At 61.3% G+C, this 115,343-nt stretch carries 104 protein-coding genes (1 of these 104 cut by a window edge); 63 read left to right on the forward strand and 41 right to left on the reverse strand.

Annotated features, from left to right (window positions below):
- The 3 genes in view from D4A92_RS02795 to D4A92_RS02805 are tightly spaced (at most 34 nt apart) and all read left to right on the forward strand, a layout consistent with a single transcriptional unit that may run on beyond the window.
- On the forward strand, positions 1-765 hold the 3' portion of the coding sequence (locus D4A92_RS02795) for a BCD family MFS transporter (RefSeq protein ID WP_203017971.1). It extends 600 nt beyond the left edge of the window; the window shows 765 of its 1,365 coding nt (coding positions 601-1,365); the start codon falls outside the window, past its left edge; the stop codon is at positions 763-765.
- Between the two features lie 34 nt (positions 766-799).
- The gene (locus D4A92_RS02800; protein WP_203017972.1) at positions 800-2,005 is read left to right on the forward strand and encodes a geranylgeranyl diphosphate reductase; all 1,206 of its coding nucleotides are present in this window, start codon (positions 800-802) and stop codon (positions 2,003-2,005) included.
- Positions 2,002-2,304 (forward strand): hypothetical protein, encoded by a 303-nt coding sequence (locus tag D4A92_RS02805; RefSeq protein ID WP_203017973.1) that lies wholly within the window; start codon positions 2,002-2,004, stop codon positions 2,302-2,304. The genes D4A92_RS02800 and D4A92_RS02805 overlap by 4 nt, the downstream gene beginning before the upstream one ends.
- Here D4A92_RS02805 and D4A92_RS02810 read toward each other — a convergent pair.
- On the reverse strand, positions 2,271-2,717 hold the full coding sequence (locus tag D4A92_RS02810) for a TspO/MBR family protein (protein WP_006724850.1): 447 nt from the start codon (positions 2,715-2,717) through the stop codon (positions 2,271-2,273). The two genes, D4A92_RS02805 and D4A92_RS02810, sit on opposite strands and share 34 nt — an antisense overlap.
- A gap of 167 nt (positions 2,718-2,884) precedes the next feature.
- Here D4A92_RS02810 and D4A92_RS02815 point away from each other — a divergent pair, with 167 nt between their 5' ends.
- The 3 genes from D4A92_RS02815 to D4A92_RS02825 all read left to right on the forward strand — a co-directional run bounded on the left by D4A92_RS02815 (position 2,885) and on the right by D4A92_RS02825 (position 6,414).
- Positions 2,885-3,271 (forward strand): c-type cytochrome, encoded by a 387-nt coding sequence (locus D4A92_RS02815; protein WP_203017974.1) that lies wholly within the window; start codon positions 2,885-2,887, stop codon positions 3,269-3,271.
- A 279-nt stretch (positions 3,272-3,550) separates the two neighbouring features.
- Positions 3,551-5,365: a 1-deoxy-D-xylulose-5-phosphate synthase gene (locus D4A92_RS02820; protein WP_246754073.1), complete on the forward strand. Its 1,815-nt coding sequence runs from the start codon at positions 3,551-3,553 to the stop codon at positions 5,363-5,365.
- 122 nt (positions 5,366-5,487) lie between these two features.
- Positions 5,488-6,414: a cobalamin B12-binding domain-containing protein gene (locus tag D4A92_RS02825; protein WP_246754017.1), complete on the forward strand. Its 927-nt coding sequence runs from the start codon at positions 5,488-5,490 to the stop codon at positions 6,412-6,414.
- Between the two features lie 29 nt (positions 6,415-6,443).
- On the opposite strand, the gene treZ is transcribed toward D4A92_RS02825, so the two are convergent.
- From treZ to D4A92_RS02840, 3 genes are all read right to left on the reverse strand, one after another.
- The gene (gene treZ / locus D4A92_RS02830) at positions 6,444-8,213 is read right to left on the reverse strand and encodes a malto-oligosyltrehalose trehalohydrolase (RefSeq protein WP_203017977.1); all 1,770 of its coding nucleotides are present in this window, start codon (positions 8,211-8,213) and stop codon (positions 6,444-6,446) included.
- Positions 8,214-8,305: 92 nt separating this feature from the next.
- Positions 8,306-9,385: a Gfo/Idh/MocA family protein gene (locus D4A92_RS02835; protein ID WP_246754074.1), complete on the reverse strand. Its 1,080-nt coding sequence runs from the start codon at positions 9,383-9,385 to the stop codon at positions 8,306-8,308.
- A 73-nt stretch (positions 9,386-9,458) separates the two neighbouring features.
- Positions 9,459-10,160 (reverse strand): GntR family transcriptional regulator, encoded by a 702-nt coding sequence (locus D4A92_RS02840; protein WP_203019817.1) that lies wholly within the window; start codon positions 10,158-10,160, stop codon positions 9,459-9,461.
- Between the two features lie 111 nt (positions 10,161-10,271).
- Here D4A92_RS02840 and D4A92_RS02845 point away from each other — a divergent pair, with 111 nt between their 5' ends.
- The 12 genes from D4A92_RS02845 (at position 10,272) to glnT (ending at position 22,329) form a co-directional block, all read left to right on the forward strand.
- Positions 10,272-11,429: an LLM class flavin-dependent oxidoreductase gene (locus tag D4A92_RS02845; protein ID WP_203017979.1), complete on the forward strand. Its 1,158-nt coding sequence runs from the start codon at positions 10,272-10,274 to the stop codon at positions 11,427-11,429.
- Complete coding sequence (locus D4A92_RS02850) at positions 11,429-12,322, forward strand: aldo/keto reductase (protein ID WP_203017980.1); 894 nt, start codon at positions 11,429-11,431, stop codon at positions 12,320-12,322. The genes D4A92_RS02845 and D4A92_RS02850 overlap by 1 nt, the downstream gene beginning before the upstream one ends.
- Positions 12,322-12,840 (forward strand): flavin reductase family protein, encoded by a 519-nt coding sequence (locus tag D4A92_RS02855; RefSeq protein ID WP_203017981.1) that lies wholly within the window; start codon positions 12,322-12,324, stop codon positions 12,838-12,840. The genes D4A92_RS02850 and D4A92_RS02855 overlap by 1 nt, the downstream gene beginning before the upstream one ends.
- Positions 12,841-13,033: 193 nt before the next feature.
- Positions 13,034-13,624 (forward strand): TRAP transporter small permease, encoded by a 591-nt coding sequence (locus tag D4A92_RS02860; protein WP_203017982.1) that lies wholly within the window; start codon positions 13,034-13,036, stop codon positions 13,622-13,624.
- Positions 13,624-14,913, forward strand: a complete 1,290-nt coding sequence (locus D4A92_RS02865) for a TRAP transporter large permease (protein WP_203017983.1) — start codon at positions 13,624-13,626, stop codon at positions 14,911-14,913. The genes D4A92_RS02860 and D4A92_RS02865 overlap by 1 nt, the downstream gene beginning before the upstream one ends.
- 23 nt (positions 14,914-14,936) lie before the next feature.
- A complete protein-coding gene (gene dctP / locus D4A92_RS02870) occupies positions 14,937-15,992 on the forward strand; it encodes a TRAP transporter substrate-binding protein DctP (RefSeq protein WP_203017985.1) in 1,056 nt (351 codons plus the stop codon).
- Positions 15,993-16,089: 97 nt separating this feature from the next.
- Positions 16,090-17,136 carry a YeiH family protein gene (locus tag D4A92_RS02875; RefSeq protein ID WP_203017987.1) on the forward strand — a complete coding sequence of 349 codons (1,047 nt, stop codon included), beginning with the start codon at positions 16,090-16,092 and terminating at the stop codon, positions 17,134-17,136.
- 85 nt (positions 17,137-17,221) lie between these two features.
- Positions 17,222-17,881 carry a helix-turn-helix domain-containing protein gene (locus D4A92_RS02880; protein ID WP_203017989.1) on the forward strand — a complete coding sequence of 220 codons (660 nt, stop codon included), beginning with the start codon at positions 17,222-17,224 and terminating at the stop codon, positions 17,879-17,881.
- An 89-nt stretch (positions 17,882-17,970) separates the two neighbouring features.
- A complete protein-coding gene (locus D4A92_RS02885; RefSeq protein ID WP_203017991.1) occupies positions 17,971-18,876 on the forward strand; it encodes a class II glutamine amidotransferase in 906 nt (301 codons plus the stop codon).
- 29 nt (positions 18,877-18,905) lie between these two features.
- Positions 18,906-19,592 (forward strand): GXGXG domain-containing protein, encoded by a 687-nt coding sequence (locus D4A92_RS02890; RefSeq protein WP_203017992.1) that lies wholly within the window; start codon positions 18,906-18,908, stop codon positions 19,590-19,592.
- A gap of 15 nt (positions 19,593-19,607) precedes the next feature.
- Positions 19,608-20,936, forward strand: coding sequence for an FMN-binding glutamate synthase family protein (locus tag D4A92_RS02895; protein ID WP_203017993.1), 1,329 nt, complete (start codon positions 19,608-19,610; stop codon positions 20,934-20,936).
- Positions 20,937-21,021: 85 nt separating this feature from the next.
- Positions 21,022-22,329 carry a type III glutamate--ammonia ligase gene (glnT, locus tag D4A92_RS02900; protein ID WP_203017994.1) on the forward strand — a complete coding sequence of 436 codons (1,308 nt, stop codon included), beginning with the start codon at positions 21,022-21,024 and terminating at the stop codon, positions 22,327-22,329.
- A gap of 14 nt (positions 22,330-22,343) precedes the next feature.
- Here glnT and D4A92_RS02905 read toward each other — a convergent pair whose 3' ends face one another.
- The 6 genes from D4A92_RS02905 to D4A92_RS02930 form a co-directional block, all read right to left on the reverse strand.
- Positions 22,344-23,423, reverse strand: a complete 1,080-nt coding sequence (locus D4A92_RS02905; RefSeq protein WP_203017995.1) for an ABC transporter ATP-binding protein — start codon at positions 23,421-23,423, stop codon at positions 22,344-22,346.
- Positions 23,420-24,247 carry a carbohydrate ABC transporter permease gene (locus D4A92_RS02910; protein WP_203017996.1) on the reverse strand — a complete coding sequence of 276 codons (828 nt, stop codon included), beginning with the start codon at positions 24,245-24,247 and terminating at the stop codon, positions 23,420-23,422. Before D4A92_RS02910 ends, D4A92_RS02905 begins: the two co-directional genes overlap by 4 nt.
- Positions 24,244-25,146 carry a carbohydrate ABC transporter permease gene (locus D4A92_RS02915; RefSeq protein ID WP_203017997.1) on the reverse strand — a complete coding sequence of 301 codons (903 nt, stop codon included), beginning with the start codon at positions 25,144-25,146 and terminating at the stop codon, positions 24,244-24,246. The genes D4A92_RS02910 and D4A92_RS02915 overlap by 4 nt, the downstream gene beginning before the upstream one ends.
- A 120-nt stretch (positions 25,147-25,266) precedes the next feature.
- Complete coding sequence (locus D4A92_RS02920; protein WP_203017998.1) at positions 25,267-26,499, reverse strand: ABC transporter substrate-binding protein; 1,233 nt, start codon at positions 26,497-26,499, stop codon at positions 25,267-25,269.
- A 63-nt stretch (positions 26,500-26,562) separates the two neighbouring features.
- Positions 26,563-27,465: a sugar phosphate isomerase/epimerase family protein gene (locus tag D4A92_RS02925; RefSeq protein WP_203018000.1), complete on the reverse strand. Its 903-nt coding sequence runs from the start codon at positions 27,463-27,465 to the stop codon at positions 26,563-26,565.
- Positions 27,466-27,469: 4 nt separating this feature from the next.
- Positions 27,470-28,513 carry a Gfo/Idh/MocA family protein gene (locus tag D4A92_RS02930; protein WP_203018002.1) on the reverse strand — a complete coding sequence of 348 codons (1,044 nt, stop codon included), beginning with the start codon at positions 28,511-28,513 and terminating at the stop codon, positions 27,470-27,472.
- A gap of 133 nt (positions 28,514-28,646) precedes the next feature.
- Between D4A92_RS02930 and D4A92_RS02935 the strand changes: the two genes are divergently transcribed.
- The gene (locus D4A92_RS02935; protein WP_203018003.1) at positions 28,647-29,663 is read left to right on the forward strand and encodes a LacI family DNA-binding transcriptional regulator; all 1,017 of its coding nucleotides are present in this window, start codon (positions 28,647-28,649) and stop codon (positions 29,661-29,663) included.
- 13 nt (positions 29,664-29,676) lie between these two features.
- Here the strand turns inward: D4A92_RS02935 and D4A92_RS02940 are convergent, their stop codons facing one another.
- The 3 genes from D4A92_RS02940 to D4A92_RS02950 are packed head-to-tail and all read right to left on the reverse strand — an operon-like array spanning position 29,677 to position 32,502.
- Positions 29,677-30,660, reverse strand: a complete 984-nt coding sequence (locus D4A92_RS02940) for a PDR/VanB family oxidoreductase (protein ID WP_203018004.1) — start codon at positions 30,658-30,660, stop codon at positions 29,677-29,679.
- Between the two features lie 32 nt (positions 30,661-30,692).
- The gene (locus tag D4A92_RS02945) at positions 30,693-31,436 is read right to left on the reverse strand and encodes a GntR family transcriptional regulator (protein ID WP_203018005.1); all 744 of its coding nucleotides are present in this window, start codon (positions 31,434-31,436) and stop codon (positions 30,693-30,695) included.
- A 4-nt stretch (positions 31,437-31,440) separates the two neighbouring features.
- Positions 31,441-32,502, reverse strand: a complete 1,062-nt coding sequence (locus D4A92_RS02950; RefSeq protein ID WP_203018006.1) for an aromatic ring-hydroxylating dioxygenase subunit alpha — start codon at positions 32,500-32,502, stop codon at positions 31,441-31,443.
- A gap of 246 nt (positions 32,503-32,748) precedes the next feature.
- On the opposite strand from D4A92_RS02950, the gene D4A92_RS02955 reads away from it, so the two are divergent.
- The 6 genes from D4A92_RS02955 (at position 32,749) to D4A92_RS02980 (ending at position 39,534) form a co-directional block, all read left to right on the forward strand.
- On the forward strand, positions 32,749-33,669 hold the full coding sequence (locus D4A92_RS02955; RefSeq protein ID WP_203018007.1) for an ArsR/SmtB family transcription factor: 921 nt from the start codon (positions 32,749-32,751) through the stop codon (positions 33,667-33,669).
- Between the two features lie 113 nt (positions 33,670-33,782).
- Positions 33,783-35,291: an alpha-N-arabinofuranosidase gene (locus D4A92_RS02960; protein WP_203018008.1), complete on the forward strand. Its 1,509-nt coding sequence runs from the start codon at positions 33,783-33,785 to the stop codon at positions 35,289-35,291.
- Between the two features lie 26 nt (positions 35,292-35,317).
- Positions 35,318-36,415, forward strand: a complete 1,098-nt coding sequence (locus D4A92_RS02965) for an ABC transporter ATP-binding protein (protein WP_203018009.1) — start codon at positions 35,318-35,320, stop codon at positions 36,413-36,415.
- 1 nt (position 36,416) lies between these two features.
- Positions 36,417-37,298, forward strand: coding sequence for a carbohydrate ABC transporter permease (locus tag D4A92_RS02970; RefSeq protein ID WP_006724882.1), 882 nt, complete (start codon positions 36,417-36,419; stop codon positions 37,296-37,298).
- Positions 37,295-38,146, forward strand: coding sequence for a carbohydrate ABC transporter permease (locus tag D4A92_RS02975; protein WP_203018011.1), 852 nt, complete (start codon positions 37,295-37,297; stop codon positions 38,144-38,146). The genes D4A92_RS02970 and D4A92_RS02975 overlap by 4 nt, the downstream gene beginning before the upstream one ends.
- 77 nt (positions 38,147-38,223) lie before the next feature.
- Complete coding sequence (locus tag D4A92_RS02980; RefSeq protein ID WP_203018013.1) at positions 38,224-39,534, forward strand: extracellular solute-binding protein; 1,311 nt, start codon at positions 38,224-38,226, stop codon at positions 39,532-39,534.
- Between the two features lie 105 nt (positions 39,535-39,639).
- On the opposite strand, the gene D4A92_RS02985 is transcribed toward D4A92_RS02980, so the two are convergent.
- The 6 genes from D4A92_RS02985 to D4A92_RS03010 all read right to left on the reverse strand — a co-directional run bounded on the left by D4A92_RS02985 (position 39,640) and on the right by D4A92_RS03010 (position 45,541).
- On the reverse strand, positions 39,640-40,752 hold the full coding sequence (locus D4A92_RS02985) for an FAD-dependent oxidoreductase (protein ID WP_203018015.1): 1,113 nt from the start codon (positions 40,750-40,752) through the stop codon (positions 39,640-39,642).
- Positions 40,745-41,419 (reverse strand): ATP-binding cassette domain-containing protein, encoded by a 675-nt coding sequence (locus D4A92_RS02990; protein WP_203018016.1) that lies wholly within the window; start codon positions 41,417-41,419, stop codon positions 40,745-40,747. The genes D4A92_RS02985 and D4A92_RS02990 overlap by 8 nt, the downstream gene beginning before the upstream one ends.
- On the reverse strand, positions 41,419-43,074 hold the full coding sequence (locus D4A92_RS02995) for an ABC transporter permease (RefSeq protein ID WP_246754018.1): 1,656 nt from the start codon (positions 43,072-43,074) through the stop codon (positions 41,419-41,421). Before D4A92_RS02995 ends, D4A92_RS02990 begins: the two co-directional genes overlap by 1 nt.
- Before the next feature lie 72 nt (positions 43,075-43,146).
- Positions 43,147-44,379 carry an ABC transporter substrate-binding protein gene (locus tag D4A92_RS03000; protein ID WP_425958560.1) on the reverse strand — a complete coding sequence of 411 codons (1,233 nt, stop codon included), beginning with the start codon at positions 44,377-44,379 and terminating at the stop codon, positions 43,147-43,149.
- Positions 44,380-44,465: 86 nt separating this feature from the next.
- Positions 44,466-44,711, reverse strand: coding sequence for a zf-HC2 domain-containing protein (locus tag D4A92_RS25220; RefSeq protein WP_203018018.1), 246 nt, complete (start codon positions 44,709-44,711; stop codon positions 44,466-44,468).
- A 35-nt stretch (positions 44,712-44,746) separates the two neighbouring features.
- Entirely contained in the window at positions 44,747-45,541 is a 795-nt protein-coding gene (locus tag D4A92_RS03010; protein ID WP_203018019.1) for a TVP38/TMEM64 family protein, read from the reverse strand.
- 154 nt (positions 45,542-45,695) lie between these two features.
- Between D4A92_RS03010 and D4A92_RS03015 the strand changes: the two genes are divergently transcribed.
- A complete protein-coding gene (locus D4A92_RS03015; RefSeq protein WP_203018020.1) occupies positions 45,696-46,307 on the forward strand; it encodes an RNA polymerase sigma factor in 612 nt (203 codons plus the stop codon).
- Between the two features lie 17 nt (positions 46,308-46,324).
- On the opposite strand, the gene D4A92_RS03020 is transcribed toward D4A92_RS03015, so the two are convergent.
- From D4A92_RS03020 to D4A92_RS03030, 3 genes are all read right to left on the reverse strand, one after another.
- A complete protein-coding gene (locus D4A92_RS03020) occupies positions 46,325-46,942 on the reverse strand; it encodes a CDP-alcohol phosphatidyltransferase family protein (RefSeq protein WP_203018021.1) in 618 nt (205 codons plus the stop codon).
- Positions 46,939-48,450 (reverse strand): dihydrolipoyl dehydrogenase family protein, encoded by a 1,512-nt coding sequence (locus tag D4A92_RS03025; protein WP_246754019.1) that lies wholly within the window; start codon positions 48,448-48,450, stop codon positions 46,939-46,941. Before D4A92_RS03025 ends, D4A92_RS03020 begins: the two co-directional genes overlap by 4 nt.
- A 112-nt stretch (positions 48,451-48,562) precedes the next feature.
- Positions 48,563-49,540, reverse strand: coding sequence for a LysR family transcriptional regulator (locus D4A92_RS03030; RefSeq protein ID WP_203018022.1), 978 nt, complete (start codon positions 49,538-49,540; stop codon positions 48,563-48,565).
- A 185-nt stretch (positions 49,541-49,725) separates the two neighbouring features.
- On the opposite strand from D4A92_RS03030, the gene D4A92_RS03035 reads away from it, so the two are divergent.
- From D4A92_RS03035 to D4A92_RS03045, 3 genes are read left to right on the forward strand one after another with little or no spacing between them, the layout of a single operon-like run.
- Positions 49,726-50,682 (forward strand): VOC family protein, encoded by a 957-nt coding sequence (locus D4A92_RS03035; RefSeq protein WP_203018023.1) that lies wholly within the window; start codon positions 49,726-49,728, stop codon positions 50,680-50,682.
- Between the two features lie 13 nt (positions 50,683-50,695).
- Positions 50,696-51,358: an alpha/beta hydrolase gene (locus D4A92_RS03040; protein ID WP_203018025.1), complete on the forward strand. Its 663-nt coding sequence runs from the start codon at positions 50,696-50,698 to the stop codon at positions 51,356-51,358.
- A gap of 30 nt (positions 51,359-51,388) precedes the next feature.
- Entirely contained in the window at positions 51,389-52,663 is a 1,275-nt protein-coding gene (locus D4A92_RS03045) for an ABC transporter substrate-binding protein (protein WP_203018027.1), read from the forward strand.
- Between the two features lie 36 nt (positions 52,664-52,699).
- Here D4A92_RS03045 and D4A92_RS03050 read toward each other — a convergent pair whose 3' ends face one another.
- Complete coding sequence (locus tag D4A92_RS03050) at positions 52,700-53,650, reverse strand: LysR family transcriptional regulator (RefSeq protein ID WP_203018028.1); 951 nt, start codon at positions 53,648-53,650, stop codon at positions 52,700-52,702.
- A gap of 98 nt (positions 53,651-53,748) precedes the next feature.
- On the opposite strand from D4A92_RS03050, the gene D4A92_RS03055 reads away from it, so the two are divergent.
- The 9 genes from D4A92_RS03055 (at position 53,749) to D4A92_RS03095 (ending at position 63,142) form a co-directional block, all read left to right on the forward strand.
- Positions 53,749-54,621: a dioxygenase gene (locus D4A92_RS03055; protein ID WP_203018029.1), complete on the forward strand. Its 873-nt coding sequence runs from the start codon at positions 53,749-53,751 to the stop codon at positions 54,619-54,621.
- A complete protein-coding gene (locus tag D4A92_RS03060) occupies positions 54,618-55,673 on the forward strand; it encodes a maleylacetate reductase (protein WP_203018030.1) in 1,056 nt (351 codons plus the stop codon). Before D4A92_RS03055 ends, D4A92_RS03060 begins: the two co-directional genes overlap by 4 nt.
- A gap of 61 nt (positions 55,674-55,734) precedes the next feature.
- On the forward strand, positions 55,735-57,015 hold the full coding sequence (locus D4A92_RS03065; RefSeq protein ID WP_203018031.1) for an ABC transporter substrate-binding protein: 1,281 nt from the start codon (positions 55,735-55,737) through the stop codon (positions 57,013-57,015).
- Between the two features lie 67 nt (positions 57,016-57,082).
- A complete protein-coding gene (locus D4A92_RS03070) occupies positions 57,083-57,802 on the forward strand; it encodes an ABC transporter ATP-binding protein (protein WP_203018032.1) in 720 nt (239 codons plus the stop codon).
- Between the two features lie 3 nt (positions 57,803-57,805).
- Entirely contained in the window at positions 57,806-58,525 is a 720-nt protein-coding gene (locus D4A92_RS03075; RefSeq protein WP_203018033.1) for an ABC transporter ATP-binding protein, read from the forward strand.
- A complete protein-coding gene (locus D4A92_RS03080) occupies positions 58,512-59,375 on the forward strand; it encodes a branched-chain amino acid ABC transporter permease (RefSeq protein ID WP_203018035.1) in 864 nt (287 codons plus the stop codon). Before D4A92_RS03075 ends, D4A92_RS03080 begins: the two co-directional genes overlap by 14 nt.
- A 7-nt stretch (positions 59,376-59,382) precedes the next feature.
- The gene (locus D4A92_RS03085; RefSeq protein WP_203018037.1) at positions 59,383-60,498 is read left to right on the forward strand and encodes a branched-chain amino acid ABC transporter permease; all 1,116 of its coding nucleotides are present in this window, start codon (positions 59,383-59,385) and stop codon (positions 60,496-60,498) included.
- A complete protein-coding gene (locus D4A92_RS03090) occupies positions 60,491-62,245 on the forward strand; it encodes an FAD-dependent oxidoreductase (protein ID WP_203018039.1) in 1,755 nt (584 codons plus the stop codon). The genes D4A92_RS03085 and D4A92_RS03090 overlap by 8 nt, the downstream gene beginning before the upstream one ends.
- A 9-nt stretch (positions 62,246-62,254) precedes the next feature.
- On the forward strand, positions 62,255-63,142 hold the full coding sequence (locus D4A92_RS03095; RefSeq protein WP_203018041.1) for an intradiol ring-cleavage dioxygenase: 888 nt from the start codon (positions 62,255-62,257) through the stop codon (positions 63,140-63,142).
- A gap of 123 nt (positions 63,143-63,265) precedes the next feature.
- Here the strand turns inward: D4A92_RS03095 and D4A92_RS03100 are convergent, their stop codons facing one another.
- From D4A92_RS03100 to D4A92_RS03110, 3 genes are all read right to left on the reverse strand, one after another.
- The gene (locus D4A92_RS03100; RefSeq protein ID WP_246754020.1) at positions 63,266-64,630 is read right to left on the reverse strand and encodes an amidohydrolase family protein; all 1,365 of its coding nucleotides are present in this window, start codon (positions 64,628-64,630) and stop codon (positions 63,266-63,268) included.
- 177 nt (positions 64,631-64,807) lie between these two features.
- Entirely contained in the window at positions 64,808-65,611 is an 804-nt protein-coding gene (locus tag D4A92_RS03105; RefSeq protein ID WP_203018044.1) for an IclR family transcriptional regulator domain-containing protein, read from the reverse strand.
- A gap of 21 nt (positions 65,612-65,632) precedes the next feature.
- Positions 65,633-66,490 carry a dioxygenase gene (locus D4A92_RS03110; protein WP_203018045.1) on the reverse strand — a complete coding sequence of 286 codons (858 nt, stop codon included), beginning with the start codon at positions 66,488-66,490 and terminating at the stop codon, positions 65,633-65,635.
- A gap of 109 nt (positions 66,491-66,599) precedes the next feature.
- On the opposite strand from D4A92_RS03110, the gene D4A92_RS03115 reads away from it, so the two are divergent.
- Positions 66,600-67,376 (forward strand): citryl-CoA lyase, encoded by a 777-nt coding sequence (locus tag D4A92_RS03115; RefSeq protein WP_203018046.1) that lies wholly within the window; start codon positions 66,600-66,602, stop codon positions 67,374-67,376.
- A complete protein-coding gene (locus tag D4A92_RS03120; protein ID WP_203018047.1) occupies positions 67,373-68,521 on the forward strand; it encodes a CaiB/BaiF CoA transferase family protein in 1,149 nt (382 codons plus the stop codon). The genes D4A92_RS03115 and D4A92_RS03120 overlap by 4 nt, the downstream gene beginning before the upstream one ends.
- A gap of 54 nt (positions 68,522-68,575) precedes the next feature.
- Here the strand turns inward: D4A92_RS03120 and nikR are convergent, their stop codons facing one another.
- Entirely contained in the window at positions 68,576-68,989 is a 414-nt protein-coding gene (gene nikR, locus D4A92_RS03125; RefSeq protein ID WP_203018048.1) for a nickel-responsive transcriptional regulator NikR, read from the reverse strand.
- Positions 68,990-69,103: 114 nt separating this feature from the next.
- Here nikR and D4A92_RS03130 point away from each other — a divergent pair, with 114 nt between their 5' ends.
- Genes D4A92_RS03130 through D4A92_RS03150 form a run of 5 tightly spaced genes read left to right on the forward strand, consistent with a single transcriptional unit; the run spans position 69,104 to position 73,954 of the window.
- Positions 69,104-70,681: an ABC transporter substrate-binding protein gene (locus D4A92_RS03130; protein WP_203018049.1), complete on the forward strand. Its 1,578-nt coding sequence runs from the start codon at positions 69,104-69,106 to the stop codon at positions 70,679-70,681.
- Positions 70,674-71,678, forward strand: coding sequence for an ABC transporter permease (locus D4A92_RS03135; RefSeq protein ID WP_246754021.1), 1,005 nt, complete (start codon positions 70,674-70,676; stop codon positions 71,676-71,678). The genes D4A92_RS03130 and D4A92_RS03135 overlap by 8 nt, the downstream gene beginning before the upstream one ends.
- A complete protein-coding gene (locus D4A92_RS03140; protein ID WP_203018050.1) occupies positions 71,675-72,538 on the forward strand; it encodes an ABC transporter permease in 864 nt (287 codons plus the stop codon). The genes D4A92_RS03135 and D4A92_RS03140 overlap by 4 nt, the downstream gene beginning before the upstream one ends.
- Positions 72,538-73,347 (forward strand): ATP-binding cassette domain-containing protein, encoded by an 810-nt coding sequence (locus D4A92_RS03145; RefSeq protein ID WP_203018051.1) that lies wholly within the window; start codon positions 72,538-72,540, stop codon positions 73,345-73,347. The genes D4A92_RS03140 and D4A92_RS03145 overlap by 1 nt, the downstream gene beginning before the upstream one ends.
- Positions 73,340-73,954 (forward strand): ABC transporter ATP-binding protein, encoded by a 615-nt coding sequence (locus D4A92_RS03150; protein WP_203018052.1) that lies wholly within the window; start codon positions 73,340-73,342, stop codon positions 73,952-73,954. Before D4A92_RS03145 ends, D4A92_RS03150 begins: the two co-directional genes overlap by 8 nt.
- Positions 73,955-73,973: 19 nt before the next feature.
- On the opposite strand, the gene mmsB is transcribed toward D4A92_RS03150, so the two are convergent.
- Genes mmsB through D4A92_RS03170 form a run of 4 tightly spaced genes read right to left on the reverse strand, consistent with a single transcriptional unit; the run spans position 73,974 to position 78,031 of the window.
- On the reverse strand, positions 73,974-74,861 hold the full coding sequence (gene mmsB, locus D4A92_RS03155) for a 3-hydroxyisobutyrate dehydrogenase (protein ID WP_203019824.1): 888 nt from the start codon (positions 74,859-74,861) through the stop codon (positions 73,974-73,976).
- Positions 74,862-74,914: 53 nt separating this feature from the next.
- Positions 74,915-76,042: an acyl-CoA dehydrogenase family protein gene (locus D4A92_RS03160; protein WP_203018054.1), complete on the reverse strand. Its 1,128-nt coding sequence runs from the start codon at positions 76,040-76,042 to the stop codon at positions 74,915-74,917.
- A gap of 13 nt (positions 76,043-76,055) precedes the next feature.
- The gene (locus tag D4A92_RS03165; RefSeq protein ID WP_203018055.1) at positions 76,056-77,243 is read right to left on the reverse strand and encodes an acetyl-CoA C-acyltransferase; all 1,188 of its coding nucleotides are present in this window, start codon (positions 77,241-77,243) and stop codon (positions 76,056-76,058) included.
- A 20-nt stretch (positions 77,244-77,263) separates the two neighbouring features.
- On the reverse strand, positions 77,264-78,031 hold the full coding sequence (locus D4A92_RS03170; protein WP_203018056.1) for a 3-hydroxyacyl-CoA dehydrogenase: 768 nt from the start codon (positions 78,029-78,031) through the stop codon (positions 77,264-77,266).
- A gap of 135 nt (positions 78,032-78,166) precedes the next feature.
- Here D4A92_RS03170 and D4A92_RS03175 point away from each other — a divergent pair, with 135 nt between their 5' ends.
- From D4A92_RS03175 to D4A92_RS03240, 14 genes are all read left to right on the forward strand, one after another.
- Complete coding sequence (locus tag D4A92_RS03175) at positions 78,167-79,177, forward strand: AraC family transcriptional regulator (protein ID WP_203018057.1); 1,011 nt, start codon at positions 78,167-78,169, stop codon at positions 79,175-79,177.
- A 149-nt stretch (positions 79,178-79,326) separates the two neighbouring features.
- A complete protein-coding gene (locus D4A92_RS03180; RefSeq protein ID WP_203018058.1) occupies positions 79,327-80,559 on the forward strand; it encodes a 3-methyl-2-oxobutanoate dehydrogenase (2-methylpropanoyl-transferring) subunit alpha in 1,233 nt (410 codons plus the stop codon).
- A 1-nt stretch (position 80,560) separates the two neighbouring features.
- Entirely contained in the window at positions 80,561-81,574 is a 1,014-nt protein-coding gene (locus D4A92_RS03185) for an alpha-ketoacid dehydrogenase subunit beta (RefSeq protein ID WP_203018059.1), read from the forward strand.
- 3 nt (positions 81,575-81,577) lie between these two features.
- A complete protein-coding gene (locus D4A92_RS03190) occupies positions 81,578-82,843 on the forward strand; it encodes a dihydrolipoamide acetyltransferase family protein (protein WP_203018060.1) in 1,266 nt (421 codons plus the stop codon).
- Between the two features lie 3 nt (positions 82,844-82,846).
- Complete coding sequence (lpdA, locus tag D4A92_RS03195) at positions 82,847-84,241, forward strand: dihydrolipoyl dehydrogenase (RefSeq protein WP_203018061.1); 1,395 nt, start codon at positions 82,847-82,849, stop codon at positions 84,239-84,241.
- Between the two features lie 44 nt (positions 84,242-84,285).
- Positions 84,286-85,449, forward strand: a complete 1,164-nt coding sequence (locus D4A92_RS03200) for an isovaleryl-CoA dehydrogenase (RefSeq protein ID WP_203018062.1) — start codon at positions 84,286-84,288, stop codon at positions 85,447-85,449.
- Positions 85,449-87,044 (forward strand): carboxyl transferase domain-containing protein, encoded by a 1,596-nt coding sequence (locus D4A92_RS03205; protein WP_203018063.1) that lies wholly within the window; start codon positions 85,449-85,451, stop codon positions 87,042-87,044. Before D4A92_RS03200 ends, D4A92_RS03205 begins: the two co-directional genes overlap by 1 nt.
- Positions 87,045-87,051: 7 nt before the next feature.
- A complete protein-coding gene (locus D4A92_RS03210; RefSeq protein ID WP_203018064.1) occupies positions 87,052-88,908 on the forward strand; it encodes an acetyl/propionyl/methylcrotonyl-CoA carboxylase subunit alpha in 1,857 nt (618 codons plus the stop codon).
- Positions 88,908-89,360: a MaoC family dehydratase gene (locus D4A92_RS03215; protein ID WP_203018065.1), complete on the forward strand. Its 453-nt coding sequence runs from the start codon at positions 88,908-88,910 to the stop codon at positions 89,358-89,360. Before D4A92_RS03210 ends, D4A92_RS03215 begins: the two co-directional genes overlap by 1 nt.
- Positions 89,357-90,196, forward strand: a complete 840-nt coding sequence (locus D4A92_RS03220; RefSeq protein WP_203018066.1) for an HpcH/HpaI aldolase/citrate lyase family protein — start codon at positions 89,357-89,359, stop codon at positions 90,194-90,196. Before D4A92_RS03215 ends, D4A92_RS03220 begins: the two co-directional genes overlap by 4 nt.
- Positions 90,197-90,306: 110 nt before the next feature.
- Positions 90,307-91,428, forward strand: a complete 1,122-nt coding sequence (locus D4A92_RS03225) for an ABC transporter ATP-binding protein (RefSeq protein WP_203018067.1) — start codon at positions 90,307-90,309, stop codon at positions 91,426-91,428.
- Positions 91,429-91,502: 74 nt separating this feature from the next.
- On the forward strand, positions 91,503-92,480 hold the full coding sequence (locus tag D4A92_RS03230) for an ABC transporter substrate-binding protein (RefSeq protein ID WP_203018068.1): 978 nt from the start codon (positions 91,503-91,505) through the stop codon (positions 92,478-92,480).
- Between the two features lie 7 nt (positions 92,481-92,487).
- The gene (locus D4A92_RS03235; protein WP_203018070.1) at positions 92,488-94,200 is read left to right on the forward strand and encodes an ABC transporter permease; all 1,713 of its coding nucleotides are present in this window, start codon (positions 92,488-92,490) and stop codon (positions 94,198-94,200) included.
- A 260-nt stretch (positions 94,201-94,460) separates the two neighbouring features.
- Positions 94,461-95,066 (forward strand): LysE family translocator, encoded by a 606-nt coding sequence (locus D4A92_RS03240; RefSeq protein ID WP_203018072.1) that lies wholly within the window; start codon positions 94,461-94,463, stop codon positions 95,064-95,066.
- 272 nt (positions 95,067-95,338) lie between these two features.
- On the opposite strand, the gene D4A92_RS03245 is transcribed toward D4A92_RS03240, so the two are convergent.
- On the reverse strand, positions 95,339-96,301 hold the full coding sequence (locus tag D4A92_RS03245) for a GNAT family N-acetyltransferase (protein WP_203018075.1): 963 nt from the start codon (positions 96,299-96,301) through the stop codon (positions 95,339-95,341).
- A 188-nt stretch (positions 96,302-96,489) separates the two neighbouring features.
- Here D4A92_RS03245 and D4A92_RS03250 point away from each other — a divergent pair, with 188 nt between their 5' ends.
- Entirely contained in the window at positions 96,490-96,822 is a 333-nt protein-coding gene (locus D4A92_RS03250; RefSeq protein ID WP_203018077.1) for a hypothetical protein, read from the forward strand.
- Between the two features lie 191 nt (positions 96,823-97,013).
- Here D4A92_RS03250 and D4A92_RS03255 read toward each other — a convergent pair whose 3' ends face one another.
- The 6 genes from D4A92_RS03255 to D4A92_RS03280 form a co-directional block, all read right to left on the reverse strand.
- Positions 97,014-98,726 carry an ATP-binding cassette domain-containing protein gene (locus D4A92_RS03255; protein WP_203018078.1) on the reverse strand — a complete coding sequence of 571 codons (1,713 nt, stop codon included), beginning with the start codon at positions 98,724-98,726 and terminating at the stop codon, positions 97,014-97,016.
- A 113-nt stretch (positions 98,727-98,839) separates the two neighbouring features.
- Complete coding sequence (locus D4A92_RS03260) at positions 98,840-100,774, reverse strand: cysteine peptidase family C39 domain-containing protein (RefSeq protein ID WP_203018079.1); 1,935 nt, start codon at positions 100,772-100,774, stop codon at positions 98,840-98,842.
- A gap of 370 nt (positions 100,775-101,144) precedes the next feature.
- Positions 101,145-101,678, reverse strand: a complete 534-nt coding sequence (locus D4A92_RS03265) for a cyclic nucleotide-binding domain-containing protein (protein WP_203018080.1) — start codon at positions 101,676-101,678, stop codon at positions 101,145-101,147.
- An 8-nt stretch (positions 101,679-101,686) separates the two neighbouring features.
- Entirely contained in the window at positions 101,687-104,548 is a 2,862-nt protein-coding gene (locus D4A92_RS03270; protein WP_203018081.1) for an NHLP bacteriocin export ABC transporter permease/ATPase subunit, read from the reverse strand.
- Positions 104,541-106,697 (reverse strand): NHLP family bacteriocin export ABC transporter peptidase/permease/ATPase subunit, encoded by a 2,157-nt coding sequence (locus tag D4A92_RS03275; RefSeq protein ID WP_203018082.1) that lies wholly within the window; start codon positions 106,695-106,697, stop codon positions 104,541-104,543. The genes D4A92_RS03270 and D4A92_RS03275 overlap by 8 nt, the downstream gene beginning before the upstream one ends.
- A 1-nt stretch (position 106,698) precedes the next feature.
- Positions 106,699-107,955 carry an NHLP bacteriocin system secretion protein gene (locus tag D4A92_RS03280; RefSeq protein ID WP_203018083.1) on the reverse strand — a complete coding sequence of 419 codons (1,257 nt, stop codon included), beginning with the start codon at positions 107,953-107,955 and terminating at the stop codon, positions 106,699-106,701.
- On the opposite strand from D4A92_RS03280, the gene D4A92_RS03285 reads away from it, so the two are divergent.
- The 3 genes from D4A92_RS03285 (at position 107,942) to D4A92_RS03295 (ending at position 111,188) form a co-directional block, all read left to right on the forward strand.
- Positions 107,942-109,222, forward strand: a complete 1,281-nt coding sequence (locus tag D4A92_RS03285) for a GNAT family N-acetyltransferase (RefSeq protein WP_203018084.1) — start codon at positions 107,942-107,944, stop codon at positions 109,220-109,222. The genes D4A92_RS03280 and D4A92_RS03285 overlap by 14 nt on opposite strands.
- Before the next feature lie 19 nt (positions 109,223-109,241).
- A complete protein-coding gene (locus D4A92_RS03290; RefSeq protein ID WP_210346541.1) occupies positions 109,242-109,523 on the forward strand; it encodes a Nif11-like leader peptide family RiPP precursor in 282 nt (93 codons plus the stop codon).
- A 294-nt stretch (positions 109,524-109,817) separates the two neighbouring features.
- Positions 109,818-111,188 (forward strand): radical SAM protein, encoded by a 1,371-nt coding sequence (locus D4A92_RS03295; protein ID WP_203018088.1) that lies wholly within the window; start codon positions 109,818-109,820, stop codon positions 111,186-111,188.
- Between the two features lie 11 nt (positions 111,189-111,199).
- On the opposite strand, the gene D4A92_RS03300 is transcribed toward D4A92_RS03295, so the two are convergent.
- The 3 genes from D4A92_RS03300 to D4A92_RS03310 all read right to left on the reverse strand — a co-directional run bounded on the left by D4A92_RS03300 (position 111,200) and on the right by D4A92_RS03310 (position 115,209).
- The gene (locus D4A92_RS03300; RefSeq protein WP_203018090.1) at positions 111,200-113,116 is read right to left on the reverse strand and encodes a recombinase family protein; all 1,917 of its coding nucleotides are present in this window, start codon (positions 113,114-113,116) and stop codon (positions 111,200-111,202) included.
- A 315-nt stretch (positions 113,117-113,431) separates the two neighbouring features.
- Complete coding sequence (locus D4A92_RS03305) at positions 113,432-113,668, reverse strand: hypothetical protein (RefSeq protein WP_203018092.1); 237 nt, start codon at positions 113,666-113,668, stop codon at positions 113,432-113,434.
- A gap of 173 nt (positions 113,669-113,841) precedes the next feature.
- Complete coding sequence (locus D4A92_RS03310; RefSeq protein ID WP_203018093.1) at positions 113,842-115,209, reverse strand: hypothetical protein; 1,368 nt, start codon at positions 115,207-115,209, stop codon at positions 113,842-113,844.
- Positions 115,210-115,343 lie beyond the last annotated feature (134 nt).

Genomic DNA, 115,343 nt, shown 5'->3' on the forward strand with positions numbered 1-115,343 from the left:
ATCGGCATCATCGGTGTGATGGGCATGGAATCCCGGCCAACGGTGGATGCATCGGAAGCGCGGCCGGCCGCGGCGAGTCTTCGCGAGAGCCTCCGAGACGTGCTCGACGATCGGGAGTCGCGGCTCTTCACACTTTTCATCTTCCTCTCCATGCTGGCCTTCGCCACGCAGGACCTGATCCTCGAGCCCTATGCCGGCCTTCTCTTCGGCATGACGCCGGGCGAAACGACAGCCCTCTCAGGCATCCAGCATGGCGGCGTGCTGCTTGGCATGATGACGGTCGGGCTGTCGGGCGCGCTTCTCGGAAAACGCTATCCCGGTCTGCCGAGACATTTCATCACCTGGGGCTGCTTCGGCTCGGCCGTGGCCTTGGGCGCCCTCGCACTTTCCACGCAAGCCGCGCCCATCTGGCCGCTGAAGTTCAACATCTTTCTGCTTGGCGCAGCCAACGGCGCCTTCGCGGTGGCGGCCGTCGGCACGATGATGATCCTTGCGGGACAGGGCCGTACATCCAACTACGGAATGCGGATGGGCGTCTGGGGAGCCGCACAGGCCATCGCCTTCGGGCTCGGCGGCGTCCTCGGAACGGTGGCGCTCGATCTTGGTCGCTGGCTGACGGCAAGTGATGCTCATGCTTTCGCGGCAGTTTTTTCGATCGAGGCGGGCCTTTTCCTCGTGTCTGCCCTCGTCGCGACGCGGATCGGACGTCAAGCGATGCGATCGCCACCCCCGATCCAAAACGCTGCAATCATGCCTGGAGAATGAACCCTGAGGCCGGATGCCCGGCAGGGAGACGCGCATGTCGAAGATCTATGACGTTGTCGTTGTCGGTGGAGGCCCTTGTGGCGCCATGGCGGCCGAGCGGCTGGCCGAAAAGGGGCATAGCGTGCTCCTCATCGACCCGGATAACCGCATCAAGCCCTGCGGCGGGGCAATCCCGTCGAGAGCGCTGGCCGATTTCGCCATTCCCGAGACCCAGCTGGTGGCGCGCACCAATGCCGCGCGGATCATCGCACCATCGGGTCGGACCGTGGACATGACGATCGGCGACATCGGTTATGTCGGCATGGTGGATCGCGCCGCCTTCGACCCTTACCTTCGTCAGCGCGCAGCCGACGCCGGGGCGGAGAGACTTTGCGGCAAGCTCGACGAGATGACGGAAGGAGATGGCGACCTGCTCGAACTGACCGTGGAATCGACGATCAAGGATGCCGGTCCGGAACCGATCCAGATCCGGGCCCGACGCGTCATCGGTGCAGACGGCGCCAACTCGGCCGTGCGGCGCCTGATGTTCCCGGCCTCCCGCAAGCCGCCCTATGTCTTTGCCTATCACGAGATCGTCGAAAGCCCGCCCAACGCCGATGAGGCCGTCTTCAAGGCCGACCGCTGTGACGTCGTCTATGATGGCCGGATCTCGCCGGATTTCTACGGCTGGGTTTTCCCCCATGGCGGACAGACCAGCATCGGCACCGGCACCGCAGTCAAGGGACACAACATCCGGGGAGCAACCCGGGCCTTGAAGCTTGCCGCTGGCCTCGGCGACTGTCGGGTCATACGAAGAGAAGGGGCGCCGCTGCCGTTGAAACCGATGAAGCGCTGGGACAACGGTCGCAACGTTCTGCTGGCTGGCGATGCCGCAGGCACCGTTGCGCCGTCATCGGGCGAAGGCATCTATTACGCCATGCTCTGCGGAAGGCTATCGGCAGACTCCGTGCACCAGTCACTGCTAACCAATAGCGGACGGGCATTGGCCGATGCGCGCCGGACCTTCATGCGCGCCCATGGCAGGGTCTTTCTGATTCTCGGTATCATGCAGACGATCTGGTATCGCAACGACAGGCTGCGCGAGAAGTTCGTGGCCATGTGCGCCGACCCCGACGTGCAGCGACTGACCTGGGAATCCTATCTCAACAAGAAACTGGTGCGCCGTGATCCCCTCGCCCATGTGCGGGTCTTCTTCAAAGATCTCGCCAAGCTATTCGGCATCCCTGCGGGGCAAAGATGACGGCACCGCTGGTCTTTCTCTTCACGTCGGGCTGGATCAGTGCCGTGGCGATCGCGATATTGTGGACAATCACTCTGGTTGTCGCCGGGCGCTCACCAGAGCCACGAGTGGCTATCGCCAATCTCGCGCCCAATGCCATCTCTGGCAGCGCGCTTCTCGCCGCTTTCGGCCTTGCCATGCGCCAGACACAGGTCCTGTGGCTGGCGCTGCTGCTGGCGGTCTCACTGGTCGCTTTCCTGATCGATCTTCGGATCAGGCTTGCGGATCAGGCCTCCGGATTAAGGCGGCGGACGGATTGATTGAGTGCGGCAGCAGCCGTCACCCAGACAAGATAGGGAACGAACAAGGCGGAGGCGAGCGGCGCTACGGGCCAGGCAAACAGGATGAACAGCGCAATCGAAAGCCAGAGAACTGAAACATCCGCGAGCGCGAGATCCATGCGCCGCATGCCGAAGAAGAAATAAGACCAGAGCGCGTTGGCCACGATTTGCACTGACCACAGGGCCATGGGCAGCGACCAGCCGGCAACATCCCAAATCAGCCAGCCTGCATAGCCGATCAGCACGTAAAGGATCGTCCAGACCACGGGAAAGGCCCAATTGGGCGGAGTCCAGCTCGGTTTGCGCAGATTCTCGTACCACTCACCGGGCTTGAAGACCGCGCCGCTCGAGGCGGCAGCGAGAACGATGACGAGAAAGACGACTGCGGCCATGATCCGGCTCCGGGTTGGTTTGCGTATATTGAAGCATATGGCCTGCATTCTGGTTCCAAGCTTGGCCCCAGAATGCGAGGCGAACCACCCGGCGAGCAAACCGGAATGGTCGAATTTCATACCAGCATTACTTCTTACTTCATCCGCGATGCCATGGGAGGATACACATGTCGAGGATAATTGCAGCCGCTTGCACCGTCGCAGCCCTTTTGCTGTCTCAGAATGCTTTCGCGCAAGAAGGAGACGCGGCAGCTGGCGAAGCCGTATTCAAGAAATGCACGGCCTGTCACAACGTCGCCGACGCCAAGCACAAGGTCGGCCCTTCCCTTCAGGGTGTCGTCGGCCGTCAACCCGGTGTGGCTGAAGGCTTCAGATACTCCAAGGCAATGACGGATTTTGGCGCCGACAAGGTATGGGACGACGAACAGTTGGCTGCCTACCTCGAGAACCCCCGTGGCGTGGTCAAGGGTACGCGCATGGCCTTCGCCGGTTTGAAGGATCCGAAGGAAATCGCCGACGTCATCGCGTATATGAAAACCTTCCCGGCCCCCTGATCGTTGGGGGTTCGTTCCGCCGGGATGCCAATTCCGGCGGAATTCCGCTCAGAAGTGTAAAAAAAAGTTTACATATCGCTCGTCTTCTCCGAATATGCAGATATTGCACCATTCTCATGCAACCGCTCACCGGATGCGCCAAGCCGGCGCTCGCAGCGACAGCGGACCCAGGAGAATTGGGCTCTTTCGTGGGAGGAGAGCGCGGTGGGTTTTTCTTTTGCGAATGATGTCGCCACCCCTTTGCTTGACCAGGTGTTCGTCCCTGACGACCTGAAAAGCATGGATCAGGCGGCGCTCTGTCGTCTCGCGCAGGAACTGCGCGGCGAGACCCTCCGGGTCGTGTCCGAGACGGGCGGTCACCTCGGCTCCAGTCTCGGCGTCATAGAACTGACGGTTGCGATCCACGCCTCTTTCTCGGCCCCGCACGACACGATCATCTGGGATGTGAGCCACCAGTGTTATCCCCACAAGATCCTGACCGGACGGCGGGACCGCATGCGCAGCCTGCGCAAGAAGGACGGTCTGTCAGGCTTCACCCGCCGCGGTGAAAGCCCTTTCGACCCCTTTGGCGCCGCTCACTCGTCCACGTCGATTTCGGCAGGCCTCGGCTTTGCCACTGCCAGGGACTTGAAGGGGGAAGACGGACACGTCGTGTGCATCATTGGCGACGGCGCGATGTCCGCCGGCATGGCCTTCGAGGCGATGAACAATGCCGGGGCATCAGGCCGCCCGCTGATCGTCATTCTCAACGACAACGATATGTCGATTTCTGCCTCGACTGGAGCGCTCAACCGCCACCTGTCGGACGTCCGCCGGAAAGCCGGGACGAATGTCGGCAACGTGTTCGAGAACTTCGGCTTCGACTATCGTGGACCTGTCGACGGACATGATCTCGACGTGCTGGTTCCACTTCTGGCAGAACTGCGGGACGAGAAGGATGGTCCGATCCTGTTGCATGTTATCACGCGCAAGGGCGCCGGATACGCACCGGCCGAAGCAGCCGAGGACAAGTATCATGGCGTGAACCCGTTCGATGTGACGACGGGCAAGCAGAACAAGGCAGAAGCAAAGGCGCTGAGCTACACGCGGGTCTTCGCCGACGCCCTGATTGCGGAAGCGGAAACGGATGACCGCATTGTCGCGATCACCGCCGCCATGGCGGCCGGCACCGGTGTCGACCGCTTTGGAGCCGCCTTTCCCGATCGCACCTTCGATGTCGGCATTGCCGAACAGCATGCCGTCACCTTTGCTGCCGGTCTCGCAGCCAGCGGCATGAAACCATTCTGCGCGATTTATTCAACCTTCCTGCAGCGCGCCTATGACCAGATCGTCCATGACGTGGCCCTGCAGCAGTTGCCTGTCCGTTTCGCAATCGACAGAGCCGGGCTGGTCGGGGCTGACGGCCCGACCCATGCCGGCGCCTTCGATATTCTCTACCTTGCCAACCTGCCCGGCTTTACAGTGATGGCCGCAAGCGACGAGGCTGAACTCGTACACATGGTTGCGACGGCGGCAGCCCATGATCACGGCCCTATTGCATTTCGCTACCCGCGTGGCGAGGGCACGGGCGTCCCCCTTCCGATCCGTGGCGAAGTTCTGCCGATCGGCCGCGGTCGCATCATCGAGCAGGGAGGCCAGATCGCGCTCCTTTCGTTCGGCACCCGGCTTGCCGACTGTCTCAAGGCCCGCCGCCTTTTGGCACTCGAAGGAATTTCCGTGACGGTCGCCGATGCGCGTTTTGCCAAGCCGCTCGATACCGCGCTTCTGGCTGAACTCGTCGACAACCATTCCATGCTGGTGACCATCGAAGAGGGAGCCACAGGTGGGTTCGGCGCACTGGTCCTTCACCACCTCGCCAATTGTGGCATGCTCGACGGACGTTGTGCCGTCCGCACCTTGACGTTACCGGACACATTCATCGCCCAGGCGAGCCCTGAAGACATGTACGAGGAAGCGAAGCTGACGGCCCGCCATATTGCGGCTGCAGCGCGCAACGGCCTTACGGTGGCAAGGCCGAACGCCGATATTCGCCGGTCCGCAAGGGCCGGACAGCAGGAACTGCCGACGCGCCTCCACCGCGCGGAGGACCGCTGAGCTAAAACCACAGGACGACATCAGGCGTATTCGACTACGAGAGGTTTGGCGTCGGCGCAAGAATGCACTAATATCCCATCGGGATGAGCGGATCTGCCCAAGCCGATGACCGGGAGGGTGATATGGCGGGTGAAAAGAACGGGGGACCACCCGGCGGGGCGGACGAACCTCCGTCCAATAGCGATGGTAAGTCTGTACTATCGAAATCGGATACGCGGCTGACAAGCCTCGAGCAGCGCATTCTCGAAAGCGCGATCCGGGATGCCGTGCCGCGGCTTGTGGGAGCGAGCCATACGGATCTGGCAGCGGGTCCGCGTGTTAGCGAGATGCCGCCGGAGATCGATTTTCACCTGCATCCCGAACTGGATCCGAAGGCGCGCGAATTGCCCGGAACCGAGAAGGCGATCACCTACCGATCCGCGCTCACTGAGGCCCTGGTCCAGGCAGATCCTCGTGGTCACCGGGAAATCATCGAGGAATTGCAGCGCACTGACCTGCCCATGCACACGCTCGCGATCCAGCTGTTTTCGCCTGTCGCCGCGCAACTCGGGCGGCTCTGGTGCAATGACGAAACCGATTTCATCCAGGTTGCCGTGGCCTCCACCAGACTTGGCATGATCGTCAACCATCTGTCGCAGAACCGCAGCCAGACCATTCGCGATCGCCAAAAGGCGCGCCGTGTGTTGCTGGCGCGGACCCAGGGTGCCCTGCACACCATCGGCGTATCGATCGTCGCTTCCTGTTTTCGCGACATGGGCTGGGACGTCGAAGGTGGGGCGGACCTCGAACTCAACGACAGCCTCTACATGCGCCTGTCGAACTCCTCCTACACTCTTTTGGGTATCTCGGTCGGCCGTGTCGACGAAGTGGATGAATGCGCCGCCGCAATTCGCAGGGTACAGTCCAGGCGCAGCCCGGGTCCGATGAAGATCGCGGTCGGTGGTCCGGCCGTCATGAAGGACCCGCGCGCCTTCGGCAATATCGGCGCCGATATGGTGGCGAAATCGGCACTTGAAGTCATGCATCTGGCGGACAGGATGGGTGCCTGACCGCATTGCAAGCGGTGAGGTCTCTGGCGTCAGCCCGTGACACCAAAAACCAGCGACCAAGGTCCGCGAGCGTCAGTCCGGCGCTCGCCAAGTGCATAGATGATCTCAATGGGATCCACCTCAAAAGCGGCACTGACGGAATGCGATGTGGGATTGGCGACGAGTATGTAGTGCCGTCCGTCCTCAAGCGGCCACTCGACACGGATGACGCCATTCTCGGCAGCATAACGCCCGCCCTGACGCATCCGCGCCAGCAACGGCACGACACGCTCTCGCCGAAGCGCAATGAGCTGGCGGTAGCGTTCGATCCAGGTCGAACCATGCTTTGAACCTGCCCGCTCCCAGTCGAGGATCGCAGAGCGGAATGTCTCCAGCGATGTCGGGTCGAGCACATGGTCCCCGTCGAAACCCGGCAACTTCGAAAGCTCATTCCGCCGGCCGTCGCGTACGGCTGCGTTGAGCTCCTCGTCGAAATCGCAAAAATAAGGAAACGGCTTTTGCGAACACCACTCTTCGCCCATGAATAACATGGGAATTTGCGGTGAGAGCAGTATCAGCGAAACGGCGAAGGCGAGCGCCTGTTCGGGCAGCGCTGCCATGACCCTGTCACCCTGGGCGCGGTTGCCGATCTGGTCGTGATTGTGAAGGAAGGAAACGAAGGCGGAAGGCGTCAGATGGGCGCTCGGCCCACCGCGTCGTTCACCGCGATACGGCATCACGTCGCCCTGATAGACAAAGCCTTCGGCGAGAGCCTTTGCGAGAGCCGCACCGACATCCCGGTAATCGGCGTAATAACCGAAGGTTTCGCCGGTCGTGGCCACATGCAAAGCGTGATGGACGTCGTCATTCCACTGAGCGTCGAACGTTTCGGTGTCGGGCTGGCCCCGCTCGAGCAGACCCGGGTCATTCTCCTCGTTCTCGACGATGAGATGAATGTGGCGATCGGCAAAACGCTCCCGCACACGCGCTGCAAGTTCGTGCAAGAAGTGCGGCTCACTGTCGTCGCGGATGGCATGCACGGCATCGAGCCGCAGTCCATCGACATGAAATTCCTCGATCCAGAAGAGCGCGTTTTCGATCAGGAATGCGCGCACCATCTCGCTCTGCGCATCATCAAAGTTGATGCCGTCGCCCCATGGCGTCTGATGATGCGGCGAGAACAGCGGCGCATAAGCCGGCATGAAGTTTCCGGACGGGCCGAAGTGGTTGTAGACAACATCGAGGAAGACGGAGATGCCCCTTTGATGCGCTGCCTGAACGAGAAGCGCCAGATCTTCCGGCCGCCCATACCGGCTGTCCGGCGCATAAGGCATGACGCCGTCATAGCCCCAGTTCCAACGGCCGGGAAAGTCGGAGATCGGCATCAGCTGAATGGCCGTTATCCCGAGGCTACTCAGGTGATCCAGCCGCTCGATTACGCCTCGGAAGGTCCCCTCGCCCGTGAATGTCCCGACATGCAGCTCGTATATGACCATATCCGCCCAGGGCCGCCCTCGCCAAATGGCGTCGCGGGTCTTCTGCGTCGAAAGATCGACGACCTCGCTCGGCCCGAACACGTCCTCGGGCTGGTGCCGGCTTGCAGGATCCGGGACCAGAACGCCATCCGGCAGTCGAAACCGATAGCGGGTACCTGGCCCTGCCCCCATAACCTTGAGGTCAAACACTCCATCGGCCTGCCGGTCCATGTCCTTCGCAGGAGTGCCGTCAATTTCGAGCGTCACCGATTTGCAATGCGGCGCCCACAACCGAAACAAAACCCCGTCATCTTCAATGACGGGGCCAAAAAGATAGTCTGTCACCGCTGCTTCTCCTACGCTGCCACGGGGAGGCAACGCAGTAAGCGATGAATGGTTCGCACCCCAGCGCGAAAGGTGGAAGGACGCTTATCGCGTCACGATGCCTTGGGTGAAAACGGCAGCGGGAAGCTGACAGCCTGACCCGTTTCCGCGGACTTTTGTGCTGCGAGCCCCATGGCCACCGCCCACCAGCCATCATCGAGCGCAACCTCGACCGGCTGCGTACCCTTCACCGCCTTCTGGAAACGCTGATGCTGATAGAAGGTCGAGCCGTTGTGGTCACCGGCTTCCAGCAGCTGCGGATCAACCGGAATTTCGACGACGTGCGGCCCTTTGGGATCACGCGGCGAGACGATGACCTGAGCAACCGGTGGCTCGCCGAGATGTTCGGGCCAGAAGCGACCGGGGCCGGGCACCAGGCACTCGATCTTGCCGGCGGGGCCAACTGCCGAGATTTCCTCCTGATAGCGGGCACCTTCAGCAAACATGCAGAGCTCCAGCATCGCCCGCGCGCCTGAGGCAAAGTCGACGATCACATAGGCATTGTCCCAGATGTCAGAGCGATTGCCGTCATAGACTTCGTCGACATGATTCACCGACTGCCCGCCAGACGCCATGACGCGGACCGGATTAGACTTCAGGATATGCCGCATCAGGTCGAAGAAATGGCAGCATTTCTCGACAAGGGTCCCACCTGTGTTGCGATTGAACCGGTTCCAGTCACCGACCTTCTCGAGAAACGGAAAACGATGCTCACGGATGGTCAACATACGGATGCCACCGGTGGCCTCGTCAGCCTGTTCGATCATCCGCGCGACCGGCGGCATGTAGCGGTATTCCATGGCAACCCAGATCGGCGCCGGATAGGCAGCGCGAAGTGCTGCGAGCCGCGGAGCATCGGCAGGATCGGTGAACAGCGGCTTCTCCACCAGCACCGGCAGCGGCCGGATTGCGGCGATCTTTTCCAACTGCTCGAGATGCAGATAGTTCGGGCTTGCGATCAGCAGGCAGTTCACGGCCTCTACAGCAAGCAGTTCCTCGATCGAGCCGACCATCTTTGCCGTCGGAACCGCCTCTGCTGACAGCGCACGCATGCCGGCATCCGGCTCATAAATCGCGACCACCGATGCATCCTGCAGAAGCGCAATGTTGCGCAGGTGCTCCTGCCCCATCATGCCGCAACCGATGATCCCGTATTGAAGTCCTGCCACGCTTTCCTCCTCAATTGAACCGCTCCTCGCGGTCATGTCATTTCAGCCGCGATACGTATCGGGCGACGGTGTGATCGAGCCAGGTCCGCGAGACTTCCGCACGGGCTCCCTCCTGATCCTGGCTGATGCGTTGAATATGTGTGGCGGGCGCGCGCGGCCTCAGACCGAAGCTCGCCGGTGCCCAGTCCGGCACCACGTCGAGACCGATCTGGTCCTCGGCCCTCGCAATCCAGAGCGACAGCTTGGTGCGATAGAACAGATAGAGGGATTCGGAGACCGCCTCGGGGTCAATCGTCTCGACATAGGAGCCGTCGAGCCAGATCTCCTCGAGCGCCGCCGGGCGGCCGGAAAGACGCCGCAAGCGCCGGATCCGGTGGGACTCCTCGGATGTGCCGAATGTCGGCAGTCCATCCGGTTTCGGCAGTCGGTCGATCGACAGGATCTCTGCCGTCGGCAAGCCGCCGCCGCCCAGCAACTCCAGGCGAAACATGGCATAGACGGATTTCGGATCGGATATCGCCCGAACATAGTTGCCGGAGCCCTGAATGCGCTCCAGAAGCCCGCGATTTTGCAACTCTGCCAATGCCTTGCGCAGCGTGCCGACGGCAATGCCGAGTTCTTCGGCCATATCCCGTTCAGGGCGCAGCTTTTCACCATCGATCAGCCGCCCCGCCGCGATATCACGCACCAGAAGCTCGGTGATCTGCACATAGATGGGAAGGCTGCCGGGCGGCTGCATCGTGGAGTTCTGTGGCACTTCGGTATCGCCGAGAAAAAATTGATACACTATTGATCTACATCAAATCGGGTGTTAGGCAAGAGGAAAGTTGGAGCCTTGGAGGAGACCTCAATGACTGTCGTACCTGTCACATCGGCCGATATCGATGGCGCGGAAGTGTCGTGGTTCGCAGCCCTTTGCTCTGACGATTATCAGTTTCTTGGCGTGCCGGATGGAGCGCTGCGGTCGAGCTTCGAGCACTGCTCGGACATCGTGCAGAAGGCCGAGCAGCTCGGCTTCCGCAACATTCTCTGCCCGTCTTCTTATCAGGTCGGTCAGGACACGCTGAGCTTTGTTGCCGGCTGTGCGCCGATCACGTCTGACATCAACATGCTCGCCGCCATCCGCTGCGGCGAGATGCAGCCGATCATGCTGGCGCGGACCGTCGCCACCCTCGACCACATGCTCAAAGGTCGCCTGACACTCAACGTCATCAGCTCGGATTTTCCGGGTGAAGTTGCAGACAGTGCCTTCCGCTACAAGCGCAGCCATGAGGTGGTCGAGATCCTCCGCCAGGCTTGGACCCGCGACACGATCGATCACGAGGGCGAGGTCTACCAGTTCAAGGGTGTGTCCACCGAACCCGCTCGCCCCTATCAGCAGAACGGCGGCCCCCTTCTTTATTTCGGCGGTTACTCCCCGGACGCGCTGGAGCTCTGCGGCGCGCAATGCGACGTCTATCTGATGTGGCCCGAAAAAAAGGACCAGCTCGCCGAGCGGATGAAGGCCGTGCATGCGCGCGCCGAAGCCCATGCCCGGACCCTCGATTACGGTCTCCGCGTCCACATGATCGTGCGCGACACCGAGAAGGAAGCCCGCGAATACGCCGAATACATCGTCTCGAAGCTCGATGACGAATACGGCAAGCTCATCCGCGATCGCGCCCATGACTCGATCTCACTGGGTGTCGCCCATCAGGCCCGTGCCCGCGAACTCGCCGACCAGTTCGGCTATATCGAGCCGCATATGTGGACCGGCATCGGTCGCGCCCGCTCCGGCTGTGGTGCGGCCCTTGTCGGCTCGACGGACCAGATTCTTTCGGAACTGGAAGCCTACAGAAAGATGGGCATCCGCGCCTTCATCCTGTCCGGTTATCCGCATATCGACGAGGCGGTTCATTTCGGCACCAAGGTGCTGCCGGAATTGAAAACCGTCTCGCTCCCGCATGCCTATGGCCGCGTTCCCGCGGAAACGCCCGCCACCCCTCTCGGAAATGGAGTTCGCCGCTAATGCAGCGCGTCAATCTTACCCCTGACCTCACCTTCAGCCGCCTCGTTTACGGCATGTGGCGCATCGGCGACGATGCCGACACCTCGCCCAAACATGTCCAGGCCAAGATCGAGGCCTGCCTTTCCCAGGGCATCACCACCATGGACCAGGCCGACATCTATGGCGGTTATACGGCGGAAGCCGTGCTCGGCAATGCTCTGAAGGCCTCCCCCGGCCTGCGCGACAAGCTCGAAATCGTCACCAAATGTGACATTGTCGCCCCGGCCGGTCGACATTCGGCAGCCCGCGTCAAACATTATGACACGTCGGCCGCTCACATCACCGCCTCGGTCGAAGCCTCGCTGACCGACATGGGCACCGATCATGTCGACCTGCTGCTGATCCACCGCCCCGATCCGCTGATCGATCCTGACGAAACAGGCCCTGCTCTCGATGCGCTGGTCACCTCCGGCAAGGTCCGCGCCGTCGGCGTTTCCAACTTCCGGCCCTGGGACTTTTCGCTGCTTCAGTCGTCGATGGAGAACAATCTCGTCACCAACCAGATCGAGATGAGCCTCCTGGCGACCGATACCTTCGTCAACGGCGACCTCGCTTATCTGCAGGAGCGCATGGTGTCGCCGATGGCCTGGTCGCCGCTCGGCGGCGGTCGTCTCATGGACGGATCGAAGCCGGAACTTCTGGCTGACCTGAAGCGCATCGGCGCAGAACACGGCGTCGACGAAACGGCTGTCGCCGTCGCCTGGCTGCTGCGGCATCCCGCTGCCATCCTGCCGGTCATGGGCACCAACTCACTCGAACGTATTGCGAAGATTGCAGACGCGACGAAGGTGGAGATGGATCGCCAGACATGGTTCGAGCTTTACACGCTTGCGATCGGACGGGAGGTCGCCTGATGATGGCTGCCAATGACATTCATGCGTTGGAGGCCGTCTTCGTGCCTGGCGCGGACAATCATCGGGATTTCCGCAATGCGCTGGGCAGTTTCACGACGGGTGTCACCGTGGTGACGGCGATGACACCGGACGGTCCGATCGGCATGACGGTGAATAGCTTCGCATCCGTTTCGCTCGATCCGCCTCTGGTGCTCTGGTCGCCCGCCAAGAGTTCATCGCGATATGTCGCCTTCACGGGCGCCCGGCATTTCGCGATCCACGTGCTCGGCGCGGATCAGGATCACCTGAGCGCCGCCTTCACCCGCGGCGGCAGCGGCTTCGACGGGATCGAGGTCAGGTTCAACGACGAAGGCGTTCCGGTTTTGCCCGGCACGCTGGCACGTTTCGAATGCACCGAGCAGGCGCAGCACGACGCCGGTGATCACACGATCATCATCGGCAAGGTGTTAAGGGTTGCACATCGGCAGGGAGAACCGCTGTGCTTCTCAGGGGGACGGTTCGGACGCTTCGCCGTCTGAGTTGAGTTTGGGAGGAGGTCGTCGGCGGCACTTTGGACATGCCGCGGCGAACGGTCAAAGACGATCAGCAACAGGTATGCGAGGAGAAATTTACCTCTCCTCGTACGGAAACTGGAACAGCCGTGTTTGCGCGGCGGGAACAAGTCTTCGATATTTGCGCCGAATTGACCGATGACAAGAAACGGGTGGAGACATGACGGCACTTTCGAACCTGACCAATCTGCTCGGCCGGCTGAATGCCGCGGTGCTGACGGTCGGATTGTGGCTTGGGGCCGGCGCGCTCGGCATCATGCTCGTGTTCATCCTCGTTCAGGTCTTCTTTCGCTATGTTCTCGGCAATGCGCTGCCGTGGAGTGAGGAAGGGTCCCGTTTCCTAATGCTATGGATGACGGGCTTGATGGTGCCGACGGCATTCCGCCAGGGCGGCTTTGTCGCCATCACGATGATCCTCGACATCTTTCCGCGCCTGATCGGCGGCATCATCAACCTGCTTTTCCTCGTCCTGACTGCAGTCCTTCTTTACGTCGCCATGCGCATCGGCTGGGCAGAAGTGACAGGGCTCGGCGGACGGTTTGCCATGCCGGCAATTGCGGTGCCGACGTCTCTTGACCTCAGCACCTGGATGAAGGTGCCGCGTGGCTGGATGATGGCATCGCTTGCGACGGGTGTGACCATGATGTTCGTGGTCAGCATCGAACTGATCCTGCGCAACCTGATCGAACTGACGGGACATCAGCAAAAACTCGAGCCGGTCGCCTCGCTCGCAGGACTGGGAGCCGAGTGATGCTGAGCCTCTTCCTCCCCCTTTTCATGATCCTTCTGCTGCTCGGCTTCCCGATCGTGTTCGGCCTGATCGCAGCACCCGCCATTCTCCTCTGGCTGAACGGCCAGGAGCGCGACATCGTGCTCCTCTATCGCAATGTCTATAACGGGATGGACAGCTTCCCGCTGATGGCGATCCCCTTCTTCATGCTGGCCGGGGAACTGATGAACCGGGCCGGCATCACCATGCGCCTCGTAGAGTTCGCCCAGGCGGTGATCGGCCATCTGCGCGGAGGCCTCGCGCACGTCAACATTCTGTCCTCGATGCTGTTTGCCGGCCTCTCAGGCTCGGCCGTGGCGGACGTCTCCGCCCTTGGCTCGATGCTGATCCCGGCAATGGAAAAGCAGGGCTACAGCCGTAAATTTGCGACCGCCGTTACGGCCGCATCCTCGATCATCGGCCCGATCATCCCACCATCAGGCATCATGATCATTTATGCCTATGTCATGGGCGAAAGCGTGGCTGCGCTTTTCCTGGCTGGCATCGTTCCGGGCGTCCTGATCGGTCTGAGCCTCATGGCGATCGTCTACCTGCTTGCCGATCGCGAGAACCTGCCGGCGGCAACCACCCGCGCAACCTGGTCCGAACGTGGGCGTGCAAGCCTCAATGCCTTCTGGCCGCTAATGACCCCAGTCATCATCATGGGTGGCATTCTCGGCGGCATCTTCACGCCAACGGAAGCCTCCGCCATTGCTGTCGGCTACGCAATCTTTATCGGCCTCTTCGTGCTGCGCAGTCTGAAAGTCGGCGACATGCCGAGAATTCTGATGCGCGCCGCCATGACCTCCGCAGTCGTCCTGCTGCTCGTAGGCGCGGCCATGGCCTTCAAGACGGTCGCCAGCCTGTCGCATACGCCCGAACTCCTGGCGTCGATTATCCTGAGCCTCAGCGAAAATCCGCTGGTCCTGCTGCTGCTGATCAACCTGCTGCTCTTCGTGGTCGGCATGTTCCTCGATGCAGGGCCGGCAATCATCATTCTCGGCCCGATCCTTGGCCCGATCTTCACCCAGATGGGTGTGGATTCCGTCCACTTCGCCATCATCATGGCGGTCAACCTGACGGTTGGCCTTCTGACCCCACCGATGGGCCTGGTACTCTTCGTCTCGTCGTCCGTCTCCGGCCTCAAGGTCGAGACGATCGCCAAGGCCACACTGCCGTTCTTGGCGGCGGAAATCGTCGTGATCTTTCTGATCACCTATTTCCCCGCTTTGACGCTCACGCTCCCGCGCCTTGCGGGCTTCGTCGACTAACTTGAGAAAAGGGAGGAACCAGAATGCTCAAGTCCATGTTGAAAACCTTGGCTTTGGCTAGCGCGCTCACCATCACCGGTGTTGCGCAGGCAGCAGACATCACGCTGCGCGCCACAGCCAACTCCAACGAAAACGATGAGGACTATGATGGTCTTGTCGTCTTCAAGAACTATGTCGAAAACGCCTCGAACGGCGCGATCGCGGTCGAGCTCTTCATCGGCACCCAGCTCTGCGCCACCGGCGAGGAATGCCTGCAAGGCGTTGCCGACGGCTCGATCGACATTTACATTTCGACCTCAGGCGGCGCCGCCGGTCTCTTCCCGTACATCCAGGTCCTCGACCTGCCCTACCTGATGAGCGACGACCGCGTGGCAGAGACCGTGCTGACCGGCGACTTCACGCGCAAGCTGCGCGAGAAGGCCTTGGCAGACAGCGACAACAAGATCCGCCTGATGACCATCGGCAACACCGGCGGCTGGCGCAACTACGCCAACACCAAGCAGACGGTGAAGTCGCCCGATGATCTGAAAGGTCTGAAGATGCGCACCGTACCGGCCGATCTGCCGCAGCAGGTAGCGACCGCCGTGGGAGCAGCCCCGACCCCGATCCCGTGGCCGGAACTTTTCACTTCGCTGCAGACGGGCGTCGTGGAAGGTACCGCCAACGGCATCACCGACATCATGTCGATGAAGTTTCCGGATGCCGGCCTCAAATACCTGACGCTCGATGGCCACAGCTACATGGGCGCCTTCTGGTGGATGTCGAATGACCGCTTCACCGGCCTGACACCGGAGCAGAAACAGGTCGTCGTCGATGGCTTTGCCGCCCTCCAGCAGGCGACCTTCGCCTCGCCGAAGCGCAAGGAAATCGCAGCCTATCAGGACTTCGCTAAGGCCGGCGGTGAGATCTACGTGCCGACGGCCGAGGAGAAGGAAGCCTTCAAGGCGGCCGTCTCGCCCGTCTTCGACTGGTTCAAGGCCAATGTCACCGGCGGCGCCGAAGTGTTCGACCAGTTCACGGCAGCGGTCGCCGACGCCCAGACAAAGGTTGACGCCGAGCGCGCAGCGGATCTGAACTGACGACATTAGGGATGCGCGGTATGCCGCGCATCCCTTCATTTCGCCCTCCGCATCATCCGATGCCACCATGCACAGGGCGCTCTACCAGAGGTGATCCATGCCAGAACCGTCGACCGCCTCGCCCGATCCGGAACGAGACCGCCACTCTGCGACTTTGAGCGAGCGATGGCAGAAGCTTTTCCCTGGCCTCTCCGTGACCGTGTTGATCGCTCTCGCATCCGCCTTCCTGTCTGAACATTACGGCGCACCGGCCATGCTGCTGGCGATCCTGATCGGGCTGGCCTTGCACTTCCTTGCAGAAGACCCGAAGACGGCTGCCGGCTTGGACTTCGCTTCACGCACGGTGCTGCGGCTTGGCATCGCGCTGCTCGGCCTGAGAGTCAGTGTCGCCATGTTTGCCGAGCTGGGTGCGGCCGTGATCGCCATGATCGTCGGTGCAGTCCTGCTCACCATCCTCTTCGGCATCCTCGCCTCGCGCCTTACTGGCCAGGGTACCCAGTTCGGCGTACTCACCGGCGGCGCGGTCGCCATCTGCGGCGCCTCGGCAGCCCTTGCGATCTCCGCCACCCTTGGAAACCGCAGCAAGGAAGCCGACCAGCAGATGGTCTTCACCGTCATCGGTGTGACCATGCTGTCCACGCTCGCCATGATCTTCTACCCGATCCTCGCAAGTCTCGCAGGGTTGGACGATCACCAGACCGGCATCTTCCTCGGCGCGACAATCCATGATGTCGCTCAGGTCGCAGGCGCAGGTTTCTCGGTCTCCGTGCCCGCAGGCGAAACCGCCGTCTTCGTCAAGCTCATCCGCGTGACCATGCTGGCGCCGGTAGTCCTCGTGGCAGCACTCGCCTTTAGAAGCACGATTTCCGGCGATGTGAAGCGCCCGCCGCTGCTGCCGAGCTTCGTGGTCGCCTTCCTGTTGCTGGCGGCACTGAATTCGCTTGTGACTATCCCCACCGTGGTGGCCGATTGGGCAGGCATTGTCTCGCGCTGGGCCCTCCTCGTCGCCATTGCTGCCGTCGGCGTAAAGACCTCGCTGCCGGAAGTCTTCAAGATCGGCGGACGCGCGATTGGCGTTCTGGTCGCCGATACCGCCTTCCTTGCACTGATCGTACTCGCAGTCCTCGTTTTTGTTGGACTGTGACGGAACGACCGGCACCATTGGGCAGGCGCTGAAAATCCGCTAGAGGATCATGAGCCGGCATGCCGGCGAAACATGAGGAGGATCCATGGCCAAGACAACCAAGAAAGCGACGAGCACTCCGAAGCCGGCGCTGTCGCAGGATCCCCATGCCGTGCGCGAGCCCCGCGCCAACAATCTCGAAATGGCGATTGGCCATGAGGTCCGCACCTATCGCAAGAAACTGGGCATAACGGTCGCCGATCTCGCCGCGGCCACCGGCATGTCGGTCGGCATGCTCTCGAAGATCGAGAACGGCAATATCTCGCCTTCGCTGACCACGCTTCAGGCGCTGTCGAAGGCGCTGGGCATGCCGATCACAGCCTTCTTCAAGGGCTTCGAGGAGCCGAAGTCGGCGAGCTTCGTCAAGGCAGGCGAAGGCGTGAACTTGGAGCGCCGTGGAACCCGGGCCGGCCATCACTACAGCCTGCTAGGCCACATCGAAAACAACACCTCCGGCGTCGTCGTCGAGCCCTATCTGATCACACTGAACGCCGAGTCCGACATATTCCCGACATTCCAGCATGAGGGCATGGAATTTCTCTACATGCTGGAGGGCGAAGTAGTCTATCGCCATGGGGACAGCCTCTACCGGATGCAAGCTGGCGATAGTCTCTTCTTTGACGCCGATGCACCACATGGCCCTGAAGAACTCGTAAGCCTGCCCGCACGATACATCTCGATCATCTCCTATCCCCAACGTCGATAGTTGCCCACCAAGAAAACTTTATTCCTTTTGATTGATTTTCTTGGATGCCGCTGCTAGCCCTTTCTCCAGAGACATTGGAGGGCGTGGCCATGTGCGGAATTGTCGGTCTGTTTCTCAAGGACAAGGCGCTGGAGCCCCGGCTCGGCGATCTTCTCTCCGACATGCTGATCACCATGACCGACCGAGGACCGGACTCGGCCGGCATCGCCATCTATGGCGGCGTCGACGGCAAGACCGCCAAGGTCACCATCCAGTCGGCCGACCCGGAAAGTGATTTTACAGGTCTCGCGGAAGATCTGGCCAAAGCAGGCATAGACTCCGAAATCGAATTGAAGAGTACCCATGCGGTCATCTCGATCGCTGCGAGCAAGCTGCCCGAGATCCGGGCAGCCCTTGCCGAAATCCGCCCCAATGTCCGCATCATGGGCTCCGGGGAAAGCGTCGAAATCTTCAAGGAAGTCGGTCTTCCCAAGGACGTCGTCCAGCGCTTCGGCGTCCGCGCCATGGGCGGCACCCACGGTATCGGCCATACCCGCATGGCGACCGAGAGCGCAGTCACCACGCTCGGCGCTCACCCCTTTTCGACAGGTGCCGACCAGTGCCTCGTGCACAATGGCTCGCTGTCAAACCACAACAACCTGCGCCGTGAACTCATCCGCGAAGGCATGGCCTTCGAGACCCAGAACGACTCGGAAGTCGCCGCCGCCTATCTCACGGCGGAAATGGCCAAGGGCAAGGATCTGGGGCAAGCGCTGACCGGCGCGCTCGACGATCTCGACGGATTCTTCACCTTCGTCGTCGGGACCAAGACCGGCTTCGGCGTGGTGCGCGACCCGATCGCCTGCAAGCCCGCCGTCATGGCCGAGACAGACCAGTATGTCGCCTTCGGCTCCGAATACCGCGCGCTGGTCAACCTGCCCGGTATCGAGACCGCCCGGGTCTGGGAGCCGGAGCCGGCGACCGTCTACTTCTGGGACCACGAAAAGGCCGCCTGAAACCTCTCCCTTTCGAGAAAGCTTGCCGAATGCCCGTCTTCGACCTCTCCCACACCCCGCTTCGTGAGCTCAACAGCGCGCTGCACACACTCGGCGCCGGCTCGAACGACGCCCTCTTCGAAGTGGTCAATCCACGCGGTCACCACGCGGTCGCCGTCGGCATCGATGCACCCGTCACCGTCGAGGTGAAGGGATCGGTCGGCTATTACTGCGCTGGCATGAATGATGGCGGCACAGTCACCATCCATGGTTCTGCCGGTCCCGGTGTGGCCGAAAACATGATGTCCGGCACGGTGGTGATCGAGGGCGACGCATCGCAATATGCCGGCGCCACCGGTCGAGGCGGCCTGCTCGTCATCAAGGGCAATGCCGCCTCCCGCTGCGGCATCTCGATGAAGGGCATCGACATCGTCGTGCACGGCTCGATCGGCCACATGTCGGCCTTTATGGGCCAGTCCGGCCACCTCGTCGTCTGCGGCGACGCGGGCGAAGCTTTGGGCGACAGCATTTACGAAGCGAAGCTCTTCGTGCGCGGCTCGGTGAAGAGCCTCGGCGCCGATTGCATCGAAAAGGAGATGCGCCCGGAACACCTCGAAAAGCTGGCCGAACTGCTGGCCAAGGCCGGCGTGACGCATGCCAAGCCCGAGGAGTTCAAGCGCTACGGCTCGGCCCGCAAGCTCTACAATTTCAACATCGACAATGCCGATGCGTATTGAGGCGAGGAAAAGCTGATGAGCTACCACAACCCGTTTACCCCGCCGCGCAAGTCTGCCACCTTCGATGACCATACGCTCGCTGAAATCCGTCGAGCAGCAGCCACCGGCATCTACGATATCAGAGGCGGCGGCACGAAGCGCAAGGTGCCGCATTTCGACGACCTGCTCTTCCTCGGCGCCTCGATCTCCCGCTATCCACTCGAAGGCTATCGCGAGAAATGCGACACTTCGGTGGTCCTCGGCACGCGTTTTGCCAAGAAGCCGATCGAGCTGAAGATCCCGATCACCATCGCCGGCATGAGCTTCGGCGCCCTCTCGGGCAATGCCAAGGAAGCGCTCGGGCGCGGCGCGACGCTGGCAGGCACCTCGACCACGACGGGCGACGGCGGCATGACCGATGAGGAACGCGGCCATTCGGAAAAGCTGGTCTATCAGTACCTCCCCTCTCGTTACGGCATGAACCCCAGGGATCTGCGCCGCGCCGATGCGATCGAGATCGTGGTCGGTCAGGGCGCAAAGCCCGGCGGCGGCGGCATGCTGCTCGGCCAGAAGATCTCCGACCGCGTCGCCCAGATGCGCAACCTGCCGATGGGCATCGACCAGCGCTCCGCCTGCCGCCACCCCGACTGGACCGGCCCCGATGATCTCGAGATCAAGATCCTCGAACTGCGCGAAATTACTGACTGGGAAAAGCCGATCTACGTGAAAGTCGGCGGCGCCCGTCCCTATTATGACACCGCTCTTGCCGTGAAGGCCGGCGCCGATGTCGTCGTGCTCGACGGCATGCAGGGTGGAACGGCGGCCACCCAGGACGTGTTCATCGAGAATGTGGGCATGCCGACGCTCGCCTGCATCCGTCCCGCCGTCCAGGCCCTGCAGGACCTCGGCATGCATCGCAAGGTGCAGCTGGTGATCTCGGGCGGCATCCGCTCGGGAGCCGATGTGGCCAAAGCTCTGGCGCTCGGCGCCGACGTCGTCTCGATCGGCACGGCAGCCCTCGTTGCCATCGGCGATAATGATCCGAAATGGGAAGAGGAATACCAGAAGCTTGGCACCACAGCCGGGGCCTATGACGACTGGCACGAGGGCAAGGACCCCGCCGGCATCACCACGCAGGATCCCGAGCTTGCCGCCCGCCTCGACCCGGTCGCCGCCGGTCGCAGGCTCGCCAACTATCTCAAGGTCATGACGCTGGAGGCGCAGACCATTGCCCGCGCCTGCGGCAAGAACAAGCTCACCAACCTGGAGCCGGAAGATCTCTGCGCACTAACGATGGAGGCCGCCGCCATGGCGCAGGTGCCTCTTGCCGGCACCAGCTGGTATCCCGGCAAGGGAGGTTTCTAACGTTAAAATGGCCGCATCTGATCCCACGGATGCGGCCATTCTTTTTCAACACATGTGTCTCAATCCATAAAAACAGGGGAACGACGTGACACAGGATCTGGCAGGCTTCGCGAAGGAGCGAGGCATCAAATATTTCATGATCAGCTACACGGACCTCTTCGGCGCCCAGCGTGCCAAGCTGGTCCCGTCTCAGGCGATCGCCGAGATGCAGAAGGACGGCGCGGGCTTTGCCGGCTTTGCCACCTGGCTCGACCTGACGCCCGCCCATCCCGACCTCTTCGCCATCCCTGACGCCTCCTCGGTCATCCAACTCCCGTGGAAGCCTGAGGTCGCCTGGGTGGCCGCCGACTGCATGATGGACGACCAGCCTGTCGCCCAGGCCCCCCGTGTCGTTCTGAAGAAACTGGTGGCAGAGGCCGCGGAGCATGGCCTGCACGTCAAGACCGGCGTCGAAGCGGAATTCTTCCTTATCTCGGCTGACGGCGAGGCGATCTCTGACCAGTACGACACAGCGGAAAAGCCCTGCTACGACCAGCAGGCGCTGATGCGCCGCTACGACGTGATCGCCGAGATCTGCGACCACATGCTGGCACTCGGCTGGAAGCCCTACCAGAACGACCATGAGGACGCGAACGGCCAGTTCGAGATGAACTGGGAATTCGACGATGCCCTTGTTACCGCCGACAAACATTCCTTCTTCAAGTTCATGGTGAAGTCAGTCGCCGAAAAACACGGACTGCGCGCCACCTTCATGCCGAAACCCTTCAAGGGGCTCACCGGCAACGGCTGCCATGCGCATATCTCGGTCTGGGATATCGATGGCAAGGTCAACGCTTTTGCCGACAAGGACATGCCCTTCGGCCTCTCGACGAAGGGCAAGACCTTCCTCGGCGGCATCATGAAGCACGCCTCGGCACTCGCCGCGATCACCAACCCGACGGTCAATTCCTACAAGCGCATCAACGCCCCACGCACTGTCTCCGGCGCCACCTGGGCACCGAACACGGTCACCTGGACCGGCAACAACCGCACCCATATGGTCCGCGTGCCCGGCCCCGGCCGCTTCGAACTCCGCCTTCCCGATGGCGCCGTGAACCCCTACCTGTTGCAGGCGATCATCATCGCGGCAGGCTTGAGCGGCCTGAAGAGCAATGCCGATCCCGGCCCGCATCACGACATCGACATGTACCGCGACGGCCACACAGTGAAGGATGCGCCCCGGCTGCCGCTGAACCTCCTCGACGCGCTGCGCGCCTTCGAACAGGATGAAGTCCTGAAAGCCGCTCTCGGATCGGATTTCTCAGACGCCTACATCAAGCTCAAGCACGATGAGTGGAACAGCTTTTGTGGGCACTTCACGGCCTGGGAACGCCAGATGACACTGGACATCTGACGCCTTCCGTTTGGTCAGCTCGCGATCTCGATCCGCTGTTCGCTGTCTGCATCGAAGAGATGCAGATGCGCCGGATCGAAGCCGAGCGATACCATCTCTCCATGTCTCAGCGACTGCCGCTCGGAAACGACCACGTTGATCTCCGGCTGGCTGGCCGAGGTGATGTAGGTCATCGACCCCGTGCTCTCGACGACACCGACCGGCAGGCGGATTTTTGCTTCTTCATCCGGCACGAGCCGCAGATGCTCGGGCCGCAGCCCGACGGTCAGATTGGAGGCCGCAGGAACAGGTCGATCGAGGGCGATGACCTGGCGGCTGCCGAGATCGAGCACCAACGACTTGCCATCAGTCCCCACCGTTGCCGGAATGAAATTCATGGCCGGCGAACCGATGAAGCCTGCGACGAACTTGTTGACCGGGCGGTCGTAGAGCTCGAGCGGCGCGCCCTGCTGCTCGATCACGCCTTGCCGCATGACGACGACATGATCGGCCATGGTCATCGCCTCGATCTGGTCATGGGTGACATAAACGGAGGTCGCGCCGAGCCGGTCATGCAGAGAGCGGATCTCCTTGCGCATGTGGACGCGAAGTGCTGCGTCGAGATTGGACAGCGGTTCGTCGAACAGGAAGGCCTTGGGATGCCGGATGATCGCCCGGCTCATCGCTACGCGCTGACGCTGACCGCCGGAGAGTTCGCGCGGATAGCGATGCAGCAGATTGGACAAGCCAGTCGTTGCCGCCACTTCTTCCGCAGCCTTCTTGGCTTCCGCTTTCTTCACCCCGCGAATGCGCAGCGAATAGGTGAGGTTCTGCTCAACCGTCATATGCGGATAGAGCGCATAGGACTGGAAGACCATGGCAAGGTCACGCTTGCGCGGCGGCACCCCGTTCATCTTCTCGCCGGCAATGATCAGATCACCCGCCGAGATGCTTTCGAGCCCGGCCAGTGACCGCAGAAGCGTGGACTTGCCACAGCCGGACGGTCCGACCAGCGCCACGAAGGCGCCCTTCTTGATCTTGAGGTCGATGTCGCGCAGCGCGTGATAGGCACCGTAGTATTTGTTGACGCCGGACAGTTCGATCTGATGGGTCATTTGAGAGCTCCAGACGTGAGCCCGGAGACGATCCGGCGCTGCAGAAGGACGAAGGCCGCCAGGATCGGCGTCACATAGATCGCGGCAAAAGCCATGATGTTGTTCCACTCGTTGGTGTTCGGCCCCATGAAGGAATTGAGCCCCACGCTCGCGGGCTGCAGGTCAGCGTTCTGGATCATCGACTTCGAATAGACGAATTCGCCGAAGGCCTGCATGAAGATCAGGATGGCTGCGACCAGTATGCCGTTGCGGGCAAGCGGCAGCACGATGTTGAAAAAGGCCCCGATCCGCGAATTGCCGTCGACGAGCGCTGCTTCCTCCAGCTCCATCGGCACGCTCATGAATGTGGCCCTGACGAGTACCACGAAGAACGGCATGCTCTTGGCGGCAATCGCGATGATGACCGACAGTCTGGGATAGTCGAGCATTCCGAGCTGCGAGAAACCGACGAAGATCGGCGTGATCATCAGTGAGGCTGGCAGGACCTGCAGCATGAGGATCAGGAAGAGCCCGACATCGATCCAGCGGTTGCGATAGCGGGCGAGCACATAGGCACATCCCGTGCCGAGCACCGTGATCAGCGCTACGGCGCCAACGGCAATGACGAGCGAATTCCACATGTAGCGGGCGAGATTGCGGCTCTCCCAGACATAGGCATAGGTCGACCATTGCGGATCGGACGGCCAGAAACTGGGCGGCGTGGCAAACATCGCCGAGCCGCTTTTCAGCGTGGTGATATACATCCAGTAGAGCGGGAAGAGGTAGATGGCGGCGAGCACGAGCGCAATCGCCAGCATCAGCCGGTTTCGAGTGGTCTCGCTCATCCGCGCACCTCGTGTCGTGTTGACCGCACATAGACGACAGACGCGAACATCACGAAGACGATCATGATGACGGAGATCGTCGCCCCCTGCGCGAAGTCGTATTGCCGGAAAGACAGGTCCCAGGCCCAGTATTGCGTGACGTTGGACGAATTGTTGGGTCCGCCCGAGGTGATGGCGGCAAAGAGGTCGAACTGCTGCAGCGTGAAGATCAGCCCCAGCGAAATGATCGCCCCGATGGTCGAGCGCATCATCGGCAGCGTGATCGTCCAGAAGCGCTGCCAGACATTGGCACCATCCAGCTCCGCTGCCTCGTAGAGATCCTTGGGGATGCCGGACAGACCAACCGACAGAAGGATCATGTTGAAGGAGGTGCCGAGCCAGATATTGGCGATGATGACGGCCCAGAGCGAGAAATTGGGATCCGAGCGCCAGAAAATGTTGCTGGATATGATGCCGGTCTCCCGCAGCATGTAATTGAGCACTCCGAAGTCACCGGACAGGATCCAGTTCCAGATCGCGCCGACGACGAGACCCGGCATCACCCAGGAAACGAGGAAGAGACCGCGGAGCCAGGATGCCCCCGGAAAGTTGACCCAGAAAAACAGAGCCAGCGAGAAACCGATGACGAACTGGCCGACAATCGACGCGACGACGAATAGAGCGGTGTTGCCGAGGATCGGCCATGTTTCGGGTTGCGAAAACAGCGTCTGGTAATTCTTGAAGCCGACGAACGGCCGCATGAAACTACCCAGCGAGAACATGTCGACTTCCTGGAAGCTCATCAGCACATTGTAGATGAGCGGCAGGCCGGACAGCAGGAATAGGAAGCCGAGCGGCAATGTGACAAGGCCGATATCAAAGCCTCGTCCGTCCGTCAGACTGGTCAGGATCTTGCGCATGGATGTCTCCGCACTGCCTTAATGCTCGTCCGGTCTGGCCGCCCCCCGATCGAAAACGAGGGACGGCCTTCCGGGAGGGTCTGAAGGGCAGGCGCAGCAGTCGCGGCGCCTGCCAAGTGATCAGCCGAGCACGGCGCTGATTTTCTCGGCCGCCTGGTCGAGCGCTTCCTTAGGCGTCATCTGGCCCGTCAGGGCTGCCTGGATGGCATCCTGCACCGCCTTCGAGATCTTCGGCCACTCAGGATGCGGTCCGCGCGGCTGGGCATATTGCAGCTGCTCGATGAAGACCTTCAGGCCAGCATCCTTGAGCGCCTCGCCAGTCGGCGGGATGGTGATGTCGGACCGCGGCGGCAGCTGTCCGAAGTCCTTGAACATGCGGTCGTCCTGCGAGACGAAGTATTCGAGCACCTTGAAGGCTTCGTCGGGATGTTCCGTGTTGGAGAAGATCGCCCAGTTGAAGTCGCCCATAGCCGACGAGCGCTGAGCACCCTCTTCCGGCACCGGCAGAAGTGCTACGCCCCAGTCGAACTTGGCTTCTTTCAGCATCCGGTCGAGTTCCCAGGGACCGGAGATTGCCATCCCGGCATTGCCGGAATTGAAGGTGCCGGTCGAATCCCACTGGCTGCGCGTGAGCGTGTCGGGAGAAGCGAGCCTCTCGTCGATGATGGTTTTCCAGGTTTCGAGCGCCTTCACCGCACCTTCGGCATTGATCTTGTCGTAACCGCCACCGCCCATCTGAGCCCAGGGCAGGAATTGGAAGGTCCCCTCCTCATTGGCCTTGGCGGAGAAAGTCAGACCATAGACATTCTTGGAGGGATCGGTGAGCGTGCGCGCGGCCTCCACCATTTCCGCCCAGGTCTGCGGCGGCTTGTCCGGGTCGAGACCTTTTTCCCGGAACATGTCCTTGTTGTAGTAGAGCGCGATCGTGTTGGTCGCCTTAGGGATACCGAAATACTTCTCGTCCCACATGACCGACTTCAGCGGACCGGGATAGTAGTTCTCGGGCTTCACGACCTCGGAGGCCGCGATCCTGTCCGTGAGATCGAGGAACGCACCGCGGGACGCAAAAAGCGCATGCTCGGGATTGTCGATCGCGATGATATCGGGCGCCTGCCCGGTCGAATAGGCGCGCATCGCCTCGCTGACGACGTCGTCGAACTGGATCTGGCGGTATTCGACGGTGATGCCGTTACCGAGCGCGTTGAAGTCCTTGATCAGGTTGGGTGCCGGCTGGATGTCTCGGTCGAGCGACCAGACGGTGATCTTCACATCCTCTGCCTGGGCGGGAAGCCCGAACAGGGAGACACTGGCCAGCGCCCAGGCGCCGAAGACGATATGCTTGCGAATACCCATGGTTTCCTCCTCTTGGGTTTCTGCATGGGTCTTGTCCTCCACAAGACCCATATTTCCGAAAGCTCACACCGGATCGATGACGAAGTCCCCGCCCCGGCAATTCTTCAAGTAATTCAGGCCATGCACCTGGCCGGTCATTTCCAGCGCATCGCGATAGACCGGGTCGTGCCAGCCCTCGATATCGATCGAGCCGGACCAACCGGCGAGCCGAAGCTCCGAGATCACATCGGTCCAGTTGGTGTCGCCGAAGCCCGGCGTGCGCATGAAGACGAAGGGATGTTTGCCGAAGACGCCATGCTCGCGGATCACGTCCCAGCGGATGGTCGCGTCCTTGCCATGCACGTGGAAGAACTTGTGCGCCCATTTGCGAATCTGCGGGATCGGGTCGATGAGATAGACCATCTGGTGGCAGGGCTCCCATTCGAGCCCGATATGCTCGTCCGGTGTCTCGTTGAAGATCAGCTCCCAGGCATCCGGATTGTGCGCGATGTTCCAGTCGCCGGTCTGCCAGTTGCCATCCATGGCGCAGTTTTCAAAGGCAATCTTCACGCCCTTGTCGGCTGCCCGCTTGGCAAGTTCGCTCCAGATCTCGCGATACCGCGGCAAGCTGTCAGTAAGTGGCTTATTACGAACGCGCCCCGTGAACCCCGCAACGCAGGTCGCGCCGAAATGATGGGCATTGTCGATGCAGTCCTTCCAGCCCTGCAGGGTCTGAAGGTCCATGTCGGTCTCTTCCAGCGGATTGCCGAACATGCCGAGCGTCGAGATGGTGATGTCGCGGTCACCGATCGCCTCGACGCAGCGCTTGCCGAGATCCGCGAGATCCTGGCCGTTGGTGGTCTGCCAGAAGAAAGGCTCGAAGCTTTCGAAGCCCATGTCGGCGATCTGGCCGATCCTCTCGGCCGCCTTGCCGCCGCTGGCGCTGACCATGGTTCCGATACGGATGGAATTTGCGGGATTGCTCACGGGCTTAATGTCCTTCGACTGAAATGCTAACGGGAAGTCCGGTTCGGGCGCTTTCGATCGCGCCAAGAACCATGGAAAGGCTCTTGATGTTGTCGTCGCTCACCGTCTCGGGCTTCCGCCCGGACTTCACCGCGTCGATAAATTCGGCGAGTACGCTCTGATGTCCGTGGGTCTCGTCCTCATTGGGCGCCGACGGCACCGGGACCACCTGCTGGCCGCGCAACAGCCCCGGCTCGTTCCCGGCGACCGTGGCCTCAAAGCTTTCCTCGCCGTCCCATGTGATCATGCCCTTGGAGCCGACCAGCCTCCAAGCGCTCTCCCAGCTGGTGCGCCTCCCCTCGGCGCACCAGGAGCCGCGATAGGTGAAGACAGCATCGCCTGAGAGCTTGAAAATCGCGTTCGCCGACGCGCCATGGGCATACCAGGAGCCGGACGGATTGCTCTCCACGCAATAGACCGAAAGCGGCTGCTTGCCGGAGACGAAGCGGGCGGCATCGAACGTGTGGATCGCCATGTCGAGGAGCAAGACATTGTCCATTTCTTCTCGAAAGCCGCCGAAATGCGGACCCAGGAAGAAGTCGCAATGGATACCGGAGAGCTCCCCGATCAAGCCGTCCTCGACGGCGCGGCGCAGGCGGCGGACACCGGAAATGAAACGGCGGTTTTGCACCACGGCATGCACTCGGCCAGTCTCGGCAGCGAGCGCAAGCAGCGCCTTGGCCTCATCCATGGACGTGGCGAGCGGCTTTTCCGACAGCACATGGCAGCCGAGATTGAGCGCTGTGGAGACGACGGCGAAGCGCGCGGATGGCACCACGACATCGAACACCATATTCGCCCGCGTCGCTTCGATGACCGACGCGAGGTCCGTACCGATGATAACGTCGTCCAGCGCGAATTCAGCCGCGAGCGCCTTCGCCGTCGTCAGGTCAAGGTCGACGAGCCCGACGATCTCGACTTCTCGGCTCAGATCGGAAGCAGACTGAAGTGCTCGAAGCCAGCCTTTGGCCATAGCTCCGCACCCGCACAAAACGGCTCTTGATGTCACTGATATCCTCCCAAAGGATGAGCGGAACTCCTCTTCCGCACACCCCGTAAACGTTTACGACACTATGAACGAGACTTCGCATGTGTCAATAGTCTTTCGTAAACGATTACGGGCCATCGTTTGGGGAGGGGAAATGACAGGCATTCGCGAACTGGCCGAACATCTCGACATCTCGATCGGGACAGTGTCGCGTGCGCTGAACGGCAAGCCCGACGTCAATGAAGAGACGCGCCGGCGCGTGCTGGAAGCCGCCGAGAAGCTGGGTTACGTGGCGAACCAGGCCGGCCGATCGCTGCGCAAGGGTGCCACCGGCATCATCGGCTTCATGATGCAGACCGGCCACGACATTACCGGCCAGGGAGATACCTTCTTCATGCGCGTCTTCGACGGCATGCAGACGGTGCTTGCCCGCCACAAGCTCGACCTCGTCGCCCTGCTCTGCTCATCGGAAGAAGATCCGGACGCTTACCTGAAGCGCATCGTCGCACGCGGCTTCGCCGACGGCATCATCCTGTCGGCCACACGCTATCAGGATCCGCGCTTCGAACTCCTGCACAAGACGAAGATCCCCTTCATCACGCTTGGCCGAAGCCAGACCGATGTCGGCCAGCCCTGGTACGATCTGGATTTCGAGGGCATGGCGGAAGACGCGATCGAACGTCTGGTGGCGCGCGGCCACACGCGAATTGCCATCAGTCGCCCCCATGGCGACATCAACCTCGGCCACGTCTTCGAGAACCACTGCCGCGTCGTGCTCGCCCGCCACGGGCTCGAACTCGACCCGGCCAATGTCTATCGCTCCGGCCCGAATGAACCGGGCGGCTATCACGTCGCCCAGCAGGTGATGAAATCACGCGACCGTCCCACAGCGATCATCCTCCTCAACGAGGCGACCGTGGTAGGCTTCTATCGCGGCCTGCAGGAGGTAGGATTGAAGCCCGGCAAGGATATTGCCGTGATCGGGCAATACAGCCCGCAGGCGCAGTTCTTGAACCCGGTTCTCACCTGCTTTCGCCCCGACTTGCGGGCGCTCGGCATCGCGCTCGCCGAAAGCCTTCTCGCGACGATGCCGGACTTCGCGCAGCACTATCCGGATGCCGCTCGCAGGCGCCTGTGGCCGATGATCCTGATCGAGGGTGAGAGCGACTGATGCAACTGCGGGCTCAGGCCCGCAATGCCTCCTGCCGATAACCGGTGTCGATCGTCACGCTTCCTCCGACGGCACGCGAGACACAGGCGCACATCTTCTCACCCTCGTGCCGCTCTTCCGGGGAAAAGAACACGTCACGATGATCGATCGGCGTGGATGCGTCGACGATGCTGACCGCACACAATCCACATTCACCGCGGCGACAGTCATAGACCATGTCGATGCCCGCCTCCATCAGCGCATCGAGCATGGTCTGGTCCGCACGCACCTCGACGGTTCGGCCGTATTGCGGAACGGTGACCGAGAAAGGCTGCTCCGCAAAACGCCCGCTGTCGCCGAAAACCTCGAAGCGCAACCGACTCATCGACCGGCCGCTCTCGCGCCAGGTATTGCGTGCCGCTTCCAGAAGCCCATGCGGACCGCAGATATAGGCCTCGCCATCGACAGGAAGCGCGGCAAATTCGGCAGTGAGATCGAAGGCCGCACCCTCATCCTGCACGAAGACCTCGAGACCATCCCCCAGCAAAGCCTGCAACTCATCGACAAAAGCCATCTGCGCCCGGCTTTTCGCCCCATAGATGAGCCGCACGGAATGACCGCGCGCGACCAGCGCCTTCGCCATGCCGTAGATCGGCGTGATCCCGATACCGCCGGCGATCAGGAGATAGCGAGATGCCCGCCAGGAGAGTTCGAAACGGTTCTCCGGCTCGGTCATCTCCGTCTCGTCGCCAACATCCATGTTCCAGACGAAGGCTGAGCCACCTCGGCTATTGGGATGCAGCTTGACCGCGATTTTCAGCGTGCCCGACGCACTCGGCAGCACCGTGTAGGTCCGGATCGCCGGCTCGCCCCGGATGACAACCTTGATATTGGTATGCGAGCCCGGATCAAACGACTGCCGCAACCCCTCGACCGCGAATGTCACGGCCCGGACATCCTCTGCCGGGGTTTCGATCGATACGACGCGCGCTGCACGCCACTCCAGCTTGGAACGCATGAAATCCTCCCAGATAATCTATTGTCGACCGCTCAGCCCGCCATCAGGGCAAGCGCCAGAACCTTGCGGCGCAGATCGGGCTGCTCCTCCAGCACGAAGTCGAGGTTTTGACGGGCAAGCCGGGCATGCTCCCGCGCCAGCGCCTCGGCGCGCGCGCCCTCCCGCAATTCGATGGCCGATACGATTGCCTTGTGCTGCGCCTGTGCGACGACGAGCGTCCTGTAAAAGGCCGGCGCCTCGGACTCCGTGTTGACGAAGGCATTCGGGCTGGCAAAGGGCAGGCTCGTCATTCGCTCGATCTCGCGACGCAGAACCTCGCTCCCCGCGAGATCCCAGAGCAGGCGATGGAACTTGCCGTTCAGAGCCTCGTAGCGCTCGAAATCCATAGCAGACGCATCGACCAGCAGCACCTCATCGAGTTGCGCGACCACGTCGCGAATGGCCTTCATCCGGGCCGGTGTCGCACCGCGTTCGGCAGCAAGCCGCGCGGCGGTGCCTTCCAGCACACCCCGCAACTCGATGGCATCGATCACCTCCTGCCGGCTGAACGAACGCACGGCGTAACCGCCGGACGGGATGAGCGCGACCAGGCCCTCTTGTTCGAGCCGCTGCAAGGCGGCCCGAAGCGGTGTGCGCGATACCGAAAGACGCTCGGCGAGAGCGACTTCCGACAGCCGCTCGCCCGGCTCGATCTCACCCGTCAGGATGAGGTCACGCAGACCGAGCAGCGCCTTGGCTGTCTGCTGCTTCGGCGCGCGTTCGTTATCAGCCGTCATCCGATCACTCCGCAGCGACCGCATGAGGCCCGGCCTGCGGCTTCGTCTCGGCATCGATCATCCGGTCGATCAGCTTGCGCGCCCACATCGATCCGGCATCGATGTTGAGGTTGTAGAACTGGTGATCGGGATTGGCATCGATCGCCCGCTGCTGGGCTTCGAGCACCTCTTCGTCCTCACGGAAGACACCGGCGACGCCCTCGCGCAGCTCATGTGTGCGCGCCTGATTGCCGAGGTCGTAATTGCGCGCAAAGGCCCAGAAGTAGAGACAGGTCTTGTCCGTTGACGGCGTGATCGTGTTCAGAACATAGCCGTTAACACCCTTGGAACGATCGCCCTGCTTGGCACCCGTACCCGCTTCGGCCACGCCGACGTCGATGGTGACAGTGCAAGGTGCTTCGAAGCGGATGATCTGCCAGCGATCGACCTTGCCCGGACGACCAAACTGCTTGCGCCAGAAGGGCGGCGGGTCGATGTCTTCCATCCAGCGAGTTATGTAAGCGAAACGATCCGAATGGCTCGCTTCAAACGGCGCCTCGGCGACGGCGCGATTGCCGATCGAGGAGCCGTGCACGAAGGTCTCGTGGGTGAGATCCATCAGATTGTCGACGACCAGACGATAATCGCACTTCACCTCGATGAGCTTGCCATCGGCGGCCCAGTCGGGATCCTGGTTCCAGTGCATGTCGGGGATGAGTGCGGGATCGGCCAGCGCCGGATCGCCCGGCCAGATCCAGATGAAGCGATGCTTCTCGGCGATCGGATAGGACTTCACGCAGGCCGACGGATTGATCGTGTCTTGAGACGGCATGTATACACAGCGCCCCGTCTCGTCGAATTCGAGACCATGATAGCCACAGATGACATTGTCGCCTTCCAACCGTCCGAGCGACAGCGGCACAAGCCTGTGCCAACAGGCATCGGCGAGCGCGACAGGCGTGCCATTTTCCTTGCGGTACAGGACAACCGGCTTGTTGCAGATCGTCCGCGGCAAAAGCTGACGCTTCAATTCGACGTCATAGGCCGCAGCATACCAGGCATTCAGCGGAAACGTGGGTTTGGACATGACAGCTCCTCCTCTATCGAGCATTAGAGAGCCATACTGTATACAGGATGTCAATAACAGCGAGCGAACCGCACTTAAATCGCCACGACTCCCGCCCAAATGGCGCGGGATGTATACATCAATCTCAAGCGGATGACCTTGCTGCAGACCTAGGAATATCCCCGCCTCGGCCACCTCCCGCACTCTTCTCATACTTGTTTTCATCAGAATTTCTGATACGCATTGAGAAATGCAGGGAGACCAAATTTGAGCAGCCGCTTTCTCATGATCACGCCGGAAGACGGCAAGGATGTCCTTAAGAGTCTCGCCGCGCCGGCACGGTTGGCGATCCTGGAACTGCTTCACGCCAGAGGCCCCCTCAACGTCAACGAGATTGCCGAAGTGCTGGAACTGCCGCAATCGACCACATCCACACATCTTAACCAGATGGAAGACGCGGGCCTCATCCGCACCGAGGTTCAGAAGGCACGCAAGGGCAGCCAGAAGATCTGCCATGCCGTTCACGACGAGATCGTCCTGACGTTCACGCGCCCGAATGAAGCTACAGACGAGGCAATCGAGGTCTCCATGCCGGTCGGCCTCTACAGCGGTTACGACATCTACGCCCCCTGCGGCATGTGCGGTCCAGACGCGATCATTGGTTATCTTGATAGCCCCGATACCTTCCTCTCTCCGGACCGGATGAAAGCCGGGCTGCTCTGGTTCACAAGGGGCTATGTCGACTATCAGTTTCCCAACAACGCCAGGATCAAGGGCGCACCCATCCGGGAACTCGAGCTGCTCATGGAGCTCTCCTCGGAAGTGCCTGGCACCTCCGAAAACTGGCCGTCCGACATCACCATCTCGATCAATGGCAAGGCGGTCGCGATCTGGACCTCGCCCGGCGATTTCGGCGATCGGCGGGGCAAGTTCACGCCGGATTGGTGGAAGCTGCGCGGCAGCCAATATGGCGTTTTGAAAAGCTTCCGGGTGACGGACAACGGCACCTTCATCGATGGCATGCGGGTCTCCGAGACGACACTCGGCGACCTCGAATTGCTCGACCACCGCTCGATCCGCGTTCGTATCGAAGTGCCAGAAACGGCTGAACATCCCGGCGGAATCAATATCTTCGGCCGCGGGTTCGGCAATTACGACCAGGACATCGTCCTGCGCATCAAGACCTGATCACAATTGATTTTCCCGTCGATTTTGCCGGATTGACCTCCGGTCGATCCCGTGTATCATATCCTCAATTATGATAGATATCCGAAAAACGGATATATTTGGAGGAAATGCACATGCGGGCTGTCGGCACCGTTCACCGCGATTACAAGATCAGCACGATCGATCCACGCCTGTATGGCTCCTTCGTTGAGCATCTCGGTCGCGCGGTCTACACCGGCATCTATGAGCCCGATCATCCGACCGCCGACGAAAACGGTATGCGTCAGGACGTGATCGATCTGGTGCGTGAGCTGGATGTGCCCGTCGTACGCTATCCCGGCGGCAACTTCGTCTCGGCCTACAACTGGGAAGACGGCATCGGACCGAAGGAAGAACGCCCTGTTCGCCTCGACCTCGCCTGGCACACCTCGGAATCCAACCAGGTTGGCATTCACGAATTTGCCGACTGGGCCAAGGCCGCCAATACCGAGATGATGCTTGCCGTCAATCTCGGATCTCGCGGGCTGGATGAAGCCCGCGCCTTCCTCGAATATGTGAACCACCCCGGCGGCAGCTACTGGTCGGATCTGCGCCGCAAGAACGGTCGCGAAGAGCCATGGAACGTCAAGCTGTGGTGCCTCGGCAACGAGATGGATGGTCCCTGGCAGATCGGTCAGAAGACCGCCGAGGAATATGGTCGGGTCGCCTTCGAGACCGCCAAGGCCATGCGCGCTTTCGACAAGTCGATCGAGCTCGTCGTCTGCGGCTCCTCTTCCCCGAAGATGCCGACCTATCCGGCCTGGGAAGCGACTGTCCTCGACTACACCTATGACAGCGTCGACTACATCAGCCTGCACATGTATTTCGAGAACCATGCCGGCGACACCGCCGCCTATCTGGCGCAGAACGCCCGCCTCGACGACTACATCGAGACCATCGCTTCCGTGATCAAGGTGACCAAGGCCAAGAAGCGCTCGAAGAAGGATGTCTATATCAGCTTCGACGAGTGGAACGTTTGGTATCATTCCAACGAGGCTGACCGGAAGGTTCTTGAGGGCCGTGATGGCTGGCCGCATGCACCGGAACTCTTGGAAGACATCTACAATTTCGAGGACGTGCTGCAGGTCGGCTGCATCCTCAACACCTTCATTCGCCGCGCAGACGTGGTGAAGGTCGGCTGCCTCGCGCAGCTGGTCAACGTCATCGCCCCGATCATGACCGTGCCCGGTGGCCCTGCCTGGCGCCAGACGACCTACTACCCCTACCTGTTTGCCTCGCGCTACGGCCGCGGCACCTCCTACCAGCTGTCGATCGACTGCCCGACATACGCAACCGACTTTGCCGAGGCCGTTCCCTATCTCGACGTCTCGGCTGTCGAAAGCGACACCGACGGCGCGCTGACCCTCTTCATCGTCAACCGCCACGAGACCGACGCCATCGCTCTCGATGTCGCGCTCGAAGGCTTCGGCGACCGGAAGGTGATCATGGACAAGGTGATCGCAGGCCACGCGCTGAAGGCGGTGAACGGTCCGGAGCAGCAACCCGTTGCGCCTGTGGACGGCAGCGGGGTCACCATTAAAAGCGGACGCCTCACGGGAGAGATCGCGCCGCTCAGCTACCGGATGATCCGGCTGGGCCAGTAACCAATCGACGACGGGGAGGAGAAACCATGTCGGCTTCGATTGAAATTGACAACGTCACCAAGCGCTACGGCGCACTGACCGTGCTTGAGGACATTTCGCTGTCCATCGAGGCCGGTGAATTCGTGGTCTTCCTGGGCCCTTCGGGTTGCGGCAAGTCGACCCTGCTCCGCATGATCGCGGGCCTGGAAGACGTCACAGGCGGCACCATCTCGGTGGCTGGCCAGCGCGTCGACACCCTGCCGCCAGGCAAACGCGGGGTCGCCATGGTCTTCCAGTCTTATGCGCTCTACCCGCATATGACCGTGAAGCAGAACATGTCCTTCGGGCTCGAGAACATCGGCATGTCCAAGGGCGAGATCGAAAGCCGCGTGCTCGCCGCCGCCGAGACGCTCGAAATCGGCCACCTGCTCGACCGAAAGCCGCAGAAGCTCTCAGGTGGCCAACGCCAGCGCGTCGCCATCGGCCGCGCCATCGTCAAGGAACCCAAGGCCTTCCTGTTCGACGAGCCATTGTCGAACCTCGACGCTGCCTTGCGTGGCCGCACACGTCTCGAGCTTGCGCAACTGCACCACCGCCTGGGCTCGACGATGATCTTCGTGACCCACGACCAGGTTGAAGCAATGACGCTTGCCGACCGGATCGTCATCATGAATGCGCGCAAGATCGAGCAGATCGGCACGCCGATGGATGTCTATCAGCGTCCGGCAAGCAAGTTCGTCGCAAGTTTCATCGGCTCTCCGGCCATGAACTTCCTGCCCGTTACCGCCTGGCAGAAGAGCGCGACGGGCCTTGCCGTGAGCACGGCAGGCCTTGGAACGGTGGAAACAGGCTTCCACATGCCCCTTGGCACCAGTTCAGAGGGCGCAACGCTCGGCATCCGTGCCGAGGATATCCGCGTGGTGACCGACGGGACCGCCGGTGAACCGCTGACGGCCGAGGTGGTCGAGCGTCTTGGCGATCGAACCCTCGTCTATGGCGTGCTCGACGACGGCAGCAAGCTTGTCGTGGAAGCAGATGGCCGCTCCCTGATCAAGGCCGGAGACCGGGTGATGGTCTCGGCCGATCCGAATGCCTTCCACCTCTTCGGCGCCGACGGCGGCGCTTATCGCCGGGAGGGGGAGTGACATGGCCGAAAGCTATCGCCGCAGCCAGTGGAGCCATGGGCTCTTCATCCTGCCTTATCTGCTGGTCTTCCTCGCCCTTCTCGTGTTTCCCCTTTTCTGGGGCATGTGGCTCAGCCTGCACAAGGTGGACCTCTTCGGTCCGGGTCGCTTCGTCGGCCTGACCAATTACTTCCGGGTCGCCGGCGACGCCGTTTTCCTGCAGGCCCTGCGCAATACCATCGTCTTCGTGCTGGTCAGCGTGCCGACACTCGTGGCGCTCGGCCTATTTCTGGCGCTCGCGCTCAACAGGACGACGCGCACCACCAGTTTCTTCCGAGGCCTCTTCTTCTCCTCCTCGGTGCTATCGGTCACGATCGTGACCCTGATCTGGCGCTTCGTCTTCATCCCCGGAGATGGCTTGCTGTCCGTACTCTTCACGGAGGCGGGCATCGACCAGATCAACTTCATCTCGACCAGGGGCTGGTCGCTGTTCGCCGTCGGTGTCGCGACCGTCTGGTGGTGCGTCGGCCTGCCGATGATGCTTTTTCTGGCAGCACTGCAGCAGGTCCCGAAGGATCTCTATGAAGCAGCTGCCCTCGACAATGCCGGACCCTGGCGGGTCCTGACACGGATCACCCTGCCGTCGATAGCACGCACCATCATGCTGGTCACAATCATCCAGATCGTCTTCCAGTTCCAGCTTTTCGGACAGGCGCAGCTGATGACGAATGGCGGCCCGAACGGATCCTCGCGTCCGCTGGTCATGTACATCTACGAGGTCGGCTTCGTCCGCTGGGATGTCGGTCGTGCGGCGGCAGCGTCGCAATACCTCTTCCTGATCATCCTCGTGGCCGCGATGGCGCAATACATCGTGTCCTCGCGCAAGACGGAGGACGGCGCATGACCGCCCGAGACGACACCTACAAGCCGGAAGTGCTGACTACCTACCGGCCGTTGCTTTGGGGCGCAGCCCTCCTCTCGGTCGTCATGATGGCGCCGGTGGCCTGGCTGATCGGCCTCTCGATCAAGAGCAACCAGGAACTGATGGTCGGCACGGACTCGGTTTTCCGTGCGCCCTACACGATCGCCAACTACCTGAACATCTGGCATTCATCCCAGGTCTTCGGCTGGTTCTTCAACAGCCTTGTCGTGGCCAGCGGTCAGACCCTGCTGGTTCTGGTGCTGTCATCGCTTGCCGGCTACGGATTTGCGCGGCTGGAATTCCCCTTCCGCCGGACGCTGTTCATCATCGTCCTTTTCGGTCTCGCTGTACCCGAACAAGCGGTCATCATCGCCCGCCATCAGATGTTCAACTGGTTCGGCCTGCACAACACCTATCTCGGCCTGATGCTGCCGGGCCTGTCCGGCGCCTTCGGTGTCTTCCTGATGACGCAGTTCTTCCGGGCGATCCCCAAGGAGATCGACGAGGCGGCCTTGCTCGACAATGCCTCGCAATGGCGGATCTTCTGGAAGGTCATGCTGCCGCAGACCCTGCCTGCACAGGCAACGCTCGGCATCTTCACCTTCCTCGGCGGCTGGAACGACTATTGGTGGCCCCTGATCTCCGCGACCAAGAAGGAAATGTACACCCTGACGGTCGGGCTTGCTTCGTCGCAATCCAATTTTGCCCAGAGCGAGGGCTTGGGCTTTCTCGCGGCCCAGGCAGTCTTCGCCAGCGTCCCGGCGCTGATCGTCTACATCATCTTCCAGAAACACATCGTGACGGCCGTTTCCGGCGGTGCGGTGAAGTGAAGCCTACCCGGTCGGAGAGGAGCCGGCCGGCTTTAGTCCAACAGGGCCAAGAGCCCGACACAAGGGAGTGAGACACGATGAAACAGTTTCTGATGACCACCGTTGCGATCGCCGCGCTGGGCTACGGCGCCTCCGCGCAGGCACAGACAAAGATTGAGCTGCAACGCTTCTTCGGCGCCTGCGAGGCGGAATACGGCAACGTAACCGACGTATCGGCCGCTGTCGGCGAATGCGGCATCATCACAGCGCTCGTCAACAAGTTCGAAGCCGACAATCCGGATATCGACGTCAACGTCACGACGGTCGAATGGCCGGGCTACGACCAGCTGAACGCACAGCTCGCGTCCGGTGCAGCACCCGACGTCGTCTCCATGCATTACTCGGCAATCTCCGACTACCAGAGCCGCGGCCTCATCGAGCCGATCGACGAAGTGCTGGCCGCTCAGGGCGTGTCGCCGGAGAACTTCACCGATGCCGGCCGCAACGGCGTCACCAAGGACGGCCAGCTGTTCGGGCTGCCCTTCGACAACTGGACCATGCTCTTCCACGTCAACCTGAACCTGATGAAGGAAGCAGGCCTCGTCAATGCAGACGGCACCCCGATGCTGCCGACATCGGCGGAAGAACTGATCTCGCAGGGCAAGCAGTTCACCGAGAAAACCGGCAAGCCCTATCTCATCCAGATCATGGCCAACGAGACGGCGTCCTATGCCCGCATTCTCTACACCCTGCTGCAGCAGCAGAACTCCGACTTCTTCTCCGATCCGACTGCCATCAAGCTGAACACACCGGAAGCCAAGGCCGCCGTCGAGCTGATGAAGGCGACCAAGGATGAAGGCATCTCAACCACCGGCCTCGACTATGCAGCCGCCGTCTCCGGCTTCGCCAACGGGGCGGGCGGGATTGCCGTTAACGGCACCTGGCTGATCGGCGATTATGTTGCCCAGTCCGAAAAGGAAGGCACGGCGCTCTCGAATGGCTACACGGTCTATCCCGTTCCGCAGCTCTTCCCGGCACAGGACAGCACCTATGCAGACGGCCACAGCTGGGTGATGCCGAAAAAGGACCGCACACCAGAGCAGGTGGATGCGATCGGCAAGCTCTTCAAGTTCCTGTCTGACAACGACTTCCAGTGGGCCCGCACCGGCCACCTGCCGGCTTCCAAGGCAGTCTTCGATATGGACGAGTTCAAGTCCCTGCCGCATCGCGAAAACATCGCGAAGATCGCCGACACCGGCCGCTCGCTGCCGGCCGAAGTCCAGCGCCAGTTCCCGATCCAGGACATCATCGGTGAGGAAATCGGTGCTGCCGTGAATGGCGACAATTCGGTCGACGAAGCGCTCGCTTCGGCAGAAAGCCGCGTAAACGAACTGCTCGGCGACCTCTGATCCCTGCCCAACTCCCCAAGGCCTCCCTGGCCTGCCTCGCGCACTCCGGTGTGCGGGGCCTTTTTGCGACCAAAACAGTCCATCTCCAGGGGATGAAGTGCGTGATCACATGTCCCGTTTGTAGCGCTGCATGAAACCTCGGTCGATCCGGTCCTTCCAGCGGGCAACCCAGCGCCCCACAAGGGCAAGCTCCCACTTATCGGCAATCGCCCGGCCGTTCGGCAGCGATATCAGCACCAACCAGAACCGCTGCGGGCGATAGGCTTGAAGCGCCTCCCCCTTCAGACTTCGATGGATGTTGTCCGCAAGGACGGGGCCTTGACGGACCGCGAAGACACCCGCCTTGGGACGTGGGTCAGCCAGAGATGCCACGTCGCCGGCGGCGAAGATATCCGGATGCGACAGGGAGCGAAGGTTTTCATCGACCCGAATGAAGCCTCCGGCATCGAGCAGAAGCCCGGTCTCTCGAAGAAACTCTTGGGAACCGCTCGAGGTCGTCCAGATGACCTCGTCGGCGACAAGCCTCCGGCCATCCCGCGCGACGAGCTCACCCTCTCGGAAATCAACCACGTCGAAAATCGGATGATGGGCGATCCCCATCGCTGCCAATTCCTTCTCCAGCAGGCGCCGTGCTCGAACGCTGCGCTCCGGCACCAGCCCCGCAGACCGTCCGATCAGCGCGATCTGCACATCCCGGCCGGCAAATCTCTGCTTCAGGGCGAAAGCGATCTCGACCCCCGCCACCCCCTGCCCCACCACTGCGAGCCTCACGCGCTCGCCCGCAGCGATGAGAGCGTCGAGTCGTCCGAGGCGATCGGTGAAGCTTGAAATCGGTTTGACGGAAATGCCGGCTGATATACCCAGCGGCAGCGACGGCGTGGATCCAATGTCGACGGAAAGGTAGCGGTAGCCAACAGAGCCGCCCTCTGCGAGACGCACGATCCGTTCATCGGGATCGATGTGCGTGGCAGATGTTTCAAGAAAGGTCACACCGAAGTGCAAGCACAATGCGGCCAGATCGATATGAAAGTCGTCAAAGCTGTAGACGCCGGCAATGTAGCCCGGGAGCATGCCGGAATAGGGCGCATACCGGCCGGGGGAGACAAGCGTCATTCTGGTACCGAGACCCGATTGGCCCAGCCGCCGGATCACTTCAACATGCGCGTGGCCACCACCGAGCAGCAGGATAGCCGCGTGGATGCCGGCGTCTTCATCCATGGTCGTTCTCCTGATCTCCAAGCCTATGCACCGGCCCGCCCGCCGCCTCCGCATCGGCCTCGTCATGCGTGACAAGAATGACCGGCAGACCGGCGCTGCGAGCGCGGTCAAAGACGAGTGCGCGCATCTGGTTGCGAAGCGCCATGTCGAGTTTCGAGAAGGGCTCGTCGAGCAACAGCAGGCGAGGCTGCGAGACGAGGACACGGGCGAGCGCCACGCGCGCCTTCTGACCACCCGAAAGCGTCGCCGGATCGCGATCCTCAAAGCCTGAGAGCTCCATCTCGCGGAGGATATCAGCCGCCATCCGCCATCTGAGCTTCCGGTCCGAAATTGCTCCCGGAATGGCGAAGGCAACATTGGCGCCGACGGACATATGTGGAAAGAGCAACGGATCCTGGAAGAGAATGCCAGCCCGTCGCTGCTCCGGCGCGAGAGCCAGGAGATCAACACCACCAATGGAGACGCCACCCTCCGCATGAAAGGCAGGCTCGAGAAAACCGCCGATGAAGGAAAGCAGTGTCGATTTCCCCGAGCCCGAAGGGCCCATCACCGTGAAGACCGAGCCGGAAGGCACCTCTGCATCGAGCGCAATCAGAAGATTGTCTTCAAGGCGGATCTCGATCTTGGAGAGGCAAAGACCTGTGTCGACCTGTCTTGGCAGCACCATCAGACCCTCATCTCACGACGATTGCGATGAAGAACAGCCGGCAAGAATGCGGCGAGCGCGAAGGCGAGGAAGGGAAGAATGGTCTGCAACAGGGCATAAACTCCGATGACGCGGCGATTGTTTCCGGAGGCGAGTGCGACAGCTTCCGTGGTGATGGTCGTCAGCCGTCCCTCCCCGATCAGCAGCGTCGGCAGATACTGCCCGACCGAGACTGCGAAGCCGACAGCAAGAGCGGTCAGAATAGGGCGGATCAGCATCGGCAGGCGGATCGACAGGAGCACAGAGAGGCGTGAGCGGCCGAGCGCGGTAGCGATGATTTCATAGCGGCGATCGAGCGCCCGCCACGGATCGGCAAGTGACAGGAATACGTAAGGCAGAACGAACGCAAGATGCACCAGGATGAGAGCGGTGAGGCGTTGATCACTGCCGCTACCGACAAAGAGCAGCTGAAGACCGAAAACGAAGGCGATCTGGGGCACGATGAGCGGCAGATAGAGAAGTAGCAGGCTCCTGTCACCGCCCCGTCGCCCCGTCTGGATTTCGCGCTCGAGGCAGCCGACCGTCAGCACCACCGCGATCAGTGTCGAGGCGAGCCCCGCGATCAGCGTCGTCACGAGAGGATCGCCGATACGCGGAAGAGTGGTCATCCAGCTGCGCAGGGTGAAATCGCGCGGCAGAAGATCTGGAAACTGCCAGAGGCCGGCGAGCGACCAGAGCCCGAGGAGGAAAAGACCCGCGAACACGCTTGCGCCTATGATGGTGACTGCGATCATCGCGAGCCTGCGGACCGTCAGGTCATGCACGAAACGATAGCCGTGATCGCCGAACGATCTCAGCAGCATGGCGCCGATCCGTTCCAGACAGAACCACGCAAGCAGTGCAGTTAGGGTGACGCCGAGCTGCAAGACGGCACCGGCCGACGCGAGAAACCGCACGGAAAGGTCAGGGTCGTTCATCCACTGGACGAGGCGCGTGGCAAGCGTGCCAGGCAGATTGGGACCAAGGATCACGGCGACATCCACGACCGAGGACGAGTAGGCAATGACGGCATAAACAGCGAAACGAATTTGCCGGTAGAGCGCTGGCCAGAGCAGATAGACAAAGCCCGCAATCCGCCCATAGCCGAAAGAGGCTGCGAGCCTGCGGGCAGCAGTAAGGTCGACCTGCGGCAGAGCCGCCAAGGTCACAAGGAACAGGAAGGGCGTTTCCTTGATCACGAGGCCGGCGATCATGGCCAGCCCCCAGGGATCATGCGGAATGAGAATGTCGGGCGGGCGCTCCATTCCGAAAAGCGGCGCCACGAGCCGAATGAGAAAGCCGGAGGGCGCGATGAGGAAGGCGAGCCCGAAGGCAGCGGCAGCATGCGGCACCGCAAGAAGCGGTGAGATGATGTGCTGGATGCGCGCAAGAACGGGTGTCCCGGCGAAACCCGCTACAAATAACAGTGTTATACCGAGTGAGAGGATAGTGGCGACAAGTCCAGTAACCAGACTGAGAACGGCGGCCGGAACAAGCCCCGGCGTTGCAAAGAGGGCTCTGAAAGGATCAAGGCTGAGTGCCACACCGCCGAGCGCCGGCAGGTAGCCCAAGGCTGGCAGGAGCGTTCCGAAAAGGCCGAAGGCGATTGGCAAAAGCAACAGGCCGAGCGTCAGCAAGACCGCGCCTCTGGGAAGAAGCGCGGTCAAGCGATCGACAAAACTGCGAGCCTTCAGACTTCCCTGCACGGCTCAATTGCCGCTGGCATAGCGCCGACGCCACTCGACTTCGATCCGCTCCATCCAGCTGGCATGCGGCTCGGCGATGACCGGCCCGAGTTTGTCCGGCGAAAGCGTCGCAACGCCGAGATCGAGTGCGGCAAAGGCAGAACGATCGGCGTCCGGGAGCTTCGCCATCGAAAGGACGGTCGGGTCACCCCAGTAGGTCGGATCCTGCTTGCGCAGCTGCGCCTCCGGTGAAATCAGGAAATTCGCCGTCAGCAGCGCCCCTTCCTTGGCATTGGCATTGTAAGGAATTGCGACGAAATGAGTATTGCCGAGCGTGCCACGAGAGAAGGTGAAGGATCGCACCGTGTCGGGAAGCTCCCCCGCCTTGATGCCGGCCGAAGCTTCCGACGGATTGAAGGCGAAGATGATGTCGAGTTCGCCATCGGCAAGCTTCTGCTTCATGTCCGGATAGTTTTGCGGAAAGGCCTTGCCCGACCGCCATGCAACATCATGAAGCTGGTCGAGATAGGCAAACAGCGGCTCGACATCACTCTCGAAGCTTGCCTCGTTCACCGGCGCTGCAAGCTTGCCCGGATCGTCGATCACTTCACTCAGCACCTGCTTGAGGAAGGATGACCCGATGAAGTCAGGCGGGGCCGGATAGGAGAAGCGCCCGGGGTTCTTCTTTGCCCAGTCGAGCAGCTGCGCCGCATTGTCAGGCAGGCTCGAGGCCTCGGTCCGGGCGCTGTCATGGAAGAAGACCATCTTCGCGCCGCCCCAGGGGCTTTCCAAGCCCTCGGTCGGCTCGGTAAAATCGGTGAGGATTGTCGGCTGATTCTCGACATCAACATAACGCCAGTTCGGCAAGGACGTCGCCCAGCCCGGTGTCAGAAGCAGCTCCTGCTGCTTCATCGACACGAAGTTCTCGCCGTTGATCCAGATGAGATCGACCGAGCCGCCCGAGTCCTTGCCGGCGGCTTTTTCGGCAATCACCTTGGCGACGGCACTCGCGGTGTCATCAAGCTTCACCTGAACGACGGTCACGCCATAGCGTGACTGCATCTCAGCGCCGACCCATTCGAGATAGCCGTTGATGTCTTCCGACCCGCCCCAAGCATTGAAATAAACCGTCTGGCCGGAAGCGCTCTTCTCGATGGCAGCCCAGTCGGAAAGATCCGGGCCGGACGCAAGTGCTGGCAAACCGCTGGCGGCCGCGATGAAGCCTGCGGCGAAAATACCTGTCATTGATCGCATGATCTACCCTTCTCCCTGAAATTGACCGTGTGGCATTGGAGCACATTGGCTCTGTTTTCTGAAACTACGCTCGCGATGTCCGACGGATCTCATGATGGTCTTCCAGACTGGATCCGTCGTCTGGCCAGCGCAGCCTCGATCTCGGCACTCGGCAGCGGATCCTGTGCTGCCCCAGCCAGTGCGGCAAGATCGCGGGTTATCCGCATCTGCCCGACGAAAGCTCGGCATCCCCGGCACATCGCCAGATGCAGCCGAATGTTCCATCGTGGCCACAAGCCCAGTTCGCCATCAATCAGAGCGCTCGCGCGTTCGGCGACTTCGCTGCATCGAAACAAGGCTCAAACCTCCACCGACAGTTTGATTTCACGGTTCATCGCGAAGCACTCCGCTTACGGATCTGCCGCACCACGGTCGGGATCAGCGCGACAAGTGCCAGCGCGAAAAAGGCGAGCGTGATTTCCGGGGTGACGAGATCCGAGATCTTTGCTTCCTGGCCGCTCTCCTGTGCGGCCACAAGCACGCTGTCGACACCCTGCCCGAGATAAGCATAGGCAAAGGTGCCGGGCAGGATGCCAAAAAACGTCGCCGCGAAAAAACGGCCAAGGCTGATGTCGAACAGAGCCGCGGCAATGTTCACCACGAAGAAAGGAAAGACTGGCGCTAGACGGATGACGAAGAGGTAGCCGAAAGCGTTCTCGCGGAAGCCGTCGGCAAGCTTCTTGACGACACCGTCGACGCGGTGGCGAAGGAAACTGCCAAACGCCGATCGCGTCGCAAGGAAGAGGATCGAGGCCCCGATCGTGGCACCGACAGCCACGAGTGCGCCGCCGATCATCCAGCCGAACAGAAAGCCGCCGAAGATGGTCAACACCGAAGCGGCCGGGAATGAGAAGGCGACGGCGGCGATGTAGATCCCGAGGAACAGCATTGCCGACCAGAGAAAATTGGCGTCGACATAGGCCCTCAGAGCCTGCCTCTGTTCAGCGAGAAACGCCAGACTGAGATAGTCCTGCAGGCCAAAGGCATAGCCGAGAGCGAGGCCAGCAAGGACGATGATCACCGGCGTAAACCGCCAGATTTTGCTTCTGCGGGGCGCGACTGGTGAGGCGGTCTCGTTCGCATCCGGCGAAAGATGGCCGGGGCGAGACGCGTTGCGTTCAGTCATGGACAACTCCCGAAAAGCAGTCGACGCGCTGTAAGACCGCACCGCTCGCGACGACAGACACGGCATGGTCACTATGACTTGATGGGGGCGAATGCGGCTGGACTTTATAGATGATTGTTTCGCTAATGGCCGCCGGGTTGATGTGAGGGGCGGCGTGACGCAGGTCGAAGGGGATGATGATCAGGCTCTGGTTCTGCGCCTGGTGGATGGCGATGCTGCGGCTTTCGACATTCTTTATCGGCGCCACAATGCCGCGCTTATCCGTTTCTGTACCGGCATCGTCCAGCACCGGCACCTGGCCGAGGAGGTCGTTCAGGATACCTGGATCGCCGTGCTTGGTCGTATCGATCTTTTCGAGGGACGCAGCTCGCTTGCCAGCTGGATCTACACCATCCTCATCAATAAGGCGCGCAGCCGTGCTCGCCGCGAAGGACGCACCGTCTTCTTTGACGATCACCCCAGTGGCGACAGCCTGGCAGACGCGTTTGACGGCCGCGGCCACTGGCGCCAGATCCCGGAACTCTGGGAGAACCTGACCCCGGAGCGTCACATCGAGGGTCGAAGCGTCCTGCAGCACGTCGAGGAGGCAATTGACACGCTGCCAACGGCGCAACGAGCGGTGCTCATTCTTCGCGGCCAGCAGGAACTCGCCCCCAGCGAGGTCTGCGCATTGCTCAACATCAGCGAAGGCAACATGCGTGTACTTCTGCATCGCGCTCGGCTCGCGGTGCGCAACGCACTTGACCGTTTGAACGCGGCCGGCTGAAACGGCGTGTCGAGCCTTCACCGTGATTCCTCCGAAAAGGCGACCCATCCCTGACGCCAGCGAATGACAGTGGTCAACGCACAAAGCGCGGCAAAACCGTAGGCAATCACGGCGAAGCTCTCGGGGAAAAGGCACATGGCAACGAAGACAGCGATCGTCTCGAAACCTTCCGCCAGACCGCCGGCATAATAGATGCCCTTGGTCGGAAATTCTGGTGCCTTGCGGCCAAGCTTTGCGGCGACCGCCGAAAAGGCAAGGAAGGACGATCCCGTGCCGACGAAGGAAACGATGAGTATAGCTGCCGGCAGAGCGTTCACCTCAGGCGAGGCGATCGCAAAGCCGAGTGGGATCAAGGCGTAGAAGACCATGTCGAATGCGATATCGAGATAGGCACCGCGATCCGTCGGTCCTTGGATACGGGCGACCGCGCCGTCGAGGCCGTCAAAGCCGCGATTGGCGAGGATCAACAGAAGTGCTGCTAGCCAGTATCCAAAGCAGAGCGCCACGAAGGCTCCAAGCCCGGCGATAAAACCGACAACGCTGATCTGATCCGCCCGCACACCACGACTGGCAAGAAACTCGGCTATTGGCTGGAGCGCCGCCTTTTGCAGGGGCAGGATCTTTGCATCGATCATCCGCGTCTCCAGGTCTGGAAGCGCTCAAGCAGCGAGAGCAGAAAACCATTGATATGCGCCCGCCGCCACTGGCCGGCCACCATCTTGTTTGCTTCGGCCAGCGTCGGATAGATGTGGATCGTGCCAAGGATCTTTCCGAGCCCATGGCCATGCTTCATGGCGAAGACGAATTCCGCGAGCAGATCGCCCGCATGTTCGCCGACGATTGTGACGCCGAGGATCTTGTCCTTGCCCGGCACGGTCAGCACCTTGACGAAGCCATGTGCCGAGCTGTCGGCAATCGCCCGATCGAGATCATCGATGCCGAAGCGCGTCACCTCGTAGGGGATATTATTCTCCTTGGCTTCCGTTTCAGAGAGACCGACGCGCGCCACTTCCGGGTCCGTAAAGGTCGCCCAGGGGATGACCGAGTAGTCGGCCTTGAAGCGCTTGAGATCACCGAAGAGTGCGTTGATCGCCGCGAACCAGGCCTGATGCCCCGCGACATGGGTGAACTGATAGGGGCCGGCCACGTCACCCGCAGCCAAGATGTTCGGGTAGAGCGTCTGAAGATATTCGTTGGTCTCTACGACACGATCGACCTTGATACCGAGTTCCTCGAGCCCGAAGCCCTTCAGGCGCGGCGCACGCCCCACGGCGACGATGATTTCGTCAAAGACAATACGGTCCCGGCCGCCGTCATGCTCCACCTCAATCCATTTGTCGTCGCCATCCGTGCCGCAGGCCACGGCCTTGTGCCCAGTCAGTACCTGCACACCATCGGCCTTCAGCGACGCCTCGACAAAGCCGGCCGCGTCCGGATCCTCGCGCATCATAACACGCGGTGCCATCTCGATCTGAGCGACCTGCGAGCCTAGCCGGGCAAAACTCTGCGCGAGCTCGCAGCCGATCGGCCCGCCGCCGAGAACGACGAGACGACGCGGCACCTCCGGCCGGTCCCGCAGACGTTCCCAAAGCGTGTCGGATGTGAGGTAGCCCACATCGGCAAGTCCCGGGATCGGAGGCACGAAGGGTTGCGCCCCGGTCGCGATTACGATCGCCCGCGTTGTCAGCCGCTGCGTGCCGCCGCCACTCAGCGCAATCTCCACCGTCCAGGGATCGACCAGCTTCGCATAGCCCTGCAACACCTCCACGCCGAGACCCGTATAGCGCTCGACGCTGTCATGCGGCTCGATCTCGGCAATGACCTTGTGAACCCGTTCCATCACGGCCGAGAAGGGAACCTTGGGCTCGACTGCTTCGAGGCCGTACCGATCCGCATGGCGCATTTGATGCGCCACCTTGGCACTCTTGATCAGAGCCTTGGACGGAACACAGCCGAAGTTCAGGCAATCGCCACCCATCTTGTTGGCTTCAACGAGCGTCACCTTCGCCTTGGCGGCGGCGGCGATATAGGCCGAGACGAGCCCGGCAGACCCCGCACCGATGACGACAAGGTTGCGATCGAAGCGCTTGGGCTTTGTCCACTGCGCATCTGCGGCGCCTGGCATTTGTTTCATACTGCTCATCAACAGTCCCGTACGCACAATGGGGTTTCACGGATTAGACGGCGCAAACTGCGTTTCGTTACAGTCTTCAGAACATTTTTTCTTAGATACCGAGGATAGGCTCGGGAATGGCTCAGCGATCACGTTCGGGCAGGAATGGCCCCTCACCCCAGACGATCGATCTCTCGTGACGCTCGATCACCTTCTTCAGGTCGGTGAATTCCCGGACAATATGATCCTGAAACTTGCGACAGGCCGGGTTCGGATAGGTCTTGCGCTTGGTAATGATGCCCAGCGTGCGCTCCGGCTGCGGGATATCGACGGGCACGATGGAGATCTTGTTCTCACCCTTGAAGGAAAAGACCACCGAATGCGGCAGGATCGCCAGCGCGTCGGTCGAGGCGATGTAGTTGACGACGGACAGAAGCGATCCACCGGAATAGCGGACCTGTAGCTCGCTGATCCCGAGCGTGATCAGAATGTTGTGCAGATCCAGCACCAAGGGAGAGCCCGGCAGCGGCGCCACCCAGGGATAGGTCATGATATCTTCGATGCTGAGCCGCCGCTTCCTCAGCAGCGGGTGCCCTACCGCACAGGTCAGCACATTGCGCCCCGGCAGGATAGACTGGAACTCGAAATCGCTCTTCAGGTCCGCGCTTCCGATCGGCGTGATCGCCATATCGATCTGACTGGAATCGAGCTCGGTCAGCAGATCCGGCAGGTTGCCGTAGGACTGCTCGACGAGAATATCGCGTTCGCGAAGCTGGAAGGTCGCGATCATCTGCGAGATGACGGCATCCATGAAGAAGGGAACCCCACCCACCTTGATCCGGCCTGCCGTGCCTGACTGAAAGCTTCTGACGATCTCGACCGCCTTGCGCGATGCGGCCAGGATGGAACGGCCCTGGATGGCCAGTTGCTGGCCGAGCGGCGTGAGTTGCAGCGGCCGCTTGCCGGGCGTGAAGAGTGGCTCGCCCACCCTGCGCTCCAGCATGGACAAGGTTCGCGAGACGGCCGGCTGGGTCATGCCAAGCATGGCAGCGCCTTCCGTGACACCACCGGTTTCGGCGACGGCAGCAAGCTGGACGAGGTGGCGCTCATCGATCTTCATAGCAATCTGCTATATCGGTCATAAGCAATTTTATCAACAGACGGCCTTGCGCCCTCTATAGTCCGACAATTGGAGCAGATCCGCTCCGACACGAAGAGAACGGGTGCGGCATGGTCAGCCGCTGGAGGGCCCGTGTGTCGGGATCGGCGCGATCCGTGCATTTGCATTTCTGGAGGAGAAGAAGCATGTCGTTCATCTCGGGTTATCATCACCTCACGCTGAGCACCGACGGTGCGCAAGAGGACTACGATTTCTATACGAAGACATTGGGCCTGCATTCCATCAAGCGCACAGTGCTCTTCGATGGCACGATCCCGGTCTACCATCTCTACTACGGCGCCAAGAGCGGCGATCCCTCGACCATCGTCACCACCTTCCCCTTCAAGAAGCCCGGCATCTATGGCAAGCGCGGCACCAACCAGTCGAAGATCATCCAGTTGGCGATTCCCGTCGGCTCAGCCGATTTCTGGGTCGACAGGCTGAACGAGCGCGGGATCCCCGCCACCAAGATCAGCCGCTTCGGCATCACCCGCGTCGCACTCGCCCATCCCTGCGGCATCGACCACGAACTGGTTGAAAGCCCGGCCGACACCCGCCCGCCGATCACCAACGAAGCCCAGGGCATTGGTGAGGCACACGGCATCCGCGGCATTTATGGCGCCGCGATCGCTGTCTTCGACCGCACCTCGATGGACGACTTCCTGACGATTGGCATGGGCATGAAGAAGGAAGCAGACAGCGACGAGGGCCTGATGTTCTCCGTCCCAAACAACGGTGGACCGTCGAGCATGGTCGAGGTGCTGCACCAGCCGAGCGGACCTCAGGGCACCTGGACCCTGTCGGGTGGCACCATCCATCACCTTGCCCTCAACACTGTCAACGAAGAGAACCAGCTGAAACTCAAGGCGCATATCGAAGGCCTCGGCTTCACTGACGTCTCCGACCAGAAGGACCGCAACTACTTCAAGTCCTGCTACGTCCGCTCGCCGGGCGGCGCGCTCTTCGAGATCGCGTGGTCGGTAGAAGGTGGATGGGCGCTGGATGAGCCAGCCGATGCGATTGGCTCGACATTGGTCTTCCCGCCCTGGTTCGAGGATCGCCGCGAGGAACTGATCGCCGGCCTCGAACCCGCAAACTTCTGATCCGGAGGCGATCATGGCCATTCATGGCGAACCGCTGTCCGCAGGTGTCGCACCGGCGGAAGCCGATGTTCTTTGCGTGTTCATCCACGGGCGAACCCAATCGCCCGAGGACATGATCGAGCAGGTTGTCGGCCGGCTAGTCGTTCCGGGCGTCGCCTATTGCCTTCCACGAGCAACCGGCAACTCCTGGTATGCAGCGCGCGCCACGGACGCACTGACGGACCCGACACGCAAAGAATTGACGGCATCACTCGACTATATCAGCGGGCTGGCGGGGGCCCTGCGACAGGCGGGCGGCGCGGAAAAGCCCCTCCTCATCGGTGGCTTCAGCCAAGGCGCCTGTCTGTCGCTTGAATATGCGATGGCCTTCGGGCCGTGGAACGGCGCGATGGTCAATCTCACCGGCTGCCGGGTCGGCCAGCCCCTTGACGATCGTCCGACCCGCGATCTTGACGGCATGCCGGTCTATCTCACCGGCTCAGATCAGGATCCCTGGATCCCGGTCTCGGCTTTTGCGGAAGCCTCCGAAGCGCTTGGGAGGGCGCGGGCGAGACTTCGCTGCGAACTATTTCCGGGGCGGACACACCAGGCCTCTGACATGGAGGTGAAAGCGCTCGAAGCCATGCTTCGGGATCTTGCGGAGGGAAGCAGACCATTTCGCCGCGTCGCGGCCTAGTTTCAAACAAACAACTGGGAGGAGGACAGCATGATTACGCGCAGAAAACTGCTGAAGGCGGGTGCCGCGACCGGTCTCGCCTATGGGCTTGGCGGCCTTGCCGCACCCGCGATCGCTCAGGGAGCCAAGATCAAGCTCGGCTATGTGAGCCCGCAGACGGGACCGCTGGCAAGCTTCGGCGAGAGCGACGCCTATAACATCGCCTCTTTCCTCGCGACCGAGGCAGGCAAGAACTTCGAGATCATCGTCAAGGACAGCCAGTCCAACCCGAACCGGGCAGCGGATGTGGCGAAGGAACTCATCCTCTCCGACGAAATCAATCTGATGCTGGTCGCCTCGACCCCTGAGAACACCAATCCGGTGGCGACAACCTGCGAGGCCGAGGGCATACCCTGTATTTCCACCAAGGCGCCCTGGCAGCCCTGGTTCATCGGCCAGCAGGGCAATCCAGGTGATCCTGAGAGCTGGAAGCCGTTCGACTTCGCTTACCATTACTTCTGGGGCCTGGAAGACGTCATCGCCGTCTTCACCAACATGTGGAGCCAGCTTGATACCAACAAGAAGGTTGGCGGCCTCTTCCCCAATGATGCAGACGGCAATGCCTGGGGCGATCCGAATGTCGGCCTGAAGCCGGGCCTCGCCCAGGCGGGCTTCGAGTTGCTGGACCCGGGCCGCTACCAGAACCTGACCGACGACTTCACCGCCCAGGTCAATGCATTCAAGGACGGCCAGTGCGCCATCATCACCGGCGTTGTCATCCCGCCTGACTTCACCACCTTCTGGAACCAGGCCAAGCAACAGGGCTTCAATCCGAAGGCCGTTACCGTCGCCAAGGCGATCCTCTTCCCGCAATCGGTCGAGACGCTGGGGGCCGCAGGCCACAACCTCTCCTCGGAGGTCTGGTGGTCGGCGCAGCATCCGTTCAAGTCGTCCGTGACGGGCCAGAGTGCGGGCGAACTCGCCGCCGACTTCACCGCCAAGACCGGCCGTCCCTGGACACAGCCGATCGGTTTCATCCACTCGCTGTTCGAGATGGCAACCAATGTCATGGGTCGCGTCGACGACGTGACGGATGCCGAAGCCGTGGCAGCGGCAATCGCCTCCTCCAAGGTCGACACCATCGTCGGTCGCGTCGAGTGGAACGGCAAGGGTGTGCCGCCCTTTGCGGCGAAGAACGTCACAAAAACGCCGCTGGTCAGCGGTCAGTGGCGGCGCAAGGACGATGGCACCTTCGACCTCGTCATCGTCGACAACAAGACGGCACCGAACATTCCGACCGCCGGCAATATGGAAGCGCTGGCCTGAGTACGCCACCTTGGCGGGCCCGCTCGAGCGGGCCCGTCAGCTTCCCCAGACGACCGCCTCTTCATGACGCTTGATCAGGTGGCGCAGGTTTTCGAAGCTCGACCGCACGAAGGATGAAAACTGCTCGACCGCCGGAGACCGCGGCGCATCGACCCGCCTGAGGATGGCCAGCGCACGCTCCGGATGCGGAATATTGATCGGCAGCGCCGTGATCGTCTTTTCCTTGCGCTGTGCAAAGACCACGCTATGCGGCATCACGGTCAGCGCATCGGCACCCTTCAGATAGTTTACGACACTCGCCAGCGACCCGCCGGAATAGCGGATGCGGATTTCCGTCGCCCCGAAGGAGAGGAGCAGTGCTCTGAGGTCGGCTAAAAGCGGACTGCCCGGCGGCGGCGCCACCCAGGAATAGTCGAGAAGATGGGACGGCTGCACGCGGCGCTTCAACAGAAGCGGATGGGTTACGCGGCATGCAATGACATTGCGACCGGGTAGGATCTGCTGGAAGGCAAGTCCCGAGCCCTCGTCGAGAATGTCGATCGGGCAGATCGCCAGATCGATCTGGTCGGCCTTCAGAGCAGCACGCAAATCCGGGAAGTAGCCATAGGACTGGTCGATCCGCACATCCGGATGCGTCGCCTGGAATTCGGCGCACATTCCGGCGATCAACGAGTCCATGAAGAAGGGACTGCCGCCGACCCGGACGACCCCGCTTTTGCCGACCCGGAAGCTTTCCATCAGGTCTGAGGCCTTGCGCGAGGCAGCCAGCATGGCAAGACCATGTTCGGCGAGCGCAATCCCGAGTGGCGTCGGCTGCATTGGGCGCCTACCCTTGATGAAGAGCGGCTCGCCAATTCTCTTTTCCAGCATCGACAAAGTGCGCGACACAGCCGGCTGCGCCAGCCCCAGCAGGGCTGCGCCTTCGGTGACACCGCCGGTTTTGACCACGGCAGCCAGCTGGATGAGGTGTCGCTCGTCGAACTTCATAACGGATTGTTATATTGGCTCCCAAACAAATCATCAATCTTGCATGCGAGCCCTGCTAGTTTCCTTTCGACCAGCAATGCGGATTTGGGAGGAGATGCATGTCGCGGGCCGCAGACCTCATCACCTTCAATGAAGCGACCTCTGCCGAGGCTTTCACGAGCCGCTTCGGCACGACCGATGACGCAACCGCGCGCCTGCTCTCTGCCGTGGTCTGCCATGTCCACGATCTCGTCAAGGAGTTCCGCCCGACACCAGAGCAATGGCGCAAGGTTCTCGACTTCCTGACCGAAGTGGGCCATGCCTCGGACGAACGCCGCCAGGAATGGGTTCTGTTCTCCGATCTCGTCGGCGCCTCTGCACTTGTCGAAGAGATCAATTCACGCCGCCCGCCCGGCGCAACGCCCAACACCATCCGCGGGCCGTTCTTCCGGACCGACACCCCCGAGCGGGCGCTTGGCAGTTCCATCTCGCTCGACGGTGCAGGCGAACCGCTGCTGGTCGAGGGCCGGGTCGAGGATCTCGACGGCCTGCCGATCACGACGGCCGAAATCATCACATGGCAGGCGAACGCAGAAGGCTACTACGAAAACCAGCAGCCGGATCTTCAGCCGGAATTCAATCTGCGGGGTCTGTTTCGCCCTGACCAGGACGGCAAATTCCACTACCGTACGGTCCGGCCGGCCGGCTACGGCGTCCCCGGTGACGGGCCCGTGGGGCGGCTGTTTGCTCAGGCAGGCTATCCGCTGCACCGTCCCGCGCATCTGCATTTCGTCGTGCGCGCGCCCGGGTTCAAGACGATCACCACACATATCTACGACGCAGAGGATCCGAGGCTCGGTGAAGACGCACTGTTCGGCGTTCGGCCAGAGCTGGTGCATCCCTTCGAGCAGACTGTGATCGACGGCAAGCCTGCGTCGCGCGTCCACGTCAAATTCGTCATGGTCCGCGCGCGTCCCGGGAGAAACAAATGAAGAGCTTTACCTATGCCGGCAACCCGGCCCGCATTCTCTTCGGTTCCGGCCGCATCGCAGACGTCCGTAGCGCCGTTGAGACCCTGGGCTGCACCCGCGCGCTGGTGTTGTCGACGCCGCATCAGACGGCGGATGCCCAAGCCTTGTCGGACCGCCTGGGTGCCCTGTCCGTCGGCGTCTTCCCCGGTGCCGTCATGCACACGCCCGTCGATGTGACAGAGAAAGCGCTGGAGGTCGTGAAAGATAAGGCAGCCGACTGTGTCGTCTCGCTTGGCGGCGGCTCCACCACCGGTCTCGGCAAGGCAATCGCCTATCGTACCGATCTGCCGCAGGTCGTCATTCCCACGACTTATGCCGGCTCCGAAGTCACCCCGATCCTCGGGCAAACCGAAGGCGGTCGAAAGACAACAGTGCGGAATGCGAGCATCCTGCCGGAAGTGGTCATCTACGATCCGGACCTCACCCTTCGCCTGCCGGTCGGCATGAGCGTCACGAGTGGCCTGAATGCCATGGCTCACGCAGTCGAGGGACTTTATGCGCAAGATCGCAACCCGGTTTCGACGCTGATGGCACTCGATGGATTGCGCGCTTTCAGGGATAGCCTTCCGGTTCTTGTGAAGAGCCCTGATGACCCAGATGCGCGGGCGGAAGCGCTTTACGGCGCCTGGCTTTGCGGCACTGTGCTCGGCACAGTCGGCATGGCGCTGCACCACAAGATCTGCCACACGCTGGGCGGCTCTTTCGATACCCCGCATGCCGAAACCCATGCGGTCATGCTGCCGCACACGGCCGCATTCAACGCCGAGGCTGCCAAGGAAGAACTCGCGGCAGCCGCCGAACTCTTCGGCGGCTCCATAGGCGGCGGTCTCTGGGACTTTGCCAAGTCGATCGGCGCGCCGTTGTCGCTCAAGGATTTCGGGATTGTCGAAGCCGATCTGGATCGCGCGGCCGATATCGCCACCGAAAACCCCTACTGGAACCCGCGTCCGATCGACCGGGTGTCGATCCGCACACTTCTGCAACAGGCCTGGGAGGGCGTCAGGCCCGACTGACCGAGACGACATCCCGCGCTTGGCGCACTCTTTGGGAGGAGAGACGATGATGGGAGGAAACATGTTCACAAGACGCAAATTCCTGCAGACGACCGCAGCCGGCGGCGCCGTACTGGCAACATCGGGCCTTGCGGCACCTGCGATTGCGCAGTCAGCAGCCGTGAAGCTCGGCTATGTCAGCCCGCAGACGGGCCCGCTTGCCGCCTTCGGTGAAGCCGACAAGTTCGTCATCGACAGCTTCCTCGCCACGACGAAGAAGATGGGCCTGAACTACGAAGTTATCGTCAAAGACAGCCAGTCCAATCCGAACCGCGCCGCCGAAGTTGCCAAGGAACTGATCGTCGCCGACGAAATCAACCTGATGCTCGTCTCCTCGACGCCGGAAACCACCAATCCGGTGTCCACCACCTGCGAAGTAGAACAAATCCCCTGCCTGTCGACGGTCGCGCCCTGGCAGCCCTGGTTCATCGGACAGCAGGGCAATCCCGGCGATCCAGCCAGCTGGCAGCCGTTCAACTACGCCTACCACTTCTTCTGGGGGCTTGAGGACATTATCGCCGTCTTCACCGGCATGTGGAGCCAGATCGAGACCAACAAGAAAGTGGCCGGTCTCTTCCCGAACGACGGCGACGGCAATGCCTGGGGCGACAAGGTCGTCGGCTTCCCGCCGGTGCTTGAAAAGCTCGGCTATGGCCTGACCGACACTGGTCGCTATCAGAACCTGACGGATGATTTCTCCGCCCAGATCAACGCGTTCAAGCAGGCCGAGACCGAGATCCTCACCGGCGTGATGATCCCGCCTGACCTCACCACCTTCTGGAACCAGGCCAAGCAGCAGGGCCTCAAACCAAAGATCGCCTCGATCGGCAAGGCGCTGCTCTTCCCGCAGACCGTAGAAGCCCTGGGAGATGCCGGCCATAACCTCTCGACCGAAGTCTGGTGGACGCCATCCCACCCCTTCAAGTCGTCGCTGACAGGCGAGACCGCGGCCGATGTGGCAACCGCCTTCACCACGGCAACCGGCCGCCCGTGGACACAGCCGATCGGCTTTGCCCATGCGCTCTTCGAACTGGCCGTCGACGTCATGAAGCGGGCGGAAGACGTGACGGATGGCGATGCCGTGGCCAAGGCCATCGGCGAAACCAAGCTCGACACGCTGGTCGGCCCCATCGCCTGGAACAACGCCAACCTGCCGCCCTTCGCCCAGAAGAATGTCGCCAAGACCCCGCTCGTCGGTGGCCAGTGGCGCCTGAAATCCGGCGGCGGTTACGATCTGGTGGTCGTCGAAAACGGCCAGGCACCGAACATTCCTCTCGGCGGCAAGATGGAAGCGCTCAGCTGAACGCTGTGAACCCATGGCAGCGGCGTCCCGATCATCGGGCCGCCGCCAGCTTGACTGAGGAGTGTCCATGCCAATCCTGGAACTGAATGGTGTCTCGAAAGCCTTTGGGGCCCTCGTGGTCGCCGAAGACATCGCTTTTTCCGTGGAAGCAGGCGAAGCGCTCGGTGTCATCGGACCGAACGGCGCCGGCAAGTCGACGCTGTTCAACCTGATCACCGGCAACCTATCCGTCGCCAAAGGGACTGTTCATTTCGATGGTCGCGACGTGACGAATGTCCCGCCCATGCAGCGCTGCTTTGCCGGCATGGGCCGCACTTTCCAGATCCCGCAGCCTTTCGAGCGGCTGACGGTCTATGAGAACCTGCTCGTTGCCGGCGCCTTCGGCAGTGAAAGCAGCGAGGCCGAGGTCGCCGAGTTCTGTGCCGAGATCCTGGTCGAGACCGGCCTGATCACCAAGGCGAACCGACCGGCCGGCAGCCTCACTTTGCTCGAGCGCAAACGGTTGGAACTCGCCCGTGCATTGGCCACGAAGCCGAAGCTGTTGCTGCTCGACGAGATCGCCGGTGGCCTGACCGAAGGCGAGTGCCGGCAATTGGTCGCGACGATCAAGCGCGTCCACCAGCGCGGCATGACAATCATCTGGATCGAGCACGTCCTGCACGCCTTGAACGCGGTTGCCGAGAAGATCCTGGTCCTCAACTTCGGGCGCATGATCGGCCATGGCGATCCGCAGACCATTATGAATTCGCGCGAAGTGCGCGAAATCTATCTGGGCATGGAGGTCTGACAGATGAGCCTTATCGAAACGAAGAACCTCACCGCCTTCTACGGCGACTTCCAGGCCCTGTTCGGCGTCGATCTCGTCCTCAATCCCCGCGAGACGATTGCGGTCATCGGTGCAAATGGTGCCGGCAAATCGACACTGATGCGCTCGATAGCAGGCGTGCTGCGCAACGAACCCACAGCCATCCTGCATCGGGGCGAGCCGATCGGCGCGCTCGCCGCACCCGATGTCATGGCCCGCGGCATCGCGCTGGTGCCGGAAGGGCGGCGGCTTTTTCCCTCGCTCACGGTGGAGGAGAACCTTCTCGTTGGTCGCCACGGTCGCAAGGTGAACGGTCCCTGGTCACTCGAAACCGTCTACGAACTCTTCCCGATCCTGAAAGAACGGCGCCGAAATCCCTCGACGGCTCTCTCCGGCGGGCAGCAGCAGATGGTCGCGATTGGCAGGGCGCTGATGTCCAATCCGGAAGTGCTGCTCTGCGACGAGCTCAGCCTCGGCCTCGCCCCTGTCGTCATCAAGGATATCTACGCCGCCTTCCCGCGCATCCGCGAAACGGGTGCGGCCATCGTCATCGTCGAGCAGGACATCGCCCAGGCGCTCAAGGTCGCGGACCGAGTATATTGCATGATGGAAGGTCGGGTCACCCTTGAAGGGCGACCCGCAGACCTCAACCGCGCCGATATCCACGCGGCCTATTTCGGAGCGGAACCCCATGAACTGGCTTGATACCATCCTCCAGGGCATCCTGCTCGGCGGCCTCTATGCCCTCTTCGCGGCAGGCCTGTCGCTCGTCTTTGGCATCATGCGGTTGGTCAATCTCGCCCATGGCGACCTGATCGTTTTTGCGGCCTTTTTGATCCTGCTGCTCGTCTCGACGCTTGGGCTCAACCCCTTCCTCGCGGCACTGATCGCCGGCCCACTGATGTTCGGGGTGGGTTATCTTCTGCAATATCACCTGCTGAACCGGACGCTCGGCAAGGACATCCTGCCGCCGCTGCTCGTCACCTTCGGGCTGTCGATCGTCATCCAGAACGGCCTTCTCGAAACCTTCACCGCCGACAGCCAGCGCATCCCCGCAGGTGCGCTGGAGCAGGCTTCGATCTCGCTCGGCGGCATCAATGCCGGCGTGATGCCGCTCATGACCTTCGCCTCAGCCATCCTCGTGATCGTCGGCCTGAACCAGCTGATCTACAAGACTGCGCTCGGCCGCGCCTTCCGCGCAACCTCCGACGATGTGGTGACGGCAGGCCTGATGGGCATCCGTCCGAACCAGATCTTCGCTATCGCAACCGGCCTTGCCATGGTGATCGTCACCATCGCCGCACTTTATCTCGGCACCCGCGCCAATTTCGATCCCACCGCCGGACCAGCCCGCCTGATCTACGCCTTCGAAGCCGTCATCATCGGTGGCTTAGGCTCGCTCTGGGGCACACTCGCCGGCGGCATCATTCTGGGCGCCGCACAAACGCTCGGAGCCGCCATCAACCCGGAATGGCAGATCCTCTCTGGCCATATCGCCTTCCTGCTGGTCCTGCTGTTCCGCCCGCGGGGTCTCTTCCCGCGCGCTGTCGATTGAGGTGACAATGAACGCCAACAGAGAAACCCTGTCTGATGTCATGCGCCCAACGCCATCCTGGCGGGTTGAGACGCGCACCCGGCTTTCCTCGCTGTTCTCGCTTGCAGCCATCTTCTTCGTGTTGCTCCTTGCAGCAGCCCCCTTTGTCGTCTCGCGCGGCGCGGTGCAGGACCTGTTCTTCATCATGACCATGCTGGCGCTCGCCCAGAGCTGGAACCTGCTGGCGGGCTATGCGGGTCTGATCTCCGTCGGCCAACAGCTTTTCGTCGGCTGCGGCGCCTATGCCCTCTTCGGCTTCGTCATCCTTCTGGGCGTTGATCCGATTTTGGCCATCCCGCTCGCCGGCCTCTTCGCGGTCCTCGTCTCCATACCGACGGCCTTCTTCGCCTTCCGCCTCTACGGTCCCTATTTCGCCATCGGCACCTGGGTCATTGCCGAGGTCGGACGCCTGCTATTCGCTCAATGGAAAGCGCTCGGCGGTGGCACGGGCACATCACTTCCGCGCGACGCGACGCGCGAAATGTTCGGCGTGGCCTTCCTGGAAGACATGTTCGGCATGCGGACCGCAGCGGCCGCCGACGCCATAGCCTTCTGGCTGGCGCTGATCGTGCTCGTGCTGACCATCTGGTTCGTCTACCGCCTGCTGCGCTCCAAGCAGGGCTTAGGCCTTGCCGCCGTGCGCGACAATGAGACGGCCGCCCGGGCACTCGGAGTGGACGCCCAGAAGTTGAAGCTCGTGATCTACCTCTCCACCGCCTTCATCACCGGCGTCGTCGGCGCACTCATATACTTGCAGAAGGCACGTATCTCACCCGACGCCGCCTTCTCGCTCACCGACTGGACGGCTTATGTAATCTTCATCGTCGTGATCGGCGGCATAGGCACAATCGAGGGCCCGATCCTCGGCGTGATCATCTTCTTCCTGATGCAGAATGCGCTGTCGAGCTACGGGTCCTGGTACCTGCTGCTGCTCGGCGCCCTCGCCATCGTCACCATGCTTTTTGCGCCGCGCGGGATCTGGGGCCTGATCACCGACCGCACCGGCATCGAACTCTTTCCGGTCCGCCGCACCTTGAGGGCCGGATCGCTTGAACAAACGACAAAGGGAGGGCCACATGGCTGACATCACCACCGACGTTCTGATCATCGGCACCGGACCAGCCGGCTCGGCAACGGCCGCCTTTCTGGCAAGCTACGGCCTCGAGCCGATGGTCATCAACCGCTACCGCTGGCTCGCCAACACGCCCCGCGCCCATATCACCAACCAGCGCACAATGGAGGTTCTGCGCGATCTCGGCCGCGACGTCGAGGACGAGGCCTATATGTTCGCGACAGAACAGGACCTGATGGGCCAGAACGTATTCTGCACGGCGGTTGCAGGCGAAGAAATCGGCCGCATGCAGAGCTGGGGCAACCATCCGCTGTCGCGCGCCGAACATCTCCTCTCCTCGCCCGGGCGGATGAACGACCTGCCGCAGACCTATATGGAGCCGCTGCTCTTCAAGACCGCCTGTTCGCGCGGTGCGCAGGCGCGCATGTCGACGGAATATGTGAGCCACGAGCAGGATACCGACGGTGTCACGACAACCTGCCTGGACCGCCTGACCGGCAAGCAATTCACGGTGCGGTCGAAATTCCTGGTCGGCGCCGATGGCGGCAACTCCAGGGTTGCCGAACATGCCGGCCTCTCCTTCGAAGGCAAGATGGGCGTCGCAGGCTCGATGAACATCCTCTTCGAGTGCGATCTCTCGCGCTACGTCGCCCATCGCCCCTCGGTGCTCTACTGGGTGCTGCAGCCGGGCGCCGATGTCGGCGGCATCGGCATGGGCCTCGTCCGCATGGTCCGCCCGTGGAACGAGTGGCTGATCGTCTGGGGTTACGACATCAACCAGCCGGCACCCGCCGTCGATGATGCCTTCGCCACGAAGGTCGTGCGCGATCTCGTCGGTGTGCAGGACCTGCAGCCGAAGATCAAGTCGGTCTCCACCTGGACCGTCAACAACATGTATGCAACCACGATGTCGAACGGCCGCGTCTTCTGCATGGGCGACGCCACCCACCGCCATCCGCCGTCGAACGGCCTGGGATCCAACACCTCGATCCAGGATGCCTTCAACCTTGCCTGGAAGCTCGCCGCCGTCATCCGCGGCCAGGCCGGCATGGGCCTGCTCGACAGCTACCAGGCCGAACGGGCCCCGGTCGCCAAGCAGATCGTCACGCGCGCCAACAAGTCGATCGAGGAATTCGGTCCGATCTTCAAGGCGCTCGGCATGCTCGATTCCGTCGACCCCGTGAAGATGCAGGAGAACATGGACGCCCGCTGCGACAACACATCAGATGCGGAAAAGCAGCGCGAGGCGATCCGTCAGGCGATTGCCAACAAGGTCTACGAATTCGACGCCCATGGTGTCGAGATGAACCAGCGCTACAAGTCCGGCGCCGTGGTCACCGATGGCCAGCCGGAACCGGCATTCGAGAAGGACGCGGAGTTGCATTATCAGCCGACCACCTGGCCCGGCGCCCGCCTGCCGCATGTCTGGCTCTTTGGTCCCGAAGGCGAGAAGGTCTCAAGCCTTGATCTGACCGGCCACGGCGTCTTCACCGTTCTGACCGGCATCGGCGGCGATGGCTGGGTCGCTGCCGCAAAGTCTCTATCTAGGGAATTCGGCCTGCCGATCACGGTCCACAAGATCGGCCCTCGCCAGACCTGGCAGGACTTCTCCGGCGACTGGGCCCGTGCCCGCGAGATCCGCGATTCCGGTGCACTCCTGGTGCGCCCGGACCATCACGTCGCCTGGCGCGCGGAAGCCGCCGTCAAGGATCCCGAAGGCGAGCTGCGGCGTGTGCTGACATCCATTCTGAACCGGTGAGGAGCGATCATGGACGCGCATGAAAAGGGCTATTTCACTGAGGAGACCTCCGTCGAGGTTGTGACCGGCAGAAACGCCAACGCCAGGGACGAGCGGCTGAAGCAGGTGATGGAGGTGATCACCCGCAAGCTGCATGAGGCGGTCAAGGAACTGGAGCCGACCCAGGACGAATGGATGGAGGCGATCCTCTTCCTGACCCGCACCGGCCAGATGTGTAACGAATGGCGGCAGGAGTTCATCCTGCTGTCCGACGTGCTGGGCGTCTCGATGCTGGTCGATGCGGTCAACAACCGCAAACCCTCGGGTGCCTCGGAAAGCACGGTGCTTGGCCCCTTCCACGTGGCCGATGCGCCCGAAATGCCGATGGGCGCCAATATCTGCCTGGATTCCAAGGGCGAGGATATGGTCATCGAAGGCCGCATCCTCGACACCGAGGGCAAGCCGATCGAGGGTGCCGTGATCGATGTCTGGCAAGCCAATGACGAGGGCTTTTACGACGTCCAGCAGAAGGGCATCCAGCCCGACTTCAACCTGCGCGGCGTCTTCCGCACAGGGACGGACGGACACTACTGGTTCCGCGCGGTAAAGCCGAAATTCTATCCGATCCCCGACGACGGCCCGGTCGGCCAGTTGCTCGGCAAGCTCGGCCGTCATCCCTACCGTCCGGCCCATCTGCACTACATCATCAAGGCCGAGGGCTACGAGACGCTCGTGACCCACATCTTCGATCCAGATGATCAATACATCCATTCGGACGCCGTCTTCGGCGTCAAGGAAAGCTTGCTGGCGAAATTCGACCGCCGAAAAGATCCGCAGCGTGCCGCCGAATACGGTTTCAGCGAAGAATTCTGGGAAGTGAAGCACGACTTCGTGCTGGTGCGAAAGGACCAAGTGTGACTGCGGATCAATTGAGCCCTTGACCAGCAGCTGAGGTCCGGAACTCATCTTCTTTTCCTCCCCGCTGACGGGCGCGCCCATATCGGATGCGCCCGTCAGCTTCTTTGTGCGCCAGCTTCCGCGCTACTGGCGAAACAGATCCTGCTCCACGCCCGCCTTCTCGAACAGATAGTTGCGGCTCGCCTCCAGCTCCCGCCGCAGCTTTGCGATATCGTGACCGATCAGGCTTCCCTGCCACTTCTTGACCTGTCCCGCGCAAAGCACCGTCGAGACATTGCTGCGTTCCATCAGCGTGACGACGGCACCCGGCACGTGGTTCAAGGGTGCTACATTGAGCGCGGTTGCATCGAGCAGAATGATATCAGCATCCTTGCCAGGCGTGAGACTTCCGGTCTTGTGCTCCAGCTTCAGACCCCGCGCACCCTCGATGGTTGCGAACCGGATCACATCCATGGCCGAGAGCAGCTTGGGATAGTCTTCGCCGCGCAGCGCCTTCTCATTGGCAATCATCCGCTGGAGGGTGATCGTCGAGCGCATCTGCGTGAACATGTCTGCGGTCATCGTGCATTCGACGTCGGTGGAAAGCGATGGCTGCAGACCGAGGTCGAGGGCTTTCTGAAGCGGCGGCTCTCCATGACGCATCTGCATCTCGATCGGCACGGAGAGCGAGATATGCGCGCCGGCATCCGCCGCCCGCTGCCAGGCCATGTCGCTCATTCCTGTCATATGGATGAAGATATTGTCCGGGCCGAACTTGCCGGCCATGGCTAGGCCGTCGAAGGTCGGCTGCATGCCGAAGGTTCCGACAACATGCAGGGCGATCGGCAGACCGAGCTCGCGGCCCGTCGCCCACGCCTCTTCATGGAAAGGCAGGTAGATCTCCCCGCCCATCACCATTGTCAGCAATTGATCATCGCTGGAGAAATGTTCGGCCCTGATCCGCCGCGCATCGCCCGGATACTTGGCAAGATCGCCCCAGCCTTCGAAATAGCCGAAGACTGCGCGACGACCCGCATCCCTCAGGGCAGCAATGGCCGAATCCGAATGCTCCGGCGAGTGATGGATCTGGCTCACATCCATCACGGTCGTCACGCCGGCATCGATCTGCGCGATACTGCCGAAGAGTTCGGAGATGTAGACATCCTCCGGGCGATAGAGGACCGAGAACTTCTGCAGCATCCACTCATAATAATTGGCGGTGCTTTCCGGACGCCCGTCATTCACCAGAATGGCATCGGACAAGAGGCTGCGCAGAGCGGTCTCGAACTGATGATGATGGGTGTCGATGAAACCCGGCATAACGATCATACCACTGGCATCGATCACCGCCGCATCAGCAGAGTCCAGGTGGGGGCCGACGGCGCGGATCTTCGCCCCCTCGATCAACACATCACCGATAGTGTAATTGCCGACGGTCGGATCCATGGACAGGACGGCGCCGCCCTTGATCAAGGTCTTGCGACCGGGCTGGCCCAGTCCAGCCGGCAACGGCTGCGTCGCGCTGGAGCGACCAAGCTGCGGAAGGGATCCTCCGCCGACATCTGCAGGGGATCTCAGTCTCACATCACAGAATTTACACATGCCCACCTCCCATTTTTCGCAATACGAAATTTAATTCGCACCCTAAACCGGGCGCGCAAAGCCTGCGCAGGCCCTTCGGCTCCCTTATCCGTTCAGTGCTGCCGATAGCGCTGGTGTTCGGGCCGCAGCCGCGCTGATCCGGCCAGCAGCAACCCGAAGATCACCCAGCCGATCCGTCACCATCTGCTCCGGACTGACAAGCCCCGAATAGCCGGAGGAATTGACCGCTGCCGTGACCCTGCCCTCTGCATTGCGGATCGGCACCGCGAGAGCCGTAATCCCGTAGTCGAGCTGATCGATCGTCGTCGCATAGCCGCGCTCCCCGGCTTCGGCGATCAGCGCACTCAGGGCATTCTTGTCAGTGACGGTTCGTGAAGTCAGCGCCTTCGGCTCCACCCTCGCGAAGTAACGCTCGAGCTCGGACTTCGGAAGACCGGCCAACAAAACGCGCCCCAGCGACGTCGCATGGGCGGGGTAACGCGCTCCGACCACGGCCGTCGCCCTTCTCGCGCGCTGGGTGGAATGGTGTGCGATATAGATGACGTCGTGCCCATCGAGCATGGCGACGGAGGCGGCATCACCATGGGTTTCGACGATCTGCCTAAGTTCCGGCAACAGGATCTCATCAATGCGGGCGGCAAAATAGAAGCCGGAGCCGAGTGTCATAACCTTGGGCTTCAGGAAAAAGCGCTTGCCAGCGGAGCCGACGTAACCGAGCGCCGAAAGCGTGATCAGACTGCGGCGGGCAGCAGCGGGTGACAGACCGACGCGCCGCGCGATCTCGCTCAGTGTCATGTCGGGATGCGCGGCATCGAAACATTCGATGACGGCGATCCCCTTTGCCAGCGCTTCAACGAACTCCGCCGATCGCTTCGGATCCTCAACCATGTCCACCCTGTCCAGCAAAGTTCAGCCCTCGGGTGCAAGCACGAAGTCGAACCTGCACTTGGCGTCCGGACGCTTCTCGAGGGCAAACGGGAATTCCTCGGATTTCTTGACAGGTTCCAGTTTGGCGATCAACGATTTTCGCACTCCGAAAACCGCGTCATTGTCGATGTATTCCGTGTTCTCGAAGAACAGTTCCGTCGTGATCGCCCGCATTTTTTCGGCGCGGACGATGAAGTGCAGATGCGCGGCCCGCCAGGCATGGCGGTTGCCGGCACGAAGCAGACGTCCGACCGGACCGTCATAGGGAACGGTGTAGGGCTTTGGCAGCACCGTGGTGTAGTAGTAGCGGCCTTCGCCATCAGCGGTGATCTTGCCACGCAAGTCGTATTTGTCCTGCCCATGCTCCTGGATCGGATAGGTGCCGCTGCCATCAGCCTGCCAAGTGTCGACAATCGCGCCCGGAAGCGGATTGCCAAGAGAGTCACGCACGATACCGTGCACCAGCAGCGTCGTGCCGTCACGCCCCCGGGCGAGATCGCCGCCCAATTCGAGCTCCGGTGCATCATCAAGGTAGAAAGGACCGAGATTGGAGCCTTCGGTCGCCCCGCCGCGGGTGTTGATCATGTCGACCAGCGCGGACAGGCCGACAACGTCGGACAGCAGAATGAACTCGTGCCGTTCCGGGGTGGAGATCTTCCCGCAATCATAGAGGAACATCAGCATGCCCATCCATTCTTCATGGGTCATGTTCACTTCACGCGTATAGTCGTGGAGGTGGTCAATGAACGTCTCAAGCAGGAACTTGAAACGACTGCCCTCCTCAGTCTGGAAACTTTCCTTCACCGCCTCGGTAATCGTGAACTGATTGATCTGAGCCATCGACATCCTCCACTCGACTACCCGTCTCCCGCCGGGTTGACGCAAAGCTAGAACAGGTTCTATTATTCGACAAGTGAATTTATTTTCGCCATGCGAAAAGGAACTGTGAATGAGAATTGGCAAGCAGGACCACGCTTTCACCGCGATCGCCACATCGGATGCAACATCCATCACGGTCAGAGGCCATGATCTGTGTGACGACCTGATCGGCAAGATCGATTTCACCGATTACTTCTGGCTGCTGGTCTGCGGCAAACGGCCGGACAAGCGACAGACCACGGCCCTCAACGCCTGCCTGGTCGCAATTGCCGAACATGGACTGGTTCCGTCCGTACAGGCGGCCCGCATGACGCTTGCAGCAGCCCCCGAGGCCTGGCAGGGCGCCATGGCCGCCGGTCTTCTCGGCATGGGCACCGTCGTTGCCGGCTCCTCGGAGGTGGCGGGACGATATCTGGCAGAAGTGGTCGCCGCTGGCGGAAACGAGGCGGCGGTACGCGACTCGCTTGACGTTTTCCTAAAAGAGCGTCGGAAAGTTCCGGGGCTTGGCCACCCCCAGCACGCAGGCGGAGATCCCCGCGCGGACCGTCTGCTGGCCGTGGCCGACGAACTGCAGATTTCCGGGCAGCACATCGCCACCTTAAGACTGCTGGGCAACCTCGCGCCCGGCATCATGAACCGCCCCTTGCCGATCAATGTCTCAGGCGCCATCCCCGCCGTCATGCTCGATGCCGGATGGCCGCTCGCAGCCCTGAAGGCCATCCCTCTCATTGCCCGAGCCGCAGGCCTTGCCGCCCATCTCTATGAGGAAAGCGAACGGCCGATAGGCTTCATCCTGTCCCACAATGCGGATCTCGCGATTTCCTATGACGGAGAGACATCCGAATGAAACCGCTTCAGTCCATTCGGGTCATCGAGATGGGGACCTACATCACGGGTCCAGCCGCAGCGATGCAACTGGCCGACCTCGGTGCCGACGTCATCAAGGTCGAGCGCCCCGGAGAGGGCGATCCATTCCGCGCCTTCAAGGGCGGGCTCTACTCGCCCCATTTTCAGACCTACAATCGCAACAAGCGCTCCATTGCCCTCGACACACGAAACCCCGAGGATCTCGCTGTCTTTCAGGCCCTGATCGCTTCGGCAGACGTCTTCATCCAGAACTTCCGGCCGGGGGTCGCCGAAAAGCTCGGCGCGGGCGAAACCGAACTGAGAGCACTCAATCCGCGGCTCGTCTACTGCGCGATTTCAGGCTTCGGCACCTCGGGGCCGGCACGGGACAGACCGGCTTATGACACTGTGGCACAGGCGGCCAGCGGCTTTCTGCGCCTCGTGACACCACCCGACCGTCCCCGCGTCATCGGCCCGGCTCTGGCCGATGCGGTGACGGGACACTATGCGGCAACCGGCATCCTCGCAGCCCTGATCGAGCGCGGAAAGACAGGCAAGGGCCACAGGCTAGATATCTCGATGCTGGAGGCCATGAGCCACTTCAATCTCGACAGTTTTACCCATTACTACAGCGCCGGAGAGGTCATGGGACCTTTGTCGCGACCGGTGGTCAGCCAATCCTACACCTTCGAATGCGCCGACCGGAAATGGATCGCATTCCACCTCTCCTCGCCACAGAAGTTCTGGGAAGGTCTGCTCGATGCGACCCAGCAGCGCCATCTGGCAGATGATCCCCGCTTCCGCGAGCGCCTGGATCGCATCCGGCATCAGGATGAGCTGATCGACATTCTCGCTCCGGTGTTTCGAAGCAAGCCGCGAGACGAATGGTGCGGTTTGCTGGAAGCGAACGAAGTGCCCTATGCACCGGCCTACGATAGCGACGAGGCGCTCGAAGACCCACAGGCACGGCATCTGCAAATTGCGGTCACCGTTCCGAATGCCGAGATGGGAGACTTCACGACCGTCCGGCCGCCTTACAGCTTTGATGGGGAGCCCGAATTTGCCGTCTCGCCCCCACCGCGACTGGATGAGCATGGCGCAGAGATCAGAGCCGAGGTGATGAAGGTTTCGCGCCAGGCTCGGTGAGACTGTCCGAGCCCTGAGACGGGGACGAAGCTCAAGGAGGGCCCGATCGAGCGGTCAGTCTTCGCTGCCCTGCAGCGGTATGATCTGGACACTCCCGTGACGCACCGATCGCTCTGCAGTGATGTGGTCGGAAAAATGCTGCACCTCGTTCATCGAACCCTTCAGGATGCCGACTTCGAGGCAATTCTCGGTATCGAGATGCACATGCAGGCTTGCGATCGTCAGGTCGTGATGATGGTGGAAGCTGTTCGTCAGCCGCCGGGCCAAGTCGCGGGCGGCATGATCGTAGACATAGCTCAACACGCCGATACAGGGTTCGTCACCCTTCGCATTTCGGGTGGCTTCCTTCAGACCTGCTCTCACGAGATCGCGGATCGCCTCTGACCGGTTCTGATCGCCGCGAGTCTCAATCAGCGAATCAAGCTCCTGCATCAGCTCGTCATCAAGGGTGATTGTCACACGCTGCATATCAAACTCCGATCGTATGATGTTTTGATATAGACATCATACTTTCCCAGGATTATGGTCCGGTTATTTCGTAGGTGCGCCCGGCACCGTCTGATTGGGTATAGGGGAATTTTCATGACCAAGGCAATTCTGCGGGTTGCATTTTCGACCGCCCTCGCTGCTGCCTTCTTGTCCAGCACGGCCCTTGCTGCGACGAAATCGCAACTGGTGCTCGCCATCGGCGGCGAGCCTGAAGGTGGTTACGACCCCCTGACGGGTTGGGGACGTTACGGTCATCCGCTTTTTCAATCGACCCTCCTGACCCGCGATGCCGATTTGAAGACGCGCCCCGATCTCGCAACGAAGTGGTCGCTTTCCGATGATCGGCTGACATGGACCATCAGGCTACGGCCGGACACAAAGTTCTCCGATGGTTCGCCGCTCACCGCCGAAGACGTCGCCTTCACCTTCAACGAAGCTGCAAAGATCGGCAGCGCCGCTGACTTGACCGCACTCGAAACCGCCCGCGCCATCGACGACCAGACCGTCGAGATCCGGCTGAAAAAGCCATGGATCACTTTCACCGAGAACTTCTACGCGCTCGGAATAGTGCCCTCGGACAGCTACGGCGAAGGCTATGCGCGCAAGCCCATCGGGTCAGGACCCTACAAGCTCGTCTCCTGGACCGAAGGCCAACAGTTGATCGTCGAGAAAAACCCGAATTATTACGGCGAGACCGGGCCCTTCGAGCGGATCACCTTCCTGTTTACCGAAGAAGACACCAGTCTCGCGGCAGCACAGGCCGGACAGGTGGACATGGTCTCGGTGCCTGCGACGGCCGCCGATGCGGTACCGCAAGGTTTCAAGCAGATCGTTGCCCAGTCGGTCGACAACAGAGGCATCGTCTTCCCTATGGTGAAGGACGAGGGCAAGGTCGTTGGCGAAGGCAAGAAACTCGGCAATGATGTCACGGCCGATCCTGCCATCCGGCGTGCCGTCAATCTCGGGATCGATCGGAACCAATTGGTCGAGGTCGCCCTGCTCGGTCACGGGAGCCCGGCAGCAGGCCCGGCCGATGGTCTGCCCTGGTCCAATCCGGACGCCGCGGTAAGCTTCGACCTCGAGCAGGCAAAGACCGAGCTGGAAAACGCCGGCTGGGTGCTCGGCAACGACGGCATCCGCGTGAAAGATGGCCTGCGGGCCGCATTTCCGATCAACTATCCCGCGTCGGATTCCACCCGACGCATGCTGGCCGAGACCGTGTCTGCACAAATGAAGGCACTCGGCATTGAGGCGACGGCAACTGGCAAGAGCTGGGACGAGATCGGTCGCATCATGCATTCGGAACCTGTGCTGTTCGGCTGGGGCAGCCACTCACCGCTCGAGGTATATAATCTCTATCAGTCCACCCTAAGTGGCGTGGAGTTCTACAACGCAGGCTTCTACGCCAACCCCACCGTCGACCAGCATCTTGCCGCGGCTCAGAGCGCCGAAAGCCTTGAAGCATCCTTCGCCGACTGGCGAAAAGCCGAGTGGGACGGATCGACTGGCTTCGGCACCAAGGGAGACGCGGCCTGGGCCTGGCTCGTCAATCTGGACCATGTTTACTACGTGAACGAATGCCTCGATATTGGCGCGACCCAGATCGAGCCGCACGGCCACGGATGGCCGATTACCGCGATGATGCAGAACTGGAAATGGACGTGTGACTAAGGCGGGGGAAGTCGGCTGGTTCGGGTTGATCGCGGCAAAGGCGATCCGGCTTGTGCTTGTCCTCATGACGGTGGCGATCGTCGCCTTTGCACTGGCCAAGCACTCCCCGGTCGATCCGATCAATGCCTATCTCGGGGCTGATATCGCGCGTGCCGGGCCCGAGCAGAGGGCATTGATTGCCGAGAAATGGGGGCTCGACCAGCCCGCGGCAACGCAGTTCTGGCGCTGGGCCAACAATCTGATGGCTGGCGATCTCGGTTACTCGATGACTTACAACGCGCCTGTCGCCGACGTCCTTGTCTCGAGGTTCAAGGCGTCGCTTCCCCTGATGGGGCTTGCCTGGCTTCTCTCCGGCGTGCTCGGCTTTGCCCTCGGGGTGATTGCCGGTGCTTTTGCTGGATCCTGGGCAGACCGGATTATCCGTGTCTACTCCTATGTGCTCGCCTCGACGCCGACCTTTTGGCTGGCCATCATGCTCCTGGTGATTTTTGCCGTGGGCCTTAATTGGGCGCCGATCTGTTGTGCGACGCCGATCGGCGTTCTGCCGGAAGAGGCAACCATTCTCGATCGCATCAGACACCTCGCCTTGCCGCTCGCCACGCTGAGCGTGCTCGGCATTGCCCAGATCGCGCTGCACACCCGCGCAAAAATGATCGAGATCATGCAATCCGACTACGCACTTTATGCCAAGGCGCAGGGCGCCTCGCGCATGGACATCGCCTTGCATCATGGCGCACGAAATGCAGCGCTCCCGGCGATCACCGTTCTCTTTGCCTCGCTCGGCGAACTCTTCGGCGGCTCGGTTCTCGCCGAACAGGTCTTTTCCTATCCAGGGCTTGGCAAGGCAACCGTGGAAGCCGGCATCCGGGGCGATGTGCCCCTGCTTCTTGCCATCACGCTGGCGCTGACCTTTGTCGTCTTTGTCGGCAACTCGATTGCCGATCTCCTTTACCGGCTGGTCGATCCCCGCATGGCATCGGGAGCGCGCATCGCATGAGTGCCATCCTCGATCTCCCGCCCTCCGCCCCCGACCGCACGCCGGATGGGCACCGAATACGAACGCTGCTCGTCTCTGCCATCGCCGTGCTCGCTTTGGCTGCCGTTCTCGTGTCAACCCATCTCTACGGCGGCTACGGCATTGATGCCGACTTTTCCACGCGCCTGCTCGGGCCGTCGCTGAGCCATCCCGCGGGAACCGATCAGCTCGGGCGCGACATGTTTGCCCGGACCTTGCATGGCCTCGCCTTGAGCTTCTGGGTCGGCTTGATTGCGGCTGCAGGCTCCGTCGTCATCGCCATGCTGCTGGCACTTGCAGCAACCACAGGCGGGCGGCTGGCCGATGAAGCCATCTCCTTCCTGATCGATGCTGCGATGGGACTGCCGCATTTTGTGCTTCTGATCCTCATCTCTTTCGGTCTCGGCGGCGGCACGACGGCGGTGATGATCGCCGTTGCCGTCACCCATTGGCCGCGGCTCACCCGCATTCTGAGAGCCGAGTTGCTGCAACTGCGCCAGGCTGAGTTCGTCCAGGCATCCCGGCACTTCGGCAAATCCTGGTTCTACATCGGTTGGCACCACTTTCTGCCGCATCTGGTGCCGCAACTGCTTGTCGGCCTCGTGCTTCTCTTTCCCCATGCCATCCTGCATGAGGCTGGCCTGACCTTCATCGGCTTCGGACTGGAACCCTCCAAACCCGCCATCGGCGTTCTGCTATCGGATTCGATGCGCTATCTCTCTGCCGGCAAATGGTGGCTTGGTCTGTTTCCGGGGCTGGCATTGCTCCTCGTGGTCCTAAGTTTCGATGCCATCGGCAATGGGCTCCGGCTGCTGACCGATCCCCGGCAGGAGCAGACGTGATGCTTTTAATTGAAAACCTCTCCATTGGCTTCCTGCGCTATGACGGCCTGATCCATCGCAGCGAAGTGCCGGCACTCGACGGCATCGACCTCGAGGTGGATCGCGGCAAGATCCTTGCGCTGGTGGGCGCCTCCGGGGCTGGAAAGAGCCTGCTTGCGCACGCACTCTTCGGCATTTTGCCGGAGAATGCGGTGGTACGCGGCAGCATATCGCTGAACGGGGAGCCGGTTGAAGCGGTGAATGGCGGCAGATGCCAAGGCACGCGCATGGCGCTGGTTCCGCAATCGCTCAGCCATCTCGATCCGCTGGCGCGCTGCGGCAAACAATTGCTGTGGGCCGCCAAACGCAGCGGCAAAGCGAAAACGACGGCAGACCTCGTGAACACCCTTGAGAGTTTCGGCCTCGATGCCGAGGTCATGCGGCTTTATCCGCATCAGGTCTCCGGCGGCATGGCGCGCCGCCTGCTTCTCACCATCGCCACCATCGGAGAGCCGGATCTGATCGTCGCCGACGAGCCGACAAGCGGGCTCGATCCGGACGCTGCGGACAACGTGCTTCGTCATCTGCGCCGCCTTGCCGATGGCGGCAAGGCCGTGTTGCTGATTACCCATGATCTCGTCACCGCCGTCTCCCATGCCGATCGGGTCGCGATTCTGGAACAGGGCAGATTGCTCGGCATCGAGCCGGCCAATGCGTTTTCCGATGATGGCAGACGGCTGACGCTGCCTTATGCAACAGCGCTGTGGCTTGCCATGCCAGGAAACCAGTTCACGACCGCACCGCTTGAGCGGGAGGCCGCGCGTGCTTGAGGTGAGAGGCGTTGAGTTCGGCTTTGGCAAAGCAGAGCCCATCCTTGATGGGGTATCGCTAACGCTTAAAGAAGGCGAGATCATCGGCCTTGCCGGCCCCTCCGGCACTGGAAAATCGACGCTAGGGCGCATCGTGGCGGGCTATCTGAAGCCGCAGAAGGGAGAGGTTCTCCTCGATGGCACCACCCCTGCCCCCGGCTACCGCGGGGTTCAGCACATTCACCAGTCCTCGGTCTTCGCCGTTAATCCGCGATGGCGTCTGGGTCGGATCATTGCGGAAGCCTGGCAGCCGGATGATCAGACGCTGGATGCCATCGGCGTGTCGCGGACCTGGTTCGACCGCTACCCGCATGAAATCTCGGGTGGAGAGCTGCAACGGGTGGTCCTTGCAAGGGCGCTTGGCCCCGACACCCGCTTCCTGGTCGCCGACGAAGTGTCCGCCATGCTTGACCCGATCACCCAGGTGGAAATCTGGTCCTTCCTGATGGAGCGCTGCTGCCAGGGCCTCGGCATCCTGGCGATCAGCCATGATGCCGCCTTGCTGAAGCGGGTGAGTTCAAGGCAGCTCAAACTCGGCAATGGGAGCTTGATGCCGCTGGTCGTTTGAGGCCTTGGCAACTTGCTCTTCAGCTAGCCTTGTCTCTGATGTGATTGATAATCGACGAAAAATCTTCGCCGCCGTGCCCGAGCTGGTCGAAGAGTTCATAAAGCTCTGTCGCATGTGCACCGAGGGCCGTAGCCGCACCGGTCGATTTCGCCGCTTCCTGCGATAACCGCATGTCTTTCAGCATCAGGGCGGCGGCAAAGCCCGGCTTGTAGTCCCGGTTTGCAGGCGATGTCGGAACGGGACCCGGAACCGGGCAGTTCGTGCTGATCGCCCAGCACTGGCCCGATGACGTCGAGGCCACGTCGAACAGGGCCTGATGCGAGACCCCGAGCTTTTCCCCAAGTACGAAGGCCTCGCAGACCCCCGCCATGGTGATCCCGAGGATCATGTTGTTGCAGATCTTGGCCGCTTGGCCGGCACCGGCCGAACCGCAATGCACGACCCGCCGTCCCATGGCTTCCAGCACCGGCCGACCCCGGTTCAAAGCATCCGGCTCCCCACCGACCATGAAGGTCAGCGTGGCCGCACTCGCCCCCGTCGTTCCGCCCGACACCGGCGCGTCGAGCGACAGGTAGCCGGCCTCGTAGGCAAGCGCATGGGACTTGCGGGCACTGTCTACGTCGATCGTCGAACAGTCGATCAGCAGTGTCCCCTTGCCGACGGCTTCGGCCAGCTCGCTCCAGACCGACAGGACATGGTGGCCGGCAGGCAGCATGGTGATGACGATGGTGGCTCCGCCGACGGCTTGCGCAGCACTTTCGCAAAGCGTGATGCCGTTCTCCGTCGCGGCCTTCCTGGCTGGTTCGGAAAGATCGAAGCCCCGGACCGGATACCCCGCCTTTACGAGATTGGCCGCCATCGGCCCTCCCATATTGCCAAGACCAATGAAGGCGATAGTCTCAACCATGCCGTTTCCTCCCTCTGTAAACGTCAGTCCCTGGATGATGTCCATTTGGAATCCTACAGGTTCCGCGCAATCACCATCCGCTGCACATCGCTTGTGCCTTCATAGATCTGGCAGATACGGGCATCCCGGTAGATCCGCTCAACCGGATAATCCCGCATATAGCCGTAGCCACCATGGATCTGGATAGCATCCGAGCAGACCCGCTCGGCGATTTCGGAAGCGAAGAGCTTCGCCATTGAAGCCTGGGAGATGCAGGGAATGCCCGCCTCGCGCAGCGAAGCTGCATGCCAGACGAGCTGCCGCGCTGCCTCGATCTGTGTCGCCATATCGGCGAGACGGAAGGCGACTCCCTGATGTTCGGCGATTGCTTTGCCGAAGGCCTTTCGCTCACCGGCATAGTCGCGTGCCGCCTCGAAAGCCGCCTGCGCCATGCCGACCGATTGTGCGGCGATCCCGATACGCCCTCCTTCCAGATTGGAAAGCGCGATACGATAACCTTCCCCCTCCTCGCCGAGCCTGTTCTCGACGGGGATCTTCATCCCGTTGAAGGCGATCTGGCAGGTGTCTGACGCGTTGAGACCGAGCTTCTCCTCGACACGCAGGACCTCGTAGCCCGGTGTATCCGTCGGCACGATGAAGGCCGTGATCCCGGTCTTGCCCGCGCTGGGATCGGTCACGGCAAACACGATGATGACATGGCCGTTCTTGCCAGAGGTGATGAACTGCTTGGCACCGTCGATGACGTAATGGTCACCCTCACGCCGTGCCCGGGTTTTGAGGTTGGAGGCATCCGATCCGGCCTGAGGTTCCGTCAGGGCAAAGCCGCCGATCCATTCGCCTGAGGCCAGTTTCGGCAGGAAGCGCTGCTGCTGCTCTTCCGTCCCGAATTTCAGGATCGGCACACACCCGACCGAGCTGTGGACACTCATGATCGTCGAGCAGGCGCCATCGCCGGCGGCAATTTCCTCGACCGCAATCGCATAGGCAAGCACGCCCGTATCCGAGCCGCCATAGGCTTCCGGCACCAGCATGCCAAGCAGCCCCAGCTCACCCATCTCGGTCAGTTCCTCACGTGGGAAACGGTGTTGCCGGTCGCGTTCGGCGGCACCTGGGGCAAGCCGCTCGCGGGCGAAGCTGCGGGTCATGTCCAGTATCTGCTGTTGAAGCTCCGAAAGGATCATGGGTCTCCTCCAATCACGCCCGCTCGATGGCAATCGCCGTGGCTTCGCCGCCACCGATGCACAAGGCTGCCATGCCGCGTTTCAGATCGTAGCGTTCGAGCGCCGCAATCAGCGTCACCAGGATCCGCGCGCCCGAGGCGCCGATCGGATGACCGAGCGCGCAGGCACCGCCGTGAACATTGACCTTGTCATGCGGCAGATCGAGATCGCGCATCGCGGCCATGGCGACGACGGCGAAGGCTTCATTGATTTCAAACAGGTCGACCTCAGACAGCGGCAGGCCTATGCGATCGGAGAGCTTCTGCAGGGCACTGATCGGCGCCGTGGCGAAGAGGCTGGGCGCCTGCGCATGCGTGGCATGCCCCAGGATCGTGGCAAGGGGGCTAAGACCGCGCCGCTCCGCTTCCGAGCGGCGCATCAGGACGAGTGCTGCAGCACCATCGGAGATCGAGCTGGAATTGGCAGCCGTTACCGTACCGCCGTCGCGGAAGGCGGGCTTCAGGGTTGGGATCTTCTCCGGCTTTGCCTTGCCCGGCTGCTCGTCGCGACTGACCACCTGCTCCGCCTTGCCTGCTTTGACAACCACCGGCACGACTTCGCGATCGAAGCTGCCATCGGCAATCGCCTTCATCGCCCGCGTCAGCGAGGCAACGGCATAGGCATCCTGTGCCTCACGCGTAAACTGGTAGGCCTCGGCGCAGTCTTCGGCGAAGGCACCCATCAGCCGGCCCTTGTCATAGGCATCCTCGAGCCCGTCGAGAAACATGTGGTCGAGCACCCGCCCATGACCGAGGCGGTAACCAGCGTGGGCGCGATCCAGCAGATACGGCGCGTTGGTCATGCTCTCCATGCCGCCGGCCACCGCAATCGACGCGCTGCCACCGGCAATCAGGTCATGGGCGAGCATGGTCGCCTTCATGCCCGACCCACACATCTTGTTGATGGTCGTCGCACCCGCCGAGACAGGAAGACCGGCACCGATCGCGGCCTGCCGTGCCGGCGCTTGGCCCTGGCCGGCCGGCAGAACACAGCCGAACAGGATCTCTTCGACGGCCTCGACCGGAAGCCCACTACGATCAAGCGCCGCCCGGATGGCGGCAGCACCGAGCTCAGGCGCCGTCATACCTTGAAGCTCGCCCTGAAAACCGCCGATCGGGGTTCGGGCGGAACCGACGATGACAATGGGATCGTGCAAGTTCATCTTTCCTCCTGCGGCAGCGGTCAGCGCGCGCCCATGCGGATGGCGCCGTCGAGACGGATGACCTCGCCGTTCAGCATGGTATTTTCAACGATATGGCGGACAAGGGCTGCGAATTCGGCCGGTCTGCCGAGCCGGGGCGGAAACGGCACGCTCTCCGCCAGACTTTCGCGCACCTGCTCCGGCATCCCGGCCATCATCGGCGTCTCGAACACACCCGGCGCAATTGCCATCACCCGGATGCCAAACCGTGCGAGTTCACGGGCGATCGGCAGGGTCATGGCGGCGATCCCGCCTTTGGACGCAGCATAGGCCGCCTGACCGATCTGGCCGTCAAAGGCGGCCACGGAGGCGGTATTGATAATGACGCCACGCTCACCCTCGGCATCGGGTTCGTTTCTCTGGATCGCGGCAGCGGCAAGCCGGATCATGTTGAAGGTGCCGACGAGATTGACCCCGATCGTCCGTGAAAAGCTCTCCAGCCCGTGCGGCCCGTCGCGACCGACGACCTTCTCCGCAGGGGCGACACCTGCGCAGTTGATCAATCCCCGCAGGCTGCCGAAGGTGCTGGTCGCAGCACCGACAGCCCTTGCGGCATCATCCGCACGGGTGACATCGGTTTCGATGAAGCGCACGTTTTCACCGAGTTCCCGCGCCAGAGACTGACCGCGATCCCGATCGAGATCGGCAATCACCACGCGGCCGCCAGCCGCGACGATCATGCGCGCGGTAGCGGCCCCGAGACCGGAGCAACCGCCCGTCACGATGAAACCGGCATTCTCAATGCGCATCGAATCTCCTCCCAGAGGCGGTAGCAGTCTCCCATTTGGAACCAAACTCTATCGCGTTTCAGTGTTGCAACCGATGACGAAATAGATCCATTATTACGGCCAGTTTTGCCACTCAGGGAGGGTCAGACAGCAGTCATGGCCGACATGGAACGACACCTGATCTCGACCGGCTTCGTAGAGGAGGCACTCGACAGCCTAAGACGTGCCGGGCGGCCGACCGAACCGCTCCTGTCTCGGCTCGGCCTTCCAGCTGTCGTCGACAAGCCGGTCTCGACCCAGACCTTCGGCCGCTTGTGGTTGGCGATAGCCGAGGAACTGAACGACGAGTGTTTCGGCCTCGGCGAGCGGCCCATGCCACGCGGCAGCTTCACGCTTCTCTGCCATTGCGTCATGCATGCGCCGACGCTCGACCGCGCGCTGCGGCGGGCGCTGCGGTTCTTGAATGTCGTCCTGGGCGAACCGACCGGGCGGCTCCTCGTCCGTGACGGCACGGCGGTGATCGAGCTTTGCGACACCGGCAAACCCCGCTCCGCCTTCGCCTATCGCAGCTACTGGATCATTCTGCATGGATTGACCTGCTGGCTGGTGGGGCGCCGCATACCCATTCGCCTCGTCGATTTCCGCTGCAGCGAACCGGAGTTGAGCGCCGAGCACCGGCTTTTCTTCGGCGCTCCCATCCGCTTTTCACAACCGGTGAGCCGCCTCGGCTTCGATGCGTCGCTGCTCGATTTGCCGATCTCCCGCAACGAGCAGGCCTTGCGGCAATTCCTCCGAGGAGCACCGGCCAATATCCTGATCCGATATCGATACGACGCAGGCACGGCAGCGGCAGTCCGGCGTCGGTTGGGCCAGAAAGGGCCGACCGAGTGGGGCAGTTTTGCAGACCTCGCCCGAGAGATGCGCATGTCGTCTTCGACGCTTCGCCATCGGCTGCACGACGAGGGTCAAAGTTATGCCGGCATCAAGGACGACATCCGCCGCGACCTCGCACGCGACATGCTGATCAACACGCCACAGACCGTCAGCGATATTGCCGCCGGTCTTGGTTATTCCGAACCGAGCGCCTTTTACCGCGCCTTCAAGAAATGGATGGGCGAAAGCCCCGAGGCATTCCGCCGGAGCGCAAGATCCATGCAGCTCGCCTAGCGGAAGCACGGGCCCTCATCGCACCTATGGCAAAACTGCCCAAAAAATTCGAGGCATTTTTGTCATGGCTTGCCACTCGCAAGACGCATACCATCCTCCTTGATTGACACGCTTCCGGGGAGAGAAGCAGTCTTCACGGGAGGAAATCGATGGTGGAACCCGCTCACCTGAGCCTGCATGTCCCCGAACCCGCCGTTCGGCCGGGTGGAGAACCGGACTTTTCCAACGTCAAAATAGCCAAGGCAGGTGCGGTGCCCCGGCCGCCCGTTGATGCGGCCGCAGAAGACATCCGCGACCTTGCCTATTCGATCATCCGCGTTCTGAACCGCGACGGCGAGGCCGTCGGCCCCTGGGCAGGTCTGCTGACAGACGACGAACTGCGAAACGGCCTTCGCCACATGATGACGCTCAGGGCCTTCGACGCCCGGATGCTGATGGCACAGCGCCAGGGCAAGACGTCCTTCTACATGCAGCATCTCGGCGAAGAAGCCGTCAGCTGCGCCTTCCGCAAGGCCCTGCAGAAGGGCGATATGAACTTCCCGACCTATCGGCAGGCCGGACTTCTGATCGCCGATGACTATCCGATGGTCGAGATGATGAACCAGATCTTCTCGAACGAGGCAGATCCTCTGCGCGGGCGGCAATTGCCGATCATGTATTCCTCTAGGGAACATGGCTTCTTCACCATTTCCGGCAATCTCGCCACCCAGTATGTCCAGGCCGTCGGCTGGGCGATGGCTTCGGCGATCAAGAACGACAGCCGCATAGCGGCTGCGTGGATCGGTGACGGTTCGACAGCCGAGTCGGATTTTCATTCGGCTCTGGTTTTCGCCTCGACCTACCGGGCGCCTGTGGTCCTCAATGTCGTCAACAATCAGTGGGCGATCTCCACCTTTCAGGGCATAGCCCGAGGCGGCTCGGGCACCTTTGCCGCCCGAGGCCTTGGCTTCGGCATTCCAGCGCTCAGGGTCGACGGAAACGACTATCTCGCGGTCTATGCGGTTGCATGTTGGGCCGCCGAACGGGCACGGCGCAATCTGGGCCCGACACTTGTCGAATACGTGACCTACCGTGTCGGCGCCCATTCGACCTCCGACGATCCGAGCGCTTACCGGCCGAAAACCGAATCCGAAGCCTGGCCACTCGGCGATCCGGTTCTGCGCCTGAAGAAGCATCTGATCGTCCGCGGCGCCTGGTCCGAGGAACGGCATGTCCAGGCCGAAGCCGAAATCATGGATGAGGTGATCACGGCCCAGCGCAAGGCGGAAGAACACGGCACGCTGCATGCCGGTGGCAAGCCATCGGTGCGGGACATCTTCGAAGGCGTCTATGCCGAAATGCCGCCGCATCTGCGCCGCCAGCGACAGCAGGCAGGATACTGACATGGCCAGAATGACGATGATCGAAGCGGTACGCAGCGCCATGGACGTCTCCATGGAACGCGACGACGACGTAGTCGTGTTCGGGGAGGACGTCGGCTACTTCGGCGGGGTATTCCGCTGTACCCAGGGGCTGCAGGCAAAATATGGAAAGACCCGCTGCTTCGACACGCCGATCAACGAATCCGGCATCGTGGGGGCCGCGATCGGCATGGCGGCCTATGGCCTGAAGCCCTGCGTCGAGATCCAGTTCGCCGATTACATGTATCCCGCCTATGACCAGCTGACCCAGGAGGCGGCCCGCATCCGCTATCGGTCGAATGGCGATTTCACCTGCCCGATCGTCGTGCGCATGCCAACCGGCGGCGGCATTTTCGGCGGACAGACCCACAGCCAGAGCCCGGAAGCCCTGTTCACCCATGTCTGCGGTCTGAAAGTGGTTGTACCGTCCAATCCCTATGATGCCAAGGGACTGCTGACCGCTGCGATCGCCGATCCGGATCCGGTCATTTTTCTGGAGCCCAAGCGCCTCTATAACGGCCCCTTCGACGGCCATCACGACCGGCCGGTGACGCCCTGGTCCCGCCATGACCTGGGCGAGGTGCCGGAAGGCTACTACACGATCCCGATCGGCAAGGCAGACATCCGCCGCGAAGGTTCCGCCGTGACCGTGGTCACCTACGGCACCATGGTGCATGTGGCGCTGGCCGCAGCCGAGGAGACCGGCATCGACGCCGAAGTGATCGACCTTCGCAGCCTCATGCCGCTCGATCTCGATACGATCGTCAAATCCGTCGCCAAGACCGGTCGCTGCGTCGTGGTGCATGAGGCGACACTGACCTCCGGTTTCGGCGGCGAAATCGCGGCACTGGTGCAGGAGCATTGCTTCTACCATCTCGAAGCGCCGGTCATGCGCGTCGCCGGTTGGGACACGCCTTATCCGCATGCGCAGGAATGGGACTATTTCCCAGGGCCTGCGCGGGTCGGCCGCGCACTCATCGACGTCATGGAGGCCTAAGCCATGGGCGAATTCACGATCAAGATGCCCGATGTCGGCGAAGGCGTGGCCGAGGCGGAGCTTGTCGAGTGGATGGTGAAGATCGGCGATCATGTGCGCGAGGACATGATGGTGGCCGCCGTGATGACCGACAAGGCGACCGTGGAAATCCCCACTCCCGTCAGTGGCACCGTCCTCTGGCTTGGCGGCGACGTGGGTGACACGATCGCGGTCAAGGCACCCCTCATACGGATTGCAACGGACAGTGCAGGCGATGAGCCGGCGGCACCGGAGACGTCAGACATTCCGACACCCCCGCCGCAGGAGAGCACGACAGCCGAACCGCCGCGCATGCCGGCTAAGGCCCCGCCAGCAGCGCCCGCCACACCTCCAGCGCGTCAGCCCTCGCCCGAATTCGACAAGCCGCTCGCGGCCCCCTCGGTCCGCCTGCTGGCCCGTGAGAATGGCATCGACCTGCGCCTGTTGCGGGGAACCGGGCCAGCCGGACGCATCCTGCGCGAGGATGTCGAGCAGTATCTTGCCCGCGGTGCCGATCCAGCCCCTGCGGTCTCCGGCCTCGCCAAGAAAACCTCCCGCGAGGAGATCAAGCTGACCGGCCTTCGACGCCGGATCGCCGAGAAGATGGTTGTCTCCACCTCGCGCATTCCCCACATCACTTATGTGGAGGAAGTGGACGTAACGGCGCTTGAAGAACTGCGCACCAAGATGAATGCCGAACGCCGGCCCGACCAGCCGAAGCTGACGCTCCTGCCCTTCCTGATGCGCGCCATGGTCAAGGCGGTCGTTGAGCAGCCGGATGTCAACGCGACCTTCGACGACGACGCCGGAATGCTCACCCGTTTCGGCGCGGTGCATATCGGCATCGCAACCCAGACAGCGGCGGGTCTAGCCGTTCCGGTGGTAAAACACGCGGAGGCACGCGGCATCTGGGATTGCGCGACCGAAATGAACCGGCTCGCCGAAGCCACCCGCGCCGGCACGGCGACGCGAGACGAGCTGACCGGCTCGACCATCACCATCTCCTCGCTCGGCGCGCTGGGTGGCATCGTCTCGACCCCCGTCATCAACCACCCGGAAGTTGCCATCGTCGGCGTCAACAAGATTGCCGTCCGACCGATATGGGACGGCACACAGTTTGTGCCGCGCAAGATGATGAACCTGTCTTCCAGCTTCGATCACCGCATCGTCGATGGCTGGAACGCCGCCACCTTCGTCCAGCGCCTGCGGGTGTTGATGGAGACGCCCGCGCTGATCTTTATCGAAGGCTGACCCATGAAAGAGATTTCCTGCAAACTTCTTATCATCGGTGCTGGCCCCGGCGGCTATGTCTGCGCCATCAAGGCAGGCCAGCTCGGCATCGATACCGTCATCGTCGAACAGGGCCGTCCTGGCGGCACTTGCCTGACGATCGGCTGCATCCCGTCCAAGGCGCTCATTCATGCAGCAGAGACTTTCGACAAGGCCCGTGCGCTGTCCTCCGGCGAGAACGCTCTGGGCATTCGCGTCGAGGGCGCCTCGATCGATCTGTCCAAAACCATGGCCTGGAAGGACGCCATCGTCGGTCGGCTGACCGGCGGCGTCTCCGGCCTCCTGCAGAAGGCACGGGTGAAGATCGTTCACGGTCACGCGCGCTTCCGTGACGGCAAGACGGTGGAGGTAGAGACCGAGACCGGCCTGCAGGTCATCCGCACGGAGACCGTTGTCATCGCCACGGGCTCCGATCCCGTCGAGCTTCCCGCCCTTCCTTTCGGCGGCAAGGTCATTTCCTCAACCGAGGCGCTGTCCCTGACGGAGCTGCCCAAGCGCCTCGTTGTCGTCGGCGGCGGCTATATCGGGCTGGAACTCGGTACCGCCTTCGCCAGAATGGGCTCCGAGGTCACCGTGGTCGAGGCGACATCGCAGATCCTGCCGCTCTACGACGCCGATCTGGTCAAACCAGTTCTGCGCAGGCTTGGCGAACGCGGCATCAAGGTGATGATGGATGCGCGAGCCGTCGGGCTTTCCGACACAGGCGAGGCGCTGGTTGTCGAGACTGCCCAGGGACGGCGCGAACTACCGGCAGATCGCATTCTGGTCGCCATCGGGCGACGGCCGCGCACCACCGGTTCTGGCCTCGAAGAACTCGATCTCGACCGGATCGGCTCGTTCCTGCAGGTCGATGACCGCTGCCACACATCCATGCGCGGGGTCTACGCGATCGGCGACGTCACGGGTGAACCGATGCTGGCGCATCGGGCCATGGCACAGGGCGAGATGGTCGCCGAGATCATCGCCGGGCGCAAGCGCGCCTGGGACAAGCGCTGCATACCCGCCATCTGCTTCACCGATCCCGAAATCGTCAGCGCCGGTCTTCTGCCGGATGAAGCCCGTGGCCATGGATTCGATGTGAAGGTCGGCCAGTTCCCCTTCACAGCCAATGGACGGGCGATGACGGTGGAGGATGAACATGGGTTCGTGCGTGTCGTGGCGCGTGCGGATACGCATGTAGTGCTTGGCCTGCAGGCCGTCGGCGCGGGTGTCTCCGAATTTGCCTCGACCTTTGCCATCGCCATCGAAATGGGTGCGCGGCTGGAGGATATCGCAGCCACCATTCATGCCCACCCCACACGCGGCGAAGCCCTGCAGGAAGCCGCACTCAAGGCGCTCGGCCACGCACTGCATATCTGACCGGCCTTCCGGTTCGCATGATCTGAAATAGCAGAGGAAGCCCCATGACCGAATTGGACTTCAGGCTTGGCGAAACGGCGGACATGATCCGCGACACGACGGCGCGCTTTGCCCGCGAGCGCATCGCCCCGATCGCTGCGGACGTCGATAAGCATGATCGTTTCCCGGTCGAACTCTGGCCGGCCATGGGCGCGCTCGGCCTGCATGGCATCACGGTCGCGGAAGCAGACGGCGGTCTCGGCCTTGGCTATCTCGACCATGTCGTTGCCTGCGAGGAAATCAGTCGCGCTTCACCCTCGGTCGGCCTGTCCTACGGTGCTCACTCCAATCTCTGCATCAACCAGATCGCGCGTTGGGGTTCGAACGAGCAGAAGGCGAAGTATCTGCCCGGCCTGATCTCCGGCGACCATGTCGGCAGTCTCGCCATGTCCGAAGCCGGCGCCGGATCCGACGTCGTCTCCATGCGCCTGCGCGGCGACAGGGTCGAGGGCGGTTTTCGCCTGAACGGCACCAAATTCTGGATCACCAATGCCCCCTATGCGCAAACGCTCGTGGTCTATGCCAAGACGGAGCCGGAGGCTGGATCAAAGGGCATCACGGCCTTTCTCGTCGAGAAGGATTTCCCCGGCTTCTCGATCGGTCAGAAGATCGACAAGGTTGGAATGCGCGGCTCGCCCACGGCCGAACTCGTTTTCCAGGACTGCTTCGTTCCTCAGGAAAACGTCATGGGTCCGCTGAACGGCGGGGCGAAGGTGTTGATGTCCGGCCTCGACTACGAGCGGGTCGTGCTGTCAGGAATCCAGCTCGGCATCATGCAGGCCTGCCTCGACGTCGTCCTGCCTTATGTCAGGGAGCGCAGACAATTTGGCAAACCGATCGGCAGCTTCCAGCTGATGCAGGCCAAGATCGCCGACATGGTCGTGGCGCTGAACTCCGCCCGCGCCTATGTCTATGCGGTGGCGCGGGCCTGCGATGCTGGTCAGACGACACGCCAGGATGCGGCCGGCGCAATTCTCTATGCCTCGGAAAGCGCCGTGAAGGTGGCCGAACAGGCGATCCAGGCCCTGGGCGGTGCGGGTTACACCAAGGATTGGCCCGTCGAGCGCTACTGGCGCGATGCAAAGCTTCTCGACATCGGCGCGGGCACCAACGAGGTGCGCCGCATGCTGATCGGCCGGGAAGTGATTGGCGCGGGAGCGATCAGCTGATGCCGATACTCTCCACCGTACTCGACAGCGAAAGCGAAGGTTTCAAGGCCAATGCGACCCGCAACCGCGCCCTTGCCGAGGAACTGCGGTCGAAGGTGGCGACCGCCGCTTTGGGCGGGAGTGAAAACCATCGCCAACGGCATGTCGCGCGTGGCAAGCTTCTGCCCCGGGATCGGGTGTTGCGGCTCATCGATCCTGGCTCTCCATTCCTCGAGATCGGACAACTGGCCGCAGGCGGAATGTATGGTGACGAGGCCCCGGGCGCCGGTATGATTGCCGGCATCGGGCGAGTCTCCGGTCGCGAATGCATGATCATTGCCCATGACCCGACGGTGAAGGGCGGCGCCTATTTCCCGATGACGGTGAAGAAGCATCTGAGAGCACAGGAGATTGCCTCGGAAAACCGCCTGCCCTGCATCTATCTGGTGGATTCCGGCGGTGCCAACCTGCCGCATCAGGCCGAAGTCTTCCCCGACCGTGATCATTTCGGCCGGATCTTCTACAACCAAGCGCAGATGTCTGCCGCAGGGATTCCGCAGATCGCCTGCGTCATGGGAAGCTGCACGGCGGGCGGCGCCTATGTGCCTGCCATGTCCGATGAGACGGTAATCGTCCGCAATCAGGGCACCATCTTTCTCGCCGGCCCGCCGCTGGTAAAAGCCGCGACCGGCGAGGTGATCTCGGCCGAGGATCTGGGTGGTGCGGAAATCCATGCTCGCCGATCCGGCCTTGTCGACCATGTCGCCGAAAACGACGAACACGCGCTTCTGATCGTGCGCGACATCGTGGCGACATTGAACCGGCCAAAGACGGTGGACATCGAGCTTGCCAAGCCGCGCCCTCCCCTGTTCGACCCGAGTGAGCTCTACGGCGTGGTCCCGCAGGACCTGCGCACACCCTATGACGTGCGCGAGGTGATCGCCCGTCTCGTCGATGGGTCCGAACTGCAGGAGTTCAAGCCGCTTTACGGAACGACGCTGGTCGGCGGTTTCGCCCATCTCTGGGGCATTCCGATTGCCATCCTCGCCAACAACGGCGTCCTGTTTTCCGAGAGTGCCCTGAAGGGCGCCCATTTCATCGAACTTGCCTGCCAGAGGCGCATCCCTCTTCTCTTCCTGCAGAACATTTCTGGCTTCATGGTCGGCGGGAAATACGAGGCGGAAGGGATCGCCAAACATGGCGCCAAGCTGGTGACGGCGGTCTCCTGCGCACAGGTTCCGAAGGTCACCGTGCTGATCGGCGGCAGTTTCGGCGCCGGCAACTACGGCATGTGCGGTCGCGCCTTTCAGCCGCGCTTCCTGTTCACCTGGCCGAATGCCCGCATCTCCGTCATGGGAGGGGAGCAGGCCGCCTCTGTCCTGGCGACCGTCCATCGCGATGCCGAAGGCTGGACGGCTGAGGAGGCCGAAGCCTTCAAGGCGCCGATCCGCCAGAAATACGAGGACGAAGGCAATCCCTATTACGCCACGGCCCGGATGTGGGATGACGGCATCATCGACCCCGCCCAGACCCGTGACGTGCTTGGCCTTGCCTTTTCCGCAACGCTGAATGCCCCGATCCCAGAACGGGCGCAGTTCGGCATTTTCCGGATGTGAGGCGAGGATGATCGAAAGCTTGTTGATCGCCAATCGTGGTGAAATCGCCCGGCGGATCATTCGCACGGCAAAACGGCTTGGCATCCGAACGATCGCGGTCCATTCGGATGTGGATGCGGACATGGCCTTCGTGCACGAGGCCGATGAGGCTCTGCCGATCGGTCCGGCGCCCGCACGCGACAGCTATCTGCGTCAGGACCGCATCCTGGAGGCCGCCAGGAAGAGCGGCGCTCAGGCGATCCATCCGGGTTATGGCTTCCTGTCGGAAAATGCCGAGTTTGCCGAAGCCGTGATGGCCGAGGGTCTGGTCTGGGTCGGGGCGCCGCCCGCTGCCATCAGGGCCATGGGCCTGAAAGACGCCGCCAAACAACGGATGATCGCAGCCGGCGTGCCAGTCACGCCGGGTTATCTCGGGGAAGACCAGAGCCTAGAACGACTGCAACGTGAAGCCGATGCCATCGGCTATCCGGTGCTGATCAAGGCGGTGGCCGGCGGCGGCGGCAAGGGCATGCGTCGTGTCGAGCGCTCTGAGGATTTCCCTACCGCGCTCGCCAGTTGCCGGCGCGAAGCGGCATCTTCCTTCGGCGATGACCGCGTGCTGATCGAGAAATACATCCTTTCGCCGCGCCATATCGAGGTGCAGGTGTTCGGCGACACCAAAGGCAATGTCGTGCATCTCTTCGAGCGCGACTGCTCGCTGCAACGCCGCCACCAGAAAGTGATCGAGGAAGCCCCCGCCCCCGGCATGGATGCCGCAACGCGAGAGGCGGTTTGCCAGGCGGCCGTCAAGGCGGCCCGTGCGGTTGATTATGTCGGCGCAGGTACGATCGAGTTCATCGCCGATGCCTCGGAGGGCCTGCGTGCTGACCGCATCTGGTTCATGGAAATGAACACGCGTCTCCAGGTCGAGCACCCCGTGACCGAGGCGATCACTGGACAGGATCTGGTCGAATGGCAACTACGCATTGCCTCAGGCGAGCCGCTGCCCTTGCGACAGGATCAGCTTTGCATCACTGGCTGGGCGATGGAAGCGCGGCTTTACGCGGAGAACCCCGCAAACGGCTTCCTGCCGTCGATCGGTCGCCTTGACCATCTGCGTCTGCCGGATACGCTTCGCACCGACAGTGGCGTCGAGCAGGGTGACGAGGTCACCCCGCATTACGACCCGATGCTGGCCAAACTCATCAGCCATGGCACCAGCCGGCAAGAGGCAGCCCGCAAGCTTGGCAAGGCTGTAGGCCAGGTCGAGATCTGGCCGGTGCGCAGCAATGCCGGTTTTCTCGCCCGCACGCTACGTCATCCAGACTTTCTGGCAGGGGCGGTCGATACCGGCTTCATCGATCGGCATGCCGATGAACTGGTAGGATCAAGGGAGCCGGACGAGCAAGTCTTGCAGGCTGCCGCAGCCGCACTGTTGCCGAGGAATACATCCGATGTCTGGACCGCCCTAACAGGATTTCGTCTCAACGCCGGATGCGACCGGCAGGTTGCCATCGAGGTCGCAAACAAGCCCTATCTGGTTCGGATGCAGGATGTGCCGTCGACCGTCCGAAGCCAGAACGGGGTCGTCTTCCTTGGTGGCGAAGCCTGGGAGATCGGGCTGCCACGGGCGGGGCATAGCGGCCATGGTACAGGCGCCGGTGATGGCGCGATCATGGCGCCGATGCCCGGCATCGTAATTGCCGTTTCCGTTGCTGAGGGAGACCCGGTCCGCCGCGGCCAGCCGCTGATCGTCATCGAAGCCATGAAAATGGAGCAGGTGCTCCACGCCCCCTTCGATGGCAAGGTGGCGGAGCTGAGGGCGAGCCAGGGCAGTCAGGTGGTCGAGGGCAGCCTGCTGGTCAGGATCGAGGGAGAAGGTTGATGGCCGGACGCTATTTCGACGATTGGACGATAGGCGACAGGATCGCCCACGAGCTCCGGCGTACGGTGACCGAAACAGACAACCTGATGTTCACGCTGATGACCCACAATCCGCAGCCCCTGCATCTCGATGTCGAAGCGGCGAAGGCGAGCGAATTCGGCCAGATCCTCGTCAACGGCACCTTCACCTTTTCGCTGATGGTCGGCCTGTCGGTCGGCGATACCACGCTCGGCACGCTCGTCGCCAACCTAGGCTACGACAAGGTCGTGATGCCGAAGCCGGTGTTCATCGGCGATACGATGCGGGCAGAGAGCGAGATTGCCGACCTGAGAGAAAGTCGATCGCGCCCGACCGCTGGTATCGTCACCTTCAGGCATGAACTCTTCAACCAGCGGGGCGAACTGGTCTGCCAGTGCCTGCGCTCCGCACTCGTCTCGCGGAGGCCTCAATGAGGCTGCGCTCGCTGCTCTTCGTGCCGGGTGATAGACCCGATCGCATGGAGAAGGCACTCGGCTGCGGCGCCGATGCCCTGATCCTGGACCTCGAGGATTCCGTGACGCTGAACGCCAAGCCTGCGGCTCGGCGGGCGGCGGCCAACTTCCTCCGTCAGGCCAAAGGCAGGATCCCGCTACTCGTCCGTATAAACCCGCTCGACAGCGGCCTTCTAGACGACGATCTCGCCGCAATCCTTGAAGTGCCGCCGCACGGGCTGGTGCTCCCGAAGGCGGAGGGCGCCTCGAGCGTCGAAGCCCTGAGCGCAAAAGCGCCCGGCATCCCCATCCTGCCAATTGCGACCGAGACGCCGGCCGCGATCTTCCAGCTGGGCTCCTACACATCCGTAACCGACCGGCTTGTCGGCCTGACCTGGGGCGCGGAAGACCTGCCGGCTGCCATTGGGGCGCTTGGTGCACGCGACGAGACGGGCCGCTACACCGCCCCTTACGAACTCGCCCGCTCGCTGACCTTGTTTGGCGCTCACGCAGCCGGCGTGGCTGCGATCGAGACCGTTTACCCCGCGCTTGCCGATCCGGACGGGCTTGCCGCCTATACGCGGCGCGCCCGCTTTGACGGCTTCAACGGCATGATGGCGATCCATCCCGCGCAGGTGCCCGTCATCAACCAGGCATTCACGCCTTCCGCAAAGGAATTGGCCGAGGCCCAGGCGATCGTCGACGCATTTGCCGCCAATCCCAATTCAGGCGCGCTCCGTTTCGCTGGCCGAATGATCGACGCACCGCATCTCAAACAGGCGAAACGTCTGCTCGAATACACGGATGACAGCCACTGAAATTGGTCACCACAAGCTCGCCACCGAGGAGATGGCAACTACGCCAGCGGCTTCATCCAGACGTCATCTGAACGTGGCAGAGGACGAGGGAAATTCGGGAGCACCAAGCCTTGCCGCGTCTTACTCTTTCCACCGTCTCGAAGCGATTTGACGATTTTCAGGCTGTCGACGGGGTCTCGCTCACAATCCCCGACGGTGCATTTCTCGCCCTGCTCGGTCCTTCGGGCTCAGGCAAGACCACCGTGCTGCGGCTGATCGCGGGGCTGGAGGTGCCTGACGGGGGTGAAATTCTCTTCGACGAGACGATCGTTGCCGGGCATGGCGCCTTCCTTCCTCCGGAAAAGCGGGGGATCGGCATGGTATTCCAGTCCTACGCGCTGTGGCCGACGATGACCGTACGCGGCAACATCGAATTTGGCCTGAAGGTCGGCGGATTGAAACCCCGAGAACGCGCTGCACGGATCGAGGAGGTGCTGAAGGTCGTCGGCCTCGCGGGTCTCGGCGACAGACGCCCGCACGAGCTGTCCGGCGGACAGCGTCAGCGCGTGGCGCTGGCCCGCTCGCTTGCGACCCGACCAAATCTGATCCTCCTCGACGAGCCGCTCGCCAACCTCGACGCGCATCTGCGCGAGGCGATGCTTGCCGAATTCCGTCGCATCCACAGCCTGACCGGCTCCACCTTCGTCTTCGTCACCCATGACCAGGACGAGGCCATGGCGGTCGCGACCCATGTAGCCGTCATGGACCACGGTCGGCTGGAGCAATTGGCAACGCCGGAGGAGCTCTACCGGAAGCCGGCCTCGCCGATGGTCGCCCGCTTCATCGGGCGCGGTCGCACACTGCCGGTCCGGGTGCTCAAATCGGAAGGCGGCCGGACCCGGGTGATGCTTGGCCAGCAACTTCTCGACATGCCGGGAAATGCACCCGTCGGCTATGGCTGGCTCTGCTTTCATGCCTCGGATCTCAAGCGCGTCAACGAGGGCGGACATCTGAAGACCGAACTCGTCGGCCAGGTCTTTCAGAACGGCAGCCTTCTCAGCCATTGCCTGCCGACCGAGATCGACGGCGACGTCGTCAGCCTGCCACTCGACGAGCGGATCGCGCCGGGCACGCCGATCGAACTTGTCATCACCGACGGCTGGGTAATCGGCGAAGGCCGGGGCACGCACAGCAACGGCGATGTCACACGAAGATCATCGACCTGTCGTCCGGGCGTCATCTCGCTGCGCTAGGCGACAATTCCGGCCGCCCAAGGGCCGGCAGTTGACAGCTTCCGGGCCTCGTCCGCCCCTTCAATGAGGTTTCCATGTTCATCCGCACGCTCCTCACCTCCACGATCCTTGCCGGTCTCGCCTTCACCGCACAGGCCGAGGACACGATCACCGTCTATACCTCGCAGCCCCAGGATCAGATGACCCAGGTCATCGAAGCCTTCAACGCCGACCACCCGGAAATCAAAGTGGAGCTCTTCCGCTCCGGCACCACAGAAGTCATGGCCAAGCTGCAGGCCGAATATGCCGCCGGGAACAGCCCGGCCGACGTCATTCTGATCGCTGACACTGTGGCGATGACCCAGCTGAAGCACGACGACCGCCTGCTCGCCTTCACCGACGCCCCGGTTGAGGGCATCGATCCGGCCTTCATCGATGCCGACAAGACTTTCTTCGGCACCAAGGTGATCACCACGGGCATCGTCTACAACACCGACCTCGTGAAGACGGCCCCGACGAGCTGGAACGACCTGCTCGCGGCTGACGCTGCCAAGAGCCTGATCATGCCGAGCCCGCTTTATTCGGGTGCCGCCGTCATCCATGTCGGCACCATGACTCAGCAGCCGGAATTCGGCTGGGCATACTATGAGAAGCTGGCAGAGGCCGGCGCCGTTGCCGGTCAGGGCAATGGCACGGTCATCGAGGCCGTTGCGCGCGGCGAGAAGGCCTATGGCATCATCATCGAATACATGGCGCTCAATGCAAAGAAGAAGGGCTCGCCCGTCGACTTCGTCTTCCCGACCGAAGGCGTGAGCTCAATCACCCAGCCGGTTGCCGTATTGACGGGCTCGGATGCAGTGGACGCTGCCAAGACCTTCGTCGCCTGGCAGCTGTCGAAGACCGCGCAGGAACAGGCGACCGCCCAGGGTTACTTCCCGATCCTGCCCGGCGTCACCCAGCCCGAAGGCTATCCGGCTCTCACGACGCTGAAGATCCTGCCTGCTGACAGCGATGCCATGCTGAAGGCCGACACCGAGAACAAGGAAAAGTTCGCCGAGCTCTTCGGCGGCTGATCCCACCATGCGTAAATCCGCCTGGGGCAAGGCCCGAAAGGCTATGCCGGCTTGGGGAGGCGAGCATCTGCTCGTCTCCCTTCTCGTTCTCTATGTCGCCGCAACGACGCTCTGGCCGCTCGCCCGGCTGTTTGCCAGCGCCTTCCAGCCCGGCGAGGACGGTACACCGCTCGGGTTGATGCTCGCCACCTTGTCCAGCCGCTCGACCCTCAGAGCGCTTTCCGGCACGCTGCAGACGGCCCTTCTGTCTGTCGTCGTCTCGACGCTCATCGGCGTGGCGCTTGCCTTTGCCGTCAGCCTGCTCAAGCTCAGGACACGCGCAGCGCTGACCTTCCTCATCCTGATGCCGCTGATCGTGCCGTCGCAAACCATGGCGCTCGCCTGGATCGAACTCTTCGGCGCACAATCACCGATCCTCAAACCACTTGGCCTTGCCGCAGCGCCGGGTTCTACCAATCCACTCTATTCAGTGGGCGGAATAGCACTGGTCATGGGCATCGAGCACATGCCGCTCGTCTTCATCGCCGTGCGCGCCGCATTGCGGGCGCTGCCATGCGACCTGATCGAAGCTGCGCGCATTCTCGGCATCCCGCCCGGGCGGATCGGAACCGGCATCGTGCTGCCGATCGTCATGCCCTCGGTTCTCGCCGGCAGTCTGATCGCCTTCACCGCCGCGATCGGCAATTTCGGCGTGCCGGCACTGCTCGGCATTCCCGGCCGCATTTCTGTCCTGACGACGCTGATCTACCAGCGCCTCAACGGCTTTGGTCCGGCAGCGGCCGGACAGGTGGCGACGCTGGCCCTCGTGCTCGCCGTTATGGCAGCGCTCGCGATCGTCATGCGCAATGTCGTTGCGACCCGTCTCGCCGTGCCACTACCGGCGGGCGCCCCCTTCGTTGCGCAGCGCAGCGCACCCGTGATCGAGATCCTGATCTGGATCCTTGTGCTGATCCTGTCCCTGGTGCCCCTTGCAGCTCTCACGATGACCGCACTCTTGCCGGCTATTGGCGTGGCATTCGGGCCAGACACGATCAGCCTCGATCAGTTCCACGCCGTCCTCGACAATCAGACAGTGAGACGCGCCTTTGGCAATTCGCTGTGGCTCGCCTTGATCACGGCTGCCATCTCGATGCTCGTCGCCGTGCCGCTGGCCTTTGTCTCCAGCCGCCGGCAGAACCCGGTGCTGCGATTGCTGGACATCGTCATCGAAGCACCCTGGGTCGTCCCCGGAACAGTCGTCGCTCTTGGCATGATCCTCGCCTTCCTGAAGCCTCTGCCGCTCGTCGGGATCTCGATCTACGGAACGATGATGATCCTCGTCATCGCCTACCTCGCGCGCTTCCTGCCACTGGTCCTGCGGCCGGTTGCTGCCGCCGCACAGTCAGCCGACCCCTCGCTTGACGAAGCCGCCCGCGTGACAGGCGCCGGCCTGTTGCGCCGCATCCTGGCGATCTTCCTGCCAGGTGTATTGCCCGCCGCCGCGGCCGGCGCGATCCTGGTGGTGATGACGGCGCTGAACGAACTGACGCTCTCGGCCCTCTTGTGGTCGTCGGGCAACGAGACGATCGGCGTGATGATCTTTGCCCTGCAATACGAAGGCAACTCGACCGCCGCAGCTGCGGTCGCGGTCCTTTCGACGCTTCTGGTCCTGATCCTCGCCGCCCTCGCCACGGCGGCCGCCCGCCGTCTGCCACGGGGCACTCTCCCCTGGGTAGACTGATCCAGACGGAGCAGGTGGTCGCACCCAAAAAGTCATCGGGCGTCAGAGGAGCCTGTTAAAGGCAAATGACGTGATGGACCTTGCAGCGACAAGCTCTATCGCACCGATCTCCAACGCACGGCGCAAGTGCGGAATGCACTAATGCTCTTCCTCGAGTTCGATTATACTGCCCCTGCTGAGCGTTATGAGAAGCTCGGAACCGATTACTTCAAAGGCGGATATTTTAAATTCGATGAGTTAACGGAGAAAAGGAGCGCATGATGGATCTACAAACAGTCCTGACGTTTAGCCTGGCGTTCTTCGTGTTTGCGGCGAGCCCCGGCCCTGACAATCTGACGATCTTGTCGAAGACCGTGTCCAGTGGCCCTGCCCATGGTGTCGCCTATGGTGTCGGCGTCGTTTGCAGCATCTTCCTCTTCGTCATCCTTGCGGCCATCGGCTTCAACGCCATTGCCCAATACATGAACGAAAATCTGCGCTTCATCCAATATGTCGGTGCCATCTACCTGATTTACACGGGCATCATGATGTGGCGCTCGAAGCCAGAGATCAAACCGCGCGTGATGCGGGGCGGCCTGATCCGCCTGTTCCTCACGGGCTTCCTCCTCAACATCTCCAACCCCAAGATGCCGATCTTCTATTTGGCGCTACTGCCGGGGGTGCTCGGAATCCGTCCCCTCACCGTGTCCGATACCGTGGAACTGCTGCTTATCATTGCCCTGATAGAGGTGATCGTAGTCGGAGGGCATGTGCTCCTCGGCTACAAAGCAAAGACGGCCCTGTCTGATCCGAAAAAGATCGGCGCGCTCAATCGCGGAGCTGGAGCCCTGATGGTCGGGGCGGGCGTGCTGGTCGCCAGCCGCTGAGGCGAGGTGGAACTGCAATTCAGTCCGAGCATAGACCGTGAAGCATTGGGGCACAGGCATTCGCGGCTGGTAAGTCGGCGAACGCCGTTCAGCTGGATAAAGGCAACCTCAGCCAATCACTGAGGCGGCCTATCAGAATGTCAACGCCATGGTATCGCTAGAAGTCAGTACCTTCAGCATACTCCGCTGGGTATGGTCGTCGCCTGGATTGCAAATGCGCGGGCTGGTCGGTTATCGCCTTCGAAACAGGGCCGACGCGGTGGCTCTCGCAGCTATTCAAACAGCAGTGCCGGTTCGATGCCCAGATCTTTCTGTGAGATCAGCAGTCGATCGGACCAAAGTGCGAAGTTTGAGAAGTGCTTCTCGAACAATCTCCATGCGCGGCCTTGTCTGGGTGAGGCTTCAAGGACCGCAAGTGCCGACGCGCCATTGCCCGTCTGAATGCGCCTCGAGCCTTCAAGATATGCGCCAACCAATGTCCCGCGATCCTGTTCGGGCGGCATTACCCAGCCAATGGGAAAATACCACCGGCCCAATTTCTCCTGGCGCTCACATATGACCCAACCGGCTAGTCCCCCTGCCCCATCAAAGATAGCCAGTGAAAACTCTGCGGAAAGGGCGTCCTTCCATGGGCGCGGGTCAGACCACGCGGGTGCCTCACCTGCATCGACCATCGCCGCAGCTTGCTCGAGAACGCCGTCACCGGCTTCTTCCCAACTCAGATAGCGGACACCTTGGCGCTGCAGCCGCTTGAGCAGCAAATCCCAGGCCCTTGAGGTGGCAAACGTATCACCGACACGGCCGCAGATGCGAATGCGGTCTGGTACAGGTTCAGCCCATGATTGTTTGCGCAACAAGCAGGACATCGCGTCGGCGCCAGGCAATATCGACGAATAGCTGGTGGTCACAGATGAGATTCCAAGAGCTGAAAGCTCGCCCTCAGCCGCCTGCATGAGGTCAGTCGCTAAGCCGCGACGTCGCCATTCCGGGGCGACAAACAGCGATAGAAGGGTGTGGGTTTTCGGTGTCTCTTCAGAAGGAGTTCTGGCAGACAACCACAATCCCACGGGGACGCTTCCCGCGCATGCGGCCAGAGCCAGGCGATTGTCGCACTGCGCTGCTTCAAGAAACGGCCGATAGCTTTTCCAGGTGAGACCGGCACAGTCTTCCAGACATTTTTCTTCACGTATGCTCTCAATTTTAATGAAATGTATGGAGTCCTTCAGTCGTTCCAAAGCAAAGCCCCTGCGATATCAGCGTGGCAATTATCTACAGTGTGGTGCGACCGCCTTCAAAACCCTAAGTTATTTCTGCCCAGCTTTGGACGGTATCCAACGCCATCTCGATTATTGACCTTGTCATTGAAGAATCGATACTTGGAAAGTCTGAATATTCAGATTTCTACAGAGATGCTGGTGATAATATGTTAAATGCGCAAACTGATGTGATGTCCGACCTGCGACTTCACATTGAAAAGGCCGTGGTTGAAAAGGCGAACAACGACACTGCCTTCCGTGAACGTCTCAAACAGGACCCCCATGCGGCGTTGGCCGAAGTTCTGGAGCGGGAAAACCCACTCACGAACCTGAAGATCAACGTGATCGAGGAAAAGCCGGGCGAAGCCACGATCGTCTTGCGGGCCCCATTCAAACTGGATGAATTGCCAGATGAATTGCTGGATCTCGCATCCGGCGGCACATCTTTCAGCTCCTTTATTCTCTACGGCCCTCCATATCCGGAGAGGAAGCCGAAATAAGGACCTGCCTCAGGGTCGCCCGGCTATTCCCTGTTGGGCGACCTAACCCTTAGAGCCTCGACCAATCCCCACGCGCCAGCTGGTCGGTAGAACCGCATCGCCTCTTTAAGTAGCTGTTGTCGTAAAGCGCCATGCGGAGCAACAAGGCTTGCTGACCCTGTAAAGGGTTACGGCCTCGAGACCTGGTTTGTTTAGATTGGTGTCACCGTCACACATCTATCAGCGATTGCCACCACGCTTTTACGGTGTGTTGCGATCAGGACGCCGATCCCAGCTGTGCGCAGCTCTTGCAGAAGTCTGGTCTGGAACTCTTCGTCGAGACCAGTTGTCGCTTCGTCCAGGATCAGCAGTGATGGCTGCCGCAAGAGAACCCTTGCAATCAGCAAGCGCTCCCGCAAACCCGCCGGGACCATCCCTTGTGCAACAAGTGTCTGAATGCCCATGGGCAAAGCCTCGATCTCCTTAAGAAGGCCAAGCCTGTCGGAACTTCGAAGCGCTGTCTCAAGTGAAAGGCCGCTCATCCCCTGCAGGAAGGACTTGAGGGTGTCGACGGCCATATGCTCATCCTGGAGAACAACACCAAGCTGTCTTCGCCAGATTTTCTGCTCTTGTGCGCAAACGCATTTCCCGTTGATCCTCACCTCACCCGTGGTCGGCGGCAAGATGCCGAGGGCGAGCCTCAGTAAGGTCGATTTACCTGCACCGGACGGTCCTGTGATGGCAACAATCTCGCCCCGCCGGATGCTGAGATCTTGCGGCTTGAACAGGGGGCGCGACGCGCCAGGATACTGGAAGGTGACCCCAATCAGTTCGATGGATTCGAGTGCTTCGTGCTCCTCGGCCAGATCGCGTGTGAACCGGCTTTTGGACGCGTTATCATGTGACGATCCCCCGCTCGCAGTCATGGCGGCTGTTGCGCGACCGACTTCCACGAGCCCCAGCGCAACCATAAAGCTGGCCACAGTGGCCAAGGCGGTGAGGGGCGTGTCCAGTGTCGAGATGATCGATACCGCGCCTGCAAGCACGAAAAACAGTGCTTCACACGCAAGGATAACCTGCTGCAGCGTCCTCCTTCGACGGGCAAGTCTTCTCTGACGTCTCAGAGCAGCCTCCAGACGCGTCAGGGCAAAACTCTCCGCGCCCAACGGCCGCAAACCCAAGCTGCCTTGCGCCGCGAGATCCAGCCACTGTTCCATCTCGCCCAAACTCTGCCCTTCCGCATTTTCGATCAGTCCCACCAAACGGCGAGACGCGATTGCGCAAGCGAGCAGAGGTATCCAGATGAGAGCATAGTAGAGACCAAGTTGCGGAACCGAAATGCTCAAGGCCACAAGACCCGGCAACAGGCTGGCAAGCCCCATCGGAAGAGCCATTCGTCCGCGCAAAGTCCTGACCCGGTTCTTCAGCACTGAACGCATCGCCCGGGCGTAGTCGTAAGGCGTGCGGCTCTGAAGGATCGTCACTCCTCTGTCGAGTATTTCGGCCCAGAGATCAGAATGACGACGCCATCCGAGCAAGATGGACGCCCGCGACGCGGCAATTGAATAGTCAACGCGCGCCAGGATCCATGCAAGGCCCGCCATGAGCAAGATGAATATCGCACCCATTCCAGGTGGATGCCCCCAAAACACCAGGAGGATCAAGGACTGCGCCGCAACCATGACAAGGAGTGCGAGAACAGCATGGCTCGCTCGGATCGAGCGCCCCTGCGGCTTTGCCAGAGCAAGCATGTCCGTATGTAAGGCTCCGCAATCGGCCTCAGACATCAGATGCCGGCTGCCATCGATGCTGACACGAGATGGTGGTCCACAGCCAGTTGCATCGATCACGACGAATCGCTCTGTCGCTGTCTGCCAGGCGATCAGGATACCAAGATCCTGCCTTCTCCAGTTCCTGTCTTGCATCCGGACGCGCCGAAGCGAAAGCTCCCGCTTTTGCGCTGCAACCAGAAGCTCTGCTTCCTGCCTATGGTGAAGGCCCTGAGCCAGGTTTGCAAGACAACGCGCGACATCGACCATCAGCAACAGCCCAGATCGATGGTCGCGTCCGGCCGGCGTGATTGCGTGCCACGCTCACCAATCAGAACCAGTATATGTCGTTCCCGCAGCCGCTCGACGATACGTCCAGCAAGCGGTGCATCCAGGGCATCGAGGGTCCCATCCAGAACGATGACCGAAGGTTGGCGCAGCAGCGCGCGGGCAAGCGCCAGGCGACGGAGCTGGCCGCCGCTCAACAGCCGCCTTTCCGCAGAAAGCTCCAGATCCAGCCCTCCACGCTGGCAAAGCTCCTGATTGAGCTCGACCAGATCCAGCACCGCGTCCAAAGCCTGGCGGTCGAAGCGGCTATCACCGAGACAGAGGTTCTCCGCCAGGCTGCCGGAGATCGTGAGAACCTGCTCGTCGACAAGCAGCACCCGCGGCGATCCCTGATGACAGAGCGTTTCGGTCGCCATTCCATCAAAGGTAATGGTGCCATTCGGGCTTGGTTCGAGGCCTGCAATCTGGCGCGCCAGTCGTGTCTTTCCGCTTCCAGACGGTCCAGTAATCTGCAGCAGATCACCCTTGCTCAAAAACAGGTTCGTATCGTCAAGATGAATGGCGAGGCCTGCGGGCGATCCCGGCTGCGACTGCAATCCTGTGGAGTCACAGTCTGTGTTGCGCAGGTCGTGCAAACGCGAGAGCAAACCCATCACTTCTGAAATAGCGGGAAAACTGCGTCGTGCCGTTCGCAGGCAGAGGCCAATCACGACGCAAACTGTGCCAAGTGATGCGGCAGTTCCCCACTCCTGAGTGAATAGCCCGTCGGTCATGATGATCGCCAGAGCGAGGACAATCGGCAGAGACACCAACACATCGAGTTTCGCCTGCCAGCCCAGGTCGACCTGTGCGTGCGAATGCATCTGAGCGTGCTCTGCTGCCAGATAAGAGGTGAGCTCGCTGTCGCGCCCTGCAAACTGTCGGCTCTCCAGATCTGCAAGGATGTGCGTATCGGGCAGGATAAGAAGCTGCGCCTCACGCATGCGTCTCATCCGGGTCTCGCCGCGGCGAAGGCATGCTGCAAGAACAATACAAGAGGCGATTGCCGTCAACGATGCGATGACCAGTCCAATGGGCAGCTGGATCAACGGCGCCACCAGAAGGACCGGGATCAAGAGCAGCGACCGTAGAAGCGAAACGGCAATGGGTAGCAACAAAGACCAGCGCTCACCGAGGGTGAGAATATCTGCGAGCTGGTTTGCCGTCTTTGTAGAAAACCATTGGGGCGGCATGCTCTTGAAACGCTGCCATGTGAGGTCTCGTGCCCGAGTGGAAAGGCGCTCTGCAAAGTTCTCGGTGCTCCAGTACAGCAATAGATGCAATTTGGCCGCCAGGATCCACGCGAGAAGCGCAACGCTGGGATGCTGATGTCCGTCCAGAGCCTTGGCCATGCTCACGAGCCCGAACGCGACTGCTGATGTTTGCAGCAGGCAAAGCAGCAGAATGATGGTTGCCGCAACCCGATTGTCGCCCAGTTGCAGCCAGAATTCCCGCCTTGCTGGATGGACTGGAGGCCGCGGCGCAAAGCGTGGGACAAATGTCAGGGCGATACCGGTGAAGTCCCTGGCAAACTCTTCAATCGTCAGACGCTGTGGCCCGCTTGCAGGATCGTTGATCGTGACATGCTGGTCTGTAACATGCTCGACTACGACGAAATGTATGAATCGGTAATGGGCGATGAATGGCAGGGGAAGCGTCGCCAGTTGATCGATCTCACGCCGACAAGCCTTGGTCTCGAAATCATAGCGTCGGGCAAGTTCGAGGAGTTGGCGGGCCGTGAGCCCCAGTCGGCTCGAGCCGATCTCATTGCGCAATCTCTCGAGTGAAACAGCGAGCCCGTGCCAGGCAAAGATGATTGCCAATGCCGTGAGACCGCATTCGGTAAGCGCAGACTGACGCAGCTGCGGTGTATGCACCGGCCGCCCCCTGCCCTTGATCAAGGCTTTTAGGCGCCCGCCTAAAGCTGGGGCGTCAATATCCTCTTGCTGCCCTGCTGCAGAGTGGTTTAGCTGCCCCTTTGATGTCTGGGAGTTCACTGTGTCATGTCTTCAGAGAAAGACGCCGACTTGCCCCTGATCAAGGGGGCTCGACTTTTTCGTTCACAAGCGCTCAGCAGGCTTTCGGCAACCCAGGATCTCGACAGCCCTTTGAGGCTGTCCAGTCTGCCCGCTCCATTGACCATGCTGAGCGTGATCCTTCTGCTTTTGTCTCTCATCGTCTGGATTGCTTAGACTTCGCTGACGGTCTTTGCGGTGGGTCAGCTTCGCTGGCCCCACCCCATGGGCTTCAGTTTACCTTGGACAGGATTGACAGCATGTGTTCGAACCTTGAGCCGGCGAGGGAAATCTGATCGAGAATGCTCTCATCGAGCTCATCGTCCATGATTTGGTCGCGGTGCAAGCCTTCCGTGCTGCGCATGCGGCCCATGGTCGAGCGCAGTCGATCGGCCAAAAAAATTGCGATAGCCTTGTAAAAGCGGCCGGCAAATCCGTTATCCCGTCGCAGACGCGCGTCGATCGCGGCCTTCTCCACCGCCAGCACTCTTGCACCGCCATGCGCCAGGATTGTTGCGGAGGGCGGCGATGAATCGACAAAGGACATTTCGCCCACCACCTCACCGCGACCCAGGCGGGCAACCTCGCCGGCGCCTTTGACCTGCACGCCCATTTCTCCGTCCAAGACGAAGTAGAGATCTTGGGTCGCCACACCCTCGTTGATCAGAACCTCACCCTCCTTACAGGTCCTGATGCGCCCCGTTCGGGCGAGCCATTCGGCATCTTCATCGTTCAACTGGCCAAGGATGTAGAGAACCTTGCGCATACCATCTCCTAGAGCAATTGCCGGCGGGCGAGGTGACTGAAGGTGCCGCCCGCGCTAATCAGGTCGTTGTAAGTGCCACTTTCGACGAGGCTGCCACGATCGAGGACGATGATCCGATCGGCCTCTTTGATGGTGCTCAGACGATGCGCAATGACGATGCGCGTAACCTCGAGACTGGTCAGGCTACGGGTGACGATCGCCTGGGTCCGGTTGTCCAGGGCGCTGGTTGCTTCATCGAACAGAAGGATCCGCGGTTTTCTGACCAGCGCTCGGGCAATCAGGATCCTCTGCCTTTGCCCACCCGAGATGGTCATCGCGCCGTCGTTCAGGACGGTGTGCATGCCCATCGGCATGCTCTCTATTTCTTCTGCCAGGCCCACCATTCTGGCCGCAGCCCATGCATCAGCAACGCCAAGACCGGAGGATCCGACGATGTTGTCGTAGATCGAGCCCGCGCTTAAGCCCCCATTCTGCAACACGATGCCGATCTGGGACCGGAGCGACGCAAGCTCGATCCCATGCGACGGGATACCATCATAAAAGATCTCGCCAGTATCCGGTGTCTCGAAGCCCAGGATGAGGCGCAGTAAGGTGGATTTGCCGCTCCCAGAAGGCCCGGTGACCGCGATGAAGTCGCCCGGCTGTATCTCAAGATCGAGGTTTTTCAGAACGAGGGGGCTATCCATGCCGTAGCGGAAACTGACATTGCGGAACACAAGATTGCCGGTGAGTTGTGGTGATGACCCCCGACTGGTCGAGGCATCATCTGGCACGGCTTTCAGCACGGGGGCTGTGCGTTCTGCCAAGGGGGCCACGCTTGCCAGATGGGTAAACGCCTCGACTGTTGCCTTCAATCCGGTCGTCATCTGCCCGAAGGCGGTCGTGAAACCGATAAAGGCTGCGGCCGTCAAAGGCTCGCGCAGCGCGGTGGAAGCTGTGCTTCCACCTGACGGCAAGAGAGCAAGCAGCGCCGCTTGCTGCTGATCAGACTTCATCAGCCACAAAAGCGTGACATAGATCATCAGCAAGGAAAACCACGGCATCAGTGCCAGAAGTGCTGCATGCACGGACTGGATGGATCTTGACGTGGCAAAAGCCTTTCGGTGCTCAAGGCTCTTCCAGGCCCATTGGGCGAGAGCCAGTTTCTCCGCGTGGGCGGCGCGCAGCTTTGTCATGCCGATCAGCAATTGAAGCACGAAACCTTGGTTCCGGCCCCGGATCGCTGCTTGGCGTCTTTCCTGTGCAAGCTGCCTGAAGGAGAGGATTGCCGATACGGCAAGAAAGAGGGCAAGGACGGCGATGCCCGTCAATGCCAGTCGCCAGTCGAGGAACACCAGCACCCCGGCACTTGCGATCACTCCCATCCCGCCGAAGAGTCCGGACATGGTCGCGCCGGTGATCATCTGGCGTGCCTCTTGAATGCCCAGCACCCGTTCCGTCAAATCACCTGCGGAATAGGCCCGAAAGAAATTCACTGGAAGTCTTAGAAGGCGCTGGAAAAGCGCAGCCTGTATCGACGAATCCAGACGCGTTTCTATCCGTGCGACGCAAAGGCTGCGCATCAGTTCGAAGGCGGACTGGCCAAAGGCGAGCGCGACCAGTGACGCCAGCATGAATAGCAGATTGGCCCGGTCACCAGCTGGCACGACATGCTGAAAAAGCATGGTGGCTGCGATCGGCGGGACCATGACCACCAAACTGGCGACCAGCGCCACGGTGATTGTGGCGACAACATCGTAGCGTGTGCCGGAAAAGCCAAACCGCATGGTTTCGAGGAGGCCCATGGGGCGATCCTCAAGCGACGGATAGATCTGCAGCGCGCCCGTTGAAACCTCTTGCGCAAGCGGTTTGGTCAGGCGACGCATACCTTCATGCGTCACCAGCACCCAACCGCCGCCTTTGCCCGGAACCAGGCCTGCCGGCGATCCGTCCTTCAGCGTTGCAAGCATCGCAGTGCCGTCACGGTGCCACCAGTCGTGGTCGAGCATCACCTGGCGATAGTAAAGGCCCGCAGATCGTAAAAGCGGCTCGTAAGAGCCCTTGTCGCCCAGGGCCTCGAGATCCCGTCGCAGAGCTTGTGATACCTCCAGTCCACTCGTCTGCATGACGGCAACAAAAACCGAAAGTCGGGCAGATGACATCTGACCGGTTTTCGGCTCCCTCAAGGTCAGCAGATCCGAAAGACTTTTGCCAAGGCTTCGGTCCATGGCCTGACGGCGGATGTTCAGCCGATCTTCGAGCTGGGCGCCATGTTGAGCCGCCTCGCGATCAAGTTGCGACAGGACCTCGCCACCGATGAAGCAGAGGCCTTCTGCCAAAATCGCGTGGTCGGGGCACTCGGTTGATACCTGCAGGGTCGCATCGGAAATGGCGGTCACTGAGGTCGTCGAGGTGATCGGCAGTTCAAGGCCATCTGGCCAGGTTCGGTCGCACCAGGTCGCGGTTCCGTCCAAGGGGCGACCGAAGCAGAGTGTCCGATGAGGTGCAGAGACTGTCATGCCCTGAGGTAGATCGAACTCGCCCGTCAACAGGATGCGATCAGTCCAGCCCTGCGGCGTCTGGCCCAGGACCCCGATCATCGCCTGAACCCAAGACATGACGGCTTCCGGCGGTGGCTTTGGGGCGCCTGCCTCGCAGACCGCAAACTCCGAACCAAGAGAACCGATGGCGCACAGACGATGCTGGCCGAAAGAGACGGCTGGAAACAGATATTCACCGACCTCGATACGGAACAGATGCCGTCTGAGACCGTCTCCGCTTATCGCAAAAAGATCGGCGTAACCACGCATCAACCTGTAGAAGCGGTCGGTCTCATCAAGAAACAGGGGTCTGTTGGCGCCACCGGCAATGGTCGCTTGACGTTCAGCCATGACCCGCCCCCTCAGCAATCAGCGCCGCATATTCTCCTGCAGCCGCCATCAGGGTTTCATGGTCACCGCGTTCGACGATCCGCCCGTCCTTCATGACGATGATCTCGTCACAGTCTCGGATCGTGCTGAGCCGATGAGCGATAATGATGGTCGTGCAGCCGCGTGCCCGGAGATTATCGTCAATCCGCTTTTCCGTCGCCGGGTCGAGCGCGGAGGTGGCTTCGTCGAGGATGACAATGGATGGCTCGGCGGCCAGAACGCGGGCAATTTCCAGTCTTTGGCGCTGCCCTCCCGAGAAGTTGGTACCCCCTTCATTGACCTGAGACAGGAGCTGGCCCTTACGCATGATGACGTCATCGAGAACGGCGGCATCAGAAAGTGCCCGGATAAGGCGCCGATCCGAGACGCCCGGGTCCCAAAGGCTGAGATTATCCTCGACCGTGCCTTCGAACAGGAAGATCTCCTGGTCGACATAGCCACATATCGCCGCCCGGCGTGCTGGATCCAATTCGTTCAGCCCAATCCCCCCGATGGAAATCGTGCCTGACCACGGAGTGAACAGACCTGCCAGGAGGCGACCAACCGTGCTTTTGCCGCTGCCGGACCCGCCAACAAGTGCCACCCGCGCACCCGGTCTTAATGTCAGCGAGAACCCATTGACGAAGGGAGGATCGAGAGGACTGTAGCCGAAGACCAGGTCTTCGGCTCGCAATTCGAAATTGGCTGGTGTTGCATCCTCAGCCTCAAAGTGCGCAGCAGGCGCCCTCATAAGGTCATCGGCACGATCAATATCAGCCTTAACCATTTGTATTTGACCGGCAAGCTGTACGAGGCTGGCGATGGGGGTGTAGAAGCTGACCGCCAGGGCCTGAAAGGCAATCAGGGTTCCCAGCGAGATTGCGCCGTCCATGACACGCAGCCCGCCCAAGCCCAAAACTGCTGCGGCTGACAAGGCAGAAAGAAGCCCAGGCACGATCCCAATCAGGGCCTCCACCCTGCCCTGGCTGCTGCGCAGGCTTAAAAGCCGGGCCTGATGCCCCGCCCAGCGCTGGAATGCCTCCCGTTCCGTTGCGGATGCCTTGATGGTCTCGATAGCTCGGATCGCGCCGACCGTCGCCGCAATCAGTTTTCCCGACTGCGCCGCTTGCAGCCGGGCATTACGGGACTGAAGACGGTTGGATACGCTGAGCGTGAGGAAATAGATGCATTGCAGGAGAATGATGGCGACAGCCAGCACCGGGTCAAGCAGCAGCATGACGCCTGCGTAGACGATCATGCTCAAGAGGTTGAAAATGCTTGTTGCAAACTGTCCTGACAGAAGACTGGCCAGCTTTTCATTGGCGTCCAGCCGATTTGCCAGTTCGCCGGGATGACGCTGAGCGTAAAAGCTCATCGGAAGGCGCAGCATATGCCAGAGCATTTTCGTCGCTGGAAGAAAGGCAAGGCGGACCTCCAGCCTTGCCAACAGCATCTGTTGCAGCAGGACGAGCGCCGCCTGCGCAAGCGTGATGGTCGCCAGGAGGACAGTGAATGGGATGATCCAGTCTGTCTGTCGGGTAGTCAATATGTCATCGACAAAGACCCGGGACAGCACCGGTAGAGCGACCCCGGGCACGACCAGGAGACCGGATGCGATGATGATCTGCGGCAAGAGCGCCCGGGTGCCTGCGAGCCGTTGCGCAAGTGCTGAAAGAACGGATGGCTGCGCTCCTGAGGGTTCGAAGTCGGCGCCTGGTTCACATGCAATGACGACACCGGTAAATGCCTGGCGGAGCTCATCCAGAGGGATCTTGCGCCGACCAGTCGCGGGATCGTTGAGATAGGCGAAACTTGCGTTGAGACCTTCAAGAACCACGAAGTGGTTGAAGTTCCAGTGCAGGATGGCGGGCCATGGAACTTCATGGAGTTGTTCAGGCTCCTTGCGAAACCCCTTCGCCGTCAGGCCTACTCTGCGAGCAGCCTTCAAGAGGTTGCTTGCTCTCGTGCCATCACGCGAGACACCGGCCATTTCACGCAGTCGCTCGAGGCCTATATGCATCCCATATGACGCCAGGATCATGGCGAGACAAGCGACCCCACATTCGGTCTGTTCGATCTGCAGAATAGTCGGCACCGGCTTGCGCCGCTTGGCATGAGGTCGTGGTGCCATGTTACGCACTCGTGAGTCTGCGAAGCATGGGAACCAGGAAATCAATCGGAGCGCGCTCTTCGATCGTGACCTTGGCTTTGCCGATGGCACCATGGCTGAGCGCCTGGGCCGGGCCTGGTCCTCCAACCCAACGATAGCCGCTCGCCGCAAACGGATCTGGATCAAGCGTTATCACCGCCGTGAAGGGGGCCCCATCTGACGAGAAACTGGAGACCAGCGTGTCGTTCTGCAGGATGGCGCGCATTCCCTCTCGGGTCGCCGGAAAATCGGAGACAGAGCGGACAGAGCCGGTCAGCATTCCCCATTGCTCGCGCGGCAGACCGGAAATTTCGATGTCGACGCGCATGCCCGGCCGCACCCGTTTGCCACTGGCCGCTGGCAAGAAAAGCCGCATTTCCAGGCCGCCATCGCCCGTTGCGATGCTTGCGACCGGTGCTCCGGACACGACAAAGGTGCCGGACGGGACCTTCCATTCGACAAGCGTTCCAGACTGAAGCGCCCGAACCTTGCCGAATTCACTCAGCGTCTGCGCGAGTTGATCCCGCTCTGCCTCAACCTTGCTGACTTCCTGATCAAGCGTGCTGATCAGACGCCGGCTCTCGGCATCCGAGGCAAAGCCTGAGGCCTCCATCTCCAGAAGGCTGGCTTCGACATTGGACAGATCCTGGGACGCAAGCTCTATTTGTTCGCGCGTCTGCTGCAAGGTTGCAACCGCCAGCGCACCAGTGGCGACAAGATTTTCCTGCCGCTTCAGTTGCGCCTGATAGGCCTCGAGGCGCTGCCGGGCGTCTCGTGACCTTCCTTCATAGGCAACACGTCGTGCTTTCGTATTGGAAAGTCTTGCCTGACGCAGCTGTTCTTCATCCAGCAATGCTTGCTGCCGGTTTGCAATCAGTGTTTCAAGGCGACGGTTCATGTCGGCCAAACGTAGCGCAATATCAGGTTGCTCGATCCGCGCGATCGTCATTCCCGGCGTGACAGCCGCACCAGCTGCCACACCTTGCGTGACAAGAGTGCCCGATGCGAGCGCGACAGTGTCGATCACGTTCCCCCCGGAAAGGAGCAATATGCCCTGCCCATCGACACGGGAGGGGATACGTCCAACCACGCTCCACAATCCAAACAGCAAAGCGAGCCCTACAAATGCCGTGACCGCAATCCAGGTCCCTCTGGAATTGATTTGCACGGCTTCATCAAGCCGTTCAGGCGACGCGAGCTTCTGGAGCGCCTCCTGGCGAAAGAGCTTGTCAGCGCTCATCGACCAAGTCTTCCCGCTGCATTTTCATCATGGTGTGGCTTACCCCTTCAGCCAAAACAGTAATTTGAGGATCTATCGGATCTCGATTGCAAGTGCGACCAATCGGTTTCGAACAGCGAGGCCAAATCTGGGCGCAACGGAGAGATACGTCGCAGATCACTTTTCATCAGCAAGCTGCCGCTTCACATTGCCGGCCAATCAGGTGCCGGGAGATTCCGGTGACCAAAGGTGCGTGGTGATGATCAAGGACAAGACACACAGAGGAACGTCACTGCTTGCTGACGCAGCCTCCCTAACGGCCGCCTCACCCGGCGAGGCTCGGCTCCTGTCTCTTCAAGGCAATGCCAGCCTGTTTTCTCAACTGACCTTTCCGCGCCTGCGTCCATTGATGGCGGAACTTCCGACCCAATGGTTTGCGGTTGGCGCGGTCGTTGCGGGACTACCGGTAGGACTGGCACTGGGCTTCGTGGACGATGAGGGGCAGGCCGAACTGGTGTCACTGATTGTTGCAACAGCGCTCCGCCGCAGGGGGCTGGGCAAACGGCTTCTTGAAACCTGGATGGCGGACGCGGTTGAGCACGGCGCGCTCTCCATGTCCGTGCGATTTGTGGATCGCGGACCAAGGCATGAAGCACTTTGTACTCTCCTGGTCCGGGCCGGCTGGACAGCGCCAGTCGAAGACGGGCTTTTCGTTCTTGGAAGAGCCGGCCCCATGGTCCAGGCCGTCGGAAGCTGGGCGCCGGTTTCCGGCAAGCTGACGAAGCAATCCCTTTATAGTTTCGATCCACTCTTTCTGACCGCCGCCGACGAGCAAAGGGTCAAGGATCTGTTGGCCCTTGACGACGCTGCGCAAATGCAAGGACCGTTGCGGCTTTGGCCGCGACTGGAGCCAGAACTCTGTTGCCTGGTGCGCCGTCAGGGGGAACTGGTCGGCTGGGTACTGGCAGGCCCCTCCAGCGAGCGCTGGCAAACCTTGTCCGACTCACAGACCTTGAACGGCACTCCAACCGATCCCTTGATCGAGTACTTTGAGGCCTTTCTCGATCCGAGCTATTGGCACACGGCCATCGCCGTGGGTGCCTATTTTCACTGCTACAGGAAGCAGGTTGAGCTCTTCGGCCCCCAGTCGCTTGCCCTTTACTACACCGACACCTCGCGGCCACGCATGGTCCATTTGACCCGCCGCCGCTTTGCCCCGATCGCTGACAGGGTAGACACCATCTTCAGATCATGTGGACCCTCAAGCGTATATCCCGCTCACGATTGACAACTAGAAAGGAAATATGATGTCGATTGATGCTTTGGAAAGATTCTACGAACACGTGCGCAGTGACGAAGCCCTGGAGGCGCAGGCGACCAGTGCTTTGCAAGAGGGGGCGGACGCCGTCGTGGCCCTTGGAGAGCGCGAAGGCTTCTCGTTCACCAGCGAGGAGCTGAGCGTCGCATTGGCGCATCACGCAAGTATGAACGACGAGCTGTCTGACGATGAACTGGAACTGGTCGCCGGCGGCGTTCCAGCGCGCCCCAGCATAAAACAGCTAGGAGCCAATAAGATCACTTTTGGTTGAGAGCTAGCGTTTATATCAACCTCTCAATGGCATACCTGACAATGAGAGGCAATAAGATCTAGCAAAAAGAGAAGACTGGGGGAAGCAGACGTGACATCAGGGTCTGCTTCTCCTGAGGTCTCACCCGCTGCGGTTACCTGCGTAATGCACGAACTCTACCTGATCAATCCGGCAGAAAACGCTCCGGGCTATTTTGGCCTGGAGGTTCTCGGCGCATGGACGGGTGTCAATGCGACAGCGATTGCCGATCTGGCAACCCCGACAGTCGCAGCCTTCGCCCCTGACAACTGGAAGGTGACGATCTGCGAGGAGCGTCTCGATCCTGTCGATTTCTCCCATCCGGCTCGATACGTCGGCATCACGGGAAAAGTGACCCAACAGGCCCGGATGATCGAGCTTGCGGCCGAATTCAGACACCGCGGCAAGATCGTGCTGATCGGGGGCTCCTATGCCTCTTTGTCGCCGGATGCCCTGAGAGAGCATTGCGACATTCTCGTCATCGGCGAGATCGAAGAGATTGCCGGCGAGCTCTTCGAAGACCTCGCCTTAGGGAGATACAAGTCCACCTATCAAGGAGGTAAGCCTGCGCTTGTCGATTCACCTGTGCCGCGCTGGGACCTTTATCCGCTCGAGCGGACCTGGTCTGCACAGGTCCAGACGTCTCGCGGGTGTCCGTTCGACTGCGAATTCTGTGACGTGATCCAGTATCTCGGGCGCAAGCAGAGATGGAAGGAGCCGGACCAGATTACCGCTGAACTCGATATCCTGCGTGATCGCGGTGTTCGCGGTGTCTTCTTCGCTGATGACAATCTGACGGTGATGCGACGACGCACCAGAGCGCTACTTGAACGGCTTCTGGACTGGAATACGCGCCCACCGGACGAGCGCCTAGCTTTCGCTACGCAGGTATCCATCGATATCAGTCGCGACCACGACATTCTCGCATTGATGCGAAATTCCGGTTTCGAAACCCTGTTTGTCGGCATCGAAACACCCAATGAACAAAGCCTCGCCGAGGCAGGCAAGCGCCAGAACCTGCGGCACGACATGATTGCTCAGGTCGAAACGATCGTTCAACATGGCATGATGGTGTATGGGGGCATCATCGTCGGCTTCGATCAGGATGGTGTCGATATCTTTGAACGGCAGTTCGACTTTATCCAGAGCATGCCTCTTCCTCTGATCAGTCCAGGAGTGCTCGTCGCGCCCGAGACAACCCCGCTGTATGCCCGTATGTTGAAAGAGGGACGCCTGACTGAAGGGGCCGATCACTCAGCATCGCTCGTGAGCACGAACATCATTCCAGCCACGATGAGCAGGGAGCAATTGCGATCGGGAATGACGTGGCTTCTCAACCGATTATTCGCCCCCATTCACTTCATGACCCGCCTTGAGCGTTATGTGGCTCTTTCCGGCGAAAGGAAGGACTTCCAGCGCCAAGCGCTTTTCGCCGGGCCAACAGCGTTGCTCGCCCGGGAGCTTGTGAAGCGAGGACCGGCTGAATACGCTCTGGTCAGGGCCTTTGACCGAGCATCTGTTGATCGTCCCGATCTGGTCGTATCACTGACCACGATTTTCTCCCTTTACTGTCAGGCCCGTCATATGCTGGAGGTTCAAGACCTGTGGCAGCCCGATCTTGCAGGCTTCGAGCGGCCTTCACTTTAGGCGATGCCTTTTTACTCCAGCCACCGCCGAGAGTAGCAAGCGAGCCACTTGAAAGACGGTAGCCCGCTGACGATCGCGCGCGGTCCGAGACGCCGGTTCTCCAACCGGCGACTGATGTTCCCGTTGGCCGTGCAACAAGCCTGGAGCCGATCATGATTTCCGCCGTTTTCGAAAAAAGACGGGGCGCACTCCAGGGGATCAGAGCATGGGTTAACGGTCTTGTGAGATCCGCCCATAGCGCAAATCCGCAAATCCGGGTTCAGTTTCCTGCGTCTGGATGTTTGGTTGCGGCGGCTCGCTTCAACGAATGGCATAAAAGGGCTGTTCTGCGGCCCTCCTGCCTCTGCATTCGCAAAGCCGAGAATACCGAACAGCTCGCCGCGTAGCTCAGCATGAACCTCGCCCCGCTTGGTGCCGGGTGTCAGCACGATCTCGCCGATCAGCGAGCGCAGCGCCTCAGCCGCCTGCCTGCCGCCGTCTGGATCGTTTAGCGCTTCCGTTAGGCGCTCCACCCGCAAGCGGTAGAGATTGGCGACGTTCGGATGAATGTCTGGAATGTCGTCCGGGGTCTGTGACAGGCGGGCGGTGATGTCCGCCTTCTGTCGTTCAAGATCGTCCATGCGCGCCTTCATCGACGGCTGGTACATGCCGTCCTCAATGGCAGAGATAATGCCGGCGATGGCCTTCTCGACCTTCGTGAGGATTTTCCGGTCGATTGCCGCCTGCGCACGCCGGTCGTGGTTCAGCCGGTTCATCTCCTCGGCATAGGCTTTCACGGCCTCGGCTACCGCTTGCGACGAGACCAGCTTGTCCTTGATGCCTGACAAAACCCGCGCCTCAATCTTCTCGCGGGTGATGGACCTGCCGTTGTCGCAGGTGCCGCGCCTGTGATGGTTGAGGCAGGCATAGCGGCCCGGTGTGATGATGCCGAACTTGCCGCCGCAGCATCCGCAGGTGAGAAGACCGGTCAGGAGAGAAACGGGCCTCACCGTCAGATGCAGCCGCTTCATCCGCCCTTCGAGCGTATTGGCCGGGTTCGGGCCGAAGATCGCCGAGATCTGCTTCTGTCGGTTCCGGACTGCCTGCCAGAGATCGTCTTCGATCATTCTCAGATGTGGCACTTCGGTCCTGATCCACTGGCTCTCCGGGTTAGGGCGCGAGACGCGCTTGCCGGTGGACGGGTCCTTGATGAAGCGCTGGCGGTTCCAGACGAGGACACCGGTATAAAGCTCGTTGTTGAGGATGCCCGTGCCGCGCGAGACATGACCGCGAATGCTGGTGTCGCCCCATGCGCGTCCAAGCGGGCCGGAAATGCCTTGGCTGTTCAGATCCGTTGCAATCGCCTTCGGGCTCTTGCCGTTGGCGAACTCCCGGAATATGCGGCGGATGATCTCCGCTTCCTCGGCAATGATCTCCCGGTCACCCCGTACCGGTTCGCCGTTGCCATCAAACTGTTTGAGGACACGGTAGCCGTAGCAAAGCCCGCCACCTGCCTTGCCCTTCTCCACCCTGCCCCGCAAGCCGCGATGCGTCTTCATCGCGAGGTCTTTGAGGAACAGCGCATTCATCGTGCCCTTGAGGCCGACATGAAGCTCGGAGATTTCCCCCTCGGCCAAAGTAACGATAGTGACACCCGCAAACTTCAGGTGCTTGTAGAGTGTGGCGACATCGGCCTGATCGCGGCTGATGCGATCCAGCGCCTCGGCAATGACCACCGTGAACAGGCCGCGCTGCGCATCTCTCACCACCTGCTGGATGCCATGGCGAAGAATGGTGCTGGAACCCGATATCGCCGCATCCTGATAGCTGCCTACCACCTGCCAGCCTTCGCGGCGTGCATGTTCATCGCAAAGGCGAAACTGGTCGACAATCGAGGCTTCCCGCTGGTTGTCGGATGAGTATCGGGCATAAAGGGCAACACGGGTCATCGGCATGTTTCCTTCTCTCAGATCGGTTCATGCATAGGGCGGCTGCTCGGTCCCTGGTGGACATTGCGGGTGCTGTCTTCAGCGCCCGCACCCCGCCTTTCCTGCTTCGCGACCAACCGCCGGGGCGAAGACGCTCGGTCAAGGCTGGCGCGGCACGCGCCACCGCAAAGCGGCTTGGGCCTTGAGGGAGTGGCTTCGACCTGGCTGACTCCCCGCAAACAAGCAAAGGAGGGTCTAGTCTCGACCGGAATCGTATGCGCAAGCGGCGCCTTGGCGCAAGGCGTTTCAGGCGGATTACAGGCAGTGACACCGAGACTATTCCGCCTCAGGTTCGTCCCTGCCCGCACAGTTGTCGCCGTTGTCATTGGCCGCCACCCGCGCCGCATGGTCCGCCCGCGCCATCTGTCGTCCGATCAGGCGGGCAATGTCGATGACGACCCGTTCAAGGTGTTCGCCAGCGGCGCGGCGCGGTTCTTCGACACAGCCGTCCGCGTTGTTCGCAGGGCGTGCATTGTCGTTTGCTGCCCCCTGCCCTTTCTCGTCTCCGTCCATGTTCGACCTGCCTTTCCCGGATGGAAAGACCATGTAAGAACCAGAGACCGGACGAGGAAAAGCAGGAAATTACCGCCCGTCGCAGGCTATCGCAAAGCGTCGAAGGAACAGCGAAAATCTTCGCCGCTACGTCTTCGCCTTGGGGAATCGTCGCACGCATTTGTTGGGAGACACTACGCGCCGGCCTGACGTGCGAGACCATCTAGTCTGATGTAAGCGTCATCATGCTTCACGCTTTGGTCTGCTGCTGCACAGTCGTCTAGCAATTTTCTGAGGTCGCGTGGCACGGGATAGGCGTCTGGGTCGATTAGGACGTTAGCCAACTGAATGAACGGCAAAGGATATTGTGCCACCATTGCATCATGCTTTTCGTCCAACCGCAGCGTATGAGAGATTTCATACAATTGATAAGGGATCAAATAGTCGGAAACCCTCGCCACGGCGTTCGGCATTGCATTGCCGCAATCGAGGATCATGTGGACTAGGTTTTGTGATGTTTGCTTATCACGAAGGCTGGCATCTAGCGGCCAAATTGCGGAAAACAGCGGGCCCACAACCTCATTCCATAAATTCGACCGCGATGACGGCTCATCGTCTGTGCTGTCGTCCACATCTGACATGACACGCCAAAGCATCCAACTTACATGACTCCGAAGACTTGACGGCCCTATTGTCAGCAATCGCCTCAGTTCGGCATCTGCAAATTCGAATTCCGCACCTTCGCCACGATGGTGCCAAATGGCGACGCTGACCAGACTTGCAAGGATGCTTTGTAGTTCGTTGTCCCCCAGCTTTCGCTTTTCGATCGCTTCAAGCATGGCTGGCTTAAGCCGGTTGAAAACGTTTGCTGCGCCGATGCGACTTCTTGCATATCCCTGCCACATCGCCTTTGCTTCATGGTGATCCCATCCAAGCTTCGGTATCAGGTTCTGATACGTCCAATTTGGGTCTACAAAATGCAAAAAGTTCAATCGTTCGGCTATCAGGACCCTCGCTAGCAATCCTGCACGTCCGTCGGCGGTTATCATCTGGTTGAATCGATCACGAAAACTCTCAGGCAAGCCAGAGTCTTTCGCCGGCTGCGATGCACCTAGCGCATCCAACAATGACCAAGCAAGTATCCCGCCCGGTCGGTTAAGAACCTCAAACATCAGATCGGAATCGTCGTCAGGCTCATCGGAACCTGCTTCCGTTTCTGGGTAAGCCAACGCCCCCATCTCGTCCCAAAGTGCAAGGAAATGCGGTCCGATGGCTGCACGCTTGCGCTCAAGCCATTGGGTGGCAGGTGTCAAGATTTCCAACAATGTTGCATTTGGCATGTCTAGAACTGCGTTGGCCAACCTTTCTTGAAAGTCGGTCGCTTCGACATTCATCGCCGCATTGATGAGACTGCGCCATGCTTCGGAATTCCAATTCTTTCCTTCAGCTTCGGACAGCAGACCCCGTAAGGCCCGACCCGGGTCGGCAGCACAGAATACCCGCCAGATGTCGCCTTGCTGGAAGTTATCCTCACGTTGAAGACGCATAGCCTCTTCAACCAAGCGCTCCTCTGAAACGTTGGCTAGTTTTTCAGCTTCACCATCGGGTCCCGAACGCACTTCCATCCAATGGCTAAAGTCGTCTCTTTCGTCAGGCCCACTTACCCATTCGGGATGCCGCCCCCGAATTTGCTCCA

It is taken from the genome of Rhizobium rosettiformans (assembly GCF_016806065.1).
Classification (GTDB): domain Bacteria; phylum Pseudomonadota; class Alphaproteobacteria; order Rhizobiales; family Rhizobiaceae; genus Allorhizobium.

Bases quoted from the DNA above. Each gene is read 5' to 3' on its own strand.
- D4A92_RS03280 (WP_203018083.1), bottom strand. From the start codon at position 107,955: ATGAGCGCTGACAAGCTCTTTCGCCAGGAGGCGCTCCAGAAGCTCGCG.
- D4A92_RS03040 (WP_203018025.1), top strand. From the start codon at position 50,696: ATGGCCATTCATGGCGAACCGCTGTCCGCAGGTGTCGCACCGGCGGAA.
- D4A92_RS02980 (WP_203018013.1), top strand. From the start codon at position 38,224: ATGAAACAGTTTCTGATGACCACCGTTGCGATCGCCGCGCTGGGCTAC.
- D4A92_RS03215 (WP_203018065.1), top strand. From the start codon at position 88,908: ATGGCCGGACGCTATTTCGACGATTGGACGATAGGCGACAGGATCGCC.
- D4A92_RS02865 (WP_203017983.1), top strand. From the start codon at position 13,624: ATGCTGAGCCTCTTCCTCCCCCTTTTCATGATCCTTCTGCTGCTCGGC.
- D4A92_RS02975 (WP_203018011.1), top strand. From the start codon at position 37,295: ATGACCGCCCGAGACGACACCTACAAGCCGGAAGTGCTGACTACCTAC.
- D4A92_RS03190 (WP_203018060.1), top strand. From the start codon at position 81,578: ATGGGCGAATTCACGATCAAGATGCCCGATGTCGGCGAAGGCGTGGCC.
- D4A92_RS02825 (WP_246754017.1), top strand. From the start codon at position 5,488: ATGGCGGGTGAAAAGAACGGGGGACCACCCGGCGGGGCGGACGAACCT.
- D4A92_RS02800 (WP_203017972.1), top strand. From the start codon at position 800: ATGTCGAAGATCTATGACGTTGTCGTTGTCGGTGGAGGCCCTTGTGGC.
- D4A92_RS03050 (WP_203018028.1), bottom strand. From the start codon at position 53,650: ATGAAGTTCGACGAGCGACACCTCATCCAGCTGGCTGCCGTGGTCAAA.
- lpdA (WP_203018061.1), top strand. From the start codon at position 82,847: ATGAAAGAGATTTCCTGCAAACTTCTTATCATCGGTGCTGGCCCCGGC.
- D4A92_RS02965 (WP_203018009.1), top strand. From the start codon at position 35,318: ATGTCGGCTTCGATTGAAATTGACAACGTCACCAAGCGCTACGGCGCA.
- D4A92_RS03205 (WP_203018063.1), top strand. From the start codon at position 85,449: ATGCCGATACTCTCCACCGTACTCGACAGCGAAAGCGAAGGTTTCAAG.
- D4A92_RS02855 (WP_203017981.1), top strand. From the start codon at position 12,322: ATGATGGCTGCCAATGACATTCATGCGTTGGAGGCCGTCTTCGTGCCT.
- D4A92_RS03200 (WP_203018062.1), top strand. From the start codon at position 84,286: ATGACCGAATTGGACTTCAGGCTTGGCGAAACGGCGGACATGATCCGC.
- D4A92_RS02815 (WP_203017974.1), top strand. From the start codon at position 2,885: ATGTCGAGGATAATTGCAGCCGCTTGCACCGTCGCAGCCCTTTTGCTG.
- D4A92_RS03065 (WP_203018031.1), top strand. From the start codon at position 55,735: ATGTTCACAAGACGCAAATTCCTGCAGACGACCGCAGCCGGCGGCGCC.
- D4A92_RS03120 (WP_203018047.1), top strand. From the start codon at position 67,373: ATGAAACCGCTTCAGTCCATTCGGGTCATCGAGATGGGGACCTACATC.
- D4A92_RS03185 (WP_203018059.1), top strand. From the start codon at position 80,561: ATGGCCAGAATGACGATGATCGAAGCGGTACGCAGCGCCATGGACGTC.
- D4A92_RS03085 (WP_203018037.1), top strand. From the start codon at position 59,383: ATGAACGCCAACAGAGAAACCCTGTCTGATGTCATGCGCCCAACGCCA.
- D4A92_RS03070 (WP_203018032.1), top strand. From the start codon at position 57,083: ATGCCAATCCTGGAACTGAATGGTGTCTCGAAAGCCTTTGGGGCCCTC.
- D4A92_RS02915 (WP_203017997.1), bottom strand. From the start codon at position 25,146: ATGCGCAAGATCCTGACCAGTCTGACGGACGGACGAGGCTTTGATATC.
- D4A92_RS03055 (WP_203018029.1), top strand. From the start codon at position 53,749: ATGTCGCGGGCCGCAGACCTCATCACCTTCAATGAAGCGACCTCTGCC.
- D4A92_RS02810 (WP_006724850.1), bottom strand. From the start codon at position 2,717: ATGGCCGCAGTCGTCTTTCTCGTCATCGTTCTCGCTGCCGCCTCGAGC.
- D4A92_RS03020 (WP_203018021.1), bottom strand. From the start codon at position 46,942: ATGATCGATGCAAAGATCCTGCCCCTGCAAAAGGCGGCGCTCCAGCCA.
- D4A92_RS03175 (WP_203018057.1), top strand. From the start codon at position 78,167: ATGGCCGACATGGAACGACACCTGATCTCGACCGGCTTCGTAGAGGAG.
- D4A92_RS02860 (WP_203017982.1), top strand. From the start codon at position 13,034: ATGACGGCACTTTCGAACCTGACCAATCTGCTCGGCCGGCTGAATGCC.
- D4A92_RS03095 (WP_203018041.1), top strand. From the start codon at position 62,255: ATGGACGCGCATGAAAAGGGCTATTTCACTGAGGAGACCTCCGTCGAG.
- D4A92_RS03170 (WP_203018056.1), bottom strand. From the start codon at position 78,031: ATGCGCATTGAGAATGCCGGTTTCATCGTGACGGGCGGTTGCTCCGGT.
- nikR (WP_203018048.1), bottom strand. From the start codon at position 68,989: ATGCAGCGTGTGACAATCACCCTTGATGACGAGCTGATGCAGGAGCTT.
- D4A92_RS03130 (WP_203018049.1), top strand. From the start codon at position 69,104: ATGACCAAGGCAATTCTGCGGGTTGCATTTTCGACCGCCCTCGCTGCT.
- D4A92_RS02850 (WP_203017980.1), top strand. From the start codon at position 11,429: ATGCAGCGCGTCAATCTTACCCCTGACCTCACCTTCAGCCGCCTCGTT.
- D4A92_RS03300 (WP_203018090.1), bottom strand. From the start codon at position 113,116: ATGACCCGTGTTGCCCTTTATGCCCGATACTCATCCGACAACCAGCGG.
- D4A92_RS03290 (WP_210346541.1), top strand. From the start codon at position 109,242: ATGTCGATTGATGCTTTGGAAAGATTCTACGAACACGTGCGCAGTGAC.
- D4A92_RS02820 (WP_246754073.1), top strand. From the start codon at position 3,551: ATGGATCAGGCGGCGCTCTGTCGTCTCGCGCAGGAACTGCGCGGCGAG.
- D4A92_RS03240 (WP_203018072.1), top strand. From the start codon at position 94,461: ATGGATCTACAAACAGTCCTGACGTTTAGCCTGGCGTTCTTCGTGTTT.
- D4A92_RS03010 (WP_203018019.1), bottom strand. From the start codon at position 45,541: ATGACTGAACGCAACGCGTCTCGCCCCGGCCATCTTTCGCCGGATGCG.
- D4A92_RS03305 (WP_203018092.1), bottom strand. From the start codon at position 113,668: ATGGACGGAGACGAGAAAGGGCAGGGGGCAGCAAACGACAATGCACGC.
- D4A92_RS03255 (WP_203018078.1), bottom strand. From the start codon at position 98,726: ATGCAAGACAGGAACTGGAGAAGGCAGGATCTTGGTATCCTGATCGCC.
- D4A92_RS02905 (WP_203017995.1), bottom strand. From the start codon at position 23,423: ATGACCCATCAGATCGAACTGTCCGGCGTCAACAAATACTACGGTGCC.
- D4A92_RS02950 (WP_203018006.1), bottom strand. From the start codon at position 32,502: ATGTCCAAACCCACGTTTCCGCTGAATGCCTGGTATGCTGCGGCCTAT.
- D4A92_RS03270 (WP_203018081.1), bottom strand. From the start codon at position 104,548: ATGGCTGAACGTCAAGCGACCATTGCCGGTGGCGCCAACAGACCCCTG.
- D4A92_RS03160 (WP_203018054.1), bottom strand. From the start codon at position 76,042: ATGATCCTTTCGGAGCTTCAACAGCAGATACTGGACATGACCCGCAGC.
- D4A92_RS03145 (WP_203018051.1), top strand. From the start codon at position 72,538: ATGCTTTTAATTGAAAACCTCTCCATTGGCTTCCTGCGCTATGACGGC.
- D4A92_RS02805 (WP_203017973.1), top strand. From the start codon at position 2,002: ATGACGGCACCGCTGGTCTTTCTCTTCACGTCGGGCTGGATCAGTGCC.
- D4A92_RS03075 (WP_203018033.1), top strand. From the start codon at position 57,806: ATGAGCCTTATCGAAACGAAGAACCTCACCGCCTTCTACGGCGACTTC.
- D4A92_RS03140 (WP_203018050.1), top strand. From the start codon at position 71,675: ATGAGTGCCATCCTCGATCTCCCGCCCTCCGCCCCCGACCGCACGCCG.
- D4A92_RS03060 (WP_203018030.1), top strand. From the start codon at position 54,618: ATGAAGAGCTTTACCTATGCCGGCAACCCGGCCCGCATTCTCTTCGGT.
- D4A92_RS03105 (WP_203018044.1), bottom strand. From the start codon at position 65,611: ATGGTTGAGGATCCGAAGCGATCGGCGGAGTTCGTTGAAGCGCTGGCA.
- D4A92_RS03080 (WP_203018035.1), top strand. From the start codon at position 58,512: ATGAACTGGCTTGATACCATCCTCCAGGGCATCCTGCTCGGCGGCCTC.
- D4A92_RS03045 (WP_203018027.1), top strand. From the start codon at position 51,389: ATGATTACGCGCAGAAAACTGCTGAAGGCGGGTGCCGCGACCGGTCTC.
- D4A92_RS03180 (WP_203018058.1), top strand. From the start codon at position 79,327: ATGGTGGAACCCGCTCACCTGAGCCTGCATGTCCCCGAACCCGCCGTT.
- D4A92_RS02895 (WP_203017993.1), top strand. From the start codon at position 19,608: ATGAGCTACCACAACCCGTTTACCCCGCCGCGCAAGTCTGCCACCTTC.
- dctP (WP_203017985.1), top strand. From the start codon at position 14,937: ATGCTCAAGTCCATGTTGAAAACCTTGGCTTTGGCTAGCGCGCTCACC.
- D4A92_RS02875 (WP_203017987.1), top strand. From the start codon at position 16,090: ATGCCAGAACCGTCGACCGCCTCGCCCGATCCGGAACGAGACCGCCAC.
- D4A92_RS03115 (WP_203018046.1), top strand. From the start codon at position 66,600: ATGAGAATTGGCAAGCAGGACCACGCTTTCACCGCGATCGCCACATCG.
- D4A92_RS02940 (WP_203018004.1), bottom strand. From the start codon at position 30,660: ATGCGTTCCAAGCTGGAGTGGCGTGCAGCGCGCGTCGTATCGATCGAA.
- D4A92_RS02920 (WP_203017998.1), bottom strand. From the start codon at position 26,499: ATGGGTATTCGCAAGCATATCGTCTTCGGCGCCTGGGCGCTGGCCAGT.
- D4A92_RS03235 (WP_203018070.1), top strand. From the start codon at position 92,488: ATGCGTAAATCCGCCTGGGGCAAGGCCCGAAAGGCTATGCCGGCTTGG.
- D4A92_RS02835 (WP_246754074.1), bottom strand. From the start codon at position 9,385: ATGATGGGGCAGGAGCACCTGCGCAACATTGCGCTTCTGCAGGATGCA.
- D4A92_RS03035 (WP_203018023.1), top strand. From the start codon at position 49,726: ATGTCGTTCATCTCGGGTTATCATCACCTCACGCTGAGCACCGACGGT.
- D4A92_RS03030 (WP_203018022.1), bottom strand. From the start codon at position 49,540: ATGAAGATCGATGAGCGCCACCTCGTCCAGCTTGCTGCCGTCGCCGAA.
- D4A92_RS02960 (WP_203018008.1), top strand. From the start codon at position 33,783: ATGCGGGCTGTCGGCACCGTTCACCGCGATTACAAGATCAGCACGATC.
- D4A92_RS02945 (WP_203018005.1), bottom strand. From the start codon at position 31,436: ATGACGGCTGATAACGAACGCGCGCCGAAGCAGCAGACAGCCAAGGCG.
- mmsB (WP_203019824.1), bottom strand. From the start codon at position 74,861: ATGGTTGAGACTATCGCCTTCATTGGTCTTGGCAATATGGGAGGGCCG.
- D4A92_RS02970 (WP_006724882.1), top strand. From the start codon at position 36,417: ATGGCCGAAAGCTATCGCCGCAGCCAGTGGAGCCATGGGCTCTTCATC.
- D4A92_RS03165 (WP_203018055.1), bottom strand. From the start codon at position 77,243: ATGAACTTGCACGATCCCATTGTCATCGTCGGTTCCGCCCGAACCCCG.
- D4A92_RS02910 (WP_203017996.1), bottom strand. From the start codon at position 24,247: ATGAGCGAGACCACTCGAAACCGGCTGATGCTGGCGATTGCGCTCGTG.
- D4A92_RS02935 (WP_203018003.1), top strand. From the start codon at position 28,647: ATGACAGGCATTCGCGAACTGGCCGAACATCTCGACATCTCGATCGGG.
- D4A92_RS03090 (WP_203018039.1), top strand. From the start codon at position 60,491: ATGGCTGACATCACCACCGACGTTCTGATCATCGGCACCGGACCAGCC.
- D4A92_RS03110 (WP_203018045.1), bottom strand. From the start codon at position 66,490: ATGGCTCAGATCAATCAGTTCACGATTACCGAGGCGGTGAAGGAAAGT.
- D4A92_RS03265 (WP_203018080.1), bottom strand. From the start codon at position 101,678: ATGCGCAAGGTTCTCTACATCCTTGGCCAGTTGAACGATGAAGATGCC.
- D4A92_RS02890 (WP_203017992.1), top strand. From the start codon at position 18,906: ATGCCCGTCTTCGACCTCTCCCACACCCCGCTTCGTGAGCTCAACAGC.
- D4A92_RS03025 (WP_246754019.1), bottom strand. From the start codon at position 48,450: ATGAGCAGTATGAAACAAATGCCAGGCGCCGCAGATGCGCAGTGGACA.
- D4A92_RS03220 (WP_203018066.1), top strand. From the start codon at position 89,357: ATGAGGCTGCGCTCGCTGCTCTTCGTGCCGGGTGATAGACCCGATCGC.
- D4A92_RS02990 (WP_203018016.1), bottom strand. From the start codon at position 41,419: ATGGTGCTGCCAAGACAGGTCGACACAGGTCTTTGCCTCTCCAAGATC.
- D4A92_RS02985 (WP_203018015.1), bottom strand. From the start codon at position 40,752: ATGGATGAAGACGCCGGCATCCACGCGGCTATCCTGCTGCTCGGTGGT.
- D4A92_RS03275 (WP_203018082.1), bottom strand. From the start codon at position 106,697: ATGGCACCACGACCTCATGCCAAGCGGCGCAAGCCGGTGCCGACTATT.
- D4A92_RS03210 (WP_203018064.1), top strand. From the start codon at position 87,052: ATGATCGAAAGCTTGTTGATCGCCAATCGTGGTGAAATCGCCCGGCGG.
- D4A92_RS02880 (WP_203017989.1), top strand. From the start codon at position 17,222: ATGGCCAAGACAACCAAGAAAGCGACGAGCACTCCGAAGCCGGCGCTG.
- D4A92_RS03250 (WP_203018077.1), top strand. From the start codon at position 96,490: ATGTTAAATGCGCAAACTGATGTGATGTCCGACCTGCGACTTCACATT.
- D4A92_RS02845 (WP_203017979.1), top strand. From the start codon at position 10,272: ATGACTGTCGTACCTGTCACATCGGCCGATATCGATGGCGCGGAAGTG.
- D4A92_RS03230 (WP_203018068.1), top strand. From the start codon at position 91,503: ATGTTCATCCGCACGCTCCTCACCTCCACGATCCTTGCCGGTCTCGCC.
- D4A92_RS02840 (WP_203019817.1), bottom strand. From the start codon at position 10,160: ATGCAGCCGCCCGGCAGCCTTCCCATCTATGTGCAGATCACCGAGCTT.
- D4A92_RS02885 (WP_203017991.1), top strand. From the start codon at position 17,971: ATGTGCGGAATTGTCGGTCTGTTTCTCAAGGACAAGGCGCTGGAGCCC.